Origin of the sequence: Salmonella sp. WC3, from assembly GCF_042932255.1 — a bacterium.
Taxonomy (GTDB): Bacteria; Pseudomonadota; Gammaproteobacteria; order Enterobacterales; family Enterobacteriaceae; genus Salmonella; species Salmonella enterica.
Map to the genome: position 1 here is coordinate 687,250 of NZ_CP170629.1, position 113,457 is coordinate 800,706.

Genomic DNA, 113,457 nt, shown 5'->3' on the forward strand with positions numbered 1-113,457 from the left:
TGAGTTTCTACAAATTAACACCACTGGCGGCACGGATGTTGACGACATTGATGACATCAAACTTTTTGTATATGAGGAAAGTTTCGGTATTAACGAGGAACGTCACTGGCGTTCAGCCATTGCGCCAGCGGCAATAGGGCCGATGACGCTCAACTGGCAAGAACGGCGCTGGCAGCGCTTTTTTAACCATGAAGAGCCGGGCAATATTGAACCTGTCTACATGCTGAAAAGGTTGAAAATCAGCAGGCAGAGAAATGGGACGTTCACAATTTTACGATGGGCTTCCAGCGCCAGGTGACGGATGACGCCTGGGAGTATCTTCTATTGAACGGGGAAGAATCATTTAATGAGTGCGGTGAGCCTGAATGGGTGTTTTCACGCGCCCTCGGCGTGGATATCCCGCTCACTTCACTGACGGTTATTGGTTAAGCACATACAGGGAAATTATGCATATACTGGACGCATTACTGGCTTTCTGCGCCTATTTTTTTATTGGCGCGGCAATGGTCATTGTATTTCTTTTTATTTACTCAAAGATAACGCCGCATAATGAATGGCAGCTGATAAAAAATAACAATACTGCGGCATCGCTGGCCTTTAGTGGTACGTTTCTGGGCTATGTCATCCCCTTATCCAGCGCGGCGATAAACTCGGTCAGTATCCCGGACTATTTTGCCTGGGGCGGCATTGCGCTGGTGATTCAACTGCTGATTTATGGTTGCGTAAGGTTATACATGCCTACGCTGAGCGAAAAAATTATTCATCACAACGTGGCGGCGGGGCTATTTATGGGAACCGCAGCGCTGGCTGGCGGTATTTTTAACGCTGCCTGTATGACATGGTAACGGAAGATCATGGCAAAAAAACGAAAATCCAGAAGCACATCCGGCGTAGGCCATTCGGCAATAAGACGAATAGCCGAACCGGTTAATCCCTTTGAGCGGCAACGAAATCGCTACACGCCAAAATGCCTGACGCTGGCGATTATGGGTGGAGCGGCCTTTTTTCTCCTGAAAGGGTGCGGTGATGGCGGCAATACTGACAACGACGGCGATGGGACGTTTTACGCCACGGTGAACGACTGTATCGACGATGGCAACAGCGCCAGCGTTTGCGCTGACGGCTGGAATAATGCGAAAACAGAATTTTACGCTAATGTGCCTAAGCAATTGACGCAGGAGCGCTGTCAGTCGCAGTTTGGCGATTGTTACTTTGATATCACCGAGCGGAGCTGGGTTCCGGTATTAAGCGGCTTTTTACTCAGCCGCGCGATTCGTCAGAACCGTGATGAACAATACATCTATAGCAGCGGCGGTTCATCTTACGTCTCCCGTCCCGTCTGGCGCACCACATCCGGCGATTATGCGTGGCGCAGCGGCACAGGGAAAAGCGATACCGTGACCAGCCCTGGTTATATCACACGGAAAGCGTCCACCGTCTCCCGCGGTGGCTATGGCCGTTCTTCCAGCGCCCGCGGGCACTGGGGAGGCTAACCATGCTACGACACAACGTACCGATACGCCGGGATCTGGATAAGATCGCCTGCGATCACGGTTTTGACTTTCATGTTATCGATAACGAAATTTACTGGGATGAAAGCCGGGCCTACCGTTTTACATTACGGCAAATTGAAGAACAGATCGAAAAACCGACCGCAGAGCTTCATCAGATGTGTCTGGAGATTGTCGAGCGGGCCGTCCGGGATGAGCAGATCATGCAGCAGCTGGCGATCCCGCCATTGTACTGGGATGTCATCGCCGAAAGTTGGCGCAGCCGCGATCCTTCGCTTTGCGGGCGGATGGATTTCGTCTGGTGCGGCAAAGATCCGGTTAAATTGCTGGAATACAATGCGGATACGCCGACGTCGCTCTATGAGTCCTCCTACTTTCAATGGCTATGGCTGGAGGATGCTCGTCGTAGCGGCGCCATCCCGCGTGATGCCGATCAATACAACGCGATACAGGAGCGGCTGATCGCCCGCTTCAGCGAGCTGTACAGTCGGGAACCGCTCTACTTTTGCTGTTGTGAAGATACCGACGAAGATCGCACGACGGTGCTGTACCTTCAGGATTGCGCGCAGCAGGCGGGCCAGGAAACGCGATTTATCTATATTGAAGAACTGGGACTTGGCGTAGGCGGTGTGCTGACCGATCTGGACGATAACGTGATTCGCCGCGCCTTTAAGCTCTACCCGCTGGAATGGATGATGCGCGATGACAACGGCCCGCTGTTGCGAAAACGTCGTGAGCAATGGATTGAGCCATTGTGGAAAAGTATTCTGAGTAACAAAGGGCTGTTGCCGTTATTGTGGCGCTTTTTCCCTGGCCATCCGAATCTTCTGCCGGCCTGGTTTGAGGGCGAAAAATCGCTCGCAGCGCCAGGCGAAGGCAGCGTACGGAAGCCGATTTATTCACGTGAAGGCGGCAACGTCACGATTTTCGACGAGCGGCAAAATGTTATCGATCATGCCGACGGCGACTACGCTGACGAGCCGATGATTTACCAGGCGTTTCAGCCTTTGCCGCGCTTTGGCGATAGCTATACGCTGATTGGCAGTTGGATCATTGACGATGAAGCCTCCGGGATGGGGATTCGCGAGGACAATACGCTAATTACCAAAGACACTTCCCGTTTCGTCCCACATTATATTGCCGGTTAATCATACTTTTGTGATCTTGCTCCGGCGTCAATGGCGCAGTCATGACCATACTTGACTTCAGCGCCATTGAAGGAGGGAGACACCATGTCCTGGCAAACACATACCGTCTTTAATCAACCTGCTCCGCTCAATAACAGTAACTTATTCCTGTCTGATGGCGCGCTGTGTGAAGCGGTTTCCCGGGAAGGCGCGGGATGGGATAGCGATCTTCTCGCCAGCATTGGCCAACAACTGGGAACGGCAGAATCACTGGAACTGGGGCGTCTGGCGAACGCGCATCCTCCTGAGTTGCTACGTTACGATCCCCAGGGACAGCGTTTGGATGACGTTCGCTTTCATCCCGCCTGGCACCTGTTGATGCAGGGGCTTTGCGCTAATCGGGTACATAACCTGGCCTGGGAGGAAGAGGCAAGGGCGGGAAGTTTTGTCGCCCGGGCGGCGCGTTTTGTATTACATGCTCAGGTAGAAGCGGGAACACTCTGTCCTGTCACGATGACCTTTGCCGCGACACCGTTGCTATTGCAGATGCTTCCCACCACTTTCCATGACTGGCTGGCGCCGCTGCGCAGCGATCGCTACGATTCGCATTTGCTGCCGGGCGGGCAAAAACGGGGCCTGCTCATCGGCATGGGAATGACGGAAAAGCAGGGCGGATCTGACGTACTCAGTAATACGACCCACGCGGAGCGGCTGGCGGATGATTCATATCGGCTGGTGGGACATAAATGGTTTTTCTCTGTGCCGCAAAGTGATGCGCACCTCGTGTTGGCGCAGGCAAAAGGAGGACTATCCTGTTTCTTTGTGCCGCGTTTCCTGCCAGACGGGCAACGGAACTCTGTTCGTCTTGAACGCCTGAAAGATAAACTCGGTAATCGATCTAATGCCAGCGCCGAAGTCGAGTTTCAGGATGCCGTCGGCTGGCGGCTGGGAGAAGAGGGCGAAGGGATTCGGCATATCTTAAAGATGGGCGGTATGACGCGTCTTGATTGCGCGCTCGGGAGTCATGGCTTAATGCGGCGTGCGTTTTCAGTCGCCATTTACCATGCTCATCAGCGTCAGGCTTTTGGTAAGCCGCTGATCGAACAACCGTTGATGCGACAAACCTTAAGTCGTATGGCGCTATGCCTGGAGGGGCAGACGGCGCTTTTGTTTCGGCTGGCGCGCGCCTGGGAGCAACGTCGCGAGGCGAAAGAGGCATTATGGGCGCGATTATTCACGCCAGCGGCGAAATTCGCCATCTGTAAGCAGGGAATCCCTTTTGTGGCTGAGGCGATGGAGGTTCTCGGCGGGATGGGGTATTGCGAAGAGAGCGAACTCCCGCGCCTGTACCGTGAAATGCCGGTGAACAGTATCTGGGAAGGTTCCGGCAATATCATGTGTCTGGATGTACTTCGGGTGCTGACAAAACAACACGGCGTCTATGACGTATTGAGTGAAGCTTTTGCGGAAGTCAAAGGCCAGGATCGCCATTACGACCGCGCGGTACGTCAGCTACAGCAGCGTTTACGCAAACCGGACGAAGCAATGGGCAGAGAGATTACGCAGCAGCTTTTCTTGCTGGGATGCGGAGCGGAAATGCTGCGTCATGCCTCGCCGCCGCTGGCGCAAGCGTGGTGTCAGATGATGCTGGATACACGCGGCGAAATGCCGCTGTCTGCCCAGGTACAAAATGATTTACTGTTAAGGGCGACCGGGGGACTGCGGTAACGTTTGGCCTGTAGTACATGCCATCCTTCAGGCCGGATAAGACGCTGGCGTCGCCATCCGGCGCGAGCCACGCGGCATCAGGCATAGAGTATCGCCTGTACGCGCCAGTTATCCGACTGTTGTTCTTCATACATTTGAATAATTCTGTACCAGGACGCACCCTGTTCATCGGCTTTGAGGGCGATAATCCGCTCTACATCCTGTGGGTTTCCTGCAACATTACTGACCGAGATCAGGCCGATTTCATTCAGACCCGTTACGCAGTCAGCACTGGCGAATTCGGCAGACTGTGCCGTCGTACTCACCAGTCCGGCAGAAAGCAGCAGTGAGGATAAGGCAAGTTCTTGTTTCATCGTCAGCTCCTTATTACATACCCCGCATTTAACAGGACGCTCCATCACGGTAAACCTGTTTGTTTATTGTGCACAGGTAAACGCATAGGGACGCAAAGCAATGTAAAACTGACTAAAAATCAATCTACTGTTATTGACGATACAAAATGGCTTGTGAATACCACTGGCCGGTTACAACCGTTTCATCAACCATTAAGATAACGTAATAATCGGCTTTCGCAGCGGCGGCTTTCGCTCTGATTTCATCTATTGCATCATCCGGGGAGCCCCGAACCAGCGCGCTTACGGTCCCCATCCGCTGTAGTCCTTGCGTTTGATCGCGACGGATTTCCTGCGGGTGATCGGCGACAGGCGGCGCAGGTTGCGGCGTACCCTGCAGCACGCTACACGCGCTTAATAACAGCGCTGCTATCAATGAAGCAAACCGACGCATAACTCTATCTCGTTTCCTGATAATCATAGTGTAATGCCTTATTGATTTCCCTTTAGGGGGAATGTTCCCGAAGTGTTACCTGTCACGCGATTTTCGAATGAAAACGTTGCGAAAGCGTAACCCAGTTCTCAAACATTATGAATTATTGCGCTATCCATAAACTTGCGTTAAGTATTTCTCCGTGGCATACCGGATAAAAAGGAGAGAATAATGATAGCGATTGAAACACGACAATTAGCCGGAGGCGTCGTACTACATGCCTTCCCGGAAGGGAAACGCGCCGTGCCGCTTCCCTGTGTGGTGTTCTATCATGGCTTCACCTCCTCCAGCCTGGTTTATAGTTATTTTGCCGTTGCCCTGGCACAGGCAGGATTCCGGGTAGTCATGCCGGATGCGCCGGAGCATGGCGCTCGCTTCGGCGGCGACTCACAGGGACGAATACACCGATTCTGGCAGATTCTGCACCAAAACATGCAGGAATTTACGACGTTACGTGCGGCGATTCAGGCGGAAAACTGGCTACTTGACGGGCGGTTGGCGGTGGGCGGCGCATCCATGGGCGGTATGACGGCGCTGGGCATTATGACGCGTCACCGAGAGGTAAAATGCGGGGCCAGTTTAATGGGGTCGGGCTATTTTACCGGGCTCGCCCGGACGCTTTTCCCGCCGTTATCCCCGCAGAACCCGGCACAGCAGGCGGAATTCGACAATATCATCGCGCCGCTACGTGAATGGGAAGTCACACACCAGTTAGAGCGACTGGCCGACAGGCCGCTTCTGTTGTGGCATGGTCAGGAGGATGACGTGGTGCCTGCTATCGAAACCTTCTGGCTCCAGCAGGCACTCGCCGGGGCGAAGCTGGATAAGCATGTGACCTGTTTATGGGCCGCAGGCGTGCGGCATCGCATTACGCCAGAAGCGTTGTCGGCGACGGTAGCGTTTTTCCGACAGCATCTTTAAACGCGGAGTATGCTTACACCCTGGGCTTCAAGCTGTTGCAAAACCTGCGGATTGGCATTTTTGCCGGTAATCAGCATAGCGATCTGATCGGCGCGGCTGAACAGCATCCCCGCGCGCTCGCCAATTTTACTGCTATCGACCAGCGCGACCAGTTTCCCGACGACGCTGAGCATTTTTTGTTCCGCCATGGCGGTTAGCATATCGGTCTTGTACAGGCCATCCGCGGTTAAGCCCTTTCCGCTGGTAAACATCCAGTGGCCAGCATAGAGACTGTTTTCACTTCCCTGCGGGCTCAGGGTAATCGACTGGCTTTTGTTGTACTGACCCCCCATGATAATCACGCTGTCATGCTCTTGATCGATCAGATAATTCGCCAACGGCAGATAGTTGGTAATGATTTGTACCGGCTTCCCGCACATTTCGCGCCCCAGCAGGAAAGCGGTGGAGCCGCAGTTAATCACTACGCTTTCACCCGGGTTTACCAGCTGCGACGCCGCTTTCGCGATGCGTACTTTTTCATCGTGGTTTTGCGCCTGGTGCAGATTCATCGGCGTCCAGCGGGGCCGCTGTTGGGTAATGGCCTCTGCGCCGTTGCGCACTTTTTTAAGTTTCCCGCTTTCGTCAAGCTTGTTGATGTCGCGGCGCGCTGTCGCCGGGGAGATCCCCAGACGCTCAATCACGTTTTCGACGGTAACAAAGCCCAACTGTGCCAGCATATCCAGCAGTATTTGATGTCTTTGTGCTTCAGTCATGAGCTATTCCGATACAAATTGATTTGAAAAGATGATATTTGAAATAGCCTGGAAATACTAAAGTAAATGGAAAAAATGCCGGGTAATCCCGGCATGATATCGACTCACAGGAAGGATTTGAACGGTAGATCGGGTTCAATGGTAAAGCAATCGTCAAACCCACGCGGATAGTGGTATTCGAAATTGTCTTTATCCAGCGGCCAGGTAAACTTGCCGCCAACCTGCCAGATAAACGGTTTAAAACCATACTTCAGGCGATCTTTCTTCATTTCCCATAGCACGCGGATCTCTTGCGGATCGGCCTGGAAGTTCGACCAGATATCGTGATGGAACGGGATCACCACTTTGGTATTCAGCGATTCCGCCATGCGTAAAATATCCGCGCTGGTCATTTTGTCCGTAATACCGCGCGGGTTTTCACCGTAAGAACCAAGCGCGACATCAATTTGATGTTCGTTGCCGTGTTTCGCGTAGTAGTTGGAATAGTGAGAATCGCCGCTGTGATAGAGATTGCCGCCCGGCGTTTTAAACAGATAGTTAACCGCGCGTACATCCATGCCGTCCGGCAGTACGCCAGCGGCTTTCTGATCGGCGGGCAGGGTGATTAATGCGGTGCGGTCAAAGGCATCAAGCGCATGAATTTCAATATCTTTCACTTTCACGACATCGCCCGGTTTTACCACGATGCAGCGTTCTTTCGGCACGCCCCAGCCAACCCATAAATCCACGCAGGTCTGCGGGCCGATAAACGGAACATCATCGGCGCAATTCTGCATTACGGCAGCCGCGACATTGACGTCAATGTGATCGTTATGGTCGTGGGTCGCCAGTACGGCGTCAATCTGACGGATAGCGAAAGGATCGAGAACAAACGGCGTGGTGCGTAGGTTAGGCTGTAATTTTTTGACGCCAGCCATACGCTGCATCTGATGGCCGGTTTTCATCAACGGATTACCGTGGCTCTGTTTACCGGTACCGCACCAGAAATCGACGCATACGTTAGTGCCGCCTTCAGATTTTAGCCAGATACCGGTACAGCCCAGCCACCACATAGCGAACGTACCCGGCGCGACCTGCTCTTGCTCAATCTCTTCGTTCAGCCTGCTTCCCCACTCCGGAAACGTGCTCAGAATCCATGATTCACGCGTGATGCTTTGTACTTTACTCATCGCATTTACCTTCATGTTTGTTCAAAATGGTTCAAAACGTGATTTTTTTTGATTAATCATGACACTATTTTCTCAAGAAGGCAATGGGCTATTTTTTGACTTTTTGGCAGGAGAGAACGCAGTAAGGAGAAAATTTAATCTTGCCTGGCGTCATGGGGATGTGGCCATCTTTATGATTTTACTTATTTAATGAAAAAATGAGTTATCTATAAGTAAACCATGTATTAAGTGCGCTAATTATTTGCGCGCTACGTCACATTTAATCAAATTCAATCTTGTTGTGATTACTTTTGAAAATTACAGTGAAGGGACATTATCCTGAGCGCCTGTGACTCAGCAACCTCGTCTACCGGAGATCGTTATGGAGATCCTCTACAACATCTTTACCATTTTCTTTAATCAGGTAATGACCAATGCCCCGCTATTACTGGGTATTGTGACCTGCCTGGGCTATATCCTGCTGCGTAAAAGCGTCAGCGTGATCACCAAAGGGACGATCAAAACCATCATTGGCTTCATGCTGCTACAGGCCGGGTCCGGCATTCTGACCAGCACCTTTAAACCGGTGGTGGCGAAAATGTCTGAGGTCTACGGCATCAACGGCGCTATTTCCGATACCTATGCTTCGATGATGGCAACGATCGAACGGATGGGTGATGCGTATAGCTGGGTAGGCTACGCGGTGTTGCTCGCGCTGGCGCTGAATATTTGTTACGTCTTGTTGCGACGCATTACCGGTATTCGCACCATCATGTTGACCGGGCACATCATGTTCCAGCAGGCGGGGCTGATTGCGGTCTCTTTCTATATCTTCGGCTATTCCATGTGGACCACCATTATCTGCACGGCGATACTGGTTTCCCTGTACTGGGGTATTACCTCCAACATGATGTACAAGCCGACTCAGGAAGTGACGGACGGCTGCGGTTTCTCCATTGGTCACCAGCAGCAGTTTGCTTCCTGGATTGCCTATAAAGTCGCGCCGTTCCTGGGCAAAAAAGAGGAAAGCGTTGAAGACCTCAAACTGCCGGGCTGGCTGAACATTTTCCATGACAACATCGTCTCCACGGCGATTGTAATGACCATCTTCTTTGGTGCCATTCTGCTCTCCTTTGGTATCGATACCGTACAGGCGATGGCGGGTAAAACCCACTGGACAATCTATATCCTGCAAACCGGTTTCTCCTTTGCGGTGGCGATCTTCATCATCACCCAGGGCGTGCGTATGTTTGTCGCCGAGCTCTCTGAGGCCTTTAACGGTATCTCCCAGCGTCTGATTCCGGGCGCAGTACTGGCGATTGACTGCGCCGCTATTTATAGCTTCGCGCCGAACGCGGTGGTCTGGGGCTTTATGTGGGGCACCATCGGCCAGCTGATTGCGGTTGGCATCCTGGTTGCCTGCGGCGCTGAAGATTTGTCTGGTGATGGGGATGATCGAAATCTTTGGTTGCGTCTGGGCGGTGAAACTCACCGGTATGAGCGCCTGGATGGGTATGGCGGACTGGTCGATTCTGGCACCGCCGATGATGCAGGGCTTCTTCTCCCTCGGTATCGCCTTTATGGCCGTCATCATTGTAATTGCACTGGCTTATATGTTCTTCGCTGGCCGCGCACTGCGCGCAGAAGAAGATGCAGAAAAACAACTGGCAGAACAGTCTGCTTAATAAGGAGTTTTGATTATGACCGTACGTATTCTGGCTGTGTGTGGCAACGGACAGGGCAGTTCCATGATCATGAAAATGAAAGTGGACCAGTTTTTAACCCAATCAAACATTGACCACACGGTAAACAGCTGCGCGGTTGGCGAGTACAAAAGCGAGTTGAGTGGCGCGGATATCATCATCGCTTCTACCCATATTGCGGGCGAAATCAGCGTGACCGGCAACAAATATGTGGTTGGCGTGCGTAACATGCTCTCTCCTGCTGACTTCGGCCCGAAACTGCTGGAAGTGATCAAAGAACATTTCCCGCAAGACGTGAAGTAAGGATGCAACATGAAATTACGTGATTCACTGGCGGAGAATAATTCTATCCGCCTGCAGGCTGAAGCGAATACATGGCAGGAAGCCGTCAAGATCGGCGTCGATTTACTGGTGGCTGCCGACGTGGTGGAGCCGCGCTATTACCAGGCCATTCTCGATGGCGTTGAGCAGTTTGGCCCCTATTTTGTGATTGCCCCCGGCCTGGCGATGCCGCATGGCCGCCCGGAAGAAGGGGTGAAGAAAACCGGTTTTTCGCTGGTGACCCTGAAAAAGCCGCTGGAGTTTAACCACGAAGATAACGACCCGGTCGATATTCTGATCACCATGGCGGCGGTTGATGCCAACACTCACCAGGAAGTGGGCATCATGCAGATCGTCAACCTGTTTGAAGACGAAGCTAATTTTGACCGTTTACGCGCCTGCCGTACCGCGCAGGAAGTCCTGGATCTCATTGACCGCACCAACGCGGCAGCTTAAGAAGGAATTGAAAATGTCATTACCAATGTTGCAGGTCGCGCTGGACAACCAGACTATGGATAGCGCCTATGAAACCACTCGCCTGATTGCCGAAGAAGTCGACATTATCGAAGTGGGCACCATTCTGTGCGTGGGCGAAGGCGTGCGTGCCGTTCGCGACCTGAAAGCGCTCTATCCGCACAAAATCGTGCTGGCGGACGCCAAAATTGCCGATGCCGGTAAAATCCTCTCCCGTATGTGTTTCGAAGCTAACGCGGACTGGGTGACCGTGATTTGCTGTGCGGATATCAACACCGCAAAAGGCGCGCTGGATGTGGCGAAAGAGTTCAACGGCGACGTGCAGATCGAACTGACCGGTTACTGGACCTGGGAACAGGCGCAGCAGTGGCGCGATGCGGGCATTCAGCAAGTGGTTTATCACCGCAGCCGCGATGCGCAGGCGGCAGGCGTGGCGTGGGGCGAGGCGGATATTACCGCGATTAAGCGGCTGTCCGATATGGGCTTTAAAGTGACCGTGACCGGCGGACTGGCGCTGGAAGACCTGCCGCTGTTCAAAGGCATTCCGATCCATGTCTTTATCGCGGGGCGTAGCATTCGCGATGCCGAATCGCCGGTAGAAGCCGCACGGCAGTTCAAACGCTCCATTGCCCAACTGTGGGGCTAAGGAGCGGCTATGCTGTCGAAACAAATTCCGCTCGGCATCTATGAAAAAGCGCTCCCTGCCGGGGAGTGCTGGCTGGAGCGCCTGCGGCTGGCGAAAACGCTGGGTTTTGACTTCGTTGAAATGTCGGTGGACGAGACCGACGCCCGACTGGCGCGGCTCGACTGGAGTCGCGAGCAGCGCCTGGCGCTGGTGAGCGCGGTTGCTGAAACCGGCGTGCGCGTGCCGTCCATGTGTCTGAGCGCGCATCGTCGTTTTCCGCTCGGTAGCGAAGATGACGCGGTACGGGCGCAGGGGCTGGAGATTATGCGTAAAGCGATTCAGTTTGCGCAGGACGTCGGGATTCGCGTCATTCAACTGGTGGGGTACGACGTTTACTATCAGCAGGCCAACGACGAAACGCGTTGCCGCTTTCGCGATGGGTTAAAAGAGAGCGTTGATATGGCCAGCCGCGCCCAGGTGACGCTGGCGATGGAGATCATGGATTACCCGCTGATGAACTCCATCAGTAAAGCGCTGGGCTATGCTCACTACCTCAATAACCCGTGGTTCCAGCTCTATCCGGATATCGGCAATCTGTCTGCCTGGGATAACGACGTACAGATGGAGCTACAGGCGGGAATCGGGCATATCGTCGCGGTACACGTCAAAGATACTAAACCCGGCGTGTTCAAAAATGTGCCGTTTGGCGAAGGCGTGGTGGATTTCGAGAGTTGTTTTGCAACGCTCAAACAGAGTGGCTATTGCGGGCCCTATCTGATTGAGATGTGGAGCGAAACAGCAGAGAACCCGGCGGCAGAGGTAGCGAAAGCGCGTGACTGGGTGAAAGCGCGCATGGCCAGCGCCGGTCTGGTGGAGGCAGCCTAATGCAAAAGCTCAAGCAGCAGGTATTTGACGCTAACATGGATTTGCCCCGTTATGGACTGGTGACGTTTACCTGGGGCAACGTCAGCGCTATCGATCGCGAACGCGGATTGGTGGTGATTAAGCCAAGCGGTGTCGCCTATGAAACCATGAAGGTAGATGACATGGTGGTGGTGGATATGGATGGCAAAGTGGTGGAGGGACGTTATCGTCCTTCTTCCGATACCGCTACCCATCTGGCGCTGTATCAACGCTATCCGTCGCTTGGCGGCGTCGTTCATACCCACTCCACCCACGCCACGGCATGGGCGCAAGCGGGGATGGCTATTCCGGCGCTCGGTACCACGCACGCGGACTATTTCTTTGGCGATATTCCTTGTACCAGAGCGTTAAGCGAAGAAGAAGTGCAGGGCGAGTACGAGCTGAACACCGGTAAGGTGATCATCGAAACGCTGGGCGAGGTGGAACCGCTGCATACGCCAGGTATTGTCGTGTATCAACACGGGCCGTTCGCCTGGGGGAAAGATGCGCACGATGCGGTACATAACGCGGTCGTCATGGAGGAAGTGGCGCGAATGGCGTGGATTGCGCGCGGTATTAACCCGGCGCTGAATCCCATCGACGATTATCTGATGAACAAGCACTTCATGCGTAAGCATGGCCCGAATGCGTATTACGGGCAGAAGTGAAGTATGAGCTCCGGAATGTGAATATTATCGGGATGTCACAGGTCTAATTCCGGAGCCATCTTTCCGCGAAAAAAGCCCCCTGTTCAGGGGGCAAATCAACTATGGCTTTTTCGTTGGTTTTCCTGATGCTAGCGATAAATATTCGCGCTGGCGTGTATATTGCCATTGCTACCCGGTTCCCGGATAAATATGACGTGATAATACATTGCGTTTCGCACGTCGGCCTCTTCATTCAGCGCCAGATTGGCTTCACTTTCCGTGGCGAAGTTATGGTTGATGTAGATTACGCCTAAGCTGCGCACATCATCCATATTTCTGGCCTGATGATTATTTAACTCGACGGCTGCCGTTGCCGTTATGCCAGGCAAAAGCGCAGCCAGAAATAACATTATCCGGGCTCGCATAGAGTACCTCCTTAGCAGCGCGGTCTGGTTGGCGATATCCCCCTTTAGTGAATCGCTTCTGGTTTAATTTTAACCATAACCCGCCGCAGAGATGGCGACCTTTTCTGATGCTGTTGTTCAAAAAATTATCGCATTGTCGTTTTTTACCTGATTAACAACCCGTTGATGTATGCCGCTATGTTTAAGAAACCCTGTGTGGCAAAAAAGTACGCTGACCACAGTGTCAATTTCTCTGCCGCAACAGGCCGTTTATAGTGGCATGCGATATGAAGTTAATATCTCAGCAGCAAAATGCGACGGGACAGGCGTTACGTTCGGCACGATAAATAATTGTACAATCACCTTGAGTTTGCCCGCAGGCGCCAGTATTATAACGCGTCATTTTTCAGCCGACCTTTAACACGTTCCTTGCCTCCATGGGCTGCGGCTGACCCAGACAGGAGGCTGAATAATCCGTAAGGAGCAATTCGATGCGTCATTACGAAATCGTTTTTATGGTCCATCCTGACCAGAGCGAACAGGTTCCGGGCATGATCGAGCGTTACTCTGCTGCCATCACTGGCGCAGAAGGCAAGATCCACCGTCTGGAAGACTGGGGCCGCCGTCAGCTGGCTTACCCGATCAACAAACTGCACAAAGCGCACTACGTTCTGATGAACGTTGAAGCGCCGCAGGAAGTGATCGATGAGCTGGAAACTACCTTCCGCTTCAACGATGCCGTTATCCGCAGCATGGTTATGCGTACTAAGCACGCTGTTACCGAAGCATCTCCGATGGTTAAAGCGAAAGACGAGCGCCGTGAGCGTCGCGATGATTTCGCTAACGAAACCGCAGATGATGCTGAAGCTGGGGATTCTGAAGAGTAATTTCTGATGACCAACCGTCTGGCGTTGTCCGGCACCGTGTGCAGGGCCCCCCTTCGAAAGGTCAGTCCATCAGGAATTCCGCATTGCCAGTTCGTGCTTGAGCATCGTTCTGTGCAAGAGGAAGCCGGCTTTCACCGGCAGGCGTGGTGCCAAATGCCCGTTATTGTTAGCGGACACGAAAACCAGGCCATTACTCACAGTATAACGGTCGGCAGCCGCATAACCGTTCAGGGGTTTATTTCTTGCCACAAGGCAAAGAACGGTCTGAGCAAAATGGTTCTGCATGCCGAGCAGATTGAATTGATAGATTCTGGAGACTAGCCATATGGCACGTTATTTCCGTCGTCGCAAGTTCTGCCGTTTCACCGCGGAAGGCGTTCAAGAGATCGACTATAAAGATATCGCTACGCTGAAAAACTACATCACCGAAAGCGGTAAGATTGTCCCAAGCCGTATCACCGGTACCCGTGCAAAATACCAGCGTCAGCTGGCTCGCGCTATCAAACGCGCTCGCTACCTGTCTCTGCTGCCGTACACTGATCGCCATCAGTAATCGGTCACGGTCCATTAATACGACTTTGAGAGGATAAGGTAATGCAAGTTATTCTGCTTGATAAAGTAGCAAACCTGGGTAGCCTGGGTGATCAGGTTAACGTTAAAGCGGGCTATGCTCGTAACTTCCTGGTACCACAGGGTAAAGCTGTTCCGGCTACCAAGAAAAACGTTGAATACTTCGAAGCACGTCGCGCTGAACTGGAAGCTAAACTGGCTGACGTTCTGGCTGCTGCAAATGCACGCGCAGAGAAAATCAACGCCCTGGAAACCGTTACTATCGCGTCTAAAGCAGGCGACGAAGGTAAACTGTTCGGTTCCATCGGTACTCGCGACATCGCTGACGCTGTGACTGCGGCTGGCGTTGACGTGGCTAAGAGCGAAGTTCGTCTGCCGAACGGCGTTCTGCGTACCACTGGCGAACACGAAGTGAACTTCCAGGTTCACAGCGAAGTATTCGCAAAAGTTATCATCAACGTGGTTGCTGAGTAATCAGTCATTCTCGTTTTTGCTAGCAACGAAACGTCGGCCCAGCGCCGACGTTTTGCTTTTTTAACCCCATCGCTTTTCGACTGGCTATCTCCCCCTCTTTTCGCGATAATTAAAAATAAAACATTATTTTAATTTCTTGGTGAAAGAATGGATACCCAACGCCAGGCCTCCCCGTTTGCCCGCAAAAACGTCGTTTATGTGTGTGCCGCATTTTGTTGCCTGCTATGGGGCAGCGCTTATCCAGCCATCAAAAGCGGTTATGACCTCTTTCAGATAGCCACCGACGATATCCCTTCTAAAATTGTTTTTGCTGGTTATCGTTTTTTGTTTGCGGGTGGGTTGCTGCTACTGTTCGCGCTGCTTCAGCGTAAACCGATTGGTCGGTTTCGTCCGCGCCAGTTTGCTCAGTTGACGTTACTGGGGCTGACCCAGACGTCGCTGCAATATCTCTTTTTCTATATCGGCCTTGCGTTCACCTCCGGCGTGAAAGGCTCAATCATGAACGCGACAGGCACATTCTTCAGCGTATTGCTGGCGCACTTTATTTATCAGAACGACCGATTGAGCTACAACAAAACGCTCGGCTGTATTCTGGGCTTTGCGGGCGTCATGGCGGTGAACGTCAGCAACGGCCTGGATTTCAGCTTTAATCTGCCGGGAGAAGGCTCCGTGGTGCTGGCGGCGTTTATTCTTTCTGCGGCCACATTGTATGGCAAACGTCTCTCGCAGACGGTCGATCCGATGGTCATGACTGGCTATCAATTGGGGATTGGCGGTCTGGTACTGGTCATTGGCGGTTACGTTTTTGGCGGTACGCTGACGATACATGGCTTCTCGTCGGTGGCGATTTTAGTCTACCTGACGTTACTCTCGTCGGTCGCTTTTGCGCTATGGAGCATTTTACTCAAATATAACCGCGTGGGGATGATTGCGCCGTTTAACTTTCTGATCCCGGTTTCCGGCGCGGCTCTTTCGGCTATTTTTCTCGGCGAGAATATATTGGAGTGGAAATACATGATTGCGCTGGTGCTGGTATGTTCGGGGATTTGGTGGGTGAATAAGGTGAAGCGGTAATGCTTCACCTGAACGAATAGGGTACAGGCGGGATAAGGCGTAGCCGGCGTTACTGTGCGCGAATAAAACTGCCGTCAGGCTGACGCGTAAACAGCACCTGTTGACCGTTATCGCCATCTATCGTTAAACCTGTCACCACCCCGCTGGCATTCTGGCGAATTTTAATCATTTGACCATTTTTGAGATTACTCAGCGGTTTGCCAGCGCCTTCTACCTGCGCCATTGCATAAACGTCTGTCGGGGGCAGCCCGTGGTCACGGAACAGTTGCGCCAGAGTTTTACCAGACTCTACCCGGTACGAGCGCCACTGTTGACCGATGCCGCTATCCTGCTGGAAAGGCTGCGTCTGCGGCTGGTTTTGTTCTTCCGGCTGGCCTTCCTGGATAGGTTCCGGCGCAACGGGCGCCACCTGATCCGGATCGTTTTGCGGCGCGACCAGCTGCGCCTGAAGCTGGGCCTCCGTCGGCGGCTGTGATTGCGATTGCAGATCCAATTGCGCTTCCCGCGTGACGACAGGCGAGTCGCTGGTCTCGCTGGCGGGCAGCAGGAAACCGATCACCAGCACGATAGCGGCAATGATAATGCCACGACGATGCATAGGCGGCAGCGGCTCCATGATGCGAAAATTATCCGGCGCGTGCCAGATTTTCGCCAGGGTTGGTTTTAATTCAAAGCGCCCGGGCATGGTTTACCTCCTGCTCCGCATCTCGTTCCTTAATCATAGAGTATAGATGGCTAACGCTATGATACTGGTAGTGCTATCCGCTTTCGTGACATCAATACGGATAATCTATTGTTTCTTTTTCCCTGCGATTTGTCATCCTCCCTGAGACAAAGTTTTACCAGAAGAAGCGTGGCTGTTATGCTGCCCGCTACTTTTTTGATATCCGATGAAGGAAAAATAATGGCCACCCCGACTTTTGACACTATTGAAGCGCAAGCGAGCTACGGCATTGGTTTGCAGGTAGGGCAGCAGCTCAGCGAATCCGGTCTTGAAGGGCTGTTGCCTGAAGCGCTGGTTACAGGCATTGCTGATGCGCTGGAAGGTAAACACCCGGCGGTTCCTGTTGATGTGGTGCATCGTGCGCTGCGTGAAATTCATGAGCGTGCGGACGCGGTGCGTCGTGAGCGTTTCAAAGCGATGGCGGCCGAAGGCGTGAAATACCTGGAAGAAAACCGCGAAAAAGACGGTGTGAACAGTACTGAATCTGGTTTACAGTTCCGCGTTCTGACGCAGGGCGAAGGCGCGATTCCGGCGCGTACCGACCGCGTACGCGTGCATTACACCGGTAAGCTTATTGATGGCACCGTATTTGACAGCTCCGTCGCGCGCGGCGAGCCGGCTGAATTCCCGGTAAATGGCGTGATCGCCGGCTGGATTGAAGCGCTGACTCTGATGCCGGTAGGTTCCAAATGGGAACTGACTATCCCACAGGAGCTGGCCTATGGCGAGCGTGGGGCCGGGGCATCTATTCCGCCATTCAGCACCCTGGTGTTTGAAGTGGAACTGCTGGAAATTCTCTAAGCGCCCCGGGTTTGCCGGATGATGGCGTAAACGCCTTATCCGGCAACCCTGACTTCAGCAGATGCCAATATTTTATTTTGCAAATGGCGTCGTTACGTGTATTTTTGTGAGCTAATTCGCATTATCAAAGTGATATAACACTCATTTTAAACATAAAATTAACATTGTATTTGAATCTGAGTATTCATCCCGCCGATTCTTACCTAATATCGATGAGTCCTGATAACAGGATCGTCGTATCATAGACCAAAGGCCGTAGAGCCCGCACAACACAGACAGGTACAGGAAGAAAAACATGGTAGATCAGGTAAAAGTCGCAGCCGACGAACAGGCTCCGGCTGAACAGTCGCTACGGCGCAATCTTACAAACCGTCATATACAGCTTATCGCTATTGGCGGCGCTATTGGTACCGGTCTGTTTATGGGATCGGGTAAAACGATCAGTCTCGCCGGACCGTCGATCATTTTTGTATATATGATCATCGGTTTTATGCTTTTTTTCGTGATGCGCGCCATGGGGGAATTGCTGCTCTCGAATCTGGAATATAAATCGTTTAGCGATTTTGCTTCCGACCTGCTTGGCCCCTGGGCGGGATATTTCACCGGCTGGACGTACTGGTTTTGCTGGGTGGTGACCGGTATGGCTGACGTGGTGGCGATTACCGCCTACGCGCAGTTCTGGTTTCCCGGCCTTTCCGATTGGGTCGCCTCGCTGGCGGTAGTGATCCTGCTGCTAAGCCTCAACCTCGCCACCGTTAAAATGTTTGGTGAAATGGAATTTTGGTTTGCTATGGTCAAAATCGTCGCCATTGTGGCGTTGATTGTGGTCGGGTTGGTGATGATTGCGATGCACTTTAAATCGCCGACAGGCGTTGAAGCGTCTTTCGCGCATCTGTGGAATGACGGCGGCTGGTTCCCGAAAGGTATTAGCGGGTTCTTTGCCGGTTTCCAGATTGCGGTGTTCGCTTTCGTGGGCATTGAGCTGGTTGGTACTACCGCCGCAGAAACTAAAGATCCGGAAAAATCGCTGCCGCGCGCGATTAACTCAATACCGATCCGTATCATCATGTTCTACGTCTTTGCGCTGATTGTCATTATGTCGGTGACGCCGTGGAGTTCCGTGGTGCCGGATAAGAGCCCGTTTGTTGAGCTGTTTGTACTGGTGGGTCTGCCTGCCGCTGCGAGCGTGATCAACTTTGTTGTGCTGACCTCGGCGGCGTCTTCCGCCAACAGCGGCGTCTTCCGCCAACAGCGGCGTCTTCTCGACCAGCCGTATGCTGTTTGGCCTGGCGCAAGAAGGCGTGGCGCCAAAAGCGTTCGCTAAGCTATCGAAACGCGCGGTACCGGCGAAAGGCCTGACCTTCTCCTGTATCTGCCTGCTGGGCGGCGTGGTTATGCTGATGGTCAACCCGAGCGTGATTGGCGCATTCACCATGATCACTACGGTTTCGGCCATCCTGTTTATGTTTGTCTGGACCATCATTCTGTGTTCATACCTGGTGTACCGCAAAAAGCGTCCCCACCTGCATGAAAAATCCATCTATAAGATGCCGCTCGGTAAGCTGATGTGCTGGGTCTGCATGGCGTTCTTTGCGTTCGTGCTGGTATTACTGACGCTGGAAGACGATACGCGCCAGGCGCTGATCGTGACGCCGCTGTGGTTTATCGCGTTGGGTCTGGGCTGGCTGTTGATAGGTAAGAAACGGATGGCGGGAATGCGTTAATTGTTTTGCCCGGTGGCGCTGGCGCTTACCGGGCTTACAGCGTAGCGTTGATTTGGAGGCCGGATAAGGCGCCGTTTACAGCCGCCATCCGGCAAAATGCCCGGCTGGCGATTATTCCCCGGCCAGTGCGCGTGGGAACAGCACGTTATTCTCCAGGCTGATGTGCTCCATCAGATCATCAATCATCTCATTAATGCCGTTATACATCGCTTTCCAGGTGGTGCAGGCTTCTGGCGGCGGCGTTACATTTTGGGTGACGTGTTTGATGACGTCTACCAGCTCTCCCGCCTCGTCATGCTCGCTTTCCATTACGCTTATCGGGCCCGTTGCCTGGCGACCCATACCCTGTTTGATCATGGGGAACAGGATCTGTTCTTCTTTCATCATATGGCTGGAAAGCTCTTCATGCAGCGCGGTGAGATATTTTGTCAGGCCGCGTGGGACGTTTGGCTTATCCGCGTGGACGCGTTCCACTTTGGTTGCCTGCAGGATAAGCTCCGGCAGTTGTTCGCGGTGTCGGTCATGATAGCGCACAACGATATGGTCAATAATGTCCGCCAGCGGAACGGCGCGCCAGTCTTTTTCGATGGGCTGTTCAGCCAATTGCGCCAGTTGCGCTTCAATAATGTCAATATCGACGTCGTGACGCGCGGCGGCGCGCGCCAGCGTCTGTTTTCCGCCGCAGCAGTAATCCATATCGTACTGGCGAAACAGCGCCGATGCGCGGGGAATAGAGAGCGCCAGTTCGCCTAAAGGTTGATCGCGATAAGCCATAGCCGTTACCTCATTTGCAATAACATAAGTTGTATTTTAAATGTATCTTTAAGGCGAGGCTATAACTCTTTCGGGGTGCGTATAATTTAAGCCAGTATGAAATTAGCGTTCCGTGACCGGAACGACGGTCGCTTTTTCCGGTTTCGCTCTCACGGCAATGACCACGCCCGCCACCAGGAGCGCAATGCCGCTTAACGTCAGGAATGGCGGGATTTCCTGGCGCAGAATGAAGGTATAGAGCAGTCCCGCCAACGTCTCAAAAACAATCAGCGGCCCTAAAATAACGGTTGGCAATTTTTGGCTGGCGATATTCCAGCACAGCGCGCCCACCCAGGAACACAGCACCGCGATGGCGATCATCAGACCGATAAACAGCGCGGGATGCGGGCCAAAGGGCAGGGTAAACAACGGTTTCTGGATACTCAGCCACAGACAGACCGCCGCATAGCCGATTAACGAGACCGGCAGCGTAACCAGCGCCTGCGCCGTTGCCCACATCATGGGATGTTTGTCGGGATTTTCCCGCAGCCAGCGGGCGTTGCGCAGCGCATACCATGCCCAGCACGCTACGGAAATCAGCGCCAGCACAATGCCTGAACCATAGCGCCAGCCGCTAACATCGGACAATCCCTGACTAAGTTCAGCAATATTGACGCACAGCAGGCCAAAACCGATAAGCGCCAGCGCGGGCGCTAAACGCCGCCAGGATAATCTGCCGTCTCGTTGGCTATAGAGAACGTTAGCGAAAAGCGGAATGACGACCGGCAATGTCCCGATGATCATCGTCGAAACCGGCGCGCCGGTTCGCTGAATGGCGCTGGCGAGGCAGGCGTAATAGATTACATTGCCCATCAGGGTCAGCGACAGGGCGGTGGACCAGTCTTTGCGCGTTAACTGGCGTAACCGCGTGCGGCCTAACCAGGCAATCGGCAGGGCAATCAGCCCCAGCGCCAGATAGCGTCCCATTGACTGTAAGAGGGCCGGGTAATCCGGCACGATTAACGGGCCGACGAAAATCAATCCCCACATTAGCCCTGCCAGCAGGGCGTATAGCACGCCGCTAATCATCAGATTCTCCTCATAAACCGTTCCGTCATTATCAGAGAAGGTCTATGAGGATGCCACATAAATTAACTAAATTTTAACACTTACAGTACGGAGCGAAGGCTTTCTGTGAGCGTCGTCGTCGGGCGACCGATGAGTTTACGCAGCGTATGGCTGTCATCAAACAAGCCGCCTTTCGCCGCGCCAGCGTCAGAATTGGCCAACATATCCGCCAGTCCGTCAGGCAGGCCTGCGCCTTTTAACGCGGCGGCAAAATCGACTTCGCTCAGGTTCTGGTAGACGATTTTTTTTCCGCTCTGATGAGTAAGTTCATCCGCCAACTGGCGTAATGTCCAGGCGTCATCACCCGCCAGCTCGTAGACATTCCCGGCGTGACCCTCTTCACGGATGACGCGCGCGGCGGCGGCGGCATAGTCAGCGCGCATTGCGGAGGCGATTTTCCCTTCTCCCGCTGCGCCAATAAAGACGCCATGCTTCAGCGCGGCAGGGACGCTCGCCAGGTAGTTTTCCGTATACCAGCCGTTACGTAATAGCGTGTGAGGAATACCTGACTCAGCCAGTATCTTTTCCGTTTCAATATGTTCATCGGCGAGCGCCAGCGGCGATTTATCCGCATGTAGCAGGCTGGTATAGGCGATGAATTTCACCTTCGCGGCAATGGCGGCCTGAATAACGTTGCGGTGCTGCGCGGTGCGTTGTCCCACTTCGCTGGATGAAATGAGCAGCAGTTTATCAACGCCCTGTAAGGCGGTGGTCAGCGCGGCTTCGTTAGCGTAATCCGCCTGGCGAACGGCAATCCCGCGCTGACTGAGCGGGGCGGCTTTTTTCGGGTTACGGACGATCGCGATGAGGTGACTGGCGGGCGTCGTTTTTAGCAGGTTTTCAATAACGTGTTGGCCCAGTTGGCCTGTTGCGCCAGTGATAGCAATCATGGTGAACTCCTCAGTGTTGGTCTTGTGTTTTATTACGCTACCACCTAAACTTACTTTTAGTAAGTACGTACAAAAAGGTAAGTATCAATGCGCGCTCATACTCTTTCCCGGCAGTTGCGTGAAGGCAATCTCTTTGCTGAACAGTGCCCGTCCCGTGAGGTGTTAAAACATGTCACCAGTCGCTGGGGCGTACTGATTCTGGTCGCGTTACGCGACGGTACACACCGTTTTAGCGACCTGCGCCGCAAGATGGGAGGCGTGAGTGAAAAGATGCTGGCGCAGTCGTTACAGGCGCTTGAACAGGACGGATTTCTCAACCGGGTGTCATATCCAGTTGTTCCGCCGCATGTGGAGTACAGCCTGACGCCGCTTGGCGAGCAGGTGAGTGATAAAGTCGCCGCGCTGGCGGACTGGATAGAACTGAATTTGCCCCAGGTATTGGCGCAGCGGGACCGTTTATCAGATGACGGCTAGCGCTTTATTCGGCCTGCCAGTCAGGCCGAATAAACGCAGCGCCATACGGGACACACGTTACTTGCTTAAATCCACCTGATAAATGGCAAAACCGATATCATCGACGGCAACCTTCTTCATCGGATACTGCCCTTTCGCTTTAATGAAGGCAGCGGCTTTATCGCCTGGCGATGTTTCAAAGCGGATATCCAGCGCCGTATCGCTGTGGATTGGCGCCAGACGCCAGTTATTATCCGCCGCCGGATGGATTTCGCCCGCGCGTTTTGACTCTGCGCCAATCCATGCCGCCAGCACGGCGCGATTTTCATCCGGAGACGCAAAGGCGATATGGCTGTCGCCCGTGCCGGCAAACTTGCCGCCGTAAGCGCGATAGTTATTCGTGGCGACCAGGAACGTAGCGTTCGGGTCGACAGGCTTACCGTTAAAGGTCAGGTTTTCAATACGTTCCGCCTGCGGATTCACCATCTGGCATTCGCCATCATAGCGGGCGGGCTGTGACACATCGATTTGATAATTCACGCTGTCAATGACATCGAAATTATAGGTGCGAAAGCCATCCCAATTGATCAACGATTGCGGTTTGTTGCTGTGAATATCAATCTGATTAAATTGTCCGGCAGAACATTCCAGCCACTCTTTTACCTCCTTGCCGCTGGCTTTCACCACCACCAGCGTATTCGGATAGAGATAAAGATCCGCGGCGTTACGGAAGGTCAGCTGGCCTTTTTCCACCTCGACAAAGCTGGCAGGATCGTTCTTACGCCCGCCAACTTTAAACGGCGCGGCGGCGGACAGCACCGGCAGTTTCGCCAGATCCGGATCGCCCTGAATAAAGTGTTCCACATACGCTTTTTGCGCGTTATTCACCACCTGTACGGTAGGATCGTCCTGCACCAGAGCAAGATAACTGTACATATTATCGGCGGATTTGCCGATGGGCTTGCTGACAAACTCGCGGGTGGCATCGTGATCGGCTTTCAGAATACCGACCAGCTTACTGTCTTCCGCCGCCAGCGACTTTTTAGCGGCGGCGTCGTAAATAGGCCGCGCTTCCGCTTTCGCCTGCGTAACCTGCCATTTGCCGCTGTCGTTGTTGAGTACCAGATCGACCACTCCCAGATGGTCGCCCCACATGCCAGGCATTACCGCAGGAATGCCGTTAAGTGTACCTTTGGCGATATCCGCGCCTTTGATGTCGGCAAAATCTTTACCGGGGAAGACGGCATGAGCGTGGCCAAACATAATCGCGTCGACGCCGGGAACTTCGCTGAGGTAATAAACCGAGTTTTCCGCCATGCTGTGGTACGGATCGGCAGAAAGGCCTGAGTGAGCAATGACTACCACGATATCAGCGCCTTTCTCGCGCATTTCGGGCACATATTTCCGGGCGGTTTCCGTAATGTCATTGACGGTAACTTTGCCGCTCAGATTCGCTTTATCCCAAATCATGATTTGCGGCGGAACAAAGCCGATATAGCCGATTTTCAGAGTTTGCGGGTTGCCGTCTTTATCAATAACGCTCGTCTCTTTAATCAGATAAGGCGTAAAGAGCGGTTTTTGGGTTTTAACGTCGATAATATTGGCGTTAACATAAGGGAATTTCGCGCCAGCCAGCGCGTTATGCAGATAGTTCAGACCATAATTAAACTCATGGTTGCCGAGGTTTCCAACCGCGTAATCCAGAGTGTTGAGCGCTTTATAGACCGGGTGAACATCACCGTCTTTGAGCCCTTTTGCCGCCATATAATCGCCCAGAGGGCTCCCCTGAATCAGGTCGCCGTTATCCACCAGCACGCTGTTTTTGACTTCATTTCGGGCGGCATGAATCAAACTTGCGGTACGTACCAATCCGAATTTTTCGGTTGCGGTATCCTTGTAATAATCGAAATCCATCATGTTGCTATGTAAATCAGTAGTTTCCATGATACGGAGATCGACGGTGGCCGCATTCACGCTGGCGGCGATCAGCGTAGCCAGAAGCGTTGCACTAAACTTAATCATCAGAGGCACCTTTTAAGAACGCAATAGAAAAGCCGGATAGTGAAAAATAGCGATGGTAAACAGTGAAACCCGATATCGTTCCGACCGTCGCCAGAAGAAGGCGAAACCGCCCCATCCGGCCGATTTTTTGCGAGTGTTCACAGAAGGGGGAATCATGCCATGAAAGGTATTATCAAAACCGCAGACGGTATCACAGTTGGCGGAACCCTTAACGATCGGGTATAAGTAAAACAACGAGTTAACGCCCCTGTCATAAAGAGGTGGAGAATGTTAGAACAAGTATGCCAGCTTGCACGGAACGCGGGCGATGCCATTATGCAGGTTTATGATGGAGCCAAACCGATGGAGTACGCCCGCAAGCAGGACGATTCTCCAGTCACTGCGGCGGATATCGCCGCACATACCGTGATTCTCGAAGGGTTACGCACGCTCACGCCGGATATTCCGGTGCTTTCAGAAGAGGATCCGCCCGCCTGGGAAGTGCGCCAGCACTGGCAGCGTTACTGGCTGGTCGATCCGCTCGACGGCACCAAGGAGTTCATCAAGCGCAATGGCGAATTCACGGTCAATATCGCGCTGATTGAGCAGGGCAAGCCGGTGTTGGGCGTGGTCTATGCGCCGGTGCTGAAAGTGATGTACTACGCGGCGGAAGGTAAGGCCTGGAAAGAGGAGTGCGGGGTGCGTAAGCAGATTCAGGTCCGGGATGCCCGCCCGCCGCTGGTGGTGATTAGCCGTTCGCATACGGATGATGAACTCACCGAATATCTCCAACAGCTTGGCGAACATCAGACCACCTCTATTGGTTCCTCGCTGAAATTCTGCCTTGTGGCGGAAGGCCAGGCGCAGCTTTACCCCAGATTTGGGCCGACCAGCGTCTGGGACACTGCCGCAGGTCATGCCATTGCCGTTGCAGCCGGGGCGCACGTTCACGACTGGCAGGGAAAAACGCTGGACTATACCCCTCGTGAATCGTTCCTTAACCCCGGCTTCCGGGTGACTATTTACTGAGGAGCTTATGCAGCAGGTCGACCACCTGCTGTACCTCTTGCTGGGTTAACGCGCCATCTTTCACCCATTGAACCCGACCGTCTTTGTCAAGCACGATGACGGCGGACCCTTCTTCTTTTAATTGCCAGGCGTTACGCGCCACGCCATTGCTGTCGACAATAAATTGCGACCACGGGTAGAGCTTTTTATTACTTTCTATACTGCTACGCACGAACATACCGGAGCCTGGGATCGCATCATCGGTGTTCACAATTGTGGTCGTCTGGTATCTGTCATGCGGGAGCTTGGCTGATTTAATCGCTTCAATCAGCGTGGCGTTTTTTTCCTTCGCTGACGTTCGACCCGCAATGTGCAGCAGGACGCGCACTTTTCCCGCCAGCTGCGCGCTATTCCAGTTTTTATAACTAAACTCATCTTTATTCAACGTCAGTTCGCCACGATCGGCAATGCCTACCGGCGGCACCCGTTGGTTATCTTCAAGGTTATGCGCACAAGCCATTATGGGGAGTAGCAGACACGACATCGCCAGAATTTTACGTAGGGTCATGGTCATTCCTTCTTTATTTTTTTGCAGGTGATCCGACCACTTTGGGCCGACAGTTAATCATATGTGCGATTGATGCTTTTTCCCGCAAAGGGGATGCCAGTTTGCGGGCGGGCGCACACTTCCTGTGAAAAATGAAGGCATATACTGAGAAAAATGAGCTGATGTTTAGATAATTCTGAATAACTGTAATCAAAAGGTAAATATACTTATGCACACTGGAAACGACGTAGATATGGTCTATAGTCATATGGCATTAAAATTTGCGCCTTAAAACTGTTGGGCTGATTGTGGCACCGCAAGGGCGTAATACTCTGCAGGAGACAACAATGAAAATTTTCCAACGCTACAACCCGCTACAGGTGGCGAAGTACGTGAAGATCCTGTTCCGTGGACGGTTATATATCAAGGATGTTGGCGCTTTTGAGTTCGATAAGGGTAAGATTCTTATCCCAAAAGTGAGAGACAAGCAGCACTTGTCTGTGATGTCTGAAGTTAACCGTCAGGTTATGCGTCTGCAAACTGAGATGGCGTAACCAAAAGTGCTATGCAGTAGGTTAAAAAAGTAAAAAAAAACGGCTCCTGAATCAGGAGCCGTTGATGTTTCTGGCAAACGTATTTCAGGCCGCGCTGTCTTCTTTACCTTGCGCATCGGGCAGTTTCGGCGCCGGTACGTTGCTTTTATTGTCGAGACGCGTCACCAGCAACTGATCGATACGGTAGTTGTCGATATCCACCACTTCAAATTTGTAGCCGGAAAACTTCACCGAATCAGTACGTTTTGGGATCTTGCGCAGCATAAACATCATAAAGCCGCCAATGGTTTCATAGTTGCCGGATTGCGGAAACTCATCGATATCCAGCACGCGCATGACGTCGTCAATCGGCGTGCCGCCGTCAACCAGCCAGGAATTTTCATCGCGCGCCACAATTTGCTCTTCCAGTCCCTGGCCGACCAGGTCACCCATTAGCGTGGTCATCACATCGTTCAGCGTAATGATACCGACGACCAGAGCGTATTCATTCATAATGACCGCGAAATCTTCGCCCGCCGTTTTGAAACTTTCCAGCGCCTCAGAAAGGGTCAGCGTATCCGGCACAATCAAGGTATTGCGAATTTGCACGCCGCTATTCAGCGCCATACTTTGGTTCGCCAGCACGCGATTCAGCAGATCTTTGGAGTCTACATAGCCGATGATGTGGTCGATATCTTCATTACACACCAAAAATTTTGAGTGCGGATGTTCGGCGACCTTTTTCTTCAGGCTTTGTTCGTCTTCGTGCAGATCAAACCAGATGATACTTTCGCGCGACGTCATAGAAGACGGTACGGTGCGGGATTCAAGTTCAAACACATTTTCAATCAGTTCGTGCTCTTGCTTGCGCAAGACGCCCGCCAGCGCGCCGGCTTCCACCACTGCGTAAATATCATCAGAAGTAATGTCGTCTTTCCGCACCATTGGAATTTTGAACAGGCGGAAGATGTTGTTTGCCATGCCGTTAAACAGCCACACCAGCGGGCGAAAAACGAACAGGCAGAAGCGCATCGGGTTGATGATACGCAAAGCCACAGCTTCTGGCGCAATCATACCGATGCGTTTCGGGGTTAAATCCGCGAACAGGATAAACAGCCCCGTCACCAGCGAGAAAGAGAGAATAAAGCTCAGCTGCTCGGAGAGTTCTGGCGACATATAGTGCGAGAAAAGGGCGGAAAAGGCGGGCGAAAATGCCGCATCGCCGACGATACCGCCAAGAATAGCGACGGCGTTCAGGCCAATTTGCACAACGGTGAAAAACATGCCGGGATTTTCCTGCATTTTCAATACGCGTTGTGCGTTGATACTGCCTTCATCAGCTAATAACTTAAGTTTAATCTTACGTGATGCGGCAAGCGAGATCTCGGAGATGGAGAAGAACGCACTTACAGCGATCAGGCAGAATATAATGAATATACTGTTTAACATATCTTATCCGGCGAAACGCCAGATCCTCGGAAGGGAAGTTTATAAATCCGTGTGGTAACGTTTAATGAAAACCGGCTCGTAGCAGTGAGCCGATAAGTTCAGGGCTAGTATAGCGTAAGCTACTGTAAAGTCGCCAGAGGGTTCATTTTCAACTCCGACAAGTTCCCCCTACGCCAGCGTCGTCACGCGTCAGGCGGCAGGCAAACGCCGATCCCGCCAATCCCGCAGTAACCGTATGGATTTTTGTGCAGATACTGTTGGTGTTCATCCTCGGCGTAGTAAAACGGCGTCGCATGGGCGATTTCCGTGGTAATAGGGCGATGGTCTCCGGCGGCGGCCATTGCCGACTGAAAGCGCTCGCAACTGGCGTGAGCGGCGGCATTCTGTTCCGGCGTTAAGGGATAAATCGCAGAACGGTATTGCGTACCGTGATCGTTACCCTGTTGCATCCCCTGCGTCGGATCGTGATTTTCCCAGAAGATCTGTAAAAGCTGCTCATAACGGATAACGGCAGGATCGTACACTATCCGTACTGCTTCGGCATGGCCGGTCTGCCCGGAGCAGACTTCCCGGTAGGTTGGATTAGGCGTGTAACCGCCTGCATACCCTGCTGCGGTGCTATATACGCCGGGCAATTGCCAGAATAAACGTTCTACGCCCCAGAAACAGCCCATCGCGAAGTAGGCGATCTCCATCCCGGCAGGGACATTGGTCATAGAGTGTTCATTTACCGCATGCAGAGTGGCGATCGGCATCGGGGTGTTGCGTCCTGGTAACGCATCTGCTTGAGTAACCAGATGTTTTTTATCAAATAAACTCATGAGCTATTCTCCCGAAAGCGTTAATTGGCGTTAAGGTTGTAACGAGACGCATCTTTGCACACAATAACAACATTAATGTATCTGGATTTAACCATAAGAAATATTTGGGCAGTCGTCTGCTTTTCAATCGAAATTGTTGATTTTATGTTAAGCCGCGGAGCGGTAGTGTGATTTTTTCCAGGGGTGGGAATAGGGGATATTCAGGAGAAAATGTGCCACATATCCGTCAGTTATGTTGGGTTAGCTTACTGTGCCTGAGCAGTTCTGCGGTAGCCGCAAATGTTCGTCTGAAAGTCGAAGGGCTATCCGGAGAGCTGGAAAAAAACGTTCGCGCACAGCTCTCTACGATTCAGAGCGATGAGGTGACGCCGGATCGGCGCTTTCGCGCCCGAGTTGATGATGCGATTCGCGAAGGGCTTAAAGCGTTAGGCTATTACGAACCCACTATCAAATTCGACTTGCTTCCACCGCCTGCGAAAGGACGGCAGGTATTAATCGCCAGGGTTACGCCCGGCCAGCCGGTGTTGATTGGCGGTACAGAAGTCATTTTACGCGGCGGCGCGCGCACGGACAAAGATTATCTGGCCTTACTGAAAACGCGTCCGGCAATCGGCACGGTGCTGAACCAGGGAGACTATGACAATTTTAAAAAGTCGTTAACCAGCGTGTCGCTACGTAAAGGCTATTTCGACAGCGAATTCGTTAAAAGTCAGTTGGGAATTGCTCTGGGCCGCCATCAGGCGTTTTGGGATATTGATTATGATAGCGGTGAGCGCTATCGCTTCGGACCTGTCACCTTCGAAGGTTCGCAGATTCGTGATGAATATTTACAAAATCTGTTGCCGTTTAAAGAGGGTGATGAGTACGAATCGAAAGATTTGGCGGAACTAAACCGCCGACTTTCCGCTACCGGATGGTTTAATTCTGTCGTGGTGGCGCCGGAATTTGAGAAATCGCGTAAAACAAAAATTCTGCCGTTAAAAGGCGTGGTATCGCCGCGAACCGAAAACACGATTGAAACCGGGGTGGGGTACTCCACCGACGTCGGGCCGCGCGTGAAAGCGTCGTGGAAAAAACCGTGGATGAACTCCTACGGTCATAGCCTGACCACCAGCACCAGTATTTCTGCGCCGGAACAGGTGCTGGATTTTAGTTATAAAATGCCGCTGCTGAAAAACCCGCTGGAGCAATACTATCTGGTACAGGGCGGTTTTAAACGTACCGATTTGAATGATACGGAGCAGGACTCGACCACGCTTGCCGTGTCGCGTTACTGGGACCTTTCCAGCGGTTGGCAGCGGGCGATTAACCTGCGCTGGAGTTTCGACCACTTTACCCAGGGGAACGTCACCAATACCACCATGCTGTTCTACCCGGGCGTGATGATCAGCCGAACCCGCTCGCGAGGGGGGCTGATGCCAACCTGGGGCGATTCGCAGCGCTACTCGGTAGACTATTCGAATACGGCCTGGGGCTCCGACGTGGATTTCTCCGTGCTGCAGGCGCAAAACGTCTGGATTCGGACTTTGTACGATCGCCACCGTTTTGTGATGCGCGCCAATTTGGGCTGGATAGAAACCGGTGATTTCGACAAAGTTCCGCCGGATTTACGTTTCTTCGCCGGGGGCGACCGCAGTATTCGCGGCTATAAATACAAATCTATTTCGCCTAAAGATAGCGACGGCAATCTTAAAGGCGCCTCAAAACTGGCAACCGGATCGCTGGAGTACCAGTATAACGTCACCGGCAAATGGTGGGGGGCAGTGTTTGTCGATAGCGGCGAGGCGGTGAGTGATATTCGCCGTAGCGATTTCAAAACCGGGACCGGGGTCGGCGTGCGCTGGGCGTCGCCGGTTGGGCCTATCAAACTCGATTTTGCCGTACCGGTCGGCGACAAAGACGAACACGGTTTACAGTTTTATATCGGTCTGGGGCCTGAATTATGAGTTTATGGAAGAAAATAAGCCTCGGCGTGTTGATTTTCATTGTGGTGTTACTGGCGAGCGTTGCGTTTCTGGTCGGGACGACGACGGGGCTGCATCTGGTATTCAGTGCGGCGAACCGCTGGGTGCCGGGGCTGGAGATTGGGCAGGTCACCGGCGGCTGGCGGGACTTATCGTTAAAAAATATCCGCTATGAGCAGCCGGGCGTTGCGGTGAATGCGGGCGAAATTCATCTGGCCGTCGGGCTTGATTGCCTGTGGCGCAGTAGCCTGTGCGTCAATGATCTGGCGCTAAAAGACATTAATGTCGCTATCGACAGCAAAAAAATGCCGCCTTCCGAACCGGCGCAAGAAGAGGAAGAAAGCGGACCGCTGAACCTCTCCACCCCCTGGCCCATCACTCTGTCGCGCGTGGCGTTGAATAACATCAATATCAAGATTGATGACACTACCGTTTCGGTGCTGGATTTTACCTCCGGGCTGGCATGGCAGGAGAAAAACCTGACCCTGAAACCGACGCGGCTTCAGGGATTGCTGATCGCGCTGCCGAAGGTCGCTGACGTGGCGCAGGAAGAGGTGGTTGAACCCAAAATCGAGAAACCTCAACCGGATGAAAAGCCGCTTGGCGAAACGCTAAAAGATCTGTTTGCAAAACCGGTAATGCCGGAGATGACCGATGTTCACCTGCCGCTCAATCTGAATATCGAGTCGTTTCGCGGCGAGCAGCTACGCATCACCGGCGATACCGATCTGACGGTGCGCACGATGCTGCTTAAAGTCAGCAGTATCGACGGTAATATGAAGCTGGATACGCTGGATATCGACGCCAACCAGGGCACGGTGAAAGCCTCCGGTACGGCGCAGCTCGCCAATAACTGGCCGGTTGATATTACGCTCAACAGTACGCTGAATATCGATCCGCTAAAGGGTGAAAAGATAAAACTCAAGGTCGGCGGCGCGTTACGCGAACAACTGGAGGTCGGGGTGAACCTTTCCGGGCCGATGGATGTCGCGCTTCGCGCCCAGACGCGGCTAGCGGAGGCCGGTTTACCGCTCAATCTTGAAGTCGTCAGCCAACGCATTGCCTGGCCATTGACGGGTGATACCCAGTTTCAGGCTGACGATCTGAAGCTCAAACTGAGCGGTAAGATGACCGACTATACGTTGTCGATGCGAACCGCCGTGAAAGGACAAGATATTCCGCCGGCGACCATCACGCTGGATGCTAAAGGGAATGAGCGGCAGATTAATCTCGATAAACTCACCATCGCCGCTCTGGAGGGAAAAACCGAACTGAAAGCGCTGGTGGACTGGCAGCAGGCGATTAGCTGGCGTGGCGAACTGACGCTGAATGGCATCAATACCGCTAAAGAGATCCCGGACTGGCCCGCGAAGCTTAACGGCGTCATGAAAACCAAAGGCAGCCTCTACGGCGGTACCTGGCAGATGGATGTTCCGGAGCTCAAGCTGACCGGCAATGTGAAGCAGAACAGCGTTAACGTCAACGGGACGCTAAAGGGCAACAGCTACATGCAGTGGACGATCCCGGGGCTGCACCTTGCGCTGGGCCCAAACAGCGCCGATATAAAAGGCGAGCTTGGCGTTAAGGAGCTGAATCTTGACGCCGCCATCGATGCGCCAGGGCTGGATAATGCGCTGCCAGGGCTGGGCGGCATGGCAAAAGGAATCGTTAAAGTCCGCAGTACGGTAGAAGCGCCGCAGCTGTTGGCGGATATCACCGCCCGCGGTCTGCGCTGGCAGGAGCTGTCTGTCGCCCAGGCGCGCATTGAGGGCGATATTAAATCCACCGATCAGATAGCGGGCCATCTCAACGTTCGCGTAGAGCGGATTTCGCAACCCGACGTTAACATCAATCTGGTGACGCTTGACGCCAAAGGCAGCGAGAAGCAGCATCAGCTACAGCTCCGTGTTCAGGGAGAGCCGGTATCCGGTCAACTCTCCCTGACAGGCAGTTTTGATCGCGAGGCGGCGCGCTGGAAAGGGACGTTAAGCGACACCCGTTTCCAGACGCCAGTGGGGCCATGGTCGTTGACCCGCGCGATTGCGCTGGACTACCGTAATAAAGAACAGAAAATCAGTATCGGGCCGCATTGTTGGCTGAACCCGAACGCCGAGCTGTGCGTACCGCAAACCATTGATGCGGGCGCCGCAGGACGGGCGGTGGTCAATCTCAACCGCTTTGATCTGGCGATGCTGAAGCCATTTATGCCTGATACCACGCAGGCCAGCGGGGTCTTTAGCGGGAAAGCGGATGTGTCGTGGGACACCACCCAGGAGGGATTGCCGCAGGGGACGGTCACGCTTTCCGGTCGTAATGTGAAGGTCACGCAGACCGTCAATGACGCGCCGTTACCGGTCGCGTTTGAGACGCTGAACCTCAGCGCTGATCTGCACAATAATCGCGCCGAACTGGGATGGCTGATTCGCCTGACGAACAATGGTCAATTCGATGGCCAGGTGCAGGTAACCGATCCTCAGGGGCGGCGCAATCTCGGCGGTAACGTCAACATGCGCAATGTCAATCTGGCGATGGTCAACCCTGTCTTTTCGCGCGGCGAAAAAGCGGCGGGAATGTTAAACGCCAGGCTACGTCTGGGCGGCGATGTGCAAAGCCCGCAGTTGTTTGGTCAGTTGCAGCTTAGCGCGCTGGATATTGACGGTAATTTTATGCCGTTTGAGATGCAGCCGAGCCAGCTCACCATGAACTTTAGCGGGACGCGTTCGACGCTCGCCGGTATCGTGCGAACACAACAAGGGCAAATTAACCTGAACGGTAACGCCGACTGGAGCCAGATTGACAACTGGCGCGCGCGGGTGACGGCGAAAGGCAGCCGGGTGCGGATTACCGTTCCGCCGATGGTGCGCCTGGATGTCTCGCCGGATGTGGTCTTTGACGCGACGCCTTCGCTGTTCACGTTGGATGGGCGTGTGGACGTTCCGTGGGCGCGAATTGTGGTGCACGACCTGCCGGAGAGCGCGGTCGGCGTCTCCAGCGATGTGGTTATGCTCAACAATGACCTGCAACCAGAAACGCCGCAGACAGCGTCTATTCCCATCAACAGTAATCTGACGGTCCACGTCGGCAACAACGTGCGCATCGACGCCTTCGGGCTTAAAGCGCGTTTGACCGGCGATTTGAAAGTCGCGCAGGATAAGCAGGGGCTGGGGCTGAATGGTCAAATCAATATTCCTGACGGCCGATTCCGCGCCTACGGCCAGGACCTGCTTGTCCGTAAAGGCGAGCTGCTGTTCTCCGGCCCGCCGGATCAGCCGCTGCTCAATATCGAAGCGATCCGTAACCCTGACGCCACCGAAGACGATGTCATTGCGGGCGTGCGTGTCACAGGCACTGCTGATGAACCCAAAGCGGAAATCTTCTCCGATCCGGCGATGCCGCAGGCTGAAGCGCTTTCTTATCTGCTGCGTGGGCAGGGGTTGGACAGCAATCAGAGTGATAGCGCAGCAATGACTTCCATGCTTATTGGCCTGGGGGTTGCGCAAAGTGGTCAGGTTGTGGGTAAAATCGGAGAGACATTCGGTGTAAGTAATCTGGCGCTGGACACGCAAGGGGGGGGCGATTCGTCCCAGGTTGTGGTCAGCGGCTATGTACTGCCGGGTCTACAGGTGAAGTATGGTGTAGGGATATTTGACTCTCTGGCGACGCTCACGTTACGTTATCGCCTGATGCCTAAGCTATATCTGGAAGCAGTGTCTGGCGTAGATCAGGCACTTGATTTGCTCTATCAGTTTGAGTTTTAGCAATGCGAATATTTGTCTATGGCAGTTTACGACAGAAACAAGGCAACAGTCACTGGATGACCAATGCCCAATTGCTTGGCGATTACCGTATCGATAACTACCAGTTGTATAGTCTGGGCCACTATCCAGGCGCAGTTCCGGGAAACGGAGCGGTATACGGTGAAGTTTATCGAATTGATAACGCCACGCTGGCCGAACTTGATGCTTTGCGCACCAGGGGCGGTGAATACGCACGCCAGTTAATCCAGACGCCTTACGGCAGCGCATGGATGTATGTATATCAACGTCCTGTTGATGGGTTAACTCTGATTGAAAGCGGTGACTGGTTAGACAGAAACCAGCCCTGAACTGAACACGCCACCCTCGGGTGGCGTTGTTTTTTTACATTCTGGCTGATGACGCTAGCGCCGGGCATGGTGAGCTCTTATTCTGCCGTAGATCAATAATGACGCGCCGCCCAGGATAACAATGCATCCGAGAACCATAAATCCCTGCATATAGCTGCCGGTTGTCCGGTAAAAATAGCCGACCATTAGGCCTGCCAGCGTACCGCCGCCGCCGGCGCCGATGCCATTAATAATACCGGAGGCTGGGCCAATCGCATGGGGTTTAACGTTCGACTGGATAATCGACCAGATATTGGGGGTAAAGCTGGCGGCATAATAACCCATCGCCAGGGTAATGAGCGTGATTTTAAAGCCTGGCGCATCGACAAATGGCAGGAGAAATAACATCACGCCGGGGATTAGTAGGCCCAGTGAAGCAATAAGTACACGCTTTTGTGTTTTATCACTGATCCATGAGATAGGGATTGCCAGTATAACCGCAGTCAGATAAGGCAGAGAACTGACCAATGCTTTACTGAATCCGGTATAGCCGAGAGAATTGACAACCATGGGGATCCATAACGTAATTCCCCAGAACAACATCCCTTGAGTAATGTAGGTAAAAATAAGAAGTAGGAAGGGGGTTCCGCCCAGCGATTCCAGGGTAAGCTTAGTTTTCTCTGTTGGCGCCGGCGCACGATAATAAGGCGCTTCTTCCTGTTTTTTCAGCATTGTTATATAAAGTGGAACCACAACAACAATGCCGATCACACCAGTGATAATAAAAACATTTCGCCAACCGAAGGCAGCATCCAGCGGGGACAAAATCATAAATCCCAGTCCTAATGCCAGGAACTGTCCATAATACTGAATAATACTATTCGCCTGCGTCCGTTCTTTGTCTGAAAACCAGTCGCTGGCGAAGCGGGACTGCTGCGGCCAATAAATGCCTTCGGTAATGCCAAGCACCAGCCGACAAATCAAAATAACGTACACTGACGAGGTAAATCCGACAAAAACGGTCGCAATCGACCAGATTAGCACCATCAGAATGACTATTTTTTTCGGATCGTATCGCTGGGTAAATACGCCGCCAAAAATATTTGAAAAGGCATAGCCAATAAGAAATATGGTTAATACAATGCTGGCCGTTGCGCCATCAATATTCAGGTCGTGTGTAATCGTAGGTAACGTAACGGAAAGATTAGAACGGTCAAGATAAGCAACAAAAAGGCCGAACATTAATGTCGCGCCGATCCGTAGCCATTTTTGCATTGAGGTCATTTTTCAACTCCGTTTGGCCGCGCGCCAAAATCAATTTGACGAAATAATATATCACCGGATTTTATGGTCATTTGTGGTACCAGCACATGCGTCCCCGTGAGCGTTTCACCATGAATATCGGCAAATTCAACATGCCTGTTTTTTAATTTAAAGATGGCGATATCGGCAAATGCCCCAGGGGCCAGCGTACCAATTTCTGCTGCCATACCCATTAAAACTGCTGGGGTATGGGTACAGGCGTTAATGACATCGGTAAGCGCGACGCCGAGTGCTAAATATTTCGATAAAATCCATGGTAAGGCGTAAACAGGCCAGGCGAGTTTAGTGATGGTTGAGAGATCGCTACTGATGATATCCGGAAGAAAGCCATTGGCGATGGCCCGGCGTGCCGTGTTCATTGAAAAATGGCTGCGACCATTGGCGGCATCAAATATAACGCCTCTTTCCCTTGCCTGACGGACTTCGGCTAAGACAGAGCCTTCATCAGTAAGAATGGTGCTACCTTTGCCGTGAAACGCATGAGCGATAATATCGCCGCGGCGTAGCAAGGAGACAAGTTCTTTCATGGGAACGATGGGATGAGTCGAGTGTATTGCCACGGGGCACCTTAAATCGTTGGCAATACGAAGGGATTCAGTCAGCGGTTTTAAGCCATATTCAGCAATGTCCTCAGTCTGAACCTTGAGTTTTAATCCCTGAAGAACGTTGCGATACTGGCGAAACAGCGCGTGGATCTTATTTTCATCAATATTGTCAGGATCATAATTTTCTTGTGACCAGGTTTGGCCCGGCGGCGACACGGTCAGAAACGCTTTGATTCGAACTTTGCTGGCGCAAATCACCGTTCGGTAGAAGGCATCAAAGTTTGCCGTACCGGCAGAACCTGCATCCACGACGGTGGTGACGCCATTCGGCGGCATGTACATATCAGGCCTGACGCCGCCTTCCGTCGCGTCATAAAAAACATGCGCGTGATAATCGATAAGACCGGGAGTAACGATCATGCCGTCGGCATGGATAATCCGGGTCTCCGAAGTTACAGGATATTTATCGGCATCAACGATAATATCGTTAATGATGCGTAAATTGTTAATCTCATTAATATTACGAGCGGGATCGATGATATGTCCACCGGTAATTAATATATCATTTTTCATCATAATCTCTTAAAATAGTAAATAATTATGGCAGCCCTTAAAAATATATTAAAAAGTGTGTTTTGAGCGGATGTTATGTTGGATTAAAAATACGGTTATTGGTAGGGAGAGCTTAGGATACCTTATTAAAAAGGTAATCGGGCTTATGCACTAAATAAGACTTTAGCGCTTGCTAATATTTAGGGCGTAAGTCCATGGGAGTCTGGGGGCATTCACAAAACAATTATTATCTTGAGCTTTTTAGAGAAACCGTGAGCGTATTCAACCCTTTTTAATAAAAAATAAGGTAAAGTCTTATTCATTCCGTGAATGTTAAACTAATAATGATAAAAATTGTGTTCTATTCATTAGCCAATAAAAAGGCCCTCATTACTATGAGAGCCTTTATCTTGACGATTATGTAAAAGCGAACTTATTTCTTCGCTGCGCGCTCGAAGGAGGCAACGATTTCCGCTTTAGCCGCTTCGGCGTTGTCCCAACCGTCAACTTTCACCCATTTGCCTTTTTCGAGATCTTTATAATGCTCGAAGAAATGAGTGATCTGCGCTTTCAGCTGTTCTGGCAGATCGTTCACATCTTTAATGTGATCGTACTCTTTGCTCAGTTTGGTGTGCGGTACGGCAACCAGTTTCGCATCTTCACCGGATTCGTCGGTCATTTTCAGTACGCCAACCGGACGGCAACGGATGACGGCGCCTGGCTGCAGCGGGTACGGCGTCGGGACCAGAACGTCTACCGGGTCGCCGTCCAGAGACAGGGTATGGTTGATGTAACCGTAGTTGCACGGATAGAACATCGCGGTGGACATGAAGCGGTCAACGAACAGCGCGCCGCTCTCTTTGTCAACTTCGTATTTGATCGGATCTGCGTTAGCCGGGATCTCGATAACGACGTAGATATCTTCCGGCAGTTCTTTACCCGCCGGGACGTTGAGTAAGCTCATGTCTGTTTCCTTTGAATTTATGACAAACAAGTGGCGAGTATTATAGCCAACTCACGCCGAAAGTCTTCGCTTGTTTTCGTTTCCGCCTCATCTGGCGCGTCGTTGCGGAGCATAAACGACAAAGGTTAAGAACCGGAAAAATCACGGGCCTGATAAGGCAACGCCGCCATCGGACATGTTATTGCCCAATGGCGGCTTCATGCGTTAGTCCGCATGGTGGTAAAGATTACGCGTCCGGGTATTCGCGGATAAAGCGTTCCACATCGTCAACCATATGGCGGTTGCCAACGAAGAACGAGCGGCGCTGGTGCAGGCTTTCCGGAATGATATCCAGAATACGTTCTTTACCATCGCTTGCTTTGCCGCCGGCCTGTTCCGCGAGAAACGCCATCGGGTTGCATTCATACAGCAGACGCAGTTTTCCCTGCGGATGGCTGGCGGTGCTGGGGTAGAGATAGATGCCGCCTTTCAGCAGGTTGCGATGGAAATCGGCCACCAGAGAGCCAATGTAACGTGAGGTATAAGGGCGACTTGTTGAACTATCCTCTTCCTGGCAGAATTTGATGTACTTCTTCACGCCATTCGGGAATTTAATGTAGTTGCCTTCGTTAATGGAGTAGGTTTTACCCTTTTCCGGGAAACGCATACGTTCCTGGCACAGACAGAACACGCCTAACGACGGATCGTAGGTGAAAGCGTGTACGCCGCAGCCGGTGGTGTAAACCAGCATGGTGGACGAGCCATACACGACATATCCCGCAGCGACCTGTTTGTTGCCGGGTTGCAGGAAATCTTCTTCGGTGACTGGCGTGCCGACGGGCGTCACGCGGCGATAAATCGAGAAAATCGTACCGACAGAGACGTTAACGTCGATGTTAGAAGAGCCATCCAGAGGGTCCATCAGCACCACATATTTCGCGTGTTCGCAGCCTTCAAAGACGACAATTTCGTCCTCTTCTTCCGATGCGATGCCCGCTACAATATCGCGCGCTTTTAGTGCAGCTTTCAGTTTCTCGTTCGCGAACAGATCGAGTTTCTGCTGAACCTCGCCCTGTACGTTCTCAGCACCGCTGGCACCCAGGATATCGACCAGACCGGCCTTGTTGATATCGCGGTGGATGATCTTGGCGCCCAATTTTATTGCCGACAGCAAAGCAGTGAGCTCACCGGTAGCCTGAGAGAACTCGTGCTGCTTTTCGACAATAAATTCACCTAACGTTTTCATAACACTTTCCCTGCAATTGATTGGAGTAAAGCGACCGTAACAATCTTAACAAACATTTCAGATGATGCGCTCAGGTGAATCGCGCCAGCAAAGTACAGATTTACCTGAAATGCGTTTCTCACTTGCCAGACATGTGCGTAAAATGGCTCGCAGATAAAAAAAGGATAGTGACGTATGCGCATTCATATTTTGGGAATTTGTGGCACTTTCATGGGGGGGCTGGCGATGCTGGCTCGCTCGCTTGGTCATGAAGTAACGGGTTCGGACGCCAATGTGTATCCGCCGATGAGTACCTTACTTGAGAAGCAAGGCATTGATCTGATCCAGGGTTATGACGCCAGCCAGCTCGATCCGCAGCCGGATCTGGTGATTATCGGCAATGCGATGACGCGCGGGAATCCGTGCGTGGAAGCGGTGCTGGAAAAAAACATTCCCTTTATGTCTGGTCCACAGTGGCTGCACGACTTTGTGTTGCGCGACCGCTGGGTACTGGCGGTCGCCGGTACCCACGGCAAAACCACGACCGCAGGCATGGCGACTTGGATACTGGAAGCGTGCGGGTACAAACCGGGCTTCGTGATCGGCGGCGTACCGGGCAACTTTGAGGTTTCCGCGCGCCTGGGCGAGAGCCCGTTCTTTGTTATCGAAGCGGATGAGTACGACTGCGCGTTCTTTGATAAACGTTCTAAATTTGTGCATTACTGCCCGCGGACGCTGATCCTCAACAACCTTGAGTTTGATCATGCCGACATCTTCGACGATCTGAAAGCGATCCAGAAGCAGTTCCACCATCTGGTGCGCATCGTGCCGGGGCAGGGGCGCATCATCTGGCCGGAAAACGACATCAACCTGAAACAGACCATGGCGCTGGGCTGCTGGAGCGAGCAAGAGCTGGTGGGCGAGCAGGGACACTGGCAGGCGAAGAAGCTGACTACGGATGCTTCCGAGTGGGAAGTGTGGCTGGACGGCGAAAAAGTCGGCGATGTGAAATGGGGCCTGGTCGGCGAACATAACATGCACAACGGTCTGATGGCGATTGCCGCCGCGCGCCACGTGGGCGTCGCGCCCGCAGAAGCGGCCAGCGCGCTGGGGTCATTTATTAACGCCCGCCGCCGTCTGGAGCTACGCGGCGAAGCGAACGGCGTGACGGTGTATGACGATTTTGCTCACCACCCGACGGCAATTCTGGCCACGCTGGCGGCGCTGCGCGGTAAAGTGGGCGGCACCGCGCGCATTATCGCAGTGCTGGAGCCGCGTTCTAACACGATGAAGATGGGGTTATGCAAGGATGACCTGGCGCCGTCGTTAGGGCGTGCGGATGAAGTGTTCCTGCTGCAGCCGCCACATATTCCGTGGCAAGTGGCGGAAGTCGCCGAAGCCTGCGTACAGCCTGCTCACTGGAGTGGAGATGTCGATACGCTGGCGGACATGGTGGTGAAAACCGCACAGCCTGGCGATCACATCCTGGTGATGAGCAATGGCGGTTTCGGCGGCATCCATCAGAAATTGCTGGATGGGCTGGCGAAAAAAGCTCAGAACGTAACAGCGTATTAAATGACTATGCGGTCAGCCAGCCTTGTGGCTGGCTGTTTTATATGGGGCATCTTGCCATCGAAAGCGCATTCCGCTCGCCGGGAGACGTTAAAGCAATACTGAAAAATCATTTGCCGCTCAGTATTGAAAAAGAGTAGACGCATATCCTTAAAGTAATCAGTGTAATACACTAAGAGTGTTCCGCCGGTTGCCGTATGCGGGACGAAAAGAGCCAGTTCGCAATAACAGATGAAGGTTTCGTGATTTATAAACGTCATCTTCTGCCTTTCAACGTTTGCGATGCAGCCTGGCTGCGGGCATCGTCCAGTCATAACAATGCTGATCCTGTCGCATTTATGCGGTCAGATTCAGATTGCTCAGAACCCAGCCCGCCAGCAAATTCTGTACTGAAGGTAACCACAGCGCAATTTGAATGTTGTTAACTGTATGTTCAGTTCATTTGTGCTAATATGGTTATTTACGAAATTTTCGTTCTATTAGAGTATCATGCATGTCTAAACATCAAACTCAACTTTCCTTACTGCAGGATGATATCCGCAGTCGCTATGACAGCCTTAGCAAACGTCTTAAACAAGTTGCTCAGTATATTCTGGATAACAGTAATAGCGTTGCTTTTGACACGGTCGCTTCCATCGCGCAACATGCCGATGTTCCCCCTTCGACACTGATTCGTTTTGCTAATGCGTTTGGTTTTAGCGGATTTAATGAAATGAAACAGGTATTTCGCCAGCACCTGATGGAGGAAACAGTAAGCTATACCGAGCGGGCGCGTCTGTTCAGACAGAAAAATGCGGATGAAGGGGAACCTACCCCGGAAAAGCCGGGTGAAATTCTGAAGCTATTTTCAATGGTGAATGCACAGGTATTACAACAATTACCGGTGCAGATTAAAAATGAGCAGTTGGATGCGGCGGTAAATCTGTTAGCGAAAGCCGACAATATTTATGTGATTGGATTACGTCGTTCGTTTAGCGTGGCCAGTTATTTAACCTACGCATTGCGTCATCTGGAGAGACGGGCATTTTTAATTGACGGTATTGGCGGAATGTTCTCTGAACAGCTAAGTATGGTCAGCCCCGACGATGTTGTTATTGCCATCAGCTACTCGCCTTACGCGCAGGAAGTGGTGGAATTAGTCGAGCTTGGCGCGAAACGCGGTGCGCACCATATTGCGATAACCGATAGCCAAGTCAGCCCGCTGGCAGCGTTCAGTGAAGTCTGTTTTGTGGTACGTGAAGCGCAGGTCGATGGTTTCCGTTCTCAGGTCGCGTCCATGTGTCTGGCGCAAACGTTAGCGGTTTCACTGGCGCTGGCGACGGAGTAAAAAAACAAGCCGATGATCGTATTTAGCGATCATTGGCATTGTGGTGAAACTTAATCAGAATAACGTTCGGTTTGAATTGGCTGCAGTTTTTTTCTGCGTTTTGCTAACACTACGCTCTCCATTTTCTCCAGCGAAATGCCTTTTGTTTCCGGCAGGTAACGGCAGATAAAGAAGTAACTGAAGATGCAGCAGATGGCAAATATCCACATTGGAAATGCGCCGTGGAAATGCGAAAGTAAATACGGGTTTTCATTAATCATCGGGAAGAATTGCGAAACTAAAAAGTTTGCCATCCACATAAATCCGACCGAAATACTCATTCCCTGCGACCTCATCCGGTTAGGGAATATTTCAGAAATAAGCACCCATGCGCCCACGCCCCAGGAAAGCGCGTAGAAAATCATAAAGAACAGCATACCGAATAGCGCGAAATAACCGGTTGCCTGGCTGTACAGCGCCCATGAGGTGAGCAACAAGCCGATGATGCTGCCGATAGTGCCTTTACGCATCAGCGACAAACGCCCCATCTTATCCATAATCATTGCGCCAATAATGGAACCGATAAGCTGAATCACGCCGATCCAGATTGTCTGGAACAGGGCCTCCTGGGCGCTACCGGTCACATCCTTAAGGACGATTGGCGCGTAATACATCATGACGTTAACCCCTGTTACCTGTTGCAGCATAGCGATCATGCAGCCCAGAATCAGGATGAAACGCACGTTCCCGTCGCGGTAATTGAGTTTTTGATGGGCGTTGAGTTGGTCATTTTGCAGTGAGGTTTTTATATCGGCAAGAAGATGTCTGGCATGTTCTTCGTTGGATATTTTGGTCAGTATTTTTAGCGTCTCCTCCTCGCGACCAATCATCATCATCCAGCGGGGAGATTCCGGGATTAAAAAGACTAAAATACAGAACAAAATGCAGGGAATAATACCCGCAGCAAACATATAGCGCCAGCCAAGTTCAATGAGCCAGGTATCCGCTGCAATCGATGCTATTTTGTAGTTAACGTAGAAGATCAGAATCTGACCGAAAACGATAGCGAACTGCTGCATACTTAATGCTCTGCCGCGCATGTTTTTCGGTGAGACTTCAGACATATACATCGGTGATACTGTTGCCGCCAGGCCGACTGCCAGTCCACCGATAATGCGATAAATCACAAAATGGGTGAACGTGTAGGAGAGGGAGGTGCCCACTGCGGAAATAGTGAATAACAGCTCTGAAACCATCAATGATTTCTTGCGTCCAAAACGTTTAGATAAATATCCGGCGCTAAACGAACCAATAACGCACCCCACCACAACGCAGGAAACCGCCCAGCCGGTCTCAGCAGGAGATAGATGAAAGTAGCTGGTCAGTGAACCAATCGCACCTGAAATAACAGCAGTATCGTAGCCAAATAATATTCCGCCCAATGCGGCAATCGCGCAGATGCGTAATATGTAACCCGTATTATAACAACTATCTGATGTGGACATAGGTAGATTATCTCCAGAATAAACTTCATCTATCTGTTTGAATTTAGTGAACAAATAGACAAATTCATCTTATGTCGGTCATTGCCGTAGCTCTGCCGACGATCTTATAGCTATTGAGAACTCTCGTTTCACAACCTATGTTTTAATTTCAAAACTATAAATAATGAAACTTATGTTTTGTTATGGGTATCACATTTCGAATTTCATAATCCTGGCGTTTTTTATCGTTAAGATGCTGCGTTTTGCGCAGTGTCATCCCCTATCTTGATGAATTTACTTGATTTTATTGCTTTTGTGACAGTGCCTGAACTCAATTTGTCAGGGGCCGTACTTTTTGTTCTTTCCTGGAATATCTCCATTTCGTGATCTTTTGCATGGAATTTTTCTTCTAATGAATGCAAAAATAAAATGAAAAATTTCATTGGTGTGTTGTTTCCTCAACAGGCAAGGGAGGGATTATGTCTCAGAGAAGTAAGTACAATTCGGCCTATGTGTACGTCCTGTGTTGTATTGCGGCGCTGGCTGGATTGATGTTTGGTTATTCAACGGCGGTGATTACCGGGGTGGTATTGCCTTTACAGCAGTATTACCAACTGACGCCAACCGAGACCGGATGGGCCGTTTCCAGTATCGTGATTGGTTGTATCATCGGCGCGCTGGTCGGTGGAAAAATTGCCGATAAACTGGGGCGTAAACCTGCGCTTCTGATCATTGCGATCATTTTTATCGCTTCTTCCTTAGGGGCGGCGATGAGTGAATCGTTCATGATCTTCTCCCTTTCCCGCATTGTGTGTGGTTTTGCGGTTGGGATGGCCGGAACGGCATCCACCATGTATATGTCTGAACTGGCGCCTGCTGAAATTCGCGGCAAAGCGCTGGGCATTTACAATATCTCCGTGGTATCTGGCCAGGTTATCGTGTTTATAGTCAACTATCTGATAGCAAAAGGAATGCCTGCTGATGTGCTGGTTTCCCAGGGCTGGAAGACTATGCTTTTTGCCCAAGTGGTACCCTCCATTGCGATGTTAGCGATTACGCTTTTCCTACCCGAATCACCGGCATGGTGCGCCCGTAACAACCGCAGCGAAGCTCGTTCGATAAAGGTGCTTACCCGGATCTACAGTGGATTAACGGCCACAGATGTGGCCGCTATTTTTGACAGCATGAAAGAAACCGTACGTCCACAGGACAACGTCGCCGGGGGAGAACGCACCAACCTGAAAAGCTCGCCGGTGCTCCGCTATATTCTGTTGGTTGGATGCTGTATCGCCGTTTTGCAACAGTTCACAGGCGTTAACGTAATGAACTATTATGCGCCGCTGGTGTTGCAGAACAGCAGTACCGAAGTGGTTATGTTCCAGACCATTTTTATCGCGGTATGTAATGTGGTGGGCAGTTTTATCGGCATGATCCTGTTCGACCGCTATGGCCGTATACCGATTATGAAAATTGGTACCATCGGCTCAATTGTCGGCCTGTTGATCGCGTCATACGGTTTGTACACCCACGATACAGGCTACATTACCATCTTTGGCATCCTGTTTTTTATGCTGCTGTTTGCCGTCAGCTGGAGCGTTGGCGCATGAGTACTGATTTCTGAGGTTTTCCCTGAAAAGATAAAAGGTTTTGGGATGGGGCTGGCGGTGAGCCTGATGTGGATAGCCAACTTCCTCATCTCACTGTTGTTCCCGGTCATAAATGATAACGCCTGGCTGCAGGAGACCTTCGGCGGCGCTTTCTCGATGTGGATTTTTGTCGTCTTTAATTTGGTCTGCTATGTCTTTATTTCTCGTTATGTGCCGGAAACAAAAGGGGTGCCGCTAACAGAAATTGAACGGCTGGCCGAGAACAAGCTGCGTGAAATTCAGGGGAAACGTCGCGATGTAATAGCCTGATACCTCTCCAATATTAGCGGAGAATATCCAGAGATATTCTCCGCTGGTTACACAACCTTTACTCCCTCCAGCGAGTGCGCACAGGATATACCCTGTTGAAACCTCCCCAGTGTTTACCACCTCTACGTAACTACTTGATCCATAATAATATCGGCAAATAGGGTAAGTCTTCTTCTGCATCATTATTTTATTGCGTATTCCTGGTGGAGGCCGTGCCGTAAATACGCTATATACAAAACAGGGAAATAATTTAAGAGAAGGCGGATAGCGATCTTATGAGCGTGTGTGGCGCAGAGTTGAATAAAAAAGCCAGCCGCAGAGGACGGCTGGCAAAGTACCACTCAACGAAGTGTTATCGCGGGTAGTCTGGTGAGTTAATCCACGCGTGGTTCTCTTCCCAGGTGAAACGCCATTTTCGTAGCGGGCCGGCCATCACGTTCAGATAGTAGTTATCGTAACCCGCGATGGTGGCAACCGGGTGGTAGCCTTTAGGTACTTTCACTACATCCCGGTTATAGACCGCCATACATTCATCCAGGCTGCGATCGTCGGTGTAGACGCGCTGTAAGCAGAATCCCTGAGGTGGATTGAAACGGTGATAGTACGTCTCTTCCAGATAGGTCTCCTGGCCTTCAACTGCCGTATCGTGCTTGTGCGCGGGCCAGGAGCTGGTATCGCCTTCATTAGTGTACACTTCAACGACTAGCAGGCTGTCGGCGAGCTGGCTATCAGGAAGGATGTTATGCACCAGGCGCTGATTGCGCCCTTTTCCCCGATGCTCTACCCCGACCTCTTGTGGCGAGATCAGACGTACCGGAAGCTCTCCGAATCCCGGCGCGCTGCATACGGCCAGCTCAAGGTCGGTTTCGGCTGTCACTTTCGCCTCCGTATGATGGGGGAGGTAAACCGAATAAGCCGGAATGCGTTCAAACGGACTCATGCGCTGACCAATCCGATAGAAAAAACTGTCGGCGGCCTTAACGCTGGCCAGCCCGGCAACCAGCACCAGACAGCGTTCACGCTCATCGGACGGCAGGGTTATCGACTCTCCAGCCTTCAACTGCCAGACATCAAAATCGACATACTCCCAGCCTGCATTTTGAGGGGAAATGTGTTGGATATTTCCCGACTCAGAGGTACAGGTACTCAGCAAGTTGGCCATAATCTTCTCCTTCCTGAAAGCGTATTAACCGAGAGTCGGCATACTGAACTCCGATACGATCTGCTGTCCGTTCGGCCAACGCGAGGTAACGGTTTTCATCCGGGTATAGAAGCGCACGCCATCCGGCCCATGGACGTTCAGGGCGCCAAACACCGAGCGCTTCCAGCCGCCAAAAGAGTGAAATGCCATCGGAACCGGAACTGGAATATTAATACCGACCATCCCGGCTTCAACCGACTGGGCGAATTCGCGCGCATAGTGACCGTTGGTGGTGAAAATCACGCTGCCGTTGCCGAATTCATGGGAGTTTACCGTGCTAATGGCGGTGGCATAATCCGGGACGCGCACAATTCCGAGAACCGGGCCAAAAATTTCTTCACGCCAGATGGTCATCTCAGGCGTGACGTTATCAAACAGAGTGCCGCCGACATAAAAGCCTTCAGGATATCCCGCCACGCTATAGTTGCGGCCATCCATGACCAGAGTTGCTCCCTCGCTAACCCCTTTGTCGATGTAACCCAACACTTTCTGTTGGTGAGCACGTGAAACAACCGGGCCCATTTCATTTTCATCTTTGCCGCGCAGCTCTCCCGGGCCGATACGTAGCGCCGCAATCAGCGGTTTCAGGCGTTCGATCAGACGGTCCGCCGTTTCATCGCCCACCGCGACCACTACCGGCAGCGCCATACAGCGTTCGCCCGCGGAACCAAATGCTCCGCCCATAATGGCGTTGACGGTGGCGTCCAGGTCTGCATCCGGCATGACGATTGCGTGATTTTTGGCGGCCCCGAAGGCCTGTACGCGTTTGCCATGGGCGCTGGCGGTGGTATAGATATGTTCCGCGACGGCGGAGGAACCGACAAAGCTGACGGCCTGTACACGAGGGTCGCTGGTCAACAGGCTAGCCGCCTCATTGCCACAGTGAACAACGTTAAACACGCCGTCCGGCAGGCCAGCCTCCTGCAGAAGCTGCGCCATACGTAACGATGCGGACGGCACCAGTGCGGGCGGCTTCAGGACGAAGGTATTGCCGCAAGCCAGAGCAACCGGGAACATCCACATAGGCACCATTGCCGGGAAGTTAAACGGTGTGATGCCTGCCACAACCCCAAGCGGCTGCATTAATGAAAAGCTGTCAACGCCTGAGCCGACGTTAAAGGAGTACTCTCCTTTGCTGAGGTGCGGGATCCCGCAGGCAAATTCGACAACCTCTATGCCGCGCGTCAGCTCGCCAAGCGCATCTGACCAGACCTTGCCATGCTCGCTGACGATCAGCGCCGCCAGTTCGTCCCGATGCTTTTCCAGTAATACTTTGAATTCAAAAAGGATACGTGCCCGGCGTAGCGGAGTCATTTTACTCCATGCCGGAAAAGCCTCATGTGCGCTTTGAATTGCCGCCAGCATCTCCTCTCGGGTGCTCTGGGTGACCTGACGAATTACTTTACCGGTGGCCGGATTAGTCACCGGTAGCGTCTCGCCGCTGCTGCTCAGTGTCGTTTTACCATGAATAAAATTGCCGACTGTTTCCATCTCTTTTTTATCCTCTTAAACCGATGTTGACGACGTTCTGACTGAGCGGTCACAGGAAAGCCTGGTTATCTTCAGCCTAAAACGCATACCGTATTCAATGTAAATTTTAGGATTAAAAATTTCAAATTTATTTTTATGAAATTTTATTTTGAAAATTTGACGACTGGTTTTTATACGAGGTTATGTGCAGTAAGAAATCAAAAATCTAATTAACTTATTAATTTTTATTGTTTTTATTTATTGTGGTATCAATGGTTGTCTGTTGTGACGAGGAAAGATTTGGAAAAAATTATGATCTATATAGCATTTTTGTTTCATTTGGTGTGGTATAAAAATTCAAATTTCAGGGGTGTTTCGGCACCACAGTTTCGGATATTGGAGGGTAAATCATGCGCTTGTGCTTCTGTCCTTCAGAACGAGAGAATAAGGCTCAGCCCCAGTTGGCGTATGTGAGTCAGGTCAGTGAGAGCAATGGTCCGTTTGTCCGGTTCATGCATATGCACCCACAGACCGTTGAACTGATTCTTATCACCGAAGGAGACGGGGAGTATTTCATTGGCGATCGCATCTACCCGGTTCGTAAAGGCGACCTGGTCATTTATAACAGCCAGGTGGTGCATGATGAGTATCTGGAAAGCGGGCGGCCAATTGGCACTATTTGTTGTGGGATTAACAATATTTCGTGTCCGGGTCTACGTGAGAATGCGCTAATACCGGATGATATTGTGCCGGTTATTCCACTGTATCACCATTATGCGACGGTGGAAAAACTGATGAGCTCCGTGTTTACCGTTATTAATCAGCATGCGGTAGAAGGGCCAGCAATGGCGCAGCTATTGACCCAGGTAGTACTCAAATACATTGAGGGAAATCGCCCGGTCAATATCGCAAGGACTATCGTAAAGCTAATTATTTATTATTTGAATATTAATGCTTGCTAAAATTTAATCGTCATGAGAATGGTCGCAATACTGCGGCCATTTTTTATTTGTCGGTATATTTTATGCGTTTATCTATAGCGCGAAAAGTCTGGCAATATCATTAAAGAGTGATGATTTTTTTGTGATACCTGACGCATTTATCCCACTTCTTCAACCAGGATAGATAAAGTTTTTCAGGCTACAAAAAGTAATATGTTGTCCATCAAAGGTTAATTTGCATCGCGGTATGCAGTAAAAGCGTTTCATTAAGTGGGAGCCAGCAACATGTACAATGTAAAAAAGAGCATTAAGTTGGGGATTGCGCCTATCGGTTGGCGCAATGATGATATTCCTGAGATTGGTAAAGAAAATACATATAAACAAATACTTAGTGATGCCGCGCTCACCGGTTTTTCCGGGACGGAAGTTGGCGGTTGTTATCCGCAGGATCCTGCTGAGTTAAATAAAGAGTTAATGCTTCGCGGACTGGAAATACCAGGCCAGTGGTTTTCTTCCTTTATTATTCGCGATGGTATTGCATCTGCGATGAATGCTTTTGAACAGCATTGTGCTTATTTGCAGGCAATACATGCATATGTCGCCGTTGTTTCTGAACAAACTTATAGTATTCAAGGCATTATCGATAAGTGCGTTTATACAGAGAAGCCTAACTTCAGCGACAGCGAATGGCAGCTTTTATGCGAAGGACTTAATGCGCTTGGGAAAATTGCCAATGCGCACGGGCTGAAGCTCGCTTTCCATCATCATATGGGTACCGGTGTGCAGACTCTGCCGGAAGTGGATCGACTCATGGAGAATACCGATCCGCAATTTGTACATCTGCTGTTTGATACCGGGCATATATATGTTTCTGACGGCGATGTCATGCCGCTACTGAGTAAACATTTTGATCGTATTAAACACGTTCATTTTAAAGATGTGCGTAATGAAAAACTCAAAGCATGTCGCCTCGCGAAGAAATCATTCCTCAATTCTTTCCTTGATGGTGTGTTTACCGTCCCCGGCGATGGAAATATTGATTTTAAATCCGTATTAGCTTATCTGGTCGGGCATCAATATTCTGGCTGGATTGTTGTTGAGGCCGAGCAGGATCCTAAGAAATATAACCCATTGGAATATGCGCAAAAAGGTAAAAAGCATATTGATGAGTTACTGAAAAATTATCTTTAATTGAAAAGGAAACAGAAAATGACTTTAAAAGCAGGTATTGTAGGTATCGGCATGATCGGCTCCGATCACTTAAGACGTCTGGCCAACACCGTGTCGGGTGTAGAGGTTGTTGCCGTATGTGATATCGTCGCGGGTAGGGCGCAGGCGGCGCTGGATAAGTATGCGATCGAAGCCAAAGATTATAATGACTATCACGATCTGATTAATGATAAAGACGTTGAAGTGGTCATCATTACCGCATCAAATGAGGCGCATGCCGATGTGGCCGTTGCCGCGCTAAATGCTAACAAATATGTTTTCTGCGAAAAACCGTTAGCGGTGACGGCTGCGGATTGTCAGCGTGTGATTGAAGCAGAGCAGAAAAATGGTAAGCGCATGGTGCAGATTGGTTTTATGCGCCGCTACGACAAAGGTTACGTTCAGCTGAAAAATATTATCGACAGCGGCGAAATCGGTCAGCCATTAATGGTTCATGGACGTCATTACAATGCCAGCACGGTGCCAGAATACAAAACGCCACAGGCTATTTATGAAACATTGATTCATGAAATTGACGTTATGTACTGGCTGCTTAACGAAGATTATAAAACCGTTAAGGTTTACTTCCCGCGTCAGTCCAGCCTGGTGACCACTCTGCGTGATCCGCAGCTGGTTGTAATGGAAACCACCTCCGGCATCAATATTGTGGTTGAAGTGTTTGTGAACTGCCAGTATGGCTACGACATTCACTGCGATGTTACCGGCGAGAAAGGAATGGCGGAGCTGCCAACCGTCGCCAGCGCCGCGGTACGGAAAGCGGCGAAGTATAGCACCGACATCCTGGTTGACTGGAAACAGCGCTTTATTGATGCCTACGACATTGAGTTCCAGGATTTCTTCGATCGTCTGAACGCAGGATTGCCGCCGGCAGGCCCAACGTCATGGGATGGTTATCTGGCTGCGGTTACCGCTGATGCCTGCGTGAAGTCTCAGGAAACAGGGAATACCGAGATTGTTGAATTACCCTCAAAACCTGATTTCTACAAATAAACCTTCCGCGTATTAAAACTCCTGCCGGATAGCGATGCTTAAGCGTCCTATCCGGCATATCACAATTTATTATCTTCTTTTATCCGGAACTTCCCTATGAAAGGCAGACTCATCTCTTCCGATCCGTATCGTCAGCAATTCCTTGTTGAGCGTGCGGTCTCTTTTTCGCATCGTCAGCGTGATTGCAGTGAATTAATCAGCGTCTTACCGCGCCACACGTTACAGCAGATTGACGGATTCGGCGGCAGCTTTACCGAAGGTGCGGGCGTGGTATTCAACAGCATGAGCGAAAAGACGAAGGCGCAATTTCTTTCCCTTTATTTTTCTGCTCAGGAACATAATTACACTCTGGCGCGGATGCCAATTCAGAGCTGTGATTTTTCCCTGGGCAATTACGCGTATGTCGATTCCAGCGCTGACCTGCAGCAGGGACGGCTCTCCTTTTCCCGCGATGAAGCGCATTTAATACCGCTGATTTCCGGGGCGTTGCGGTTAAATCCACAAATGAAGCTGATGGCTTCGCCGTGGAGTCCGCCGGCGTTTATGAAAACTAATAACGATATGAACGGTGGCGGCAAGCTGCGGCGCGAATGCTACGCCGACTGGGCCGATATCATTATCAACTACCTGCTGGAATACCGCCGCCACGGCATTAATGTGCAGGCGCTCTCCGTGCAGAATGAGCCGGTGGCGGTAAAAACCTGGGACTCCTGTCTGTATAGCGTGGAAGAGGAGACAGCCTTTGCCGTGCAGTATCTGCGTCCGCGCCTCGCCCGGCAGGGTATGGATGAGATGGAGATCTATATCTGGGATCACGATAAAGATGGCCTGGTGGACTGGGCTGAACTCGCCTTTGCTGACGAAGCTAATTATAAGGGAATTAACGGGCTGGCATTCCACTGGTATACCGGCGACCATTTTTCGCAAATACAGTATCTGGCCCAGTGCCTGCCGGATAAAAAACTCCTGTTTTCCGAAGGCTGTGTGCCAATGGAGAGCGATGCCGGTAGCCAGATTCGCCACTGGCATACCTATCTCCATGACATGATTGGTAATTTCAAATCGGGTTGTAGCGGGTTTATCGACTGGAATCTGCTGCTGAACAGTGAGGGCGGGCCGAATCATCAGGGTAATCTGTGTGAAGCGCCCATTCAATACGATGCGCAAAACGACGTGCTGCGGCGTAACCACTCCTGGTATGGTATTGGCCACTTCTGCCGCTATGTGCGTCCGGGGGCGAGGGTCATGCTTTCTTCAAGTTACGATAATCTTCTGGAAGAGGTGGGATTTGTGAATCCTGACGGCGAGCGTGTGCTGGTGGTGTATAACCGCGATGTCCAGGAAAGGCGTTGCCGGGTGCTGGATGGCGATAAAGAGATCGCGTTAACGCTGCCGCCGTCAGGCGCCAGTACGTTGCTATGGCGGCAGGAGTCGATCTGAATGATGAAGCTGGGATTTAATGAAGCGACCTGTATGCGAAACTCCACGCTGGCACAGGATGTTGTGTTGGCGGAACGTTTTGGCTATGACTACATCGAAATCCGTCTGGATATGTTGCAGGAGTGGTTACAGAAACATACGTTAAGCGAGCTGGCAGACATTTTTGCCGTCGGCCACCTTAAGCCCTGGGGCTACAATTCGCTGGAAGACATTACGTTTTGTGATAGCGAAAGCTGGGCGGAGAAACGGCGGCAGTTGGCTTTCGCCTGCCATGCTGGCTCAGTGGTGGGGGGTGATTGTCTGGTTGTGGTGCCCACCATTCGTCAGGGGGGAAATTTTCCGCCAGGGGAAACGGTGAAAGATTCAGTGAAGCGTCTGCGCGAGATGGCGGCAGTGGCGGAAGAAAGCCAGATGCGGCTGGCCTTTGAGCCGATCGGTTCCGCAGGATGCTGTGTGCGCAGTCTTGCCATGGCGATGGAGATCGTAGATGCGGTCGATCGCAGTAACGTCGGGCTGGTCGTCGATGCCTTTAATCTTTACCTGCACGATCAATGGCGGGATCTGACCACGCTTCGCCAGATCCCTGTGGAAAAGATCTTCGTTTACCATATTGATGACGCCGATAATCTGCCGCTGGCAACGCTGGAGCATTGCCATCGTCTGTTTCCTGGCAACGGCGTGATCCCACTGCATGAGATCACGCATGAGCTAGTGCAGAAGGGCTATGAGGGGATCTGTTCGCTGGAACTGTTTAACCCTGGCTACTGGCAGATGGCGGCCAGCGAAGTCTTTGCGATAGGGGCGGAAAAGACTCGCCCCTTCTTAACAGCTTAATGTTGCCGCAGCAGGAGATGGACAACCGCCGCGCCCAGCAGCGCGCAGGCCGCGGCCAGAAGAAAGACCTGCTGATAGCCGATAAACGGCGTCAGCAGGCCCGCTATTGGTCCGGTAAATCCGTAGGCCAGATCCTGAAACGCTGACCAGACGCCGAGGGCCGTACCACGAATCTCCGGTGGCACTCTGCGCACAACCTCTACGCCCAGCGATGGGAACATCAGCGAACAGCCGCAGCCGGTAATCGCCGCGCCAATCAGCGCAGCGCCTGCTGACGGGGCGGCCCACATTACCGCCAGTCCGGTCCCCTCTACCAGTAGTGAAAAGGTTGCGACCGTGGCGCCGCCGTAACGGTCGGGAAATTTGGCGCAGAAAAAACGGACAGCGATAAACGCAATGCCAAACAGCGTCATCGCAAAACCGGTGTTATCCCAGTGACGCTCGTTGAACCAGAGGGCGGTAAACGCGCTTAGGGTGGCAAAACCAATGCCCTGGAGCACAAGCCCTGTTCCGGGCCGCCACACCAGGCCGACTACCCGTAGCACTGGCACGCGGGGACGGGCTGTTGGGATATTCCCCGGAATGCCATAGATGACTCCGCTGGCGATGATCGGCAACAGCACGACGAGGAGCGCCGGAAGCGCCAGGCCGGCCCTGGCGTAAAGCGACAGCCCCAGCGGCGCGCCGATAGCCAGCGCACCGTAGGTCGCCATGCCGTTCCAGGAAATAACCTGACCCGCGTGGGGCGAGCCCGCCAGCCACATCCCCCAGGTTAAATTACCGGTCAAAATGAAACTTTCACCGATGCCCAGCAGCACACGACCAACAATCAGTATGGCCCATGCGAGCAGCGGAACCGGGTGAGCGATTAGACTGACCAGCATCAGCAGACCTGATGCGGCGCAGTAGAACTGACCGGTGATAACCGTCCGACGTCCGCCTGACGTGTCGGCTTTTCGACCCGCGGCGCCCCGGGTAAGCAAAGTGGCGATAAACTGGCTGCCTACCGCGATACCGATCAACAGATCGCTCAGATGCAACTGCTGCTGAACGTACAGCGGCAGCATGACTAACGGGATGCCAATAGTCAGATAGTTGAGAAACATCGCGGCGCTGATGCGAAACAGCGTTATCGATGTGGAATGTTGTGTGAGAGCTGGCATGGAATCGTCCTTGAACACGCCCCTTGTCCGATGCAGACACGGGGCGTGATGAGGCAGGCATTAACGTGCCGGGCGGTATTCGCGCCAGTAGTCGATAAGCATGCGATATTTTTGTTTCACCGTTGCGATGAGCTGTTCATCGTTAAGCTGGCCGCCTAACCACTGGCGTGACGGTTCACCAAAGATGGTCCGGCCGACGGCGAAACCTTTCACCCAGGGCATATCCGCTGCTGCGGCGAATCCTGACTTCAACTCGCTTTCCGGTGCGTCCAGGCCAAGTATCAATATACCGCGACATTCAGGGTCATAATGCTCAATATGCTGGCTGATTTCTCGCCAACGATCAGGGCTTAACGGCGGCAGTTTCCACCAGTCCGGCAGGATCCCCAGTTGATAAAAACGTTCCACAATCTGAGGATAGTATTGCTCATTTTGGTCTGCCGCATCGCGCGGCAAGATGACTTCCAGCAGCAGATCGTGACCAGACTGGCAGCAGGAGTGGTAAACCTCGTCAATGAGCGCCTCTTGTTCAAGACGTACCGACTCTGCATCGAGTGGATGATAGAAGACCAGGCATTTCACGACGTGCTCTTGCGGCCAGCTGACAAGCTGAGAGCCAATATCGCCATGTTCCAGCTTCAGCGGATACGAACCGGGCATCTCAACCGGTCGGCCAATCCACCATCCCTGGCCGGTCACGTCGTTAAGCGCCTGCTGACCAAAGGTGGTATCGGCAAGGATGCCGCTATTATTCTGTAAACCGGCCTCAAGCGCCGCCTGACGCGCCCCTTCCAGCAGTAGCATCTTCAGGGGGGGGATCGCGGATTCACTGGCGCCGACTTCATTTGCGATATCCACCAGTTGCTTGCGATGGTCGAAGGCGAATACGCACAGCTCTGGCCAGTGCTGTTTACGGGTTGTGACCCGATGAAGGTGATTCAGCCGCGGGTCTTTGTCTGGCCGGGTGATGGATTGTTCACGCGCGAGGTAGTCGTCCAGCTCTTTTTTGGTTGGCATGGCGGGGGCACAACCGTGGCGCGATACTACTAACGCGCCGCAGGCGTTTGCATAACGGCAGGCTTGCTCCCAGCTTTCATCGTTCAGGTATCCCCGCAGCAGTCCTGACATAAAGGCATCGCCCGCGCCCAGCACGTTCAGAACGTCTACACGAACGCCGCTATGTATCTTCACCTGCGACCAGTCATCGGCGATGTTGCCTTCAAAGACTGAGCAGCCCAGCGCGCCGCGTTTGCACACCAGTACGGCCTGGGTCAACTGACGGACGCGCCGCAGGGCGGTCAGCGTGTCGGTACTGCCGCCGGCGATATGGAATTCTTCTTCGGTCCCAACGATCAGATCGAAATGGCGCAATACCTGCTGGAGCTGTTCGGTAACCTGTGATGAGGCGATGAAACGTGTTTCACCGTCTCCTAGCGACGTCAGGCCCCACAGTACGGGGCGGTAGTCGATATCCAGTGCCCGCCGCAGCCCGTGTTTTTGCGCATACTCCAGCGCTTTAAGAACGGCGGCGCGCGTATTGGGGTGAGAAAGATGGGTACCGGTGACGGCTAATGCGCGTGAAGAAGCGATGTAATCTTCGCGGATATCCTCAGGTGTTAGCGCCATGTCCGCGCAGTTATCGCGGTAGAAGATCAGAGGAAAGGTGTCCTGATCTTTAATGCCGAGGATCACCAGCGCGGTCAGACGATCGCGATCCGACAGCAGGCACTGCGTATCCACACCAACGCGGTTTAATTCTTCACGAACGAAACGTCCCATATGCTCATCGCCGACGCGGGCCAGCATAGCGGAACGTAATCCCTGAATGGCCGTGCCGTAGGCAACATTGCCTGACGATCCCCCTAAATATTTAGCGAAAGTCGTCATATCCTCCAGCCGCGACCCGATTTGTTGACCATACAAATCAACGGCGACTCGTCCCAGACAGATAACGTCCAGCGGCTTTTGCTCACTACTGACTGCTTTATTCATTGACATATCCCCTAACAGAAGACGGTGTTATTTTTGCCCATACTAAGGTTTGGTGATTTCATTTTAAATAAAAATGGAAATAATATTTTCATTTATTGTTTGAACAAGATCACAGAAATGGCATTTCCGGGCAACGCGTATGATCGTTTTTTGTTGTGTTTTTTTTGTTTTAATTGATTGATTATTAATATGTTATTTCCTTTAAAAGCACATGGAAGATAAATTTCATTTTCATGGAAAATACGCCTAAATGGCGAAATTTTTTAACCGTTTTTTGATCTCCTTCCCATAAATGAAATATAAATTCCATATAATGTGAGAACGGAAATTTTGATCCTATGATAAGTCTCTGTGTTTTTGGGCTGAAGCGATGCATAAGCAGGCAACGACAGCCGAACGGTTGATAAAAGCAGGTGGGGTACATGAAAACAATCAGGTTGACCATGGCGCAGGCTTTGGTGCGCTTTCTTGATAATCAGTACATCGACGTAGACGGCAGCGAAATCAAATTTGTAAAAGGGATTTTCGCCATTTTTGGCCACGGGAACGTCGTCGGATTGGGGCAAGCGCTGGAAGAGGACTGTGGCCAACTTAGCGTTCATCAAGGGCGTAACGAACAGGGAATGGCGCATATCGCGACGGAGTTTGCCCGCCAGATGCGTCGCCATCAGATTTATGCCTGCACCTCCTCAGTGGGGCCAGGGGCCGCCAATATGATCACCGCAGCGGCGACCGCGACGGCTAACCGTATTCCACTGCTTTTGCTGCCGGGCGATGTGTACGCATCGCGTCAACCCGACCCGGTTTTGCAACAGGTTGAACAAGAACACGATCTGACGCTGAGCACCAATGACGCTTTCCGTGCAGTTAGCCGCTACTGGGATCGCATTACGCGTCCGGAACAGCTAATGAGCGCCTGTATCAGCGCGATGCGGGTGTTAACCGATCCGGCGGATACGGGGGCCGTGACGCTTTGCCTGCCACAGGATGTGCAGGGTGAAGCCTGGGATTATCCGGATTATTTTTTCGCTCGCCGGGTCTATCGTCTTGAGCGTCACGCGCCGACGGAGCCGATGCTGAACGAGGCGGTTGCGCTGATTCGCCGCCACCAGCGGCCGCTGATCGTTTGCGGCGGGGGCGTGAAGTACTCGCAGGCTGAAGAGGCGCTGCTGAGATTTGCCGAACGCTGTCATCTGCCGATTGCTGAAACCCAGGCTGGCAAGGGAGCGCTCAGTTCTGCACACCCGCTGAACGTCGGCGGGATTGGCGAAACCGGTTCACTGGCGGCGAATCTGCTGGCGCAGGAGGCCGATCTGATTATCGGTGTAGGGACGCGCTATACCGATTTCACCACCTCCTCAAAGTGGATCTTCCAGAATCCCGACGTGCGCTACTTAAATATCAACGTTAGCCGCTTTGATGTCTTCAAGCTGGATGGCGTACAGATGCAGGGTGACGCTCGCGTCGCCCTGACGCAGCTTAGCGAACGGCTGGCCCAGGAGCATTATGCTTCGCAATGGGGTGAGACTATTCACCGCGTCCGCTCGCAATATATGGCGGAAGTTGAGCGCGTCTATGCTGTGGAATATAGCGGAGAGGGCTTCAAACCTGAAATTGAGGATCATATGGATACTCAAAAGGTGTTTGAAGAGTTTAATGAGATTACGCGGTCGTGGCTGACCCAGACGCGCGTGTTGGGTGTGCTTAACCGGATGTTGCCGGAAAACGCGCTGGTGGCGGCGGCGGCGGGCAGCCTGCCGGGCGACCTCCAGCGTGTCTGGCAAAGCCGCGGCGAGAATGATTACCACGTCGAGTACGGCTACTCCTGTATGGGCTACGAAGTCAATGCCGCATTGGGGGCCAAACTGGCGCAGCCGGAGCGCGAGGTGTACAGCTTCGTGGGCGACGGTTCGTTCATGATGCTGCACTCTGAGTTGGTCACTTCCGTCCAGATGGGGAAAAAGATTACCGTCATTTTGCTCGATAACATGACCAACGGCTGTATCAATAATCTGCAAATGGAACACGGTATGGACAGTTACTTCACCGAGTTTCGTTTCCATCAGCAGGAGAGCGGTCGTCAGGAAGGCGGGTTTATCCCGGTCGATTTCGCTCGCATCGCTGAAGGATATGGTTGTAAAAGCTATCGCGTCACCACCATTGAACAACTGCATGAAGCGTTGGAAGATGCTCGTAAACAGACCGTGAGCACGCTGATAGACATAAAAGTGCTTCCCAAAACGATGGTGCATAAGTACCTGAGCTGGTGGCGCGTTGGTGGGGCGCAGGTATCCCGTAGCGAACGTATCCAGGCGGTAGCGCGTATGCTTGAGGAACATATCGGACAGGCCCGGCAGTACTGATTAATTTGCCGTCGTTCAGGTTGCAGAAGTGTGGTTATTGTTCTGCAACCTGAACGATACAGCGTCAACGCATTGTTTGCTTTTCAGAACGGCAAAATAAAACGATCCGTTTTTCGCAGAACTACGGATGCTTTTCTTTTGCGGTTTTAAATTTACTATTCATGAGATTAAGAGGTACGAATGAAAAAGCTTCGATGTGGTGTTATTGGCCTCGGTCGGGTAGGTAAAATGCATGTTGAGAATATGTATTTACTGCCTCAATTAGATATTATCTGCGCCGCCGATTATTTTATTGAGGAGATGAGCGATTGGCTTTATTCGGTAAATATAACTTCAGGGTATAAAAATTATCAGGAACTTTTACAGCGTGATGATATAGAGGCAGTTTTTATTTTCACCTCAACGGATATGCACGAAGAGATCGTCACGGCGGCAGCGCAGGCGGGGAAGCACATTTTTTGTGAAAAACCGCTCAGCATGAATGAGGATGAGCAGGCCTCAATGGCGGTGCTGAGAAAAGTGAAAGAGAAGGGGGTGACGCTGCAGGTTGCCTTTAATCGCCGTTTTGATCCTCAGTTTCACGAGGTCTTTGAGCTGGTGCGCAGCGGCAAGATTGGTCGGCCCCAGATGATAAAAATCACCTCCCGCGATCCGGACCTGCTACCCCATGATCTGATCAAACGTATTGGCGGTCTGATTTTTGACTTCACCATGCATGACTTTGATATGGCTCGTTTTATGATGCAGGATGAAGTCAGCGAAGTCTATGTTAAGGGCAATACGCTGATTGATCCCAGCCTGAAAAATATTGATGATGTTGATACGCTTGCGGTGATACTGACTTTCAGAAACGGCGGCTACGCGCTCATTGATAACAGCCGTCGGGCGGTATATGGCTATGACCAACGGGTGGAGGTTTTTGGCTCAGAAGGGATGGCGTATGCGGATAACGTTAGTGAGTCGACGGTGAAAGTTTTCAACAGCCAGCACTGCATAATGAAAAATCCCCTTCCTGATTTCACGGTCCGTTATCGCGAAGCTTACCGAACGGAAATATTACACTTTATTGATTCAGTCCTGCATCATACGCCGGTTGTCTGTACCGGCGAAGACGCATTATTGGCCCAGCGTATCGCTATTGCCGCGCAGCAATCATTAAAAAGCGGGCTGCCGGTGAAAATAACAAGCGATATTTATCTTTAACTGCATCTATTAATAATGAATAAACTCTCGCACTGAAAAGTGTGAGAGCTTTTCTATACCGAGGGTAATAAAATGAAAGAAATGCAGGCAACGCTGCCCCAGACATTTTATATAAAACCAGGTAAGTTTATCTGGAGCTACCTGGGAACATTTTTATTTATGTTGGGCGGCTGTATTGAGAACAGCTGGTTATCTGCCTGGTTAAATACGCAGGGATTTGATCAGGCGCATATCGGGCAGATTTTTGCCGGGTATGGGATTGTGGTCGCGATCACCTCCTGGCTATCCGGCGTCTGTGTGGACGTTTTTGGTCCTAAAAAGGTGATGGTTACCGGTTTTATCGTCTATCTTCTGGCTTCCGTCGCGTTTCTGAACTTTGCGCTACCCAGCCATGATTTTGGCGCAATTCTCGTGACCTATATGCTGCGTGGCGTGGGGTATCCGCTGGTCTGTTACTCCTTCCTGGTACGCCTGACCATCCAGTTGGATAATCACCAGCAAGGGATCGGCACCTCGCTATTTTGGGTGGTCTATAACCTTGGTTTTACTATCATTGGGCCGGTGGTGGCGGCGTCGTTAATTCCTGCGTTGGGGCATATCAACGTGATGTGGGCCGGGATGGGCGTTGCGCTGCTGGGGGTTCTCTTCATGCTGGTGCTGGAACGCAATGAATTCATTCTGAAACCGCGAACGACGCCGGTCTTCAAAGAGTTATCTGCGGGTATCTCCATTATGTATGAACGGCCACGGATCGGTCTGGCGGTGATTGTCAAAACTATTAACGGTCTTGGCACCTATGGTTTTGTTGTCGTATTACCTCTGTTTCTGCTGGATAAGCACTTTACGCTTGAGGAATGGGCGAGTATTTGGGGGATTACCTTTATCTCTAACCAGGTCTTCAACATTATCTTTGGCTGGATGGGCGATAAAATTGGTTTTCGCCGAACCATCCAGATTTTTGGCAGCATCCTGACCGGTGTCGCTACGCTGATTGTTTACTGGGTGCCGATGATATGGGGGCATAACTATGTCGCCTTTATGCTGGCGATGTGTTTGTGGGGAGCCGGGCTGGCTGGCTTTGTGCCAATGACGCCGCTGGTGCCGATGATGGCGCCGGATAAGAAGGGGGCGGCGAACTCGGCCGTGAACTTTGGCTCCGGCCTGGGGAATTTCGTTGGGCCAGCGCTGGTCTCCGTTCTGGCAGGGTTCGGCACCGGCGTGGTGATGTATACTATGGCGGGGCTCTATTTATTCAGCGGCATCCTGGTGCAGTTTCTTAAAGTGCCTGGCGAGAAATAGCTTCAAATATTCTTCAAAAATCCCTTATAGCCTGTGATGTTCATCACTAAATTAAACCGGTTTTTATCAAGATTGATAAAGCCGGTTTTTTCACCCTACGTTAAATTGTACTAACGGATTACGGTTATTTACCCACTCATATACGTTCAGGGAGAAAATAATGAATATCGAAAAAACACGGTTTTGTATTAACCGGAAAATTGCACCGGGTCTAAGCATAGAAGCATTCTTTCGACTGGTTAAACGTCTTGAGTTTAATAAAGTGGAATTGCGTAATGATATGCCAAGCGGCAGCGTTACTGATGACTTGAATTATAATCAGGTGCGTAACCTGGCAGAAAAGTATGGACTTGAAATTGTCACAATTAATGCGGTCTATCCCTTTAACCAACTGACCGAGGAGGTAGTAAAAAAAACGGAAGGATTATTACGAGACGCACAGGGAGTCGGCGCGCGGGCATTAGTTCTTTGTCCGCTGAATGATGGAACGATTGTGCCGCCGGAGGTTACGGTTGAGGCAATAAAACGACTGAGCGATCTCTTTGCCCGGTATGATATTCAGGGGCTGGTTGAACCTTTGGGATTCCGCGTAAGTTCGCTGCGTTCTGCCGTCTGGGCTCAGCAACTGATCCGGGAAGCAGGTTCCCCCTTTAAGGTTTTGCTGGATACCTTCCATCATCATCTGTACGAAGAGGCCGAAAAGGAGTTTGCGTCGCGCATTGATATTTCTGCTATCGGGCTGGTGCATTTGTCCGGTGTGGAAGACACCCGACCAACGGAAGCATTGGCTGATGAGCAGCGTATTATGCTGAGTGAAAAGGATGTAATGCAGAATTACCAGCAGGTGCAGCGTCTGGAAAATATGGGATATCGCGGTATTTACGCTTTTGAACCTTTTTCTTCCCAGTTGGCTTCCTGGAGTGAGGCGGAAATAGAGGAACAAATTAATCGCAGCGTGTCATTGCTGTTGCAATGATACAGCTAATTTCCAGGTGACCGTTTTCAGTTTCCGCAGCGTGGTATTTACAATGAAAATTGCTTTTGATGTCGATGTTATTAAACATTTACCCATTACCCAAATGGTACGGCAGGTTTCCGAGTGGGGGTATAAATATATTGAGCAGTCGCCGCACCCGCGTATTAATCCGTTTTATAAACACCCTAAAGCTGGTCGCGACACCATGCAGGAATATAAACGCGCCTTGCAGAACTACGGCGTGGAAATCTCGTCATTTATTGTGGTTTATCGTTGGTCCGGCCCCGATGAAGAGCGTCGGCGCGCCGCGGTAACCAACTGGAAGCGGATGATTGAGATTGCCGTTGATATGGGCGTACAGGTGATTAATACCGAGCTTTCCGGGACGCCGGATGAGCCGGAGATTTGTGAAGAGATGTGGTATCGCTCCATGGAGGAACTGCTGCCGATCGTGGAACGAGAGGGAATTCGAATCGAAATTCAGTCTCACCCCTGGGATTTCTGCGAACTGAACGATGAGACGGTCGACATGGTGCAGTCTTTGCGTAGTGATAACGTGACCTATCTGTACAGTGCACCGCATGGCTTCTTTTACGATAAAGGGCAGGGCGACGTCGCAAGGATGCTGAACTATGCCGGGGCCGATCTTTCGCATGTTCTGCTGGCCGATACGCACAACCACACGCTTCCCTGCCGCTATATCATGAACCCGCCTGGCGTGAATGCGACGATTCATCAGCACATCGGGCTGGGAGAAGGTGAGGTTGATTTTGACGCGCTATTCCAGGCGCTGCGTGAAATGGATTTTGCAAACCGCACGTTTAAGGTGGGCGGTGAGGCAATTATCACCACGTCGCTGTTTGGTTATCCTGAAAAAATGAGTGTTCAGGCGGTGGAAACGCGCGAGCGGATCGAGCGGGAGTTACTCGGACGTTAAAAAAGGGTGGATTTGCCTGTACCGCGCCACAGGCTGGCGCGGTCATTTACGGCAATTACCCTTCGTTTTCCGCCAGCTCGCGCAGATACTGGAAAATCTGACGCGCTGATTTCGGCGGTTTGTTGCCTTCTTTCTCTTTCTTCGCATTGCGGATCAATGAACGAAGCTGTTGACGATCGGCGTGCGGCCACAGGGTCAGTACTTCGGCTACCGCGTCATCGCCTTCGACGATCAGACGATCGCGCAGATGCTCAAGCTTGTGAAACAGCACCACCTGCTGATTATGGCGGTTCTTCAGCTTGTCCAGCGCCTGGCGAATAGGTTCAACGTCGCGTTGGCGCAGCATTTTTCCGATAAGCTGCAACTGGCGGCGGCGTCCTTCCATTTTGATTCGCTGGGCCAGTTCAATGGCGTCGCGCAGATCGGCGTCCAGCGGGATCTTATCCAGCGCGTTTTTCCCCAGATCCACCAGTTCCGCGCCCAGGCGTTTTAATTCCTCGGCATCGCGTTTAATTTCACTTTTACTGACCCAGATAATTTCATCGTCTTCGTCTTCGATGTCATCACCGGGAACGTCGTCGAGCCAGTCTTCGGGCTGCTTTGTCATGTCAGGCTCCTTAAAAAAGAGGCTAATGTTACCAGTTAAGATGCGCACTGAAAAACGGTTCTCTGTTAGACTTCAGAGAAACTCTCTCTACATTATGGCATTTGCAATGAAAGTAATCTCACAAGTTGAAGCGCAGCGTAAGATTCTGGAAGAAGCAGTTTCGACAGCGCTGGAGTTAGCCTCAGGCAAATCGGATGGGGCGGAAGTCGCCGTCAGCAAGACCACCGGCATTAGCGTCAGCACCCGTTATGGTGAAGTAGAGAATGTCGAATTTAATAGCGACGGCGCGCTGGGCATTACGGTGTATCACCAGAACCGCAAAGGCAGCGCCTCTTCGACGGATTTAAGCCCGCAGGCGATTGCCCGTACCGTGCAGGCCGCGCTGGATATCGCGCGTTACACGTCGCCGGACCCGTGCGCAGGCGTGGCGGACAAAGAACTGCTGGCGTTTGACGCGCCGGATCTGGACTTGTTCCACCCGGCAGAGGTTACGCCAGACGAAGCCATTGAACTGGCCGCTCGTGCGGAACAGGCTTCTCTAAAGGCGGATAAACGCATCACCAATACCGAAGGCGGTAGTTTTAACAGCCATTACGGCATTAAAGTGTTCGGCAACAGCCACGGCATGTTGCAGGGATATTGCTCCACGCGCCATTCGCTCTCAAGCTGCGTCATCGCCGAAGAGAACGGCGATATGGAGCGTGATTACGCTTACACCATCGGTCGGGCAATGGCGGATCTGCAAGCGCCGGAATGGGTCGGGGCCGAGTGCGCGCGCCGCACCTTATCCCGCCTGTCGCCGCGCAAGCTCTCCACCATGAAAGCGCCGGTCATTTTCGCCAATGAAGTGGCGACAGGGCTATTTGGTCATCTGGTCGGGGCGATTGCCGGCGGCGCGGTCTACCGTAAATCCACTTTTCTGCTCGACTCGCTGGGCAAACAAATTCTGCCGGAATGGTTAACCATCGAAGAACACCCGCATCTGCTAAAAGGGCTGGCGTCTTCACCGTTCGACAGCGAAGGCGTGCGTACGGAGCGCCGGGACATTGTGAAGGATGGCGTACTGACGCAATGGTTGCTGACCAACTATTCCGCCCGCAAACTGGGGCTGAAAAGTACCGGTCATGCCGGCGGCATTCATAACTGGCGTATCGCCGGGCAGGGGCTGAACTTTGAGCAGTTGCTAAAAGAGATGGGCACCGGCCTGGTGGTGACGGAACTGATGGGCCAGGGCGTCAGCGGTATTACCGGCGACTACTCCCGCGGCGCTGCGGGATTCTGGGTTGAAAATGGTGAAATCCAGTACCCGGTAAGTGAAATTACCATTGCCGGTAATTTAAAAGAGATGTGGCGTAATATTGTCACCGTAGGCGATGATATTGAAACGCGCAGTAATATACAATGTGGTTCGGTATTGTTACCGGAGATGAAAATCGCCGGACAATAATACCCGTCATACTTCAGGCTGCAGGCGCGTTGGCTGCCTGCAACCCGAATTATTCAGGGTATTACACTTATCGTTAATAATAAAAAAGGAAGTGAGCAATGCGTAAAAGCCTGTTAGCTATTCTTGCTGTGTCATCGCTGGTATTCGGTTCGGCTGTTTTTGCTGCCGATCTTGAAGATAATATGGATATTCTCAATGATAACCTGAAAGTTGTTGAGAAAACGGATAGTGCCCCTGAACTGAAAGCGGCATTAACCAAAATGCGCGCGGCCGCGCTGGATGCCCAAAAAGCTACGCCGCCAAAGCTGGAAGATAAAGCGCCGGATAGCCCGGAAATGAAGGATTTTCGTCACGGTTTTGACATTCTGGTCGGCCAAATTGATGGCGCGCTGAAGCTGGCGAACGAAGGTAACGTTAAGGAAGCGAAAGCGGCGGCGGAAGCGCTAAAAACCACCCGCAATACGTATCATAAAAAGTATCGTTAATTTTTGTGGGATGGCGGCTTCGCTTTATCCGTAGGTCGCCATCCGGCAAACTGTAATACCCATCACACTTTCTCACTTTATACGACAACGTCATTGTTTCGCCATTTCCTCTTTATGCCGCGATAGATCTCACACTTTCCCGGCGATAATTCATTAATGCCGCCTTTTCTGTGGCGCAGATCACCTATCCCACTCGCGTTTCCACTTCGAGGTGGAAAATAACTCGCTACAAACTTTTAACCCTTGCCACTAGTTTTATCTCATTGCCATTAACGGGGTGAGACGCGTGGATAACGGAGCAGTAAAACACGATGCCGGTGAGCGAATTAACGAACTGGCTGAACAGGTGTTAACGCAGGTGGATGGCCTGCTGGGGCGACATCACATTGTCCCCAATGCGGTACAGACGCAAATGCTGACCTCGCACGTTCGCGCGATGGCGCACCGGTCAATTACCGGCGAGCCTTTACCGGAAGTCGATGCCAGCTTGTTTGATGAAATCTCAGCCGAATCAATGGCGCTCGCCCGCGAAATCGTGGCGGCGTTTGGCAACCTTCCTGACGAAGAAGCCTGGCTATTATCGGTACATTTTGAAGTCGCGAAAGACAACCTCTAAGGAGCAAAAAATGGAACAGATTACCGTCGTGATTGGCGATCGCCTGGGTAAAGGCCAGAAAGTGGCGGCAGGCGTGGAAAAAGCGGGCGGTCGCGCGGTCGTCGTACCGGGCGTCGCGGCAGACATGAAGCTGGGCGATGTGATGAAAGCGGAAAACGCCACTTTCGGCATTTCATTTTGCGGCAGCGGCGGCGTGGGCGCTATCACCGCGCAAAACAAGCATGGCTACAAAGCCAAATATGGAATGCGGTCAGTGGATGAAGGCGTCACCGCTATCAATGAAGGCTGCAACGTGTTGGGTTTCGGCTTTATGGATAAAGAAGAGCTCGGCGAGCGCCTGGTGCAGGCGTGGCAAAAGAAATACGGCGCCTGATGATGAAAGAGCAATTCACCACCACGGTGAGAGTAAAAGGCAAGGGCGACGCCAAAGCACGCGCCTTTGCCGATGCGCTGAACCATGTTCAGTCGGCGGTGATGAGAGAGTCGCCGTATATCTTACTGCGTATTGAGCCACAGGATGTGCGGATTGTTCAGGCGCATGAGTCGGTGCGTAAAGAGGCCTTTCTGTTTTTCTTTTTGCGCCGGGAACGACGCACTTACAGCGTGGAGCTGGATGTGACCGTCAACGTGACCGCCATCAATCTCGACAGGGTGGATTTCGTCGCGAAACGCTGATTTTTATTAAAAAGGCATAGTTATGTTCCTGATAATACTAATTAAATCGCTCATTATCGGTGCGCTGGTCGGCGTAGGGGGGGGCGCTGGGGCTGCACGCATGTTTCACGCGCCAACCACGCAGGGGATGGGCGCGTTCCGTACGTTGGGCGAACTCAACTCTTGTGAAGGCGACCCGGCATCTCACTTCTCCTTTGGGCTGGGTTTCTTCTTTAACGCCTGGGCCTCGTCTGTGGCGGCCGGATCGTTCACCCAGGATGTCGATCACCGCATCATCCCTAACTGGGGCGCGGCGGCGCTAATGATCAAAAACCGTAACGTCGGCGAGACGCTGCACGACCCGAAAAAAATGGCGATCGCCTGCGCCGTCATCGGCATGATCGTCGTGACGTTCCTTAACCTGACCGCCTCATCCGTGCCAGAAGCGCTACAGGTGATGGCGGTTAAGGTGCTGGTACCGGCGGCAAACCTGCTGGTCAACATCGTCATTCCTGTGATCTTCTGGTTAGCGGCGATCGACGCTGGTAAAAAATCGGGCTTCTGGGCCACCGTTTTCGGCGGCGCGGCGCAGCTCATCATGGGGAACGCCGTACCGGGGCTGGTACTGGGTATTTTGATCGGTAAAGGCGTAGAAGAGAGCGGCTGGAACCATGTCACCAAAGTGATGATGGTCGCCATCGTTTTGCTGTTTGTGTTGAGCGGCTTCTTCCGCGGCTTCGACATGAAAATGATCGAGTCTTTCAACATGACGGTACCGAACTGGCTTGAACTGATCCACAACTCGCTCAGCGGCAAATAACGGAGGCCACAATGGAAGAGAATAAAGGTTTTTGGTATGCCGACTGGTTGTTCCCGATCTTTGTTGGCCTGCTCTCCTCCGGCGTTTTCGCCGGGACGCATATGTACTATCTGTACGGCATCGGCGCATTTAACGAAGTCGCTTTTGTGGCGATGTTGAAAGCGGGGATGGATACCGGCGTCTACGGCGCGGTCGCCGCTTTCGGCGCCAGCTTTTTATTTGCCCGCATTATCGAAGGTTCGCTGGTCGGAATTCTGGATATCGGCGGGGCAATTCAGACCGGCGTGGGCTTAGGGGTTCCGGCGTTACTGCTGGGGGCTGGCTTTGTCTTCCCGGTGGCGAACTTTATCGCTTCGCTGATAACCGGTCTGGTGATTGGTCTGGCGATTGGCTACATCATTATTCTGGCGCGTAAGTTCACCATTAATCAGAGCGACTCCACGTACGGGGCGGACGTCATGATGGGGGCCGGTAACACTTCAGGCCGTTTTCTGGGGCCGTTGATTATCCTCAGCGCCATGACGGCATCGATTCCTATTGGTCTGGGCTCTCTGGTGGGCGCGCTGCTGTTTTATATCTGGCAGAAGCCGATTACTGGCGGCGCGATTTTAGGCGCGATGATCCTCGGTTCCATCTTCCCGGTTGCGATTAGCTAACTGTTGATTTGTAGGCCGGATAAGGCGGTTGCGCCGCCATCCGGCAAAGGAGAGAACGATGTTTGATTTACTCCTGCGCCATGCGCGTCTGGTCGATGACACGTTGACTAATATTGCCCTGCAAGATGGCAAAATCGCGGCGTTGGGTGACGTTGATGGTCCGGCGTTGAAAACCATTGACCTGCGCGGTGAGTGTTTTGTCAGCGCGGGTTGGATTGATTCTCACGTTCACTGCTACCCGACATCGCCGATTTACCACGACGAACCGGACAGCGTGGGTATTGCCACTGGCGTTACCACAGTGGTGGATGCAGGCAGCACTGGCGCAGATGATATTGACGATTTTTACACCCTGACCCGTGACGCGACCACCGACGTTTATGCGCTGCTGAATGTTTCACGCGTCGGGCTTATTGCCCAAAACGAGCTGGCTAACATGGCCAATATTGACGCTGATGCGGTTCGGCAGGCGGTAAAACGCCATCCGGATTTTATCGTCGGCCTCAAGGCGCGGATGAGCAGCAGCGTGGTAGGCGTTAACGGCATCACGCCGCTGGAACGCGCTAAAGCCATGCAGCAAGAAAACGGCAACCTGCCGCTGATGGTACATATTGGCAATAACCCGCCGGATCTGGACGAAATCGCGGAGCGTCTGACGGCGGGCGATATCATTACCCACTGTTACAACGGTAAGCCGAACCGTATTCTTCGGCCTGACGGCGAGCTGCGCGCCTCGGTGACACGAGCGCTGGCGCGCGGCGTGCGTCTGGATGTCGGGCATGGTACCGCCAGCCTGAGCTTTGCGGTGGCTAAACGCGCTATTAGCCTGGGGATTTTACCGCATACCATCAGTTCCGATATCTACTGCCGTAACCGCATCAACGGCCCGGTACATTCGCTGGCTAATGTGATGTCGAAATTCCTCGCCATCGGCATGTCGCTGCCGCAGGTCATTGCGTGCGTGACGGCCAATGCCGCCGATAGCCTGAATCTGAAAACCAAAGGGCGTCTTCAGCCAGGTCTGGATGCCGACCTGACCCTCTTTACGCTTAAACGCCAGCCCACCGTGTTGGTAGACGCGGAAAACGACAGCTTACAGGCTGAAGAATTGCTGACGCCGCTTGCCGCGATACGCGCAGGCAAGGGCTATATGACCGAACAAGGGAGCGCGGAACATGCCTTCGATTTTTGAGAAGTATCAATTAAAACAGGTGATTAACGCCTCCGGACGTATGACGGCGCTCGGCGTCTCCACACCGCGCCCGGAAGTGATAGACGCGGCGATGGCCGGAATGAATCAGTATTTCGAGATGAAAGATCTGGTGAATAAAACCGGTGAGTACATTGCGAAATTGCTGGAAGTAGAAGGGGCGACGGTAGTCTCCTGCGCCAGTGCGGGCCTTGCCCAGTCGGTTGCCGCGGTACTGGTTCAGGACAGCGACTGGCTGCTGGAAAACCTGCACGTTACACCGATTGAAAATAACGAAATCGTCCTGCCAAAGGGCCACAACGTCAACTTTGGCGCGCCGGTGGGAACGATGGTGGCGCTGGGCGGCGGCAAACTGGTGGAAGCCGGTTACGCCAACGAATGTTCCGCCGCCCAGTTGGCGGCGGCCATTACGCCGCGCACGGCGGCTATTCTCTATATCAAATCTCACCACTGCGTACAGAAAAGTATGCTCAGCGTGGAGCAGGCTGCGGTGGTGGCGCGCACGCATAATCTGCCGCTGATTGTGGACGCGGCGGCGGAAGAAGATTTGCAGTGCTACTACCGCGTGGGCGCAGATCTCGTTATCTATAGCGGCGCAAAAGCGATTGAAGGGCCGACCAGCGGGCTGGTGATTGGCAAAACACAGTATGTTGAGTGGGTAAAACGTCAGTCAGCGGGCATTGGCCGGGCGATGAAGGTCGGCAAAGAGGGAATTGTTGGCCTGACCTGCGCCATTGAATTGTACCTGCGGGCGCAAAAAGAGAGCGGCGCGGAGATGGTAGAAAAAATGGCGCCCTTTATCGACACGTTGAACACGTTTAACGGCGTCAGCGCCCGCGTGGTGTGGGACAGCGCCGGACGCGACATCGCGCGCACGGAAATTAAGTTTGATGAAGCCGTTACCGGCATCGCCACTGGCGACCTGGTCGACGCGCTGAAGCAAGGGGAATACGCGATTTACTTTCGCGGATACAAAACCAACGAAGGGATTATTGAAGCGGATGTCCGCAGCGTCGATCGCGCGCAGTTAGCGATTGTGGCGCGTCGTATTGGCGAGGTGATTAATCAGGAGAAACAAGCATGAAACTGACCCCTAACTTTTACCGCGATCGCGTTTGCCTGAACGTACTGGCCGGTTCGAAAGATAACGCCCGGGAAATCTACGCGGCGGCGGAAGGTCATGTGCTGGTTGGCGTGCTCTCCAAAAACTATCCGGATGTGGCAAGCGCAGTCGCGGATATGCGTGAATATGCGGCGCTTATCGACAATGCGCTCTCCGTCGGACTGGGGGCAGGCGATCCTAACCAGTCGGCGATGGTGAGCGAAATCTCGCGTCAGGTACAGCCGCAGCATGTCAACCAGGTGTTTACCGGCGTAGGGGCCAGCCGGGCGCTGCTGGGGCAAAACGAGACGGTGGTGAACGGTCTTGTCTCGCCGACCGGCACGCCGGGGCTGGTGAAGATCTCTACCGGCCCGCTAAGCCACCGCGCGCCGGAGGGCATCGTACCCATAGAAACGGCGATTGCGCTGCTCAAAGATATGGGCGGCAGCTCCGTTAAATACTTTCCGATGGGAGGACTCACCTGTCGCGACGAGTATAAAGCGGTGGCTGACGCCTGCGCCCGCCATGATTTCTGGCTGGAACCGACGGGCGGCATCGATCTGGAAAACTTCGCCGAGATTCTGCACATCGCCCTTGATGCAGGTGTAAGCAAAATCATTCCTCACATTTATAGTTCGATTATTGATAAGGTGAGCGGCAACACCCGTGCGGACGATGTGCGTCAGTTACTCGCTATCGTCCGGTCGCGTGTCGGCTAATCATGAGGAGAGAGACGTGCGATTCCCCAACCAACGTTTAGCGCAGCTATTTGCGATGCTGCAAAACGAGACGCTGCCGCAGGACGAACTGGCGCAGCGGTTGTCGGTCTCCACGCGTACCGTTCGGGCGGATATCGCCGCGCTGAACATGTTGCTGACGCCGCATGGCGCGCAATTTACTCTCAGCCGCGGCAACGGGTATCAACTCAAAATTGATGATCCGGCACGTTATCAATCCCTGCAAACGCAGCAATCTCCCACGCTGGCGCGCGGTCCACGCACCAGCCAGGAGCGGATCCACTATTTGCTGGCGCGTTTTTTAACCTCCGCCTTCTCGCTGAAGCTGGAGGATTTAGCAGATGAATGGTTTGTCAGCCGTGCGACGTTGCAGAACGATATGGCGGACGTGCGCGAGCATTTGCTGCGTTATCATCTGACGCTGGAAACGCGTCCGCGTCATGGCATGAAATTGTTTGGCGGAGAGATGGCGATTCGCGCCTGTCTGACCGACCTTTTATGGACGCTGGCGCAGCAGGAGCCCTCCCATCCGTTAATTGTTAGTACCACGCTGAACACCGAGGTGTCTCAACGGCTGCAGTCTCTTTTGCCGGATATTTTCTCTCATTGTCAAATCCGCCTGACCGATGAGGGCGAGCTGTTTCTGCGTTTATACTGCGCGGTGGCGGTACGGCGTATTCGCGAGGGGTATCCGTTATCGGAATGCGTGGCAGAGGAGGTCGATGAAAAGGTGCGCCATGCGGCGCATGATATTGCGGAGCTACTACAACAGCTGGCTGACAAGCCGCTGTCGGAGCCGGAAGTAAGCTGGCTGAAGGTGCATATTGCCGCCCGCCAGGTACAGGAGATTGCCCCCAGCGCCATTAATGCCGATGATGAAGAGGCGCTGGTGCACTATATCCTCAATTTTATTAATACCCAGTACAACTATAACCTGTTGAATGATAAACAGCTCCACGCGGACTTGCTGACCCACATCAAAACGATGATCACCCGCGTGCGCTACCAGATCATGATCCCCAACCCACTACTGGAAAATATTAAGCAGCACTATCCGATGGCGTGGGATATGACGTTGGCGGCGATATCGAGTTGGGGAAAATACACGCCGTATACCATTAGCGAAAACGAAATCGGTTTTCTGGTGCTGCATATTGGCGTTGGGCTGGAACGTAGTTACAACATTGGCTACCAGCGGCAGCCGCAGGTACTGCTGGTGTGCGATGCTGGTAATGCGATGGTGCGGATGATTGAAGCGGTACTGGCGCGGAAATACCCGCAGATTGAGATTGCCCGCACTCTGACACTACGCGACTATGAGGCGCGGGACAGTATTGTGGAGGATTTTGTGATTTCCACGGCGCGGATCGGCGAAAAAGATAAACCGGTTATCATGATCGCCCCCTTTCCTACCGACTATCAATTGGAGCAGATCGGTAAGCTGGTGCTGGTGGACAGAACCCGTCCGTGGATGCTGGATAAATATTTCGATGCCTCGCATTTTCGCATCGTGGAGGGGGAAATAGATCAACAGACGCTGTTTAAAACGCTGTGCGATCAGTTGCACGAGGAAGGCTTTGTTGATGCGGCGTTTCTCGATTCGGTTATTGAACGTGAAGCTATCGTCAGTACGTTATTAGGCGACGGGATTGCCTTGCCGCACGCGCTGGGGCTGCTGGCGAAGAAAACGGTGGTTTATACGGTGCTCGCGCCGCAGGGGATTGCCTGGGGTGACGAAACGGCGCACGTTATTTTTTTACTCGCCATCAGCAAAAGTGAATATGAAGAGGCGATGGCCATCTACGATATTTTCGTCACTTTCCTGCGCGAACGCGCCATGACGCGCCTCTGCGCATGTCAGAATTTTACGCAATTTAAAACGGTCGCGATGGAGTGCGTGAGTCGTTTTTGAGAGGCGTTATCCAGAATTCGATGTAATGCGAATGTAATGCTAAACTGCATTACACATTCGATTTTACTGGAGGCATAATGGCCACGCTGAACGTCCGTCTGGATGACAAACTCAAAAATGAGGCTTATGCCGTGCTGGAAAAACTGAACATTACTCCAACGGAAGCCGTGCGATTACTGTTCCAGTACGTCGCGGAAACGGGGCGCATGCCAGTGAAAACCGTCACTCTTAGCGACAGTGAAGATGCATTGATTCAGACAGTTCGGGAGAGGCTGTCTAGTCCGCAAAAGGGAATCAAGGTTAGTCTGGATGACTTATGAACTGGAATTCGACCCGAGGGCCTTAAAAGAGTGGCATAAGCTGGGCGATACGGTGAAGGCTCAGCTTAAGAAAAAGTTGGCTGATGTGCTATTGAACCCCAGAATCGACTCTGCCCGTTTAAACGATCTTCCTGACTGCTATAAAATTAAGCTTAAATCGTCCGGTTATCGCTTGGTGTACCAGGTTCGGGATGACGTTGTGATTGTGTTTGTTGTCGCGGTCGGTAAGCGAGAACATTCAGCCGTCTATCACGATGCAAACAAACGGCTTTAGCGATCAACGCAAATGATGCACTACCTGGTTGCTGCTACCGCGCCAGATAAGCGCCGGGTCTTTCAGATCCTGCACAAATTTGCCATCGACCAGCACGTTGATGAGATCGACTACCTGCATCTGTGCGGCGTTGAGTTCATCGAGCTTGTAGCCGGTCCACACCCAGATATCTTTCCCCGGGCACTCCGCGTGGATGCGTTGTACCAGTGCCAGGATATCCGGTACGTTTTGCGGATGCAGCGGATCGCCGCCCGACAGCGAGATCCCCTGACGGTGAATGCGCGTGTCGTTCAGATCGGCAATGATCTTATCTTCCATCTGTTTGGTAAACGGCTGGCCGGAATTGAGCCGCCAGGTGCTTTTGTTGTAGCAGCCAGGGCATTCATGCACGCACCCTGACACAAACAGGGTGCAGCGGGTGCCGGGGCCGTTAACGATGTCTACGGGGTAGTATTGGTGAAAGTTCATGTTTCCTCGTTGCATTTGGCGCTGTAGCGGCGTTGGCCGCTCTCACTTACCCAGGTCACTTACTTATGTAAGCTCCCTGGGATTCGTTCGTTTGCCGCCTTGCTACAACACCAACTGCTTAGAGGAAACTCATGAAATTGGAACTATAGCCAGCGGTTGTAGGCCGGATAAGGTGTTTACACCGCCATCCGGCATTTACGCATTGCAAACGGAGGATTAACCTATCTGCCCGTTGCCTAAATGCTTCACGCGGCGCTTCACTTCTTCCTGCTTGCCTGCGTTAAACGGACGCGCGTCCGGGCTGCCTAAATAACCGCACACGCGGCGGGTGACCGAGACGCGCGCGGCGTCGTGGTTGCCGCATTTCGGGCAGGTAAAACCTTTACTGGTACATTCGAACTCGCCGGTAAAGCCGCACTCGTAGCATTCATCGATCGGCGTGTTGGTGCCGTAATACGGTACATGCTGATAGCTGTAATCCCAGACATCTTCCAGCGCTTTCAGGTTGTGCTGAATGTTCGGGTATTCGCCGTAGCAAATGAAACCCCCGTTCGCCAGCGGCGGATACGGCGCTTCGAAATCGATTTTGTCGTACGGGTTGACCTTCTTCTCTACGTCGAGGTGGAAGCTGTTGGTGTAGTAACCTTTATCGGTTACGCCCGGCACCACGCCGAACTCGGCGGTATCCAGACGGCAGAAGCGGTCACAGAGGTTTTCACTTGGCGTGCTGTACAGACTAAAGCCGTAGCCGGTCTCGTCTTTCCACTGATCCACGGCCTGGCGCAGACGCTCCACAATCGCGATGCCTTTAGCGCGAAGTTGCTCGCTGTCGTACAGGTGTTCGCCGCCAAACAGCGCGTTAATGGTTTCATGGATACCAATGTAGCCCAGAGAGATGGACGCACGACCATTTTTAAATATTTCAGACACGTCGTCGTCCGCTTTCAGCCGCACGCCGCAGGCGCCTTCCATATACAGGATAGGCGCGACGCGGGCTTTCACGCCTTCAAGGCGGGCGATACGGGTCATCAGCGCCTTCCGCGCCAGCGCCAGACGTTCATCCAGCAGTTTCCAGAATGCGGTTTCGTCGCCTTTTGCTTCCAGCGCGATGCGCGGCAGGTTAAGGCTAATCACGCCCAGGTTGTTACGCCCGTCGTGGATCTGCTCGCCGTTTTCGTTCTCCCACACGCCGAGGAAGCTGCGGCAGCCCATTGGCGTTTTGAACGAACCGGTGACTTTGACCACCTGATCGTAGTTGAGAATGTCCGGATACATGCGCTTGCTCGCGCACTCCAGCGCCAGTTGTTTAATGTCGTAGTTCGGATCGCCAAACTTGTGGTTCAAACCGTCGCGGATAGCGAAGACCAGTTTCGGGAACACGGCGGTTTTGCGATTTTTACCCAGACCGGCGATACGGTTACGCAAAATAGACGCCTGGATCAGATGCGACTCCCAACTGGTGCCGAGGCCAAAACCAAAGGTCACGAAAGGCGTCTGGCCGTTAGCGGTGTGCAGCGTGTTAACTTCGTATTCCAGCGACTGGAAGGCGTCGTAGCACTCTTTTTCGGTGCGAGAACGCGCATACCCTTCGGCATCCGGGATCTGCCACTCATCGGCGGTTTTGCGGTGCTTGTTATAGCTTTCGGTGACAAACGGCGCCAGCACTTCGTCGATACGGTTAATGGTGGTGCCGCCATAAATATGGCTGGCGACCTGCGCGATAATCTGCGCGGTAACGGCAGTGGCGGTAGAGATAGATTTTGGCGGTTCGATCTCGGCGTTACCCATCTTAAAGCCCTGGGTCAACATGCCTTTCAGGTCGATCAACATACAGTTGAACATCGGGAAGAACGGCGAATAGTCGAGATCGTGATAGTGGATATCGCCGCGCTCATGCGCTTGTACTACGTCACGCGGCAACAGGTGCTGGCGGGCATAGTGTTTGGCGACAATCCCGGCCAGCAAATCGCGCTGGGTGGGAATGACTTTACTGTCTTTGTTGGCGTTTTCATTGAGCAACGCGGAGTTGGTTTGCTCTACCAGGCCGCGAATTTCCTGGTTCAGACGACCACGCTTTTCACGCTGAATGTCGCGATCGTGACGGTATTCGATGTAGGCGCGGGCAAGCTGTTTGTACGGGCCGGACATCAGTTGGTTTTCAACCGCAGTTTGGATCTCGTTAATATCCACCTGACTGCGTGCGTTCATTTGGCTGCTAACGACTTCTGCGACGGTGGCACAGTAATCTGCGTCATCGACTCCCGCTGCTTTAGCTGCACGTAGAATGGCTTCCTTAATGCGCTCTGATTTGAATGGCACTTTACAGCCATCTCGTTTCATCACATGCGGTGTCATGATCACTCCATATTTGTAAGAACAGGTTATCCACAGAGGCCGGGGAAGCCATAACAGGTTTATTCATCTCTTTTCCAACGACTTCCCGCAATCCTGACCCAGGTTATCCACAATTCACCTTGTGTCGAGTGAACAGGTGTTGTAGCAATTGTAGTCAATTAATACAACATATTGGGTTGGTGTGCATTTTAAAGTCTATATGTAGTGATTTGCATCAAGGATGTTTGCAATTTTATTGATGTAGAACAAGGTAAAAATCAGAGCGTACAGATGGCGGGCGCTGTAGCGTTTGTAAAAGATAGCAAGAAAAATCTGATTAATTATTCAACAAAAACAGTCAGTAACCTGGAGCAACGCCACAGCCCGTGTCAATAGGTTTGTGGCGTTTATCCGTATAAGGACGTCGCGTTAGCGTTGTAACCACCAGATGGCTTCAAATGGGCGGAGCGTCATCGCGGCTGGCTGGCGACCTCGCCATAATTATGCAGTAGCGCCTGCCACTGTCCTTTGATATGCGGCGGATGCCACTCCTGGCACTGGTCGCTCAGATTGGCGACAACCAGCAGGGTTTGCCCCTGCCACTGGCGGCGATAACACCATACTGATGGGCTATCCGGGAGGAGATCCTGATAATCGCCCCAGATCAGTACAGGCTGGGTTTTACGTAGCGCAATCAGCTTTTGATAGGTGTAAAACACCGAGTTTTCATCGCGTAATGCCGCCTCGACGTTAACCTCCGTATAGTTATCGCACAGGCTTATCCACGGCTCGCCTTGGGTGAAACCGGCGTTTTTACCGTTGTCCCATTGCATCGGCGTGCGGCTGTTGTCGCGGGATTTACTGGCCAGAATAGCCAGCAGTTCGTCGGGGTCGCGCCCGGCGGCGCGTAGCGCGGCAAACATGTTATGGCTTTCCACGTCGCGATAATCGGTGATGTGGGTAAAGTGTGGGTTGGTCATGCCGATTTCTTCGCCCTGATAGATATAAGGCGTCCCTTGCATACCGTGCAGCGCCATCGCCAACATTTTCGCGGCTGGAACCCGGTATTCACCCTCGTCGCCAAAGCGGGAAACGATGCGCGGCTGATCGTGATTACACCAGAATAACGCGTTCCAGGCGACGTTATGCATCCCCTGTTGCCAGTGGCGGAACAACGCTTTCAGCGCCACATAATCAGGTTTTGCCAGCGTCCACTTTTCGCCATTGGGGTAATCCACCTTCAGATGATGAAAATTGAAGGTCATCGAGAGTTCGTCGCCGCTAAGCGCGGCATATTGCTGGCAGTTTTCCAGCGTGGTAGAGGACATTTCGCCTACCGTCATCAGATTACGCGGCGTAAAAACGTCACGGTTCATTTCGCGTAAAAACGTATGCGCGCGCGGCCCGTCGGTATAAAAGCGGCGTCCGTCGCCCGTCGGATCGTCAGGAAAATTCTGATCTTTGGCGATCAGGTTCACCACGTCCAGACGCAGGCCATCCACGCCGCGATCGGCCCAGAATTCGCAGACCTTTTTCAGCTCGGCGCGTACGGCGGGGTTTTCCCAGTTCAGGTCGGCCTGTTCAGGCGCGAAAAGGTGTAAATAATATTGTTCGCTCTGGCTATGCCAGCGCCAGGCGCTGCCGCCAAATTTGGATTGCCAGTTATTCGGGCAGACATCCGGCGTGCCATCGCGCCAGATATAAAACTGACGGTATGGACTCTCTTTGTTCAGCGCTTCGCGAAACCAGGCGTGCTGGGTAGAAGTATGGTTAAACACCATATCCAGGATGATACGAATACCGCGTGCTTTCGCCTGCGCGACCAGCTCGTCAAAATCATCCAGCGTGCCGTAGGTCGGGTCGATAGCCGTATAATTTGCGACGTCATAACCGTTATCCACCTGCGGCGAGATATAAAACGGCGTGAGCCAGATGGCGTCCACGCCGAGTCGCTGTAGATAGTCAAGGCGCTGCGTGACGCCGCGTAAATCGCCAGTGCCGCTGCCGGTCGTGTCCTGAAAACTTTTCGGGTAGATCTGATAAATAACGCCGTTTTGCCACCAGAGGGGAATAGTCATTGTTGTTTCCTGCAAGTGCGTTGGGACGCAACTGCGCCCCGAAGAAGTATTAGACAATTTGTAATGTGCCCTGACAATGCTTACGCTGATAGATAAAGGTGGTCAGAATCACCGGGATCACGATCGCGATAACCATCGCCATGCCGTACACCTGCCAGTAGCGCGGCGGTATAGACAGGATGCCCGGCAGGCCGCCCACGCCGATACCGTTGGCGATGACGCCGTTCAGACCGCAGAGCAGTCCCGCCAGACCAGAGCCGATCATCGCGCACAGCATCGGAAAACGATACTTCAGGTTGATACCGTACATCGCCGGTTCAGTTACCCCAAGGTAAGCGGAAATGGCGGCAGGAACGGAGATCTCGCGTTCATTGTGTTTACGGCTGGAGATGATGATGCCCACCACGGCGGAGGCCTGCGCGATATTCGACAGCGCAATCAGCGGCCAGACTGGCGTACCGCCCATGCTCTGGATCATCTGCATATCGATAGCGAGCGTTGTCTGGTGGACACCGGTAATGACCAGCGGGGCATACAGGAAGCCGAACAGCGCCGCGCCTATCGGGGCGAAACTGCCGGTCATCAGATAACGTACCGCAAAGGCCACGCCGTCGCCGATCATACGACCAAAGGGGCCGATAAAGGTGTGGGCGAGAAAGACGGCCAGTATTAACGAACACACCGGGACGACGACCAGGTAGAGATAATCCGGCACGATGCGTTTCAACCGCGTTTCAATAAATCCAAGCGCCAGCCCTGCCAGTAGCGCCGGGATAACCTGCGCCTGGTAGCCCACTTTCTCAATGCTAAATAAGCCGAAGTTCCAGACGTCCGGCGTTTGCTGGCCCAGCAGATACGCATTCATCAACTGCGGCGACACCAGCGTCACGCCGAGCACGATACCAAGAATCGGCGTGCCGCCCATTTTTTTCACCGCCGACCAGCAGATCCCCACCGGCAGATAGAAAAAGATCGCTTCGCCGATCAACCATAAAAAATCATAAAGCGTTTTTAGCGCCGGATGCATCTGCGCCAGCGTTTGGCCGTTGCTCATCGGCACATCGCCGATCACGTTACGAAAGCCTAAGATCAAACCGCCGCTGATCAACGCCGGTAGTAGCGGAAAGAAGATCTCCGCAAAGTGGGAAATTAACTGCTCATGCCACTTCATGTTCTGGCGAGCGGCTTTTTTGGCCTGCTCTTTATCAGCATACGCTTTGCCGGTGGTCTCCAGCAGCGCGTTATAGTAATCGCCAACCACCACCTGAAACTGCCCGGCGTTGGTGAAACAGCCTTTAACCATCGGTAATTGTTCGATCTCTTTTGGCCTGGCGTTCGCGGGCTGGTGGAGCACAAAGCGCAGGCGAGTAATGCAGTGGCTCACCGTGGCGATGTTGTCGCGCCCGCCGACCAGGTCAATCAGCCGGTCGATATCGGCTTGTTTTACTTTGCTCATCGTAAAGCCTCATGGCAGAGGAGGTATGTTATGGGTTGGCGCAAGAGTATCTCTTCAACGTTAGTTTAAAAATGGGAACGTTCCCGAAACGCAGCGACGATCACAAATTACTCGTGGTATTCCGTTTAATTAGTCACTCAGGCGAGGGTAGAAGGAATGACGATCCGGCGCGGATCGCAGCGGCCATTGATCTGTTCGATCAGCTGCGAAGCCGCCTGTCGTCCGGCTTCAGCATAGCCAGGATCGACAGTGACGATCTCCGGGTGCAGGAATTTTATCAGCGGCGTATTCCCGACGCTTGCCAGTTGCAGCGTCTCAATACGTTGCTCCTGTAAATACTTACTGGCGCCCAACGCCAGCGTATCGGTGGCGCAGACTAACGCGGTGGTATCCGGCATGATGACGCTTGCCGTATGCTCATAGCCCTGCTTCATGGCAAGACCGGGCAGGGCGGCGACGGGATGAAGTTTATGTTTTTTGCAAAACGCCAGGTATGCATCATGCCGACGTTTGCCGGTGGTAATATCGCTATGGGGAACGCCCAGAAAGCTAATGTTGCGGTGTCCCTGCTCATACAGCCGCTGCATAAGGATATGAATCGCGCCCTCGTCGTCGTAACAGACGGAGGCAAAACCTTGCGCATCTCTTGCCAGCAGCACCAGCGAGGCTTTCCAGGGGGCGATCAACTCTTCTGTGATGCCGGTAAAGCCAAACAGCACCACGCCATCAATGTTACGTCGTCTGAGCATGCCCAGATGTTCCATTACCAGCGTCGGCGAGAACTGACTTTCCATCATAATAGGGTCGTAGCCCTGTTCGTAAAACGCAGGCAGCATGGTCTGAACCGCGAGGTTTTCAGACAACGAATCAAGGCGAGTGACGATAATAGCGACCACTTTATCGCTTTGTCCTCGCATCGCGCGGGCGGAGCGGGACGGAGAGAAACCGTGTTGATTCATCACCGCTTCGACACGCTCGCGGGTACGTTCGCTTACGCCGCTTTCATTGTTAAGCACGCGGGAAACGGTTGATTTCCCTACGCCGCTCAGGCGGGCGATGTCTTTGATAGTGAGCCGGTTTTGCATCCTGTTTTCCCGTGGCGTGACGCTGATGGTGATAAAAAGAGTAACTTTACTCAAGCGAAGGGCAATGGGCAAAGTCTGGTTTATCGTTGGTTTAATTACGTAACGGTATGATACCGCCATAATTGCCACAAAACTTATGGATTTATGCGTATAATCCGCGGCGCAAATTATTTACTTACCGGAGGCGACATGGACCCTGAACCCACCCCTCTCCCGCGATGGAGAATTTTCCTTTTCCGGTAAGCCTGCCTCTGCTGTCTTACCGGTGTGTAAGACAGTGACACAATAACGTCCCTGTTTTTATTTAAACATTGCTCATCGGGCAAGGCTTTGCCGCGCCTGAAGAATTTTCTGCGCCTGACTTCGGCGCGGAGGGATTACCTATGCTAAAAACCATTACCCGCCAGCTTTTTGCCCGGCTTAATCGTCATTTGCCTTATCGTCTGGTTCACCGCGATCCGCTGCCCGGCGCGCAGACCGCGGTAAATGCGACTATCCCGCCTTCGCTGAGCGAGCGCTGTCTGAAAGTCGCGGCAATGGAGCAGGAGACTCTCTGGCGCGTTTTTGATACGCACCCGGAGGGATTAAACGCTGCCGAGGTGACGCGCGCGCGTGAAAAGCATGGCGAAAACCGCCTTCCGGCACAGAAACCCTCGCCGTGGTGGGTGCATCTGTGGGTATGTTATCGCAATCCTTTCAACATCTTACTCACGATTCTTGGCGGCATTTCTTATGCCACGGAGGATCTGTTTGCCGCAGGCGTTATCGCCCTGATGGTCGGTATCTCAACGCTGCTGAATTTTGTGCAGGAAGCGCGCTCGACAAAAGCGGCGGACGCGCTAAAAGCGATGGTGAGCAATACCGCTACCGTACTGCGGGTTATTAATGAAAATGGCGAAAATGCCTGGCTGGAATTACCCATCGATCAACTGGTGCCCGGCGATATTATTAAGCTGGCGGCGGGGGATATGATCCCGGCGGATTTACGGATTATCCAGGCGCGCGATCTGTTTGTCGCCCAGGCGTCGCTGACCGGCGAATCTCTGCCAGTCGAGAAAGTCGCCGCGACGCGTGAGCCCCGGCAAAATAACCCGCTTGAGTGCGACACGCTGTGCTTTATGGGGACGAACGTCGTGAGCGGAACGGCGCAGGCCGTGGTGATGGCGACCGGCGCCGGCACCTGGTTTGGTCAATTGGCGGGGCGCGTGTCGGAACAAGATAACGAGCAGAACGCTTTCCAGAAAGGAATTAGCCGCGTCAGTATGTTGCTGATCCGCTTTATGCTGGTCATGGCGCCGGTAGTACTGATTATTAATGGTTACACGAAAGGTGACTGGTGGGAAGCGGCGCTATTTGCGCTCTCGGTCGCGGTAGGGCTCACCCCGGAAATGTTGCCGATGATCGTCACCTCCACCCTCGCGCGCGGGGCGGTGAAGCTCTCGAAACAGAAAGTTATCGTGAAGCACCTTGATGCGATTCAGAACTTCGGTGCGATGGATATTCTGTGCACCGATAAAACCGGCACACTGACGCAGGATAAAATTGTGCTGGAGAATCATATGGATATCTCTGGTAAGCCCAGCGAGCATGTACTGCATTGCGCCTGGCTGAACAGCCATTATCAGACCGGTCTAAAAAATTTACTGGATACGGCAGTCCTGGAGGGAGTAGACGAAACCGCCGCGCGTCAGCTCTCCGGACGCTGGCAGAAAATCGATGAGATTCCGTTTGATTTTGAGCGTCGCCGGATGTCGGTGGTGGTGGCCGAAGATTCGAGCGTGCATCAACTGGTCTGCAAAGGCGCGTTACAGGAGATCCTGAACGTGTGTACTCAGGTGCGCCACAACGGCGATATTGTGCCGCTGGACGACAATATGCTGCGCCGGGTGAAACGCGTTACCGACACGCTGAACCGTCAGGGGCTACGCGTGGTCGCCGTCGCGACCAAATACCTGCCTGCGCGTGAGGGCGATTACCAACGTATCGATGAGTCTGACCTCATTCTGGAAGGGTATATCGCTTTTCTCGATCCGCCGAAAGAGACCACCGCGCCGGCGCTGAAAGCGCTGAAGGCGAGCGGAATTACGGTGAAAATTCTCACCGGCGACAGCGAGCTGGTAGCGGCGAAAGTTTGCCATGAGGTTGGGCTGGATGCGGGCGATGTCATTATTGGCAGTGATATTGAAGGGTTAAGCGACGACGCGCTGGCGGCGCTGGCCGCCCGTACGACGTTGTTTGCGCGTCTGACGCCGATGCATAAAGAGCGCATCGTCACTTTGCTCAAACGCGAGGGGCATGTGGTCGGTTTTATGGGCGACGGGATTAATGATGCCCCGGCGTTGCGGGCGGCGGATATTGGTATCTCGGTAGATGGCGCGGTGGACATCGCCCGTGAAGCCGCCGATATTATTCTGCTGGAAAAGAGCCTGATGGTGCTGGAAGAAGGCGTCATTGAAGGTCGTCGTACTTTTTCTAATATGTTGAAATATATCAAGATGACGGCCAGCTCAAATTTCGGTAACGTGTTTAGCGTGCTGGTAGCGAGCGCCTTTTTGCCGTTCCTGCCAATGCTGCCGCTGCACTTGCTGATTCAAAACCTACTGTACGATGTATCCCAGGTGGCGATTCCGTTTGATAATGTCGATGAAGAACAAATTCAAAAGCCGCAGCGCTGGAATCCGGCGGATTTGGGGCGCTTTATGGTCTTTTTCGGTCCGATCAGCTCGATTTTCGACATTTTGACCTTTTGTCTGATGTGGTGGGTATTTCATGCGAATACGCCAGAAACGCAAACTTTGTTCCAGTCCGGCTGGTTTGTGGTGGGATTACTGTCGCAAACGCTGATTGTGCATATGATCCGTACCCGTCGTCTGCCGTTTATTCAAAGTCGCGCCGCCTGGCCGCTGATGGCGATGACATTGTTGGTGATGGTGGTGGGAGTTTCGTTGCCGTTTTCGCCGCTGGCGTCTTACCTGCAGTTGCAGGCGCTGCCGTTAAGCTATTTCCCGTGGCTGATTGCTATTCTGGCGGGCTATATGACGTTAACCCAGTTGGTGAAAGGGTTTTACAGCAGACGTTATGGCTGGCAGTAAACACTTTCGTCGGGGATTCGCCAGCGTGCTTAATCCCCGATATCGCTAACCAGGCCAGATGCCCGTAAAGCTCGACAAGTTTTACGCGATCGGCTTTATCTTTAAATTTCAGAGCTTATTCAAGCAGCTGTAGAATGCTATATGCAGGAATAAAAAAGAGGAATGTCCAGCTAAGTTTGTAAAATACATTCTCTGCTCCCGAGCCAGAACGAGAGGAGGAGATGTCCCACCGCCGGATATGTTTTGCGGATATGCGACGAAAGCGGCGAATATAGCTAATGCAATAAACTAAGTAAGGAGGAATCGCTAAGGCGGCAGTGGGTTTAGGAAACATAAGGGTAAGCAATATGGCTGCGACAATGAAGCATAAAAAGACTATCTTCGCGGTAGATTCTATCTGTTTTAATTCCTGGCGTATGCTTTCAGCATGTTTCTCCTGCCAGCGACGGAGCGTGCTGTTGCTAAATCCATATTCTTCGCATAACGCCTTATTCGGCACGCCGTTTTTAGACTGTTGCAGAAAATCGGCGATTTGCTCCTCGGTAAAACGCGCTCTTACCATTGCCGCCTCTCCATGGCTGTTGGTACCCCGAACCGGGCAAACTTGCGCCGCCCGGCGGGGATGACGTCCGGCGCTTAGCGACGAACAGCGATCGCTTCAATCTCAATTTTCACGTCTTTCGGCAGGCGGGCAACTTCCACGCAGGAACGCGCCGGGAAGGTGGCGTTGTGCTCGGTGAAGAAGGCTTCGTAGGTGGCGTTGACGGTCGCGAAATCGTTCAGGTCTTTCACGAATACGGTCGTTTTCACAATGTCGCCTACTTTCAGGCCAGCGGCTTCCACGATAGCTTTAACGTTTTCCAGCGACTGACGTGCCTGAGCGGATACGTCTTCCGCTACGGCACCGGTTTTCGGATCGACCGGGATCTGACCGGAAGTGATTACCATGCTACCCAGGTCTACGCCCTGTACGTAAGGGCCGATTGCTGCTGGTGCATTTTCCGTCGCAATAGTTTTGCTCATGATTTCTCCTGAATTACAGCGGTAATAGAATGTCCCCGCTCATTATAGGGAGCCGGGATCTCATAACCAACCCCCATTAGTTGGCCAGCACCACATTATGCGAAAACTCTTTTTCACAGTATTTGCATTTGAGGGCGATATCATTGGCACGTTTTTTCACTGCAAAGCTGGAGGATACCGGTTCCGCGTGGCTGATGCAGTTGCTGTTCGGGCAAACCAGCACATTATTAATACGCTCTGGCAGGCTGGGGCGTGATTTCCCGACTACGTCGTAGTTGTCGATGCGGTTAACGGTGGCCTGCGGCGCGTACAGAGCAAGTTGGTTAACCTGCTCATCGGTGAGGAAGGTGTTTTCTATTTTGATTAAGTCTTTACGCCCCATCTCACCAGACGGGAGATTCAGACCGATAGTGATTCGCTGATCGGTCTCGGTCAATTTAAACAGGCTCAGCAGTTTAAAGCCTACCTGCGCAGGGATATGGTCAATCACGGTGCCGCATTTAATGGCTTCAACCTGCAGTTTGTTATCGTGTGTCATCGTTTTTCTCCCTTACAGACTCAGTTCGCTATTCAGTACTAACGCCAGTAACGCCTGGCGAGCGAAAATACCGTTGCCCGCCTGTTGGAAGTACCAGGCGTGTGGCGTTTTATCCACATCCGTGGTGATTTCATCAATCCGCGGCAGCGGGTGCAGCACTTTCATATTTTCACGCGCGCCGTTCAGGTCGCTGGCGCGCAGAACAAACTGCGCCTTCACATTGGCGTACTCCGACGGGTCGAGACGCTCTTTCTGTACGCGAGTCATATAGAGGATGTCGACGTCGGCCATGACCTCTTCAATAGAACCATGCAGGCTCCAGGCCATCCCTTTTTCATCAAGCATATCCAGAATGTACTGCGGCATCGCCAGCGCGTCCGGCGCGATAAAATAAAAACGGTTGCCGCTAAATTTCGCCAGCGCCTGGGTTAGCGAATGCACGGTGCGGCCATATTTCAGATCGCCGACCATCGCGATATGCAGGTTATCCAGACGGCCCTGCGTTTCCTGGATGGTGAACAGATCCAACAGGGTTTGCGTCGGATGCTGATTCGAACCGTCGCCCGCATTGAGCACCGGCACCTGACCGGAAAACTCCGTCGCCAGACGTGCCGCGCCTTCTTGCGGATGGCGCATCACAATCGCGTCCACGTAAGTGCTAATCACTGAGATCGTGTCGGCTAACGTTTCTCCTTTTTTTCCCAGCGACGTGTTGGCGCTGTCGGAGAAGCCCACTACGCTGGCGCCCAGGCGATGCATTGAGGTTTCAAACGACAGGCGGGTACGCGTGGAGGCTTCGAAAAAGCAGCTGGCGATCACTTTATGTTTCAATAGCTCCGGCTGTGGGTTGGCTTTTAATTTCGCCGCCGTCGCCAGTACCAGATTAAGATCGTCGCGGCTGAGGTCGTTTATGGAAATGATATGTTTTTGATATAGCGGGTTAGCCATGTTTATCTCCTGACGCCTGGGCAAAAAAAAGCCCCTCAATTGAGGGGCTTGGTATTGGTTTTCAACGGAAAGAAAAACGGCAGGCCTGCGTCTTTTTTCAGACGCGGTAAGACAGAATGTCGTACACACTGAACCATGCTTCCTCCCGGCAAATTGTCCGCGATTATACTCAGCTCTGTTTTGGGATCAAGCGAATTAATGCATGATTTACTTATCGCAAACGGTTCTTATGAATTTAAATTCATTTTAAGCAAATAATTAATTTGTTTGTGTACCAGCGCCGTGCGCTGAACGACCCGCGGTGCGACCCAGACAATACTGCTACCGGCAACGACGCCGAGAATTTCCGGCAATGCGTGGTAATCCAGAATTCTCGCGACGGCGCGACCATAACCTGCCGCCGTATGGATAAGGATAAATTCGCTATTATGTTCAACGCTGACGACCATTTCGGCTATTGAACGTCCGGCATCCGGCGAAGGTCGCCGCTGGGGATTTACGGAATAAATCTTTTGTCCCTTCGTATTTCTGATTTTTATTGCGCCCAGCAGCTTGAGCAGGCGCGAAACCGTAGACTGGCTGATACCTTCAAATCCCTCATTTCCCTCATTTTGTAAATCGCGGCGAATCTCCTCCTGGGACAGGTAACTTTTTTCACTAATCAGGCGCTGACAAACCGCCAGTTGCTGTTGTTCTTTGGCGGAGTAATCATCGTATTCCTTCATAAATGCACCTTATCTTTATTATTAATATCAACGGACTGGCGAAATTCATCACATTTGTCACATCGATTGCGGATCAATCGGGCGGTTTTGCAGGAAAATGAGAAGCCGATCAAAAAAGGTGACGGCGTGCCTGATGGCGCTGTGCTTATCAGTCCTGTCGGATAAGACGCGTCGCCATCTGGCTCGTTACATCATCGCTCCGATGCTCAGTACCGCCATATTCAGCAATGTCAGGATCAGCAACAGCGGCGCGACCCATTTCAGATAGCGGACATAGGGAACCCGCGCGATTGCCAGACCGCCCATGACCACGGCGGAGGTGGGAGTAACCAGATTCACAATCCCGGAGGCCGACTGGTAGGCGGTTACGACCAAATCCCGCTGTACGTGGGCAAAATCCGCTAACGGCGCCATAATGGGCATTGTCAATACGGCAAGACCGGAAGAGGAGGGCACCAGGAAGGAGAGCAATACTTCCAGCCAGTAGGTTACGTTTATGAAAATAGTGGTAGAGAGGCCGGAAACCAGACTTTCCGCGCTGTGCAAAATGGTGTGGGTAATCATACCGTTATCCATGACCACCACAATGCCGCGCGCGATACCAATAATTAGCGCCACGCCGAGCAAATCCCGCGCGCCGTCAATAAAGGTACTGGTGAACGCTTCCTCACCCATCCGCGTTATCACGCCAACGATAATCGCCGCCGCCAGAAAAACGCCGGAGATTTCCGCCATCCACCAGCCGAGAACCGCCACGCCGTAAATCATCACCGCGAAAGAGGCGGCGAAGATCAGCAGCACCCATTTCCGGGTAGCCGTAAACTCCAGCAGTGTATTGGCGCGATTGCCGAGGAAATGGGCGCGGTTTTCCTCCATTTTATCCGCCACGATAGAAAGCTCAGGATGGGCGCGGACTTTGCGCGCATAGCGCATTACCCAAAACACGCACAGTATGTAGCCGACAATTAACAGCAGTACGCGCATCAGCATTCCCTGAGTAAAAGGGATGCCGGCGGCGTTGGCGGCAATGACCGTGGCGAAAGGGTTAATGGTCGAACCGAGCGTGCCTATCCCCGCGCCGAGCAGTACGGTTGCCGCCGCCACTAACGGATCGAAGCGGGCCGCCATCATAACCGGCACCAGCAGCGTGTAGAAGGGCAACGACTCCTCCGCCATGCCATAAATAGTGCCGCCTGCGGCGAACAGCGCCATCAGAATGGGGATCATCCACTCATCTTTGCCGTTGAGTTTGGCTGTTACCCGTTCAATACCGGCATCAATCGCCCCCGTTTTATTCACCACCCCCAGAAAGCCGCCGATAATCAAGACAAACAGCGCGACGTCAATGGCGCCGGCGGTGTAGGTTTCGTGGTTATAGAGGCCGTCAATCGGCGCCAGTAAAACAGCGGTAATCCCTTGCGGATGCGCGTCCACAGGGGCATACGTTCCCGCCACCGGCACCTCTTTTCCCAGCGTGGCGTTCATCGCCATTTGGTATTTTCCCGCCGGCACAATCCAGGTCATCACCGCGACCAGGGCAATAAGAATAAACAGGATGGTATAAGCGGTGGGAAATTTAAATTTACCCATGATGTTCTCTCCTGATATCACGGATATGCGCCGCGAGGGCGCATATCCTGTGGGATTAGTCGCCGAGCGTCGCCACCATGACCGCTTTGATGGTGTGCATCCGGTTTTCCGCTTCATCGAAGACTATCGAGCCTGCGGACTCGAACACCTCTTCCGTGACCTCCAGTCCTTTCAGGCCGTAAGCCATTTCGATTTCGCGTCCCACTTTGGTGTGCTCGTTATGGAAGGCGGGCAGGCAGTGCATAAACTTCACATCAGGATTACCGGTAGCGTTTACCACCTGCTGGTTGACCTGATATGGCGTCATCAGACTGACGCGCTCCGCCCAGGCTTCTTTGGGCTCTCCCATCGAGACCCAGACGTCGGTATAGAGGAAATCCACACCGTGAACGCCATCTTCAACGCTCTCCGTTAAGGTGATACGAGCGCCGGTAACGCTGGCGATTTCCCGGCACTGCGCGACCAGCTCGGCATCAGGCCAGAAGGACTTTGGCGCTATCAGGCGGATATCCATGCCCATCTTCGCCGCGCCCACCATCAGCGAGTTGCCCATGTTGTTGCGCGCGTCGCCCAGGTAGGCGAAGCTCAGTTCCGGCAGCGTTTTACCCGGCGCGTGTTCCAGCATGGTCATTAGATCGGCCAGGATCTGTGTGGGGGGAAATTCATCGGTCAGGCCGTTCCAGACGGGAACGCCCGCGTATTCCCCCAGCTCTTCCACAATGTGTTGACCAAAACCGCGATATTCGATGCCGTCATACATCCGCCCCAGGACGCGAGCAGTATCTTTCATGGACTCTTTATGGCCGATCTGCGAGCCGCTTGGGCCGAGATAAGTCACCTGCGCGCCCTGGTCGAACGCGGCGACTTCAAACGCGCATCGGGTGCGGGTAGAGGTTTTTTCAAAAATCAGCGCGATGTTTTTGCCGATCAGTGTTTGCTTTTCGCATCCGGCTTTTTTTGCGGCTTTCAGCTCAATAGCCAGATCGATGAGGTGTTGGATTTCCGCCGGGGTGTAGTCAAGCAGCTTCAAAAAGTTACGATTTTTCAGTGAAATAACCATTACAATATCCTTGTTAAAATGAATTGCCTGATGGCGCTGCGCTTATCCGGCCCACGGTTATGCGCGCTCTGTAGGCCGAATAAGGCGGAAGCCGCCATCCGGTAAAAAGCCTTATGCGTCAACGTCGGCGGTTTCACACCGAATCAAAGTGCCTTTCTCGCCCGCGAGAATGGCTTGCCCATCCGCCAGCGAGCCGATTCCGGCAATGCCGCGGCAATGGCTGACAAACTCAGCGCAGGCGGTCACTTTCGGGCCCATCGAACCGGCGTCGAACTGCATTTCACGAAGCAGCTCCGGCGTAACCTGCGCCAGCGGGCGTTGGGTGGGCTTGCCCCAGTCGAGATACACCGCGTCGGCATCGGTCAGAATGAGCAGCGCGTCGGCGTGAATTTGGCTGGCAAGCAGGGCGGCGGACAGATCTTTGTCGATCACCGCCTCGATACCGTGGTAGCCATCGGCTTTTTCCACGACCGGCACGCCGCCGTTACAGATAACCAGGTGATCGCGGCTAATCAGCGCGCGGATGGCATCGTTTTCCACAATGCGTTTCGGCTGCGGGGAGGGCACAACGCGGCGGAAGGCGTTACCGTCGGCTTTGAATACCCAGCCCTTTTCTGCCTGTAACGCACGGGCCTGCGCTTCGTCGTAAATGGGGCCGATATATTTGGTTGGATTGAGGAATGCCGGGTCGTTGGCATCGACTTCGACCTGGGTGAGCAGGACGCTGATTTCACGCTCCGGCAGATGATTCTTCAGCGCCTGTTGCAGCATGTAGCCAATCATGCCCTGGCTTTCCGCACCGAGAATATCGAGCGGGTAGGGCGTAACGTTAGCGTAGGCGCTATTTTGTAGCGCCAGCAGTCCTACCTGTGGGCCGTTGCCGTGCACTAACACCACGCGCCATTGCCGCGTAAGCTGGGCGATGGTTCTGGCCGCCAGTTCGATATTTTTACGCTGAATATCAGCCTCCAGCGGTTCGCCGCGTTTGAGCAGCGCATTGCCGCCCAGCGCGACGACCAGTGTGCGTTTGTTTTCCATAACGTCTCCTTTAAATACCATCGCGTTCCAGTGGACAGCTCATGCAGCGTGCGCCCCCGCGCCCGCGACCCAGTTCATCGCCGGGAATGGGAAGGACGGTAATGCCGGCTTTGTCGTATTTTTCGTTGGTCCAGATGTTGCGCTCATAGCCCACCACCACGCCGGGACGCAGGGTGAGCACGTTATTGGCGTCATTCCACTGTTCGCGCTCAGCTTCAAATGCGTCGCCGCCAGTGGTGATTAAGCGCACCTGATCGATGCCAAGCGCTTTTTCAAGAGCATGAACCAGCGTGCTCTCCTGGGTTCGTTTCAGACCGCCGCGTCCGTCTGGCGTCAGCGTCCAGCACTGAACGTCCGGGCGAACGACTTCCGGATAGACGGAGAAGGTGTCGATATCAATGTGGGTCATGACGGTGTCAAGGTGCATGCAGGAGCGATGTTTTGGCAGTTCAACGGCAATGACGCGTTCCGCCTGACGATGTTTAAACAATGCCTGCGCCAGGAACTCGACGCCCTGCGGCGTAGTACGTTCAGACATACCGATCAACACCGCGCCGCGGCCAATCACCAGCACATCGCCGCCCTCTAAAGTGGCGTGGTCGTAATTAATGTCCTCGTCGCCGAAATATTTAATGAAATCACCGCCTGCGAATTGAGGATGCCAGCGATAAATGGCACGTAAATTATTCGTTTCACGTTGGCGTGCAGGTTTCGCCATGGGGTTAATTGAGACGCCGTTATATATCCAGCAGGACGTGTCACGGGTAAATAGGTGATTCGGTAATGGCTTCATAATAAAGTCATTAATATCGTGAGTATCGACCACCATATTTTTTATGGAGGCGGGGATTTCGCCGTAAGTTAAACCGCCGCTTAAATGGCGAGCCAGTTCACGGTGCGGCATATCCGCCAGCCAGGCGCGAATATCTGCGGCAAAGGTGGGCCCAAGGCGATAATCGGAAATTTGCGTATCCAGTAGCCAGGCTTTAGCGTCAGCCACATCCAGCGTTTGGGTGAGCAGGTCGGTTAACAGCAACACTTCTATCCCTTGCTGGCGCAGCGTGTTGGCAAAAATGTCATGCTCTTCGCCAGCGCGCTCTACGGATAATACATCGTCAAAAAGTAATTCCTGACAATTTGAAGGGGTAAGTCTTTTTAGGCTGAGATTGGGACGATGCAACATTACGCTGCGTAATTGACCGATTTCAGAACCGACAAAATGCTTTTCCATCATTATACCTTTTACATAATTTCAAGAATAAAGAAGGAGTGGCTGCAAATATTTAGCGTGCTTGCAGTCGCGGCGTTTCAGTTAAATTCGGGAGCAATGATTGAATTTTATTTGGGTTGTTAATGTGATGAGATTCACATCAATCAAGGAGTGCTATTTTTCTTACTTAATATATGAGCCGGGTCAGAGAAATTCAAAAAACAATAAGGCATTAAATGAATTACTACGCAGCTATATGGTTTGTTATTTTTTTATTGTTAATTATTTGTTTGCTGTATTGAATGATGTTTAAATTTTAACTAATTGAAAATAAATTGATTATTTTTAATGGTTACATAACTATGCGTGAGGGGGATTTTATTATCGGGGATATTTAAATAATTTAAAAATAACTATGGATAGAGAAGTCATTTATGCAGGGAGAGCGAATTGTGATCGCTAAAACGTTTTTATGTTAACGCCTTTAATATCAAAGCGTTGTTAGTGATGGCAATTTGGCGCCGCTGGGGTTTATGCATAGGCACTGCATAAAGTTGGGCGAACTATTAACAATATAGAAACACCGCTGGCGATAAACATGCGCTGGCGCAAAATCGATGAGAGTAAGGGTAGTATGGCAGCCATTTTTCTCGTATAAAGAGAAAAATAAAACGCTGTTTTAACTAAGGGGATGCGATGATTATTGGCAATATTGAACATCTGGAGGTCTGGCTGCCGACGGCGTTACGGCAGGCGATTGAGCACGTCAATGCGCATGTCACGGCAACGACCGCGCCAGGTAAGTATGACATTGACGGCGACAGGTTGTTTTATATGATTTCTGAAAATATGACGGAGCCGGGCGAATCGCGCAGCGCAGAGTATCACGCCCGTTATCTTGATATTCAGATTGTGCTACAAGGTCAGGAAGGGATGGCATTCAGTACCCGGCCTGCGGGAACGCCGCACACGGACTGGCTGGCGGATAAAGACATTGCATTTTTACCGACGAGCGTCGACGAGAAAACCGTCGTCCTGAACGAAGGCGACTTTGTGGTGTTTTATCCCGGCGAAGTGCATAAGCCCCTGTGCGCGGTGGGAGAACCGGCGCGGGTACGTAAAGCGGTTGTGAAAATGCTGATGGCGTAATATCTTGTGCCGGATGGCGGCGCCTGCACGTTGCGATCTTGTAGGCCAACCGCCATCCGGCATCATCACGACATTATTTAGACAGCGTCGCTACCATTACTGCTTTGATGGTATGCATGCGGTTTTCCGCTTCATCAAAGACAATGCTGGCCGCAGACTCAAAAACCTCGTCGGTCACTTCCATCCCGCCATGTAAACCGTACTCTTCGGCCATTTTTTTGCCGAGCGTGGTTTCGTCATCATGGAACGCAGGCAGACAATGCAGGAACTTAACCTGCGGATTGCCGGTTAACGCCATCATCTGGCTGTTGACCTGATAATCACGCAGCAGGGCAATACGCTCCGCCCATTTCTCTTTGGGTTCGCCCATAGAGACCCAAACATCGGTATAGATAAAATCCGCGCCTTTTACGCCTGAGGCGATATCTTCGGTCAGGGTGATGGCGCCGCCGTTCTTTTTCGCCATGGCGCTGCACTCCGCCACTAACGCGGCTTGCGGCCAGCAGGCTTTTGGCGCGACCAGACGGAGATCCAATCCTGTTAACGCGGCGGCTTCCAGCATGGAGTTACCCATGTTATTACGCGCGTCTCCGGCATAGACCAACGTCATCTCGTTAAAGGCTTTACCCGGCAGATGTTCCTGCATGGTGAGCAGATCCGCCAGTAATTGCGTTGGGTGATACTCATCGGTTAAACCGTTCCATACCGGCACACCGGAATATTCAGCCAGCGTTTCGACGATCTCCTGGCCATATCCTCGATACTGAATACCGTCAAACATCCGGCCCAGGACGCGGGCAGTATCTTTGATGGACTCTTTATGGCCGATCTGGCTCCCGCTGGAACCCAGGTACGTCACGCGCGCCCCCTGATCGTATGCGGCAACTTCGAAAGAGCATCGTGTCCGGGTCGAGTCTTTTTCGAAGATGAGCGCAATATTCTTACCCACCAGCTTTTGTTCTTCTTTACCGTTTTTCTTATCGGCTTTCAGTTTGGCGGCAAGCTGCAACAGAGCAGTGAGCTCGCTGGCGGTGAAATCAAGTAACTTTAAAAAAGGTTTTTGGTAAAACGTAGACATACTTCCCTCACATGGCTTAGGCCTCTCATTGAATTAAAATTCACTTTATATGGATTATTATTCATTTGCAACCCTGTTTGATAAAACTTTTCTCGATAAGGTGGAGGCAACGTCGGCGGTATGTGACAATAAGAGTATCGGCAGGACATCTATGAGGAACGAGCTATGGCAAACCCGGAATTACTGGAAGAGCAGCGTGAAGAAACGCGGTTAATTATTGAAGAGTTACTTGAGGACGGCAGCGATCCGGATGCGCTGTACACTATCGAGCATCACCTTTCCGCTGACGATTTCGAAACGTTGGAAAAAGCCGCGGTAGAAGCCTTTAAACTCGGCTATGAAGTGACGGAGCCGGAAGAGCTGGAAGTGGAAGAGGGCGATACGGTTATTTGTTGCGACATCCTCAGCGAGTGCGCGTTGAACGCCGAACTCATCGACGCTCAGGTTGAGCAACTGATGAACCTGGCGGAAAAATATGATGTTGAATACGACGGCTGGGGAACCTATTTTGAAGACCCTAATGGCGAAGAGGGTGATGACGACGATTATGTCGATGAAGATGACGACGGCGTGCGTCACTAAAGCTGCATAGTATGACGGTACGGCAGCGTCTGCTGTCGTATTTTTGTCTATGGAAAACCCCCAGCTAGGCTGGGGGTTCCGGAAAGCTTTCAGCTTTAAGCCAGTTATTAAAACCCCTTTTGATTTGTTAAAACATCTTGCGGTCTGGCAACTGCAAAAGTTCAACAAGAAATCAAAAGGGGGTCCCAATGGGGGACGAAAAGAGCTTAGCGCACACCCGATGGAACTGTAAATATCACATAGTTTTCGCGCCCAAATACCGAAGACAAGCGTTCTATGGAGAGAAGCGTAGGGCAGTAGGCAGCATATTAAGAAAATTGTGTGAATGGAAAAACGTACGAATCCTGGAAGCGGAATGTTGTGCAGATCATATTCACATGCTTCTGGAGATCCCGCCGAAGATGAGTGTGTCGAGCTTCATGGGATATCTGAAGGGTAAAAGTAGTCTGATGCTTTACGAGCAGTTTGGGGATCTAAAATTCAAATACAGGAACAGGGAGTTCTGGTGCAGAGGGTACTATGTCGATACGGTGGGTAAGAACACGGCGAAGATACGGGAATACATAAAGCACCAGCTTGAAGAGGATAAAATGGGTGAGCAATTATCGATCCCTTATCCGGGCAGCCCGTTTACGGGCCGTAAGTAACGAAGTTTGATGCAAATGTCAGATCGTATGCGCCTGTTAGGGCGCGGCTGGTAAGAGAGCCTTACAGGCGCATCTGAAAAACCTCCGGCTATGCCGGAGGATATTTATTTTAACAGGTTACGTATGAATTACCCGCAAATACTCTCTCCGGTGCTTAATTTCCTGCATTGCCCGACGCCGCAGGCGTGGATTGTCCAGGCCCGCGATCCGCAAAATCTTCCTCTTCTGCTTACCGATCACTTGATCTGCGAACTGAAGGCTGCGCAAACCGCGTTGCTGTTGGTGCGTAAATATGTCGCCGATAAATCGGGCGCCGACGCGCTGCTCGCCTGGCTGCAACCTTACGAGGCGTTCGCGTTTCGTCAGGGGCCGGAGCCGGATTTTGTTGCCCTGCATAGACAGATTAGCAAAAGCGCCATGCCGCAAACTGATGACCCCTGGGGACGTCAGCTTATCGACCGTATGGTGTTATTGATTAAAGAGGAGTTGCACCATTTTTGGCAGGTACGCGAGGTCATGCAGGCCAGAAACATTCCTTATGTGAAAATCACCGCCAGCCGCTACGCGAAAGGAATGTTGAAAGCGGTACGCACGCACGAACCGCTCACCTTAATTGATAAGCTGATTTGCGGGGCGTATATCGAAGCCCGCTTCTGCGAACGTTTTGCCGCTCTGGCGCCCTGGCTGGATGAGGATTTACAGACGTTTTATCTCTCGCTTCTGCGCTCCGAAGCGCGGCATTATCAGGATTACCTGGCGCTGGCGCAGCAGATTTCCGCCGAGGACATTTCTGCGCGCGTGCGCTATTTTGGCGAGGTGGAAGCTGACCTTATCTTGTCGCCAGACCGCGAGTTTCGTTTTCATAGCGGCGTGCCAGCCGCCGGATAAAGGGTAAAATTAAAGATTAGCGTTTTTATCTTTTACGCTGTCGCCACCTGCGTGGTCATCCGCCCGACATCAAACTGCTGGCGAGCAGAAAAAGTCATTTTCATGATATTCTGTCCTGAGTAAAGCCTGCCCTGCAGCAGGCAAAAAGAACTCATTCAGTGTTATATTCCCGAAAGGTGACCTTGAACAATGCCATTTTTGCATCATCACTACGGGTTTTTGTGTTGAAATAGTTACTGTTTCACGCCTTTTGACGCTTCAGAGCAGGTCTTGCCAACAAAGGTTTGTTTAATTTTGTTGATGGAGGTTGTTTTATTACCTCCTGCATCGACATCCGATTTCATGGTCATCGCAAATTCTGTATCGCTTATTTTCGTCGTTTCTACAATAGAGTGCGATTTGACATCAGGATTATTACAGACAGTCTCATTGATCAGTTTGGTATCCGTACTTTCTACAAATGTTGTCGTGCAACCGCCTGCACTGGTAGAAAAACCCTTCACCATTTTCTTAGAATCTTCAGACATTTTAGGGGTATAACACATAAGCGTCGCTATGCCTGAATTTTTTTTCATCCATTAATACTTGTTTTGTATCTGGATTGATGGTGCGCATTTCTATATTTTCCATTTTCCATTCACCGGGCTGTATATCTAATGCATATACATTAGAGATACTAATAAACATAGCGGGGAAAACAATTGCTGATAATAGGCGTTTCATTTATAACTTCCTTGAATAATAAGTGATTCCCGGATAACAGGATGTTTCCGGGATTACTTATATCAGCAAAAATAATACCTGGCGAGGATAAATAAACGCCTGGTTTTCAGAGATCCTTTAACATCCTCACTTCGCAATCGACATGTCCGGTGCAGCCGAGCGGTTCGCTAATATGTTCAAATCCTAAACGTTCGTATAGCGCAATCGCCTCGCGTAAAAAAGCCGTTGTTTCCAGATAGCAGCGTTTAAAACCCTGTTCACGGGCATGATCCAGCGCCATCAGCGCCAGCTTTTTCGCCAGCCCCTGGCCACGAATCACCGGTAAAAAATACATTTTTTGCAGTTCACAAATGTCTGGTTCGCTACAGGATAACGGCGCCACGCCGCCGCCGCCCACCACACAACCGTTTTGCTCTACCACCCAGTAGGCCGCGCCCGGTTGGCTATAAACCTGATACAGTTCATCCAGATTGGGGTCGGCAACGGTATAACCTTTATCGGCGGTAAGTCCGTATTCCGCTGAAACCTGACGGATGACACGGGCAATAGCGGCATTGTCGGCGGTAGTGATTCGGCGCACCGTGAGCGTTGGCGAGGCGACATTATTCATAATATGGCTCAATTTTTAAAATTTATTTATAGATTACTTTAATACCACCGTCTTGAGTCACGCGCAAGGAGATCCTGAATCAGACAAAATAAAAGGCGGAAAAATTAAACAAAAATAGTATCGTAGTCAAATCAGTAACAATTTACTGGTTTTTATTATTAATTCTAATAGATTGTAATTCAGGGATATGATTCATGAATAACGTTATCAGTAGTAAAGATAACCATAATCACACGTTGGTGTTTACAGGCAAGGGCGGAAAGTATTTTGTTATTTGCCTTGTGAATTTCTTGTTGACGTGTATCACGTTGGGAATCTATGCGCCGTGGGCGATGGTGAAATGTCGACGTTATATTTATACTAATATGACGCTAAACAATCAGCCTTTTGCTTACAAAGCCACGGGCGGCGCATTATTTATTAGTGTGTTGTTAGTTTTTATTATTTATATTGTTAGCCTCTCTCTTATTGAACACGGTCATCCCGGTCTCGGTTTTACGCTATTCGGCTTATTAATTGCGATTATTCCTTTTATGGCGGTGAAAGGATTACAGTATCAGGCGATGATGACTTCGCTTAATGGCGTACATTTTGGATTCCAGTGTTCCATGCGGCGCGCCTGGTGGTACATGTTCGCTCTCCCGGTACTCCTGATGGTGGCGCTTTATATTGTTCTTTATATTATCTCACTGGTAACCATCGCCGTCGGCGGTTTAGTGTTCAATATCGTTTTTCTCGGTTTGCTGGCTATTATTGGGATAGGGGTCATTAACGGTATTACCTACAGCAAATGGATGACCTTGTTTGGCAATGGCGCAAACTTTGGCATTCATCGTTTCTCGATTCAGGTTAATGTTAAAACGTGCATCAGAGGGTGCGTGTTGGCAATGTTGACCCTTTTCCCTTTTGCTGTCGTGATTGGTTATCTAATCGCGCCGGTGTTCACCGACATGATTCTTTTGAGTATGATGGGGAATGCGCAGGCAGGAGGGGCGCTTATTCTGCAATATTATGGCCAGATAATGGCATGTTATTTCCTCTATTTTCTCGCGATTATTGTGGTAACCAGTTACTTATATGTAGCGTTACGCAACCTGTTTTTAAACAATTTGTCGCTGGCGAATGATTCGATTCGTTTTCATTCCTCTGTCACTGCACACGGTATACTGTGGCGGTTACTGGTGGTGTTTGTGATTTCCGGCGTGACCTTAGGGCTGGCTTATCCGTGGTTGAAAATTTGGCTGGTGAGCTGGCTGGCGCAGAATACACAGGTCCAGGGAGATCTGGATTCGCTTGAGTTAACCAATGATGAGAAGCCGCTGGAAAACAGCCTGCTAATGTGGATTTCTCGTGGCATCATGCCTTACTTCCCGTTTATCTGATGTAAAAAGGCCGACGTTTACGTCGGCCCATAATTCATGTTGTCGGATGGCGGCGTGAATGCCTTATCCGGCCTACCGATCGCGCCATTTCAATAAGCGAACGTGTAGGCCTGGTAAGCGAAGCGCCATCAGGCTTTCAGATTACAGCGCGCTAATAACCGCCTGCTGCTCAATCAGCTTCGCTTTTGCTTCTGCATAGCCTTCCAGCTTCTCACGCTCTTTGGCAATGACCGCTTCCGGCGCGCGAGCAACGAAACCTTCGTTGGACAGCTTGCCTTCGATACGGGCAATCTCACCTTCGATTTTTGCCACTTCTTTCGCCAGACGCGCCAGCTCATCGTCTTTGTTGATGAGGCCAGCCATCGGGATCAGCAGTTCAGCGCCGTCGATGATTTTGGTCACGGAAACCGGGCCTTTGTCATCGGCTGGCAGCACGGTGATGCTTTCCAGACGCGCCAGGGTTTGCAGGAGGCTACGGTTGTCGTTAACACGACGAACGGCTTCTTCACTACAGCCGCGCAGCAGCAGTTCCAGCAGTTTGCCCGGGGCGATGTTCATTTCCGCACGAATGTTACGTACTGCGACGATCGCCTGCTTCAGCCACTCGGTATCGGCCAACGCGGCTTCATCCACCTGTGCGGCGTTATATTCCGGGAACGGCTGCAGCATGATGGTGTCGGCGGTAATACCGCAAATGACCTTCACGCGCTGCCAGATGGTTTCGGTGATGAACGGGATGATCGGGTGCGCCAGGCGCAGCAGACCTTCCAGTACGGTGACCAGCGTATGGCGGGTGCCGCGCAGTTCAGACTCGGAACCCCCGGTCATTACCGGCTTGGTCAGCTCCAGATACCAGTCGCAGAACTGGTTCCAGGTGAATTCATACAGAATGCCCGCGGCGATATCGAAGCGGAAGCTGTCCAGCGCGTCGCGGTAGGCTTTAACTGTCTGGTTGAATTCCGCCAGGATCCAGCGGTCCGCCAGCGACAGCGTCATTTCGCCGCCGTTGAAGCCGCAATCCTGCTCTTCGGTGTTCATCAGCACAAAGCGGCTGGCGTTCCACAGCTTGTTACAGAAGTTACGATAACCTTCCAGACGCTTCATATCCCAGTTGATATCGCGGCCGGTCGAGGCTAGCGCCGCCAGGGTAAAGCGCAGGGCGTCGGTGCCGTGCGGCTCGATGCCATTCGGGAACTGCTTCTCGGTACGCTTGCGAATTTTCTCCGCCATCTGCGGCTGCATCATGTTGCCGGTGCGTTTTTCCAGCAGTTCCGGCAGGGAGATGCCGTCCACCATATCCAGCGGGTCGATAACGTTACCCTTGGATTTGGACATCTTCTGGCCTTCGTCGTCGCGAATCAGACCGGTCATGTAGACAGTATGGAACGGCACCTGCGGCTTGCCGTTTTCATCTTTGATGAAGTGCATGGTCATCATGATCATGCGGGCAATCCAGAAGAAGATGATGTCGAAGCCGGACACCATCACGCTGGTGGGGTGGAACTGACGCAGCGCGTCGGTGTTTTCCGGCCAGCCCAGCGTAGAGAAGGTCCACAGCGCGGAGGAGAACCAGGTATCGAGAACGTCTTCGTCCTGACGAAGCTGAACGTCGGCGCCGAGGTTATTTTCCTGACGCACTTCTTCTTCGGTACGGCCAACGTAGACGTTGCCGTCGTTGTCATACCATGCCGGGATACGGTGACCCCACCACAACTGACGAGAGATACACCAGTCCTGGATATCACGCATCCAGGAGAAGTACATGTTTTCGTACTGCTTCGGCACGAACTGAATGTCGCCGTTCTCAACCGCTTCCACCGCCGGTTTCGCCAGCACGTCGGCACGGACGTACCACTGGTCGGTCAGCATCGGTTCGATAACCACGCCGCCACGGTCGCCGTAAGGGACGGTCAGATCGTGCGGTTTAATTTCTTCCAACAGGCCCAGCGCGTCAACGGCAGCAACGATGGCCTTACGGGCAGCAAAGCGTTCCAGCTTCTGGAACTCAGCCGGAATCTCGCTGGAATAAACGTCAGATTCTTCACCTTTGGTATCGAACACTTCCGCGCTTTCGCGAATGTCGCCGTCAAAGGTCAGGATGTTGATCATCGGCAGGGCGTGACGTTTCCCGACTTCATAGTCGTTAAAGTCGTGCGCCGGGGTGATCTTCACGCAGCCGGTGCCTTTTTCCATATCGGCATGTTCGTCGCCAACGATTGGAATGCGGCGGTTAACCAGCGGCAGAATAACGAATTTGCCAATCAGATCTTTATAACGCGGATCTTCCGGGTTCACGGCCACGCCGGTATCGCCGAGAATAGTTTCCGGGCGGGTGGTCGCGACAACCAGATAATCTTTACCGTCTGCGGTTTTCGCGCCATCGGCCAGCGGATAGCGGATGTGCCACATCGAGCCTTTGGACTCGCGGTTTTCCACTTCCAGGTCAGAGATGGCGGTACGCAGTTTCGGGTCCCAGTTCACCAGGCGTTTGCCACGGTAAATCAGGTCTTCTTTGTACAGGCGAACAAAGACTTCTTTCACGGCATTGGAAAGGCCTTCGTCCATGGTGAAGCGCTCGCGCTCCCAGTCCACCGAGTTGCCGAGACGGCGCATCTGACGGGTAATGGTGCCGCCGGATTCCGCTTTCCACTGCCAGATTTTGTCGATAAACGCATCGCGGCCGTAGTCGTGACGGGTTTTACCTTCTTCAGCGGCAATCTTGCGCTCAACCACCATCTGGGTCGCTATCCCAGCGTGGTCGGTGCCGACCTGCCACAGGGTGTTTTTACCCTGCATACGCTGGTAACGGATCATGGTATCCATGATGGTTTGCTGGAAAGCATGTCCCATATGCAAACTGCCGGTGACGTTCGGCGGCGGGATCATGATGCAGAAGGACTCTTTGCTTTCGTCGCCGTTAGGCTTGAAATAGCCCTGCTTTTCCCAGTGCTCGTAAAGCGGCTGTTCGATATCTTGGGGGTTATATGTCTTTTCCATTATTTCCAGGTTGCCGTATTCAGGTTAAAACCAGCCACGCGGTAGGCTTTGTAGCGTTCGCGCGCCAGTTGTTTCAAAGTTTCTTCGTAAGGGACGAAGTCTACCACTTCTGTGAAAGCGGTGGCAAAATCTGCAAAGCTTGTACGCAGGCTGATTAAAATATCGCGCGGGCTGCTGTTGCGTTTTTGCGGCCAGGCGATTTCAACCGGCGCGCCGCCGCGTGGGCCTTCGCCTGCCAGATTGTGTGGGACAAAACTTTCCGCCGGTCTCGCCCACAGCGCTTCATCCAGCCGAATGGCCTGCTTCTCATCTTCGCAGGCGATCAGCACGCGCTTGCCAGCGCGCCAACGTTCTGCGGCAATTTCACACACCAGTTGTTCAACGGCGCTTAAACCGTTGACGGTGGTGTCATTGTCCAGAAGATAGAACGTCGCATTCTTCATATATGAGGCTTCTTGTGGTGGATTTAAATGCGTTGCCATGATGCACCCCGTAGGCCGGATAAGCGTGGCGCCATCCGGCAAAACGCCTGATGGCGGCGCTAATGCGCCTTATCAGGCCTACGGGGTAATCTCAAACTTACTCTTCGCCGTTAAAGCCCGCACGATTGAGCAGGAACTGCGACAGCAGCGCTACCGGACGACCCGTCGCGCCTTTCGCTTTGCCGGAACGCCAGGCGGTACCGGCGATATCCAGGTGCGCCCAGTTATACTTACGGGTAAAGCGCGACAGAAAGCAGCCCGCGGTGATAGCGCCGCCAGGACGACCACCAATGTTCGCCATATCCGCAAAGTTGGACTCCAGTTGTTCCTGGAACTCATCGCCCAGCGGCAGACGCCACGCGCGGTCGCCCGCTTGTTCGGACGCGCCGATCAGTTCATGTGCCAGCGGGTTATGGTTCGACATCAGACCGGTAATGTGATGGCCCAGCGCAATCACGCAGGCCCCGGTTAGCGTCGCGACGTCAATGACGGCCTCCGGTTCGAAGCGCTCAACGTAGGTCAGTACGTCGCACAAAACCAGACGGCCTTCAGCATCGGTATTCAGCACTTCAACCGTCTGACCGGACATGGTGGTCAGCACGTCGCCCGGACGATACGCGCGTCCGCCCGGCATGTTTTCACAGCCCGCCAGTACGCCGATAACGTTAATCGGTAGCTGAAGCTCGGCGACCATACGCATCACGCCGTAAACCGCCGCCGCGCCGCACATGTCGTACTTCATCTCGTCCATCCCTTCAGATGGCTTGATGGAGATGCCGCCGGAGTCGAAGGTCAGGCCTTTACCTACCAGCACGATCGGGCGCGCGTCTTCGGACGGATTGCCCTTGTACTCAATCACCGACATCAGCGATTCATTCTGCGAACCGTGGCCGACCGCCAGATAAGCGTTCATACCCAGTTCGCGCATTTGCTGTTCGCCGATCACGCGGGTAATGACATTTTTGCTGTAGCTGTCGGCCAACTGGCGCGCCTGTGACGCCAGGTAGGCGGCGTTACAGATATTGGGCGGCATGTTGCCGAGATCTTTCGCAGCCTTAATCCCGGCGGCGATGGCCAGACCGTGCTGAATGGCGCGTTCGCCGCTGGTGAGCTCACGGCGGGTCGGCACATTAAAGACCATCTTACGTAGCGGGCGGCGCGGCTCGCTCTTGTTGGTCTTGAGTTGATCAAAGCTATAAAGCGTCTCTTTGGCCGTTTCGACGGCCTGACGCACTTTCCAGTAGTTGTTGCGGCCTTTGACGTGCAGTTCGGTCAGGAAACAGACGGCTTCCATCGAACCGGTATCATTCAGAGTATTTATCGTTTTCTGAATAACCTGCTTATACTGACGTTCATCAAGCTCGCGCTCTTTGCCGCAACCAATGAGGAGGATTCGCTCGGAAAGAACGTTAGGAACATGGTGCAGCAACAGAGTCTGCCCCGGTTTTCCTTCCAGTTCGCCGCGACGCAGCAATGCGCTGATGTATCCGTCGCTAATTTTGTCGAGCTGTTCTGCAATCGGAGAAAGGCGACGCGGTTCAAAGACGCCCACGACAATGCAGGCACTCCGCTGTTTCTCCGGGCTACCGCTTTTTACACTGAACTCCATGCACTATGCTCCTGAATCTTAAAGACAACAGTGGTGGCTACAGCTATACTCGTCGTCTTTCAAGTTGCAGATGCGTTGGCTGCGCCTGCTCACCCCTGTCGCTTACCTGATGTAAGCTCCGGGGCTTCACAGTCTTGCCGCCTGCCTGCAACTCGAAATCCATTAGAGTATAGAAATTGAAAGCTTTCGTAACTCATATCCGCTGTTGCGGTGACTTCGTGTTAATCTTAACGTTATTACGGCATTGGCACGTCAGAACAAGTTCTGAGAGGTGAATCCGCTGAGTATAATGATCTTAGCGATGATTTCGACGACTCAAGAGAATAAATGACGTTTAAGCCATGAAACAAGCTAAATTCCAGCAAAAAAATGGGTTTTTACGGGCGTATTTAAAGTGATAATCATAAGATATCTGGTGCGGGAGACGCTCAAAAGCCAGCTGGCGATACTCTTCATCTTACTTTTGATCTTCTTTTGTCAAAAGTTAGTGAGGATTCTCGGCGCGGCGGTTGACGGCGATATTCCCGCAAATCTGGTGCTCTCGCTTCTGGGGCTGGGCGTACCGGAAATGGCGCAGCTCATCCTGCCTTTAAGCCTGTTCCTGGGGCTGCTGATGACGCTGGGCAAACTGTATACCGAAAGTGAAATTACGGTCATGCACGCCTGTGGGTTGAGCAAAGCCGTGCTGGTAAAGGCCGCCATGGTACTGGCGTTATTTACCGGTATCCTTGCGGCGGTTAACGTGATGTGGGCCGGCCCCTGGTCGTCAAAACACCAGGATGAAGTACTGGCGGAGGCGAAAGCGAACCCCGGTATGGCGGCGTTGGCGCAGGGACAATTCCAGCAGGCGACCAACGGCAGCTCGGTGCTGTTCATCGAAAGCGTTGACGGCAGCGACTTCCACGATGTTTTCCTGGCGCAAATTCGCCCTAAGGGCAATGCTCGTCCTTCTGTAGTCGTGGCCGATTCCGGACACCTTACTCAGTTGCGCGATGGTTCCCAGGTTGTCACCTTAAACAAAGGGACGCGTTTTGAAGGGACGGCGTTGCTACGCGATTTTCGCATCACCGACTTCCAGAACTATCAGGCAATTATTGGCCATCAGGCCGTGGCGCTGGACCCGAACGATACTGACCAGATGGACATGCGCACGCTGTGGAATACCGACAACGATCGCGCTCGCGCCGAGCTGCACTGGCGTATCACGTTAGTCTTTACCGTATTTATGATGGCGCTGATGGTCGTGCCGCTCAGAGTGGTGAATTCACGTCAGGGGCGTGTCTTGTCTATGTTGCCCGCCATGCTGCTTTATCTGCTGTTCTTCCTGATCCAGACCTCCATTAAATCGAATGGCGGTAAAGGCAAACTGGACCCGGTTATCTGGATGTGGGCGGTCAACCTGATCTATCTGGCGTTGGCGATTGGTTTAAACCTGTGGGATACGGTGCCGGTCCGCCGCCTGCGTGCCCGTTTTCTGCGTAAAGGAGCGGTATAATGCAGCCATTTGGTGTACTTGACCGCTATATCGGTAAAACCATTTTTACCACCATCATGATGACGTTGTTCATGCTGGTGTCGCTCTCCGGGATCATCAAGTTTGTCGATCAGCTGAAAAAAGCGGGGCAGGGTAACTACGACGCGCTGGGCGCGGGTATGTACACCCTGCTCAGCGTACCTAAGGATATCCAGATCTTCTTTCCTATGGCGGCGCTGCTTGGCGCGCTGCTGGGACTGGGGATGCTGGCGCAGCGTAGTGAACTGGTGGTGATGCAGGCATCGGGTTTCACCCGTATGCAGGTGGCGCTGTCGGTGATGAAAACGGCTATCCCCCTGGTGCTGTTAACCATGGCGATCGGCGAATGGGTCGCCCCGCAGGGCGAGCAGATGGCGCGTAACTATCGTGCGCAGGCGATGTATGGCGGTTCGCTGCTTTCCACCCAGCAAGGTCTGTGGGCGAAAGACGGGAATAACTTTGTCTATATTGAACGAGTGAAGGGCGACGAGGAGCTGGCCGGCATTAGTATTTACGCTTTCAACGATCAGCGTCGTTTGCAGTCGGTGCGTTACGCCGCTTCGGCAAAATTCGACCCGGAGCATAAGGTCTGGCGTTTGTCGCAGGTGGATGAGTCCGATCTGCAAAACCCGAAACAGATCACCGGTTCGCAGACGGTGAGCGGCACCTGGAAAACGAATCTGACGCCGGATAAGTTAGGCGTGGTGGCGCTGGACCCGGATGCGCTTTCCATCAGCGGTCTGCATAACTACGTTAAATATCTGAAGTCGAGCGGACAGGACGCCGGACGTTATCAGCTCAATATGTGGAGTAAAATCTTCCAGCCGCTCTCCGTGGCGGTGATGATGCTGATGGCGCTGTCGTTTATCTTTGGACCGCTGCGTAGTGTGCCGATGGGCGTGCGCGTGGTGACGGGGATTAGCTTCGGCTTCGTCTTTTACGTTCTCGACCAGATTTTTGGCCCGCTGACGCTGGTATACGGCATTCCGCCGATTGTCGGCGCGCTGCTGCCGAGCGCGTCTTTCTTCCTGATTAGCCTGTGGCTAATGCTGCGTAAGTCCTAATCACAGGCCGCCATCCGGCAATGCAGTAAAGCGCAGTGCCTGATGGCGCTGCGCTTATCAGGCCTACTATGACCCGTAGGCCTGATAAGTCCTTTCCGCCGCCATCCGGCAGATAGCCTGGTATTCCTCGAATGATGTAGCGCGTAACCTGACGCGTGGCGCTTTTGGCTACCCGTTAAGCTCAGGCAAGCTGCGGGAAAAAGTAGTTCAAAAAATTTATAACGTGTTGCCGTGATAAATCTGATAACCCAAATCAATCGTATTATGGTTGAGATCGTTATTTTTAATTTTGTTGAGCAACATCTGCGCGGCTCTGCGCCCGATCTCAAAACGAGGGGTAATTACGCTGGCGAGGCTCGGTATCATTTGCCTGCCCATCTCCAGGCCGTGGAAGCCGGCGATGGAGATCTGCTCCGGTACGGCCAGTTGACGCTCGCGGCACCACAGTAGAGCGCCCATTGCGATATCGTCATTTGTACAAAAGACGCCATCCACGTCCGGGTGCGCAGTAAGCGCATCACGCATTAGCTGTATCCCCAGATGGATAGAGGAGATAGCGCGGGGATTGATGCGCAACGGCGCCAGCCCCCGGCGCGTCATCGCATCGCAGTAGCCATGATAACGCTGCTCATCACGGATATCGTCTTTTGAACCCAGATAGAGGATTTTACGCCGCTGGCGTTTATCCAGCATGGTGCTGACCATATCAAAGGCGGCCTGACGGTTATCAAACCCCACCTCCATATCTAAGCGATCGCCCTGGATATCCATGAGTTCTACAATCGGGAGGGTAGCTGAGCGCAGGAATTTGACGGTTCTGAGGGTATGATATTTTTCTGAAAGAATAATGCCGTCGATATTGTAAGACAGTAAATTGATAACGGACTCTTCTTCCGAATCGCGATTGTAATTGTAATTCGCAATGAGAGTTTGGTAGTTATGACCCGACGTTACGGATTCAATCCCGGCAAGAATGTCGGCAAACAACTGGTTCTGAAAAGAGGGGATCAGCACGCCCAGAGTGTAACTTTGCGCGTTTAACAGCATAGCTGGCGCGCGATTTGGTATGTAGTTAATTTCCTCCATGATCTGCGCAATACGCTCGCCGGTTTCCCTGGCGACTTTTTTCGGCGAGCGGATGTAACGGCTCACCGTCATTTTTGTCACGCCAGCAAGCGTAGCGATATCCTGCAAAGAAATTCTGTGATTCCTCATGTTTTCTCCAGTACCGGGGGCGGGAACGTCGCCCCCATGGTTAATTGGGCTGCGGATGATGAATTAATGCAGAACCGCATTCAGCGCCAGTACGCCCAGCAACCCCATGACAGAAATCAATGTTTCCATAACGGTCCAGGTGCGTAGGGTTTCCCCGACGCTAAGATTAAAATACCCTTTAAACAGCCAAAAACCGGGATCGTTAACATGTGATGCAATAACGCTTCCCGCGCCTGTCGCCAGTACCATTAACGCCGGATCGGCGTGGGTTACGTTAATAATCGGCAATACGACGCCCGCTGTGGTTATCGCAGCCACGGTCGCGGAACCTAACGCAATACGCAGCACGGCGGCTACCGTCCAGCACATTAATAACGGAGATAGCGAGGTGCCGGTCATTAATTGCGAGATATATTGGCCCACGCCGCTATCCACCAGCACTTGCTTAAACGCGCCGCCGCCCGCGATGATAAAAACAATCATCGCAATAGCGCCAATGGACTCGCCGACGATATCCATCACCTGCTCAACCGTACGTCCATTGCGTCGGCCCAGCGTAAAAATGGCGATGATAATGGCAATAAACAACGCCACTGCTGGATTACCAATAAATTCGAAGAAAACCCGCACGGCATTCGTTTTTGGCAGCGTGATTTCACATACCGCTGCGATGGCCATCAGAATGACCGGGATCACGGCGGCAAAAATACTGTTCCAGAATGACGGCATCTCCTCTTCACTGAATAGGTGAGGATTAAATAATCCTTCAGGCGGCGCTTTCTCAAAGCGCGCCAGCAATTTTGAAAACAGAGGGCCGGCAACAATCACGGTCGGTATGGTAATGATTAACCCATACAGCAGGGTCGTACCGAGATTTGCCTCAAAAATTGTCGCAATAGCGGTAGGGCCGGGATGCGGCGGCAGGAAGCAGTGCGTAACGGATAAGGCGGCGACCATTGGAACCCCGACATACAGCAATGGCAGTCCCGATGAGGCTACAATCGTAAAAACGAGCGGCAACAGCAGTACGAATCCGACTTCAAAAAACATTGCCAGGCCGACGATAAGCCCGGTGATCACCAGCGCCCATTGCACGCGTTTTTTGCCGAACGTATTAATGAGCGTCGTCGCAATGCGCTGCGCCGGTGTCGGAAATTAATCTTCCCAGCATCGCGCCAAAACCGAGGATCATGGCGAGTCCGCCCAGAGTACCGCCAATTCCGTTTTGTATGGAGTGCAGGACGTCTTGCGCGCCCATTCCTTCGGCAAATCCCACCACGGCGGCAACCAGAACAAGGGCGATAAAGCCGTTAACTTTAAAGCCAATCATTAAGACCAACAGCAGCGCAACGCCTGCCGCAATAATTATTAATGGCATATTCGTCTCTCTTATTAGCGCCAAAATAGCAGCGCTTACGCGCTGCGTCGTATTTCCCTGGTCAGACGGCAACCAGCATACCGCCATCGACAAACAGCAGATGTCCGTTAACAAAGTCGGAGGCTTTTGACGAGAGAAACACCGCTGCGCCAATAAGCTCCTGGGGATCGCCCCAGCGTGCGGCAGGCGTACGTTTGCATAGCCAGGAGGTGAAGGCTTCATCTTCAACCAGCGCTTTGGTCATCTCCGTTTTGAAGTATCCCGGCGCAATACCGTTGACCTGGATATTATGACGCGCCAGCTCCACGCACATGCCGCGAGTCAGCATCTTCACGGCACCCTTCGACGCGGCGTATGGCGTAATCGTGTCGCGGCCCAGCTCGCTTTGCATCGAACAGATGTTGATCACTTTTCCTGCCTGACGCGCCACCATACGGCGCGTAACGGCCTGAGAGACGAGAAAAACCGCGGTCTGATTTACGGCGATGACGTCATTCCACTCCTGTTCGGGAAACTCAGTAAACGGATGACGGCGCTGGATACCGGCGTTATTTATCAGGACGTCAATGACGCCGATATCTTTTTCGATATGTTCAACCGCAGCTTCAATATCCTGTTTATGAGTGACATTAAAGGGAGCGGCAATAGCCTTTATCCCTTCCTGCTGAAGTTTCGTCACGGCTGTTTCGGCGCGCTCCGGGGTAATATCGTTAACAATAATGCGCGCGCCATAGCGACCAAGACCGGTCGCCAGCAAATAACCAATTCCCTGAGCGGCTCCGGTGATAAGGATATTTTTACCTGCCAGTGAAAAAAGATCGTTCATGATAGTGTCCTTTATTTTACTTTCTCAGAAAACGAGCTGAACTTTTGCCGCCTGTGTTTTGTCTCCGGCAAAGATCAGCGCCGCTTCCAGGCCGGTAAATGGATATTCCGCGCTCAGTAACGGCAGCGGATTGATAACGCGGTTGGCAAGCCAGGAAACCGCAGTATTAAATTCGGTAGTAAAGCGGAAAGAGCCTTTCAGGGAGATCTCTTTGCTTATTACCATCATCATCGGGAAGTTGGGAACTGCGCCGCCCATGCCAACCTGCACCATCACGCCTTTGGCCCGTGTGACTTCCAGACACGTTGAGATAGAGGAAGGATGCCCAGAGACTTCAAAACTGATATCGAAATACCCTTTTTCTGCTTTCCAGTCATCGAGAGAATCATGCTGTGGGTTCACCAGCGTATCCGCGCCCATCTGCCGGGCCAGCGAGAGAGAACGGGTACTGATATCGGCACATACCACTTCCGCCGCGCCCAGCGTTTTTACCGCGCTAACAATCAGGCAGCCGATAGGGCCAACGCCGGAGATAAAGACGCGTTTGCCCTGCAGATCGCCCGCCTCATGAGCCGCATGAATGGCAACCGCCAGCGGCTCGGCAAAGGCCATGGCTTTTTCGTCCGCCTGTTCCGGCCAGGGAATGCACTGAGCGGTATCGACAGCTTTAAATCGGGTAAAACCGCCATCGACATGCGGAAAATACATGGCGCTGCCAAAGAAACGCATTTCAGTACAGTGGTTTTCTTCATGCTGCAGACAGTATTTGCAATGACCGCAAGGCTTCGATGGATTAATTGCTACCGGTTGTCCTTCACGTAATAAATCTGAGTCGCTATGAACGATTTTGCCAATCACTTCATGACCTAAAATCATTGGCGCTTTTACTGTAAAATTGCCGACTTTGCCTTCCTGATAATAATGTAAGTCAGACCCACAAATGCCGCCACGGGTAATTTGTACGAGTGTTCCTTTATTATTCCATTCAATATTTTGTTCCGTAACGGCAACAGCACGCTTACCCGCAACAAAGCAGGATTGAGTTTTTACTTCCATAAATTCCTCACTGGTCAGGTAGTTACCCTGAACGCATTTAAGCGGTTTTATTTGTCATTATTTGTGACTTATGTCACGCTGGAAAATTGTTACACTACAATGTTACGCATAACGTGATGTGCCTTAGAGTTCTTCTCTATGGAAATTAAAAAACGTGAAATTGTCGAACGTAGAGGCGTAATATTGTGGAGTGGAATATGACTCAGAGGTATTTAAATGGCCGGGGAAAGCTATATTTTAATGGGTGTTTCAGGTAGTGGTAAGTCTTTAATAGGCAGCAAAATTGCAACATTATTTTCTGCGAAGTTTATTGACGGCGATGATCTCCATCCGGCGAAAAACATTGATAAAATGTCTCAGGGAATACCGTTAACTGATGAAGACCGTTTATCCTGGCTGGAACGATTAAATGACGCTTCATACAGTCTTTATAAAAAAAATGAGACGGGATTTATTGTCTGCTCGTCATTAAAAAAACAGTACCGCGATATTTTACGTAAGAGTAGCCCTAACGTACATTTCCTGTGGCTGGATGGCGATTACGCTACCATTCTGCTGCGAATGCAGCGTCGTGCCGGGCATTTTATGCCGCCAGACCTGCTGCAAAGTCAGTTTGACGCGCTGGAGCGACCCTGTGCCGATGAACATGATATTGCGCGTATCGATGTTAATCATGACAGCGAGCACGTGACGGAGCAGTGCCGACAGGCTGTACAGGCTTTTCGTCAGGCACTCAGCACTTCCTGATCATTGTCAAAGCGCTGAGTCAGGCGGTCAGAAGTCAGCTTTTAGCACTACACGATAGCGGGCTTTGCCGTCGCGAACGTGCTGGATAGCCTCGTTGATTTGTGACATTGCGAACAGTTCCGTGGTGGGCGCGACTTTACTGCGTCC

General features: G+C 52.3%; 107 protein-coding genes and 10 pseudogenes (2 of these 117 cut by a window edge). 64 read left to right on the forward strand and 53 right to left on the reverse strand.

The features are described from left to right. The 5 genes and pseudogenes from ACFK9X_RS03215 to ACFK9X_RS03235 form a co-directional block, all read left to right on the forward strand. Positions 1-429, forward strand: a pseudogene (locus ACFK9X_RS03215) (YjfK family protein); it begins 254 nt to the left of the window's first position. Between the two features lie 17 nt (positions 430-446). Beyond that, positions 447-845, forward strand: coding sequence for a DUF350 domain-containing protein (locus tag ACFK9X_RS03220; protein WP_151115505.1), 399 nt, complete (start codon positions 447-449; stop codon positions 843-845). 9 nt (positions 846-854) lie between these two features. Further along, the gene (locus tag ACFK9X_RS03225; protein ID WP_001085596.1) at positions 855-1,493 is read left to right on the forward strand and encodes a DUF1190 domain-containing protein; all 639 of its coding nucleotides are present in this window, start codon (positions 855-857) and stop codon (positions 1,491-1,493) included. A gap of 2 nt (positions 1,494-1,495) precedes the next feature. After that, entirely contained in the window at positions 1,496-2,659 is a 1,164-nt protein-coding gene (locus ACFK9X_RS03230) for a glutathionylspermidine synthase family protein (RefSeq protein WP_151115508.1), read from the forward strand. Positions 2,660-2,743: 84 nt separating this feature from the next. Continuing rightward, positions 2,744-4,366, forward strand: coding sequence for an isovaleryl-CoA dehydrogenase (locus tag ACFK9X_RS03235; protein ID WP_000118980.1), 1,623 nt, complete (start codon positions 2,744-2,746; stop codon positions 4,364-4,366). 77 nt (positions 4,367-4,443) lie between these two features. Here the strand turns inward: ACFK9X_RS03235 and yjfN are convergent, their stop codons facing one another. Both yjfN and bsmA read right to left on the reverse strand, forming a co-directional pair. Next, positions 4,444-4,719, reverse strand: a complete 276-nt coding sequence (gene yjfN, locus ACFK9X_RS03240) for a DUF1471 family protease activator YjfN (RefSeq protein WP_001518964.1) — start codon at positions 4,717-4,719, stop codon at positions 4,444-4,446. A gap of 130 nt (positions 4,720-4,849) precedes the next feature. Further along, positions 4,850-5,179, reverse strand: a complete 330-nt coding sequence (bsmA, locus tag ACFK9X_RS03245) for a biofilm peroxide resistance protein BsmA (protein ID WP_000586835.1) — start codon at positions 5,177-5,179, stop codon at positions 4,850-4,852. Positions 5,180-5,362: 183 nt separating this feature from the next. Here bsmA and yjfP point away from each other — a divergent pair, with 183 nt between their 5' ends. Next, on the forward strand, positions 5,363-6,112 hold the full coding sequence (yjfP, locus tag ACFK9X_RS03250; protein ID WP_151115510.1) for an esterase: 750 nt from the start codon (positions 5,363-5,365) through the stop codon (positions 6,110-6,112). On the opposite strand, the gene ulaR is transcribed toward yjfP, so the two are convergent. Together ulaR and ulaG are read right to left on the reverse strand one after the other, a co-directional pair. Beyond that, on the reverse strand, positions 6,109-6,864 hold the full coding sequence (gene ulaR, locus ACFK9X_RS03255) for an HTH-type transcriptional regulator UlaR (RefSeq protein WP_000133618.1): 756 nt from the start codon (positions 6,862-6,864) through the stop codon (positions 6,109-6,111). The genes yjfP and ulaR overlap by 4 nt on opposite strands. 104 nt (positions 6,865-6,968) lie before the next feature. Next, entirely contained in the window at positions 6,969-8,033 is a 1,065-nt protein-coding gene (gene ulaG / locus ACFK9X_RS03260; RefSeq protein ID WP_151115512.1) for an L-ascorbate 6-phosphate lactonase, read from the reverse strand. 361 nt (positions 8,034-8,394) lie between these two features. Here ulaG and ulaA point away from each other — a divergent pair. The 6 genes and pseudogenes from ulaA to ACFK9X_RS03290 all read left to right on the forward strand — a co-directional run bounded on the left by ulaA (position 8,395) and on the right by ACFK9X_RS03290 (position 12,706). Then, positions 8,395-9,697, forward strand: a pseudogene (gene ulaA, locus ACFK9X_RS03265) (PTS ascorbate transporter subunit IIC). Positions 9,698-9,712: 15 nt separating this feature from the next. Further along, positions 9,713-10,018 carry a PTS ascorbate transporter subunit IIB gene (gene ulaB / locus ACFK9X_RS03270; protein WP_000218358.1) on the forward strand — a complete coding sequence of 102 codons (306 nt, stop codon included), beginning with the start codon at positions 9,713-9,715 and terminating at the stop codon, positions 10,016-10,018. 9 nt (positions 10,019-10,027) lie between these two features. Next, positions 10,028-10,492 carry a PTS ascorbate transporter subunit IIA gene (ulaC, locus tag ACFK9X_RS03275; RefSeq protein ID WP_000776531.1) on the forward strand — a complete coding sequence of 155 codons (465 nt, stop codon included), beginning with the start codon at positions 10,028-10,030 and terminating at the stop codon, positions 10,490-10,492. 13 nt (positions 10,493-10,505) lie between these two features. Next, positions 10,506-11,156 carry a 3-keto-L-gulonate-6-phosphate decarboxylase UlaD gene (gene ulaD, locus ACFK9X_RS03280; RefSeq protein WP_000056761.1) on the forward strand — a complete coding sequence of 217 codons (651 nt, stop codon included), beginning with the start codon at positions 10,506-10,508 and terminating at the stop codon, positions 11,154-11,156. A 9-nt stretch (positions 11,157-11,165) separates the two neighbouring features. Beyond that, a complete protein-coding gene (locus ACFK9X_RS03285; RefSeq protein ID WP_151115514.1) occupies positions 11,166-12,020 on the forward strand; it encodes an L-ribulose-5-phosphate 3-epimerase in 855 nt (284 codons plus the stop codon). After that, positions 12,020-12,706: an L-ribulose-5-phosphate 4-epimerase gene (locus ACFK9X_RS03290; RefSeq protein ID WP_001170771.1), complete on the forward strand. Its 687-nt coding sequence runs from the start codon at positions 12,020-12,022 to the stop codon at positions 12,704-12,706. Before ACFK9X_RS03285 ends, ACFK9X_RS03290 begins: the two co-directional genes overlap by 1 nt. Positions 12,707-12,834: 128 nt before the next feature. Here ACFK9X_RS03290 and yjfY read toward each other — a convergent pair whose 3' ends face one another. Continuing rightward, positions 12,835-13,110, reverse strand: coding sequence for a DUF1471 family protein YjfY (yjfY, locus tag ACFK9X_RS03295; RefSeq protein WP_023195975.1), 276 nt, complete (start codon positions 13,108-13,110; stop codon positions 12,835-12,837). A gap of 193 nt (positions 13,111-13,303) precedes the next feature. Between yjfY and ACFK9X_RS03300 the strand changes: the two genes are divergently transcribed. From ACFK9X_RS03300 to ACFK9X_RS03325, 6 genes are all read left to right on the forward strand, one after another. Next, positions 13,304-13,510: a hypothetical protein gene (locus ACFK9X_RS03300; protein WP_012219543.1), complete on the forward strand. Its 207-nt coding sequence runs from the start codon at positions 13,304-13,306 to the stop codon at positions 13,508-13,510. A 70-nt stretch (positions 13,511-13,580) separates the two neighbouring features. Continuing rightward, a complete protein-coding gene (gene rpsF, locus ACFK9X_RS03305; protein ID WP_001216673.1) occupies positions 13,581-13,976 on the forward strand; it encodes a 30S ribosomal protein S6 in 396 nt (131 codons plus the stop codon). A gap of 6 nt (positions 13,977-13,982) precedes the next feature. Continuing rightward, positions 13,983-14,297: a primosomal replication protein N gene (gene priB, locus ACFK9X_RS03310; RefSeq protein WP_001519453.1), complete on the forward strand. Its 315-nt coding sequence runs from the start codon at positions 13,983-13,985 to the stop codon at positions 14,295-14,297. A gap of 4 nt (positions 14,298-14,301) precedes the next feature. Continuing rightward, positions 14,302-14,529: a 30S ribosomal protein S18 gene (rpsR, locus tag ACFK9X_RS03315; protein ID WP_000135199.1), complete on the forward strand. Its 228-nt coding sequence runs from the start codon at positions 14,302-14,304 to the stop codon at positions 14,527-14,529. 41 nt (positions 14,530-14,570) lie between these two features. After that, complete coding sequence (rplI, locus tag ACFK9X_RS03320; protein ID WP_001196065.1) at positions 14,571-15,020, forward strand: 50S ribosomal protein L9; 450 nt, start codon at positions 14,571-14,573, stop codon at positions 15,018-15,020. A gap of 147 nt (positions 15,021-15,167) precedes the next feature. Beyond that, entirely contained in the window at positions 15,168-16,094 is a 927-nt protein-coding gene (locus tag ACFK9X_RS03325; protein ID WP_000381068.1) for a DMT family transporter, read from the forward strand. Between the two features lie 49 nt (positions 16,095-16,143). On the opposite strand, the gene ACFK9X_RS03330 is transcribed toward ACFK9X_RS03325, so the two are convergent. Then, a complete protein-coding gene (locus ACFK9X_RS03330; RefSeq protein WP_001119448.1) occupies positions 16,144-16,779 on the reverse strand; it encodes an OapA family protein in 636 nt (211 codons plus the stop codon). A 219-nt stretch (positions 16,780-16,998) separates the two neighbouring features. On the opposite strand from ACFK9X_RS03330, the gene fklB reads away from it, so the two are divergent. Both fklB and cycA read left to right on the forward strand, forming a co-directional pair. After that, positions 16,999-17,619, forward strand: a complete 621-nt coding sequence (gene fklB / locus ACFK9X_RS03335) for an FKBP-type peptidyl-prolyl cis-trans isomerase (RefSeq protein WP_191964515.1) — start codon at positions 16,999-17,001, stop codon at positions 17,617-17,619. A gap of 295 nt (positions 17,620-17,914) precedes the next feature. Next, positions 17,915-19,343, forward strand: a pseudogene (gene cycA, locus ACFK9X_RS03340) (D-serine/D-alanine/glycine transporter). A gap of 111 nt (positions 19,344-19,454) precedes the next feature. Here cycA and ytfE read toward each other — a convergent pair. From ytfE to ACFK9X_RS03355, 3 genes are all read right to left on the reverse strand, one after another. Beyond that, the gene (ytfE, locus tag ACFK9X_RS03345) at positions 19,455-20,117 is read right to left on the reverse strand and encodes an iron-sulfur cluster repair protein YtfE (RefSeq protein WP_000331471.1); all 663 of its coding nucleotides are present in this window, start codon (positions 20,115-20,117) and stop codon (positions 19,455-19,457) included. A gap of 102 nt (positions 20,118-20,219) precedes the next feature. Continuing rightward, positions 20,220-21,185 carry a DMT family transporter gene (locus ACFK9X_RS03350; RefSeq protein WP_000623290.1) on the reverse strand — a complete coding sequence of 322 codons (966 nt, stop codon included), beginning with the start codon at positions 21,183-21,185 and terminating at the stop codon, positions 20,220-20,222. Between the two features lie 80 nt (positions 21,186-21,265). Next, positions 21,266-22,114: an SDR family oxidoreductase gene (locus ACFK9X_RS03355; protein ID WP_151115520.1), complete on the reverse strand. Its 849-nt coding sequence runs from the start codon at positions 22,112-22,114 to the stop codon at positions 21,266-21,268. 87 nt (positions 22,115-22,201) lie between these two features. Between ACFK9X_RS03355 and ACFK9X_RS03360 the strand changes: the two genes are divergently transcribed. Next, positions 22,202-22,588, forward strand: coding sequence for a helix-turn-helix domain-containing protein (locus ACFK9X_RS03360; RefSeq protein WP_001201294.1), 387 nt, complete (start codon positions 22,202-22,204; stop codon positions 22,586-22,588). A 57-nt stretch (positions 22,589-22,645) separates the two neighbouring features. Here ACFK9X_RS03360 and ACFK9X_RS03365 read toward each other — a convergent pair whose 3' ends face one another. Continuing rightward, on the reverse strand, positions 22,646-24,589 hold the full coding sequence (locus tag ACFK9X_RS03365) for a bifunctional 2',3'-cyclic-nucleotide 2'-phosphodiesterase/3'-nucleotidase (RefSeq protein WP_151115522.1): 1,944 nt from the start codon (positions 24,587-24,589) through the stop codon (positions 22,646-22,648). Between the two features lie 267 nt (positions 24,590-24,856). On the opposite strand from ACFK9X_RS03365, the gene cysQ reads away from it, so the two are divergent. Then, positions 24,857-25,597 carry a 3'(2'),5'-bisphosphate nucleotidase CysQ gene (gene cysQ, locus ACFK9X_RS03370; protein WP_000893398.1) on the forward strand — a complete coding sequence of 247 codons (741 nt, stop codon included), beginning with the start codon at positions 24,857-24,859 and terminating at the stop codon, positions 25,595-25,597. Here the strand turns inward: cysQ and ACFK9X_RS03375 are convergent. Further along, positions 25,587-26,144 carry a YtfJ family protein gene (locus ACFK9X_RS03375; RefSeq protein WP_000175301.1) on the reverse strand — a complete coding sequence of 186 codons (558 nt, stop codon included), beginning with the start codon at positions 26,142-26,144 and terminating at the stop codon, positions 25,587-25,589. The genes cysQ and ACFK9X_RS03375 overlap by 11 nt on opposite strands. A gap of 326 nt (positions 26,145-26,470) precedes the next feature. Between ACFK9X_RS03375 and ACFK9X_RS03380 the strand changes: the two genes are divergently transcribed. Then, positions 26,471-26,677: a DUF1107 domain-containing protein gene (locus ACFK9X_RS03380; protein WP_000689229.1), complete on the forward strand. Its 207-nt coding sequence runs from the start codon at positions 26,471-26,473 to the stop codon at positions 26,675-26,677. Between the two features lie 84 nt (positions 26,678-26,761). Here ACFK9X_RS03380 and ACFK9X_RS03385 read toward each other — a convergent pair whose 3' ends face one another. Both ACFK9X_RS03385 and msrA read right to left on the reverse strand, forming a co-directional pair. Beyond that, positions 26,762-28,105, reverse strand: coding sequence for a hemolysin family protein (locus tag ACFK9X_RS03385; RefSeq protein ID WP_000934974.1), 1,344 nt, complete (start codon positions 28,103-28,105; stop codon positions 26,762-26,764). A gap of 182 nt (positions 28,106-28,287) precedes the next feature. Next, the gene (gene msrA / locus ACFK9X_RS03390; protein ID WP_151115524.1) at positions 28,288-28,926 is read right to left on the reverse strand and encodes a peptide-methionine (S)-S-oxide reductase MsrA; all 639 of its coding nucleotides are present in this window, start codon (positions 28,924-28,926) and stop codon (positions 28,288-28,290) included. A 212-nt stretch (positions 28,927-29,138) separates the two neighbouring features. Between msrA and tamA the strand changes: the two genes are divergently transcribed. From tamA to ACFK9X_RS03405, 3 genes are read left to right on the forward strand one after another with little or no spacing between them, the layout of a single operon-like run. Next, a complete protein-coding gene (gene tamA / locus ACFK9X_RS03395; protein ID WP_001120235.1) occupies positions 29,139-30,872 on the forward strand; it encodes an autotransporter assembly complex protein TamA in 1,734 nt (577 codons plus the stop codon). Continuing rightward, a complete protein-coding gene (gene tamB, locus ACFK9X_RS03400; RefSeq protein WP_151115526.1) occupies positions 30,869-34,648 on the forward strand; it encodes an autotransporter assembly complex protein TamB in 3,780 nt (1,259 codons plus the stop codon). Before tamA ends, tamB begins: the two co-directional genes overlap by 4 nt. A gap of 2 nt (positions 34,649-34,650) precedes the next feature. Further along, complete coding sequence (locus tag ACFK9X_RS03405) at positions 34,651-34,995, forward strand: gamma-glutamylcyclotransferase (protein ID WP_001219167.1); 345 nt, start codon at positions 34,651-34,653, stop codon at positions 34,993-34,995. Positions 34,996-35,049: 54 nt separating this feature from the next. Here ACFK9X_RS03405 and ACFK9X_RS03410 read toward each other — a convergent pair whose 3' ends face one another. The 4 genes from ACFK9X_RS03410 to fbp form a co-directional block, all read right to left on the reverse strand. Next, positions 35,050-36,258, reverse strand: a complete 1,209-nt coding sequence (locus ACFK9X_RS03410) for an MFS transporter (RefSeq protein ID WP_000203131.1) — start codon at positions 36,256-36,258, stop codon at positions 35,050-35,052. Then, positions 36,255-37,418: a metallo-dependent hydrolase gene (locus ACFK9X_RS03415; protein WP_151115528.1), complete on the reverse strand. Its 1,164-nt coding sequence runs from the start codon at positions 37,416-37,418 to the stop codon at positions 36,255-36,257. The genes ACFK9X_RS03410 and ACFK9X_RS03415 overlap by 4 nt, the downstream gene beginning before the upstream one ends. A 409-nt stretch (positions 37,419-37,827) precedes the next feature. After that, the gene (gene ppa / locus ACFK9X_RS03420; protein WP_391027641.1) at positions 37,828-38,358 is read right to left on the reverse strand and encodes an inorganic diphosphatase; all 531 of its coding nucleotides are present in this window, start codon (positions 38,356-38,358) and stop codon (positions 37,828-37,830) included. 226 nt (positions 38,359-38,584) lie between these two features. Continuing rightward, positions 38,585-39,583, reverse strand: coding sequence for a class 1 fructose-bisphosphatase (gene fbp, locus ACFK9X_RS03425; RefSeq protein ID WP_000853764.1), 999 nt, complete (start codon positions 39,581-39,583; stop codon positions 38,585-38,587). Positions 39,584-39,757: 174 nt separating this feature from the next. Here fbp and mpl point away from each other — a divergent pair, with 174 nt between their 5' ends. Then, complete coding sequence (gene mpl / locus ACFK9X_RS03430; RefSeq protein ID WP_021001075.1) at positions 39,758-41,137, forward strand: UDP-N-acetylmuramate:L-alanyl-gamma-D-glutamyl-meso-diaminopimelate ligase; 1,380 nt, start codon at positions 39,758-39,760, stop codon at positions 41,135-41,137. A 490-nt stretch (positions 41,138-41,627) separates the two neighbouring features. Further along, complete coding sequence (iolR, locus tag ACFK9X_RS03435) at positions 41,628-42,461, forward strand: myo-inositol utilization transcriptional regulator IolR (protein ID WP_000033840.1); 834 nt, start codon at positions 41,628-41,630, stop codon at positions 42,459-42,461. 50 nt (positions 42,462-42,511) lie between these two features. Here the strand turns inward: iolR and iolT1 are convergent, their stop codons facing one another. Both iolT1 and ACFK9X_RS03445 read right to left on the reverse strand, forming a co-directional pair. Beyond that, the gene (gene iolT1 / locus ACFK9X_RS03440; protein ID WP_151115530.1) at positions 42,512-43,945 is read right to left on the reverse strand and encodes a myo-inositol import MFS transporter IolT1; all 1,434 of its coding nucleotides are present in this window, start codon (positions 43,943-43,945) and stop codon (positions 42,512-42,514) included. A gap of 227 nt (positions 43,946-44,172) precedes the next feature. Next, on the reverse strand, positions 44,173-44,367 hold the full coding sequence (locus ACFK9X_RS03445) for a hypothetical protein (RefSeq protein ID WP_061379907.1): 195 nt from the start codon (positions 44,365-44,367) through the stop codon (positions 44,173-44,175). A gap of 36 nt (positions 44,368-44,403) precedes the next feature. Between ACFK9X_RS03445 and iolT2 the strand changes: the two are divergent. Further along, positions 44,404-45,840 (forward strand): annotated as a pseudogene (gene iolT2, locus ACFK9X_RS03450) (myo-inositol import MFS transporter IolT2). Between the two features lie 352 nt (positions 45,841-46,192). Here the strand turns inward: iolT2 and iolB are convergent. The 3 genes and pseudogenes from iolB to ACFK9X_RS03465 all read right to left on the reverse strand — a co-directional run bounded on the left by iolB (position 46,193) and on the right by ACFK9X_RS03465 (position 48,850). Continuing rightward, entirely contained in the window at positions 46,193-47,002 is an 810-nt protein-coding gene (gene iolB, locus ACFK9X_RS03455; RefSeq protein ID WP_151115532.1) for a 5-deoxy-glucuronate isomerase, read from the reverse strand. A 24-nt stretch (positions 47,003-47,026) separates the two neighbouring features. Beyond that, complete coding sequence (gene iolA, locus ACFK9X_RS03460) at positions 47,027-48,532, reverse strand: malonate-semialdehyde dehydrogenase IolA (protein ID WP_000450729.1); 1,506 nt, start codon at positions 48,530-48,532, stop codon at positions 47,027-47,029. 15 nt (positions 48,533-48,547) lie between these two features. Further along, positions 48,548-48,850, reverse strand: a pseudogene (locus ACFK9X_RS03465) (hypothetical protein). Between the two features lie 122 nt (positions 48,851-48,972). On the opposite strand from ACFK9X_RS03465, the pseudogene reiD reads away from it, so the two are divergent. From reiD to iolI1, 5 genes and pseudogenes are all read left to right on the forward strand, one after another. Continuing rightward, a pseudogene (gene reiD / locus ACFK9X_RS03470) lies at positions 48,973-49,404 on the forward strand (myo-inositol utilization transcriptional regulator ReiD); the annotation flags it as partial. A 318-nt stretch (positions 49,405-49,722) separates the two neighbouring features. Beyond that, complete coding sequence (gene iolE, locus ACFK9X_RS03475) at positions 49,723-50,643, forward strand: myo-inosose-2 dehydratase (protein WP_012601329.1); 921 nt, start codon at positions 49,723-49,725, stop codon at positions 50,641-50,643. Between the two features lie 18 nt (positions 50,644-50,661). Further along, positions 50,662-51,672, forward strand: coding sequence for an inositol 2-dehydrogenase IolG1 (gene iolG1 / locus ACFK9X_RS03480; protein ID WP_151115534.1), 1,011 nt, complete (start codon positions 50,662-50,664; stop codon positions 51,670-51,672). 96 nt (positions 51,673-51,768) lie between these two features. Beyond that, on the forward strand, positions 51,769-53,112 hold the full coding sequence (gene srfJ, locus ACFK9X_RS03485) for a lysosomal glucosyl ceramidase-like type III secretion effector SrfJ (protein ID WP_024156583.1): 1,344 nt from the start codon (positions 51,769-51,771) through the stop codon (positions 53,110-53,112). Beyond that, on the forward strand, positions 53,113-53,946 hold the full coding sequence (iolI1, locus tag ACFK9X_RS03490) for a 2-keto-myo-inositol isomerase IolI1 (RefSeq protein ID WP_000976927.1): 834 nt from the start codon (positions 53,113-53,115) through the stop codon (positions 53,944-53,946). On the opposite strand, the gene ACFK9X_RS03495 is transcribed toward iolI1, so the two are convergent. After that, complete coding sequence (locus tag ACFK9X_RS03495) at positions 53,943-55,109, reverse strand: MFS transporter (protein ID WP_151115536.1); 1,167 nt, start codon at positions 55,107-55,109, stop codon at positions 53,943-53,945. The genes iolI1 and ACFK9X_RS03495 overlap by 4 nt on opposite strands. Before the next feature lie 60 nt (positions 55,110-55,169). Beyond that, positions 55,170-57,107 carry a 5-dehydro-2-deoxygluconokinase gene (gene iolC / locus ACFK9X_RS03500; RefSeq protein ID WP_151115538.1) on the reverse strand — a complete coding sequence of 646 codons (1,938 nt, stop codon included), beginning with the start codon at positions 57,105-57,107 and terminating at the stop codon, positions 55,170-55,172. Positions 57,108-57,523: 416 nt separating this feature from the next. On the opposite strand from iolC, the gene iolD reads away from it, so the two are divergent. The 5 genes from iolD (at position 57,524) to iolH (ending at position 63,879) form a co-directional block, all read left to right on the forward strand. Beyond that, positions 57,524-59,464 (forward strand): 3D-(3,5/4)-trihydroxycyclohexane-1,2-dione acylhydrolase (decyclizing), encoded by a 1,941-nt coding sequence (iolD, locus tag ACFK9X_RS03505; protein WP_151115540.1) that lies wholly within the window; start codon positions 57,524-57,526, stop codon positions 59,462-59,464. A gap of 180 nt (positions 59,465-59,644) precedes the next feature. After that, positions 59,645-60,667 (forward strand): D-chiro-inositol-2-dehydrogenase IolG2, encoded by a 1,023-nt coding sequence (iolG2, locus tag ACFK9X_RS03510; RefSeq protein ID WP_079968819.1) that lies wholly within the window; start codon positions 59,645-59,647, stop codon positions 60,665-60,667. A gap of 72 nt (positions 60,668-60,739) precedes the next feature. Further along, positions 60,740-61,966 carry an MFS transporter gene (locus ACFK9X_RS03515; RefSeq protein ID WP_000661780.1) on the forward strand — a complete coding sequence of 409 codons (1,227 nt, stop codon included), beginning with the start codon at positions 60,740-60,742 and terminating at the stop codon, positions 61,964-61,966. A gap of 160 nt (positions 61,967-62,126) precedes the next feature. Further along, positions 62,127-62,942: a 2-keto-myo-inositol isomerase IolI2 gene (gene iolI2 / locus ACFK9X_RS03520; RefSeq protein ID WP_001019386.1), complete on the forward strand. Its 816-nt coding sequence runs from the start codon at positions 62,127-62,129 to the stop codon at positions 62,940-62,942. Positions 62,943-62,994: 52 nt separating this feature from the next. Further along, a complete protein-coding gene (iolH, locus tag ACFK9X_RS03525; protein ID WP_000683955.1) occupies positions 62,995-63,879 on the forward strand; it encodes a sugar phosphate isomerase/epimerase IolH in 885 nt (294 codons plus the stop codon). Between the two features lie 55 nt (positions 63,880-63,934). On the opposite strand, the gene yjgA is transcribed toward iolH, so the two are convergent. Beyond that, positions 63,935-64,486, reverse strand: coding sequence for a ribosome biogenesis factor YjgA (gene yjgA / locus ACFK9X_RS03530; protein ID WP_000166287.1), 552 nt, complete (start codon positions 64,484-64,486; stop codon positions 63,935-63,937). A gap of 94 nt (positions 64,487-64,580) precedes the next feature. Between yjgA and pmbA the strand changes: the two genes are divergently transcribed. From pmbA to ACFK9X_RS03595, 13 genes are all read left to right on the forward strand, one after another. Next, on the forward strand, positions 64,581-65,933 hold the full coding sequence (gene pmbA, locus ACFK9X_RS03535; RefSeq protein WP_000852994.1) for a metalloprotease PmbA: 1,353 nt from the start codon (positions 64,581-64,583) through the stop codon (positions 65,931-65,933). A 98-nt stretch (positions 65,934-66,031) separates the two neighbouring features. Continuing rightward, on the forward strand, positions 66,032-66,418 hold the full coding sequence (gene cybC, locus ACFK9X_RS03540) for a cytochrome b562 (RefSeq protein ID WP_001232231.1): 387 nt from the start codon (positions 66,032-66,034) through the stop codon (positions 66,416-66,418). Positions 66,419-66,695: 277 nt separating this feature from the next. After that, positions 66,696-67,034: a glycine dehydrogenase gene (locus tag ACFK9X_RS03545; RefSeq protein ID WP_001255103.1), complete on the forward strand. Its 339-nt coding sequence runs from the start codon at positions 66,696-66,698 to the stop codon at positions 67,032-67,034. Between the two features lie 10 nt (positions 67,035-67,044). Continuing rightward, entirely contained in the window at positions 67,045-67,407 is a 363-nt protein-coding gene (locus ACFK9X_RS03550) for an SFCGS family glycine-rich protein (protein WP_151115542.1), read from the forward strand. Next, positions 67,407-67,709: a DUF4312 family protein gene (locus ACFK9X_RS03555; protein ID WP_000975187.1), complete on the forward strand. Its 303-nt coding sequence runs from the start codon at positions 67,407-67,409 to the stop codon at positions 67,707-67,709. Before ACFK9X_RS03550 ends, ACFK9X_RS03555 begins: the two co-directional genes overlap by 1 nt. Positions 67,710-67,731: 22 nt before the next feature. Beyond that, complete coding sequence (locus ACFK9X_RS03560; protein WP_151115544.1) at positions 67,732-68,508, forward strand: DUF4311 domain-containing protein; 777 nt, start codon at positions 67,732-67,734, stop codon at positions 68,506-68,508. A gap of 11 nt (positions 68,509-68,519) precedes the next feature. After that, entirely contained in the window at positions 68,520-69,164 is a 645-nt protein-coding gene (locus ACFK9X_RS03565) for a DUF4310 family protein (protein WP_151115546.1), read from the forward strand. A gap of 58 nt (positions 69,165-69,222) precedes the next feature. After that, the gene (locus ACFK9X_RS03570) at positions 69,223-70,356 is read left to right on the forward strand and encodes an amidohydrolase/deacetylase family metallohydrolase (RefSeq protein WP_000459930.1); all 1,134 of its coding nucleotides are present in this window, start codon (positions 69,223-69,225) and stop codon (positions 70,354-70,356) included. Beyond that, entirely contained in the window at positions 70,340-71,458 is a 1,119-nt protein-coding gene (locus tag ACFK9X_RS03575) for a DgaE family pyridoxal phosphate-dependent ammonia lyase (RefSeq protein WP_151115548.1), read from the forward strand. The genes ACFK9X_RS03570 and ACFK9X_RS03575 overlap by 17 nt, the downstream gene beginning before the upstream one ends. Beyond that, positions 71,455-72,195, forward strand: a complete 741-nt coding sequence (locus tag ACFK9X_RS03580; RefSeq protein WP_000779252.1) for a KDGP aldolase family protein — start codon at positions 71,455-71,457, stop codon at positions 72,193-72,195. The genes ACFK9X_RS03575 and ACFK9X_RS03580 overlap by 4 nt, the downstream gene beginning before the upstream one ends. Positions 72,196-72,211: 16 nt before the next feature. Beyond that, positions 72,212-74,125, forward strand: a complete 1,914-nt coding sequence (locus ACFK9X_RS03585; RefSeq protein WP_151115550.1) for a BglG family transcription antiterminator — start codon at positions 72,212-72,214, stop codon at positions 74,123-74,125. A gap of 77 nt (positions 74,126-74,202) precedes the next feature. Next, the gene (locus ACFK9X_RS03590; RefSeq protein WP_000212724.1) at positions 74,203-74,445 is read left to right on the forward strand and encodes a type II toxin-antitoxin system RelB/DinJ family antitoxin; all 243 of its coding nucleotides are present in this window, start codon (positions 74,203-74,205) and stop codon (positions 74,443-74,445) included. Then, entirely contained in the window at positions 74,435-74,719 is a 285-nt protein-coding gene (locus tag ACFK9X_RS03595; protein WP_000220577.1) for a type II toxin-antitoxin system RelE/ParE family toxin, read from the forward strand. The genes ACFK9X_RS03590 and ACFK9X_RS03595 overlap by 11 nt, the downstream gene beginning before the upstream one ends. A 3-nt stretch (positions 74,720-74,722) precedes the next feature. Here the strand turns inward: ACFK9X_RS03595 and nrdG are convergent, their stop codons facing one another. The 5 genes and pseudogenes from nrdG to treR all read right to left on the reverse strand — a co-directional run bounded on the left by nrdG (position 74,723) and on the right by treR (position 82,140). Further along, on the reverse strand, positions 74,723-75,187 hold the full coding sequence (gene nrdG, locus ACFK9X_RS03600; protein WP_017465840.1) for an anaerobic ribonucleoside-triphosphate reductase-activating protein: 465 nt from the start codon (positions 75,185-75,187) through the stop codon (positions 74,723-74,725). Positions 75,188-75,403: 216 nt separating this feature from the next. Next, positions 75,404-77,542 carry an anaerobic ribonucleoside-triphosphate reductase gene (nrdD, locus tag ACFK9X_RS03605; RefSeq protein WP_151115552.1) on the reverse strand — a complete coding sequence of 713 codons (2,139 nt, stop codon included), beginning with the start codon at positions 77,540-77,542 and terminating at the stop codon, positions 75,404-75,406. Between the two features lie 408 nt (positions 77,543-77,950). Further along, positions 77,951-79,599: pseudogene (gene treC, locus ACFK9X_RS03610) on the reverse strand (alpha,alpha-phosphotrehalase). Between the two features lie 49 nt (positions 79,600-79,648). Next, a complete protein-coding gene (treB, locus tag ACFK9X_RS03615) occupies positions 79,649-81,055 on the reverse strand; it encodes a PTS trehalose transporter subunit IIBC (protein WP_151115554.1) in 1,407 nt (468 codons plus the stop codon). Positions 81,056-81,192: 137 nt separating this feature from the next. After that, positions 81,193-82,140, reverse strand: a complete 948-nt coding sequence (gene treR / locus ACFK9X_RS03620; RefSeq protein ID WP_001181297.1) for a trehalose operon repressor TreR — start codon at positions 82,138-82,140, stop codon at positions 81,193-81,195. 189 nt (positions 82,141-82,329) lie between these two features. Between treR and mgtL the strand changes: the two genes are divergently transcribed. After that, positions 82,330-82,383, forward strand: a complete 54-nt coding sequence (gene mgtL, locus ACFK9X_RS03625; RefSeq protein ID WP_099374030.1) for a mgtA regulatory leader peptide MgtL — start codon at positions 82,330-82,332, stop codon at positions 82,381-82,383. Positions 82,384-82,523: 140 nt separating this feature from the next. Further along, the gene (mgtA, locus tag ACFK9X_RS03630; RefSeq protein WP_151115556.1) at positions 82,524-85,232 is read left to right on the forward strand and encodes a magnesium-translocating P-type ATPase; all 2,709 of its coding nucleotides are present in this window, start codon (positions 82,524-82,526) and stop codon (positions 85,230-85,232) included. A gap of 115 nt (positions 85,233-85,347) precedes the next feature. Here mgtA and ACFK9X_RS03635 read toward each other — a convergent pair whose 3' ends face one another. The 5 genes from ACFK9X_RS03635 to pyrL all read right to left on the reverse strand — a co-directional run bounded on the left by ACFK9X_RS03635 (position 85,348) and on the right by pyrL (position 87,878). Beyond that, positions 85,348-85,794 carry a transposase gene (locus tag ACFK9X_RS03635; protein ID WP_000251086.1) on the reverse strand — a complete coding sequence of 149 codons (447 nt, stop codon included), beginning with the start codon at positions 85,792-85,794 and terminating at the stop codon, positions 85,348-85,350. A gap of 74 nt (positions 85,795-85,868) precedes the next feature. Beyond that, entirely contained in the window at positions 85,869-86,255 is a 387-nt protein-coding gene (gene ridA, locus ACFK9X_RS03640; RefSeq protein WP_000047544.1) for a 2-iminobutanoate/2-iminopropanoate deaminase, read from the reverse strand. A gap of 76 nt (positions 86,256-86,331) precedes the next feature. Next, positions 86,332-86,793 (reverse strand): aspartate carbamoyltransferase regulatory subunit, encoded by a 462-nt coding sequence (pyrI, locus tag ACFK9X_RS03645; RefSeq protein ID WP_000148566.1) that lies wholly within the window; start codon positions 86,791-86,793, stop codon positions 86,332-86,334. A gap of 12 nt (positions 86,794-86,805) precedes the next feature. After that, on the reverse strand, positions 86,806-87,741 hold the full coding sequence (pyrB, locus tag ACFK9X_RS03650) for an aspartate carbamoyltransferase (RefSeq protein WP_000013055.1): 936 nt from the start codon (positions 87,739-87,741) through the stop codon (positions 86,806-86,808). Between the two features lie 35 nt (positions 87,742-87,776). Next, positions 87,777-87,878 carry a pyr operon leader peptide gene (gene pyrL / locus ACFK9X_RS03655; RefSeq protein WP_000249504.1) on the reverse strand — a complete coding sequence of 34 codons (102 nt, stop codon included), beginning with the start codon at positions 87,876-87,878 and terminating at the stop codon, positions 87,777-87,779. On the opposite strand from pyrL, the pseudogene ACFK9X_RS03660 reads away from it, so the two are divergent. Beyond that, a pseudogene (locus ACFK9X_RS03660) lies at positions 87,858-87,999 on the forward strand (hypothetical protein). The gene pyrL and the pseudogene ACFK9X_RS03660 sit on opposite strands and share 21 nt — an antisense overlap. On the opposite strand, the gene ACFK9X_RS03665 reads toward ACFK9X_RS03660, so the two are convergent. The 5 genes from ACFK9X_RS03665 to arcA form a co-directional block, all read right to left on the reverse strand. Further along, complete coding sequence (locus tag ACFK9X_RS03665; RefSeq protein WP_151115558.1) at positions 87,969-88,466, reverse strand: arginine repressor; 498 nt, start codon at positions 88,464-88,466, stop codon at positions 87,969-87,971. The pseudogene ACFK9X_RS03660 and the gene ACFK9X_RS03665 sit on opposite strands and share 31 nt — an antisense overlap. Positions 88,467-88,652: 186 nt before the next feature. Further along, on the reverse strand, positions 88,653-90,056 hold the full coding sequence (locus ACFK9X_RS03670; RefSeq protein WP_076933526.1) for a YfcC family protein: 1,404 nt from the start codon (positions 90,054-90,056) through the stop codon (positions 88,653-88,655). Positions 90,057-90,111: 55 nt separating this feature from the next. Next, entirely contained in the window at positions 90,112-91,116 is a 1,005-nt protein-coding gene (gene argF, locus ACFK9X_RS03675; protein WP_151115560.1) for an ornithine carbamoyltransferase, read from the reverse strand. 111 nt (positions 91,117-91,227) lie between these two features. Beyond that, positions 91,228-92,154, reverse strand: coding sequence for a carbamate kinase (arcC, locus tag ACFK9X_RS03680; protein WP_151115562.1), 927 nt, complete (start codon positions 92,152-92,154; stop codon positions 91,228-91,230). 10 nt (positions 92,155-92,164) lie between these two features. Next, a complete protein-coding gene (gene arcA / locus ACFK9X_RS03685; protein ID WP_000410844.1) occupies positions 92,165-93,385 on the reverse strand; it encodes an arginine deiminase in 1,221 nt (406 codons plus the stop codon). 675 nt (positions 93,386-94,060) lie between these two features. Between arcA and ACFK9X_RS03690 the strand changes: the two genes are divergently transcribed. Further along, complete coding sequence (locus tag ACFK9X_RS03690; protein WP_001627660.1) at positions 94,061-94,513, forward strand: YhcH/YjgK/YiaL family protein; 453 nt, start codon at positions 94,061-94,063, stop codon at positions 94,511-94,513. Positions 94,514-94,586: 73 nt separating this feature from the next. Here ACFK9X_RS03690 and argF (ACFK9X_RS03695) read toward each other — a convergent pair whose 3' ends face one another. Together argF (ACFK9X_RS03695) and ACFK9X_RS03700 are read right to left on the reverse strand one after the other, a co-directional pair. Beyond that, complete coding sequence (argF, locus tag ACFK9X_RS03695; protein WP_000103041.1) at positions 94,587-95,591, reverse strand: ornithine carbamoyltransferase; 1,005 nt, start codon at positions 95,589-95,591, stop codon at positions 94,587-94,589. Beyond that, complete coding sequence (locus tag ACFK9X_RS03700) at positions 95,561-95,740, reverse strand: hypothetical protein (RefSeq protein ID WP_371067900.1); 180 nt, start codon at positions 95,738-95,740, stop codon at positions 95,561-95,563. The genes argF (ACFK9X_RS03695) and ACFK9X_RS03700 overlap by 31 nt, the downstream gene beginning before the upstream one ends. Positions 95,741-95,756: 16 nt before the next feature. Here ACFK9X_RS03700 and rraB point away from each other — a divergent pair, with 16 nt between their 5' ends. From rraB to miaE, 3 genes are all read left to right on the forward strand, one after another. Next, positions 95,757-96,173 (forward strand): ribonuclease E inhibitor RraB, encoded by a 417-nt coding sequence (gene rraB / locus ACFK9X_RS03705; RefSeq protein WP_000002940.1) that lies wholly within the window; start codon positions 95,757-95,759, stop codon positions 96,171-96,173. Positions 96,174-96,361: 188 nt separating this feature from the next. Further along, positions 96,362-96,820, forward strand: coding sequence for an IS200/IS605-like element IS200F family transposase (gene tnpA, locus ACFK9X_RS03710; RefSeq protein ID WP_000502121.1), 459 nt, complete (start codon positions 96,362-96,364; stop codon positions 96,818-96,820). 90 nt (positions 96,821-96,910) lie between these two features. Continuing rightward, positions 96,911-97,708, forward strand: a complete 798-nt coding sequence (gene miaE / locus ACFK9X_RS03715) for a tRNA isopentenyl-2-thiomethyl-A-37 hydroxylase MiaE (protein WP_161126855.1) — start codon at positions 96,911-96,913, stop codon at positions 97,706-97,708. Positions 97,709-97,740: 32 nt separating this feature from the next. Here the strand turns inward: miaE and ACFK9X_RS03720 are convergent, their stop codons facing one another. The 3 genes and pseudogenes from ACFK9X_RS03720 to ACFK9X_RS03730 form a co-directional block, all read right to left on the reverse strand. Next, positions 97,741-97,863 carry a hypothetical protein gene (locus tag ACFK9X_RS03720; protein WP_001736312.1) on the reverse strand — a complete coding sequence of 41 codons (123 nt, stop codon included), beginning with the start codon at positions 97,861-97,863 and terminating at the stop codon, positions 97,741-97,743. Positions 97,864-97,941: 78 nt separating this feature from the next. After that, positions 97,942-98,431 (reverse strand): annotated as a pseudogene (locus ACFK9X_RS03725) (DUF3617 domain-containing protein). 106 nt (positions 98,432-98,537) lie between these two features. Further along, positions 98,538-99,041 carry a GNAT family N-acetyltransferase gene (locus tag ACFK9X_RS03730; RefSeq protein WP_001519079.1) on the reverse strand — a complete coding sequence of 168 codons (504 nt, stop codon included), beginning with the start codon at positions 99,039-99,041 and terminating at the stop codon, positions 98,538-98,540. Positions 99,042-99,235: 194 nt separating this feature from the next. On the opposite strand from ACFK9X_RS03730, the gene ACFK9X_RS03735 reads away from it, so the two are divergent. Further along, a complete protein-coding gene (locus tag ACFK9X_RS03735) occupies positions 99,236-100,423 on the forward strand; it encodes a YjgN family protein (protein WP_151115566.1) in 1,188 nt (395 codons plus the stop codon). A gap of 141 nt (positions 100,424-100,564) precedes the next feature. Here the strand turns inward: ACFK9X_RS03735 and ACFK9X_RS03740 are convergent, their stop codons facing one another. The 3 genes from ACFK9X_RS03740 to pepA form a co-directional block, all read right to left on the reverse strand. Then, the gene (locus ACFK9X_RS03740; RefSeq protein WP_151115568.1) at positions 100,565-103,420 is read right to left on the reverse strand and encodes a valine--tRNA ligase; all 2,856 of its coding nucleotides are present in this window, start codon (positions 103,418-103,420) and stop codon (positions 100,565-100,567) included. Next, on the reverse strand, positions 103,420-103,863 hold the full coding sequence (holC, locus tag ACFK9X_RS03745; protein ID WP_001523689.1) for a DNA polymerase III subunit chi: 444 nt from the start codon (positions 103,861-103,863) through the stop codon (positions 103,420-103,422). The genes ACFK9X_RS03740 and holC overlap by 1 nt, the downstream gene beginning before the upstream one ends. Positions 103,864-103,999: 136 nt before the next feature. Then, positions 104,000-105,511, reverse strand: a complete 1,512-nt coding sequence (gene pepA, locus ACFK9X_RS03750; protein WP_000397158.1) for a leucyl aminopeptidase — start codon at positions 105,509-105,511, stop codon at positions 104,000-104,002. Between the two features lie 280 nt (positions 105,512-105,791). Between pepA and ACFK9X_RS03755 the strand changes: the two genes are divergently transcribed. From ACFK9X_RS03755 to lptG, 3 genes are all read left to right on the forward strand, one after another. Then, positions 105,792-105,842 carry a hypothetical protein gene (locus ACFK9X_RS03755; protein ID WP_212724070.1) on the forward strand — a complete coding sequence of 17 codons (51 nt, stop codon included), beginning with the start codon at positions 105,792-105,794 and terminating at the stop codon, positions 105,840-105,842. A gap of 63 nt (positions 105,843-105,905) precedes the next feature. After that, positions 105,906-107,006 (forward strand): LPS export ABC transporter permease LptF, encoded by a 1,101-nt coding sequence (lptF, locus tag ACFK9X_RS03760; protein ID WP_151115570.1) that lies wholly within the window; start codon positions 105,906-105,908, stop codon positions 107,004-107,006. Then, a complete protein-coding gene (gene lptG, locus ACFK9X_RS03765) occupies positions 107,006-108,088 on the forward strand; it encodes an LPS export ABC transporter permease LptG (protein WP_001182242.1) in 1,083 nt (360 codons plus the stop codon). Before lptF ends, lptG begins: the two co-directional genes overlap by 1 nt. A gap of 216 nt (positions 108,089-108,304) precedes the next feature. On the opposite strand, the gene ACFK9X_RS03770 is transcribed toward lptG, so the two are convergent. The 4 genes and pseudogenes from ACFK9X_RS03770 to idnD all read right to left on the reverse strand — a co-directional run bounded on the left by ACFK9X_RS03770 (position 108,305) and on the right by idnD (position 112,563). Further along, on the reverse strand, positions 108,305-109,303 hold the full coding sequence (locus tag ACFK9X_RS03770) for a LacI family DNA-binding transcriptional regulator (protein WP_001244064.1): 999 nt from the start codon (positions 109,301-109,303) through the stop codon (positions 108,305-108,307). A 63-nt stretch (positions 109,304-109,366) separates the two neighbouring features. Then, positions 109,367-110,681, reverse strand: a pseudogene (idnT, locus tag ACFK9X_RS03775) (gnt-II system L-idonate transporter). A gap of 61 nt (positions 110,682-110,742) precedes the next feature. Beyond that, entirely contained in the window at positions 110,743-111,507 is a 765-nt protein-coding gene (idnO, locus tag ACFK9X_RS03780) for a gluconate 5-dehydrogenase (RefSeq protein WP_000998688.1), read from the reverse strand. A gap of 24 nt (positions 111,508-111,531) precedes the next feature. Further along, a complete protein-coding gene (idnD, locus tag ACFK9X_RS03785) occupies positions 111,532-112,563 on the reverse strand; it encodes an L-idonate 5-dehydrogenase (RefSeq protein WP_151115572.1) in 1,032 nt (343 codons plus the stop codon). Between the two features lie 216 nt (positions 112,564-112,779). Between idnD and idnK the strand changes: the two genes are divergently transcribed. Beyond that, positions 112,780-113,310, forward strand: coding sequence for a gluconokinase (idnK, locus tag ACFK9X_RS03790; protein WP_151115574.1), 531 nt, complete (start codon positions 112,780-112,782; stop codon positions 113,308-113,310). A gap of 27 nt (positions 113,311-113,337) precedes the next feature. Here idnK and ACFK9X_RS03795 read toward each other — a convergent pair whose 3' ends face one another. Next, positions 113,338-113,457, reverse strand: partial view of an NAD(P)-dependent alcohol dehydrogenase gene (locus ACFK9X_RS03795; RefSeq protein ID WP_000152566.1) — the 3' portion only. Its footprint extends 900 nt past the window's final position; only the last 120 of its 1,020 coding nucleotides appear in the window; its start codon lies off the right edge, out of view; it ends in the stop codon at positions 113,338-113,340.

What these genes read in the sequence shown, in the direction of transcription:
- yjfY (WP_023195975.1), bottom strand. Translation starts at nt 13,110, where the DNA reads ATGCGAGCCCGGATAATGTTATTTCTGGCTGCGCTTTTGCCTGGCATA.
- ulaC (WP_000776531.1), top strand. Translation starts at nt 10,028, where the DNA reads ATGAAATTACGTGATTCACTGGCGGAGAATAATTCTATCCGCCTGCAG.
- ACFK9X_RS03565 (WP_151115546.1), top strand. Translation starts at nt 68,520, where the DNA reads ATGGAAGAGAATAAAGGTTTTTGGTATGCCGACTGGTTGTTCCCGATC.
- nrdG (WP_017465840.1), bottom strand. Translation starts at nt 75,187, where the DNA reads ATGAACTTTCACCAATACTACCCCGTAGACATCGTTAACGGCCCCGGC.
- tnpA (WP_000502121.1), top strand. Translation starts at nt 96,362, where the DNA reads ATGGGGGACGAAAAGAGCTTAGCGCACACCCGATGGAACTGTAAATAT.
- pepA (WP_000397158.1), bottom strand. Translation starts at nt 105,511, where the DNA reads ATGGAGTTCAGTGTAAAAAGCGGTAGCCCGGAGAAACAGCGGAGTGCC.
- arcC (WP_151115562.1), bottom strand. Translation starts at nt 92,154, where the DNA reads ATGGAAAACAAACGCACACTGGTCGTCGCGCTGGGCGGCAATGCGCTG.
- ACFK9X_RS03330 (WP_001119448.1), bottom strand. Translation starts at nt 16,779, where the DNA reads ATGCCCGGGCGCTTTGAATTAAAACCAACCCTGGCGAAAATCTGGCAC.
- ACFK9X_RS03740 (WP_151115568.1), bottom strand. Translation starts at nt 103,420, where the DNA reads ATGGAAAAGACATATAACCCCCAAGATATCGAACAGCCGCTTTACGAG.
- ACFK9X_RS03700 (WP_371067900.1), bottom strand. Translation starts at nt 95,740, where the DNA reads ATGTCCTGCCGATACTCTTATTGTCACATACCGCCGACGTTGCCTCCA.
- ACFK9X_RS03665 (WP_151115558.1), bottom strand. Translation starts at nt 88,466, where the DNA reads ATGAAGGAATACGATGATTACTCCGCCAAAGAACAACAGCAACTGGCG.
- ACFK9X_RS03635 (WP_000251086.1), bottom strand. Translation starts at nt 85,794, where the DNA reads ATGGTAAGAGCGCGTTTTACCGAGGAGCAAATCGCCGATTTTCTGCAA.
- ACFK9X_RS03690 (WP_001627660.1), top strand. Translation starts at nt 94,061, where the DNA reads ATGATTATTGGCAATATTGAACATCTGGAGGTCTGGCTGCCGACGGCG.
- ACFK9X_RS03290 (WP_001170771.1), top strand. Translation starts at nt 12,020, where the DNA reads ATGCAAAAGCTCAAGCAGCAGGTATTTGACGCTAACATGGATTTGCCC.
- cybC (WP_001232231.1), top strand. Translation starts at nt 66,032, where the DNA reads ATGCGTAAAAGCCTGTTAGCTATTCTTGCTGTGTCATCGCTGGTATTC.
- ACFK9X_RS03580 (WP_000779252.1), top strand. Translation starts at nt 71,455, where the DNA reads ATGAAACTGACCCCTAACTTTTACCGCGATCGCGTTTGCCTGAACGTA.
- rraB (WP_000002940.1), top strand. Translation starts at nt 95,757, where the DNA reads ATGGCAAACCCGGAATTACTGGAAGAGCAGCGTGAAGAAACGCGGTTA.
- fbp (WP_000853764.1), bottom strand. Translation starts at nt 39,583, where the DNA reads ATGAAAACGTTAGGTGAATTTATTGTCGAAAAGCAGCACGAGTTCTCT.
- ridA (WP_000047544.1), bottom strand. Translation starts at nt 86,255, where the DNA reads ATGAGCAAAACTATTGCGACGGAAAATGCACCAGCAGCAATCGGCCCT.
- iolR (WP_000033840.1), top strand. Translation starts at nt 41,628, where the DNA reads ATGTCTAAACATCAAACTCAACTTTCCTTACTGCAGGATGATATCCGC.
- holC (WP_001523689.1), bottom strand. Translation starts at nt 103,863, where the DNA reads ATGAAGAATGCGACGTTCTATCTTCTGGACAATGACACCACCGTCAAC.
- rpsR (WP_000135199.1), top strand. Translation starts at nt 14,302, where the DNA reads ATGGCACGTTATTTCCGTCGTCGCAAGTTCTGCCGTTTCACCGCGGAA.
- yjfP (WP_151115510.1), top strand. Translation starts at nt 5,363, where the DNA reads ATGATAGCGATTGAAACACGACAATTAGCCGGAGGCGTCGTACTACAT.
- iolD (WP_151115540.1), top strand. Translation starts at nt 57,524, where the DNA reads ATGAAAACAATCAGGTTGACCATGGCGCAGGCTTTGGTGCGCTTTCTT.
- ACFK9X_RS03570 (WP_000459930.1), top strand. Translation starts at nt 69,223, where the DNA reads ATGTTTGATTTACTCCTGCGCCATGCGCGTCTGGTCGATGACACGTTG.
- ACFK9X_RS03410 (WP_000203131.1), bottom strand. Translation starts at nt 36,258, where the DNA reads ATGACCTCAATGCAAAAATGGCTACGGATCGGCGCGACATTAATGTTC.
- ACFK9X_RS03360 (WP_001201294.1), top strand. Translation starts at nt 22,202, where the DNA reads ATGCGCGCTCATACTCTTTCCCGGCAGTTGCGTGAAGGCAATCTCTTT.
- idnD (WP_151115572.1), bottom strand. Translation starts at nt 112,563, where the DNA reads ATGGAAGTAAAAACTCAATCCTGCTTTGTTGCGGGTAAGCGTGCTGTT.
- arcA (WP_000410844.1), bottom strand. Translation starts at nt 93,385, where the DNA reads ATGGAAAAGCATTTTGTCGGTTCTGAAATCGGTCAATTACGCAGCGTA.
- ulaG (WP_151115512.1), bottom strand. Translation starts at nt 8,033, where the DNA reads ATGAGTAAAGTACAAAGCATCACGCGTGAATCATGGATTCTGAGCACG.
- ACFK9X_RS03550 (WP_151115542.1), top strand. Translation starts at nt 67,045, where the DNA reads ATGGAACAGATTACCGTCGTGATTGGCGATCGCCTGGGTAAAGGCCAG.
- ACFK9X_RS03385 (WP_000934974.1), bottom strand. Translation starts at nt 28,105, where the DNA reads ATGTTAAACAGTATATTCATTATATTCTGCCTGATCGCTGTAAGTGCG.
- ACFK9X_RS03375 (WP_000175301.1), bottom strand. Translation starts at nt 26,144, where the DNA reads ATGACCCTACGTAAAATTCTGGCGATGTCGTGTCTGCTACTCCCCATA.
- lptG (WP_001182242.1), top strand. Translation starts at nt 107,006, where the DNA reads ATGCAGCCATTTGGTGTACTTGACCGCTATATCGGTAAAACCATTTTT.
- ACFK9X_RS03670 (WP_076933526.1), bottom strand. Translation starts at nt 90,056, where the DNA reads ATGGGTAAATTTAAATTTCCCACCGCTTATACCATCCTGTTTATTCTT.
- yjgA (WP_000166287.1), bottom strand. Translation starts at nt 64,486, where the DNA reads ATGACAAAGCAGCCCGAAGACTGGCTCGACGACGTTCCCGGTGATGAC.
- rplI (WP_001196065.1), top strand. Translation starts at nt 14,571, where the DNA reads ATGCAAGTTATTCTGCTTGATAAAGTAGCAAACCTGGGTAGCCTGGGT.
- priB (WP_001519453.1), top strand. Translation starts at nt 13,983, where the DNA reads ATGACCAACCGTCTGGCGTTGTCCGGCACCGTGTGCAGGGCCCCCCTT.
- ACFK9X_RS03220 (WP_151115505.1), top strand. Translation starts at nt 447, where the DNA reads ATGCATATACTGGACGCATTACTGGCTTTCTGCGCCTATTTTTTTATT.
- treB (WP_151115554.1), bottom strand. Translation starts at nt 81,055, where the DNA reads ATGAGCAAAGTAAAACAAGCCGATATCGACCGGCTGATTGACCTGGTC.
- ACFK9X_RS03365 (WP_151115522.1), bottom strand. Translation starts at nt 24,589, where the DNA reads ATGATTAAGTTTAGTGCAACGCTTCTGGCTACGCTGATCGCCGCCAGC.
- iolG1 (WP_151115534.1), top strand. Translation starts at nt 50,662, where the DNA reads ATGACTTTAAAAGCAGGTATTGTAGGTATCGGCATGATCGGCTCCGAT.
- ACFK9X_RS03380 (WP_000689229.1), top strand. Translation starts at nt 26,471, where the DNA reads ATGAAAATTTTCCAACGCTACAACCCGCTACAGGTGGCGAAGTACGTG.
- argF (WP_151115560.1), bottom strand. Translation starts at nt 91,116, where the DNA reads ATGGTTATTTCACTGAAAAATCGTAACTTTTTGAAGCTGCTTGACTAC.
- ACFK9X_RS03515 (WP_000661780.1), top strand. Translation starts at nt 60,740, where the DNA reads ATGAAAGAAATGCAGGCAACGCTGCCCCAGACATTTTATATAAAACCA.
- miaE (WP_161126855.1), top strand. Translation starts at nt 96,911, where the DNA reads ATGCCGGAGGATATTTATTTTAACAGGTTACGTATGAATTACCCGCAA.
- ACFK9X_RS03560 (WP_151115544.1), top strand. Translation starts at nt 67,732, where the DNA reads ATGTTCCTGATAATACTAATTAAATCGCTCATTATCGGTGCGCTGGTC.
- iolB (WP_151115532.1), bottom strand. Translation starts at nt 47,002, where the DNA reads ATGGCCAACTTGCTGAGTACCTGTACCTCTGAGTCGGGAAATATCCAA.
- rpsF (WP_001216673.1), top strand. Translation starts at nt 13,581, where the DNA reads ATGCGTCATTACGAAATCGTTTTTATGGTCCATCCTGACCAGAGCGAA.
- iolC (WP_151115538.1), bottom strand. Translation starts at nt 57,107, where the DNA reads ATGTCAATGAATAAAGCAGTCAGTAGTGAGCAAAAGCCGCTGGACGTT.
- ACFK9X_RS03225 (WP_001085596.1), top strand. Translation starts at nt 855, where the DNA reads ATGGCAAAAAAACGAAAATCCAGAAGCACATCCGGCGTAGGCCATTCG.
- ACFK9X_RS03415 (WP_151115528.1), bottom strand. Translation starts at nt 37,418, where the DNA reads ATGATGAAAAATGATATATTAATTACCGGTGGACATATCATCGATCCC.
- iolH (WP_000683955.1), top strand. Translation starts at nt 62,995, where the DNA reads ATGAAAATTGCTTTTGATGTCGATGTTATTAAACATTTACCCATTACC.
- iolT1 (WP_151115530.1), bottom strand. Translation starts at nt 43,945, where the DNA reads ATGTCCACATCAGATAGTTGTTATAATACGGGTTACATATTACGCATC.
- ACFK9X_RS03235 (WP_000118980.1), top strand. Translation starts at nt 2,744, where the DNA reads ATGTCCTGGCAAACACATACCGTCTTTAATCAACCTGCTCCGCTCAAT.
- ytfE (WP_000331471.1), bottom strand. Translation starts at nt 20,117, where the DNA reads ATGGCTTATCGCGATCAACCTTTAGGCGAACTGGCGCTCTCTATTCCC.
- ACFK9X_RS03445 (WP_061379907.1), bottom strand. Translation starts at nt 44,367, where the DNA reads ATGAAATTTTTCATTTTATTTTTGCATTCATTAGAAGAAAAATTCCAT.
- ACFK9X_RS03720 (WP_001736312.1), bottom strand. Translation starts at nt 97,863, where the DNA reads ATGAGTTCTTTTTGCCTGCTGCAGGGCAGGCTTTACTCAGGACAGAAT.
- ACFK9X_RS03325 (WP_000381068.1), top strand. Translation starts at nt 15,168, where the DNA reads ATGGATACCCAACGCCAGGCCTCCCCGTTTGCCCGCAAAAACGTCGTT.
- pyrB (WP_000013055.1), bottom strand. Translation starts at nt 87,741, where the DNA reads ATGGCTAACCCGCTATATCAAAAACATATCATTTCCATAAACGACCTC.
- msrA (WP_151115524.1), bottom strand. Translation starts at nt 28,926, where the DNA reads ATGAGTTTATTTGATAAAAAACATCTGGTTACTCAAGCAGATGCGTTA.
- tamB (WP_151115526.1), top strand. Translation starts at nt 30,869, where the DNA reads ATGAGTTTATGGAAGAAAATAAGCCTCGGCGTGTTGATTTTCATTGTG.
- srfJ (WP_024156583.1), top strand. Translation starts at nt 51,769, where the DNA reads ATGAAAGGCAGACTCATCTCTTCCGATCCGTATCGTCAGCAATTCCTT.
- ACFK9X_RS03555 (WP_000975187.1), top strand. Translation starts at nt 67,407, where the DNA reads ATGATGAAAGAGCAATTCACCACCACGGTGAGAGTAAAAGGCAAGGGC.
- ACFK9X_RS03770 (WP_001244064.1), bottom strand. Translation starts at nt 109,303, where the DNA reads ATGAGGAATCACAGAATTTCTTTGCAGGATATCGCTACGCTTGCTGGC.
- ppa (WP_391027641.1), bottom strand. Translation starts at nt 38,358, where the DNA reads ATGAGCTTACTCAACGTCCCGGCGGGTAAAGAACTGCCGGAAGATATC.
- ACFK9X_RS03590 (WP_000212724.1), top strand. Translation starts at nt 74,203, where the DNA reads ATGGCCACGCTGAACGTCCGTCTGGATGACAAACTCAAAAATGAGGCT.
- yjfN (WP_001518964.1), bottom strand. Translation starts at nt 4,719, where the DNA reads ATGAAACAAGAACTTGCCTTATCCTCACTGCTGCTTTCTGCCGGACTG.
- iolI1 (WP_000976927.1), top strand. Translation starts at nt 53,113, where the DNA reads ATGATGAAGCTGGGATTTAATGAAGCGACCTGTATGCGAAACTCCACG.
- ulaD (WP_000056761.1), top strand. Translation starts at nt 10,506, where the DNA reads ATGTCATTACCAATGTTGCAGGTCGCGCTGGACAACCAGACTATGGAT.
- ACFK9X_RS03355 (WP_151115520.1), bottom strand. Translation starts at nt 22,114, where the DNA reads ATGATTGCTATCACTGGCGCAACAGGCCAACTGGGCCAACACGTTATT.
- ACFK9X_RS03595 (WP_000220577.1), top strand. Translation starts at nt 74,435, where the DNA reads ATGACTTATGAACTGGAATTCGACCCGAGGGCCTTAAAAGAGTGGCAT.
- argF (WP_000103041.1), bottom strand. Translation starts at nt 95,591, where the DNA reads ATGTCTACGTTTTACCAAAAACCTTTTTTAAAGTTACTTGATTTCACC.
- ACFK9X_RS03285 (WP_151115514.1), top strand. Translation starts at nt 11,166, where the DNA reads ATGCTGTCGAAACAAATTCCGCTCGGCATCTATGAAAAAGCGCTCCCT.
- ACFK9X_RS03495 (WP_151115536.1), bottom strand. Translation starts at nt 55,109, where the DNA reads ATGCCAGCTCTCACACAACATTCCACATCGATAACGCTGTTTCGCATC.
- nrdD (WP_151115552.1), bottom strand. Translation starts at nt 77,542, where the DNA reads ATGACACCGCATGTGATGAAACGAGATGGCTGTAAAGTGCCATTCAAA.
- ACFK9X_RS03575 (WP_151115548.1), top strand. Translation starts at nt 70,340, where the DNA reads ATGCCTTCGATTTTTGAGAAGTATCAATTAAAACAGGTGATTAACGCC.
- ACFK9X_RS03350 (WP_000623290.1), bottom strand. Translation starts at nt 21,185, where the DNA reads ATGATTAGCGGCGTGCTATACGCCCTGCTGGCAGGGCTAATGTGGGGA.
- iolG2 (WP_079968819.1), top strand. Translation starts at nt 59,645, where the DNA reads ATGAAAAAGCTTCGATGTGGTGTTATTGGCCTCGGTCGGGTAGGTAAA.
- pyrI (WP_000148566.1), bottom strand. Translation starts at nt 86,793, where the DNA reads ATGACACACGATAACAAACTGCAGGTTGAAGCCATTAAATGCGGCACC.
- idnO (WP_000998688.1), bottom strand. Translation starts at nt 111,507, where the DNA reads ATGAACGATCTTTTTTCACTGGCAGGTAAAAATATCCTTATCACCGGA.
- cysQ (WP_000893398.1), top strand. Translation starts at nt 24,857, where the DNA reads ATGTTAGAACAAGTATGCCAGCTTGCACGGAACGCGGGCGATGCCATT.
- mgtA (WP_151115556.1), top strand. Translation starts at nt 82,524, where the DNA reads ATGCTAAAAACCATTACCCGCCAGCTTTTTGCCCGGCTTAATCGTCAT.
- idnK (WP_151115574.1), top strand. Translation starts at nt 112,780, where the DNA reads ATGGCCGGGGAAAGCTATATTTTAATGGGTGTTTCAGGTAGTGGTAAG.
- ACFK9X_RS03730 (WP_001519079.1), bottom strand. Translation starts at nt 99,041, where the DNA reads ATGAATAATGTCGCCTCGCCAACGCTCACGGTGCGCCGAATCACTACC.
- ulaR (WP_000133618.1), bottom strand. Translation starts at nt 6,864, where the DNA reads ATGACTGAAGCACAAAGACATCAAATACTGCTGGATATGCTGGCACAG.
- iolA (WP_000450729.1), bottom strand. Translation starts at nt 48,532, where the DNA reads ATGGAAACAGTCGGCAATTTTATTCATGGTAAAACGACACTGAGCAGC.
- iolI2 (WP_001019386.1), top strand. Translation starts at nt 62,127, where the DNA reads ATGAATATCGAAAAAACACGGTTTTGTATTAACCGGAAAATTGCACCG.
- bsmA (WP_000586835.1), bottom strand. Translation starts at nt 5,179, where the DNA reads ATGATTATCAGGAAACGAGATAGAGTTATGCGTCGGTTTGCTTCATTG.
- fklB (WP_191964515.1), top strand. Translation starts at nt 16,999, where the DNA reads ATGGCCACCCCGACTTTTGACACTATTGAAGCGCAAGCGAGCTACGGC.
- ACFK9X_RS03735 (WP_151115566.1), top strand. Translation starts at nt 99,236, where the DNA reads ATGAATAACGTTATCAGTAGTAAAGATAACCATAATCACACGTTGGTG.
- pmbA (WP_000852994.1), top strand. Translation starts at nt 64,581, where the DNA reads ATGGCATTTGCAATGAAAGTAATCTCACAAGTTGAAGCGCAGCGTAAG.
- ulaB (WP_000218358.1), top strand. Translation starts at nt 9,713, where the DNA reads ATGACCGTACGTATTCTGGCTGTGTGTGGCAACGGACAGGGCAGTTCC.
- ACFK9X_RS03405 (WP_001219167.1), top strand. Translation starts at nt 34,651, where the DNA reads ATGCGAATATTTGTCTATGGCAGTTTACGACAGAAACAAGGCAACAGT.
- ACFK9X_RS03230 (WP_151115508.1), top strand. Translation starts at nt 1,496, where the DNA reads ATGCTACGACACAACGTACCGATACGCCGGGATCTGGATAAGATCGCC.
- treR (WP_001181297.1), bottom strand. Translation starts at nt 82,140, where the DNA reads ATGCAAAACCGGCTCACTATCAAAGACATCGCCCGCCTGAGCGGCGTA.
- pyrL (WP_000249504.1), bottom strand. Translation starts at nt 87,878, where the DNA reads ATGGTTCAGTGTGTACGACATTCTGTCTTACCGCGTCTGAAAAAAGAC.
- mpl (WP_021001075.1), top strand. Translation starts at nt 39,758, where the DNA reads ATGCGCATTCATATTTTGGGAATTTGTGGCACTTTCATGGGGGGGCTG.